Origin of the sequence: Mycobacterium triplex (assembly GCF_000689255.1) — a bacterium.
Classification (GTDB): domain Bacteria; phylum Actinomycetota; class Actinomycetes; order Mycobacteriales; family Mycobacteriaceae; genus Mycobacterium; species Mycobacterium triplex.
In genome coordinates this window covers 2,636,854-2,752,196 of sequence record NZ_HG964446.1, presented here as the reverse complement: position 1 = coordinate 2,752,196, position 115,343 = coordinate 2,636,854, and the positions used below count along the sequence as shown (strand labels likewise).

At 68.7% G+C, this 115,343-nt stretch carries 102 protein-coding genes and 1 pseudogene (1 of these 103 running past the window's edge); 37 read left to right on the top strand and 66 right to left on the bottom strand.

Annotated features, from left to right (window positions below):
• Positions 1–540 carry the 5' portion of a riboflavin synthase gene (locus tag BN973_RS12920; protein WP_036468604.1) on the bottom strand. 69 nt of this gene lie to the left of the window's left edge, so 540 of the gene's 609 nt are visible here — the first part of the coding sequence; it begins with the start codon at positions 538–540; the stop codon falls past the left edge of the window.
• A gap of 131 nt (positions 541–671) precedes the next feature.
• Between BN973_RS12920 and BN973_RS12915 the strand changes: the two genes are divergently transcribed.
• Both BN973_RS12915 and BN973_RS12910 read left to right on the top strand, forming a co-directional pair.
• Positions 672–1,376, top strand: coding sequence for an LppX_LprAFG lipoprotein (locus BN973_RS12915; protein WP_036468602.1), 705 nt, complete (start codon positions 672–674; stop codon positions 1,374–1,376).
• 5 nt (positions 1,377–1,381) lie between these two features.
• Positions 1,382–2,929 carry an MFS transporter gene (locus BN973_RS12910; RefSeq protein WP_139830224.1) on the top strand — a complete coding sequence of 516 codons (1,548 nt, stop codon included), beginning with the start codon at positions 1,382–1,384 and terminating at the stop codon, positions 2,927–2,929.
• Here BN973_RS12910 and ribD read toward each other — a convergent pair.
• From ribD to fmt, 4 genes are all read right to left on the bottom strand, one after another.
• On the bottom strand, positions 2,926–3,951 hold the full coding sequence (ribD, locus tag BN973_RS12905) for a bifunctional diaminohydroxyphosphoribosylaminopyrimidine deaminase/5-amino-6-(5-phosphoribosylamino)uracil reductase RibD (protein ID WP_036468599.1): 1,026 nt from the start codon (positions 3,949–3,951) through the stop codon (positions 2,926–2,928). The two genes, BN973_RS12910 and ribD, sit on opposite strands and share 4 nt — an antisense overlap.
• Entirely contained in the window at positions 3,948–4,637 is a 690-nt protein-coding gene (gene rpe / locus BN973_RS12900) for a ribulose-phosphate 3-epimerase (protein ID WP_036468597.1), read from the bottom strand. The genes ribD and rpe overlap by 4 nt, the downstream gene beginning before the upstream one ends.
• Before the next feature lie 131 nt (positions 4,638–4,768).
• Positions 4,769–6,151 carry an RsmB/NOP family class I SAM-dependent RNA methyltransferase gene (locus BN973_RS12895; protein WP_036468596.1) on the bottom strand — a complete coding sequence of 461 codons (1,383 nt, stop codon included), beginning with the start codon at positions 6,149–6,151 and terminating at the stop codon, positions 4,769–4,771.
• On the bottom strand, positions 6,148–7,080 hold the full coding sequence (gene fmt / locus BN973_RS12890; protein ID WP_036472353.1) for a methionyl-tRNA formyltransferase: 933 nt from the start codon (positions 7,078–7,080) through the stop codon (positions 6,148–6,150). Before fmt ends, BN973_RS12895 begins: the two co-directional genes overlap by 4 nt.
• A 151-nt stretch (positions 7,081–7,231) precedes the next feature.
• On the opposite strand from fmt, the gene BN973_RS12885 reads away from it, so the two are divergent.
• Positions 7,232–8,050: a class I SAM-dependent methyltransferase gene (locus BN973_RS12885; RefSeq protein WP_036468595.1), complete on the top strand. Its 819-nt coding sequence runs from the start codon at positions 7,232–7,234 to the stop codon at positions 8,048–8,050.
• Between the two features lie 12 nt (positions 8,051–8,062).
• Here BN973_RS12885 and BN973_RS12880 read toward each other — a convergent pair whose 3' ends face one another.
• The 3 genes from BN973_RS12880 to BN973_RS12870 all read right to left on the bottom strand — a co-directional run bounded on the left by BN973_RS12880 (position 8,063) and on the right by BN973_RS12870 (position 11,666).
• Complete coding sequence (locus BN973_RS12880) at positions 8,063–8,545, bottom strand: MarR family transcriptional regulator (protein ID WP_036468593.1); 483 nt, start codon at positions 8,543–8,545, stop codon at positions 8,063–8,065.
• 287 nt (positions 8,546–8,832) lie between these two features.
• A complete protein-coding gene (locus BN973_RS12875; protein ID WP_036472352.1) occupies positions 8,833–10,788 on the bottom strand; it encodes a primosomal protein N' in 1,956 nt (651 codons plus the stop codon).
• A 134-nt stretch (positions 10,789–10,922) separates the two neighbouring features.
• Positions 10,923–11,666, bottom strand: coding sequence for a lysoplasmalogenase (locus BN973_RS12870; RefSeq protein ID WP_036468592.1), 744 nt, complete (start codon positions 11,664–11,666; stop codon positions 10,923–10,925).
• On the opposite strand from BN973_RS12870, the gene BN973_RS12865 reads away from it, so the two are divergent.
• From BN973_RS12865 to BN973_RS12845, 5 genes are all read left to right on the top strand, one after another.
• Positions 11,665–12,624 (top strand): alpha/beta hydrolase, encoded by a 960-nt coding sequence (locus BN973_RS12865; RefSeq protein ID WP_036468591.1) that lies wholly within the window; start codon positions 11,665–11,667, stop codon positions 12,622–12,624. The genes BN973_RS12870 and BN973_RS12865 overlap by 2 nt on opposite strands.
• A gap of 22 nt (positions 12,625–12,646) precedes the next feature.
• A complete protein-coding gene (locus BN973_RS12860; protein ID WP_036468589.1) occupies positions 12,647–13,606 on the top strand; it encodes an alpha/beta hydrolase in 960 nt (319 codons plus the stop codon).
• A 3-nt stretch (positions 13,607–13,609) separates the two neighbouring features.
• Positions 13,610–15,091: a flavin-containing monooxygenase gene (locus BN973_RS12855; RefSeq protein WP_036468587.1), complete on the top strand. Its 1,482-nt coding sequence runs from the start codon at positions 13,610–13,612 to the stop codon at positions 15,089–15,091.
• 9 nt (positions 15,092–15,100) lie between these two features.
• Positions 15,101–15,673 (top strand): pyridoxamine 5'-phosphate oxidase family protein, encoded by a 573-nt coding sequence (locus tag BN973_RS12850; RefSeq protein ID WP_036468586.1) that lies wholly within the window; start codon positions 15,101–15,103, stop codon positions 15,671–15,673.
• A 92-nt stretch (positions 15,674–15,765) separates the two neighbouring features.
• Positions 15,766–16,536, top strand: coding sequence for an SDR family oxidoreductase (locus BN973_RS12845; RefSeq protein ID WP_036468585.1), 771 nt, complete (start codon positions 15,766–15,768; stop codon positions 16,534–16,536).
• Here the strand turns inward: BN973_RS12845 and metK are convergent.
• The 12 genes and pseudogenes from metK to pyrR all read right to left on the bottom strand — a co-directional run bounded on the left by metK (position 16,520) and on the right by pyrR (position 29,638).
• Positions 16,520–17,731: a methionine adenosyltransferase gene (gene metK, locus BN973_RS12840; RefSeq protein ID WP_036468584.1), complete on the bottom strand. Its 1,212-nt coding sequence runs from the start codon at positions 17,729–17,731 to the stop codon at positions 16,520–16,522. The two genes, BN973_RS12845 and metK, sit on opposite strands and share 17 nt — an antisense overlap.
• A 127-nt stretch (positions 17,732–17,858) precedes the next feature.
• A complete protein-coding gene (gene coaBC / locus BN973_RS12835) occupies positions 17,859–19,109 on the bottom strand; it encodes a bifunctional phosphopantothenoylcysteine decarboxylase/phosphopantothenate--cysteine ligase CoaBC (RefSeq protein ID WP_036468583.1) in 1,251 nt (416 codons plus the stop codon).
• Between the two features lie 52 nt (positions 19,110–19,161).
• On the bottom strand, positions 19,162–19,485 hold the full coding sequence (rpoZ, locus tag BN973_RS12830) for a DNA-directed RNA polymerase subunit omega (protein ID WP_036468582.1): 324 nt from the start codon (positions 19,483–19,485) through the stop codon (positions 19,162–19,164).
• Positions 19,486–19,573: 88 nt separating this feature from the next.
• On the bottom strand, positions 19,574–20,200 hold the full coding sequence (gmk, locus tag BN973_RS12825) for a guanylate kinase (RefSeq protein WP_036468580.1): 627 nt from the start codon (positions 20,198–20,200) through the stop codon (positions 19,574–19,576).
• A 54-nt stretch (positions 20,201–20,254) separates the two neighbouring features.
• Complete coding sequence (mihF, locus tag BN973_RS12820) at positions 20,255–20,572, bottom strand: integration host factor, actinobacterial type (RefSeq protein ID WP_003407240.1); 318 nt, start codon at positions 20,570–20,572, stop codon at positions 20,255–20,257.
• A 453-nt stretch (positions 20,573–21,025) separates the two neighbouring features.
• Positions 21,026–21,853 (bottom strand): orotidine-5'-phosphate decarboxylase, encoded by an 828-nt coding sequence (gene pyrF / locus BN973_RS12815; RefSeq protein ID WP_036468577.1) that lies wholly within the window; start codon positions 21,851–21,853, stop codon positions 21,026–21,028.
• Positions 21,850–25,203: a carbamoyl-phosphate synthase large subunit gene (gene carB, locus BN973_RS12810; protein WP_036468574.1), complete on the bottom strand. Its 3,354-nt coding sequence runs from the start codon at positions 25,201–25,203 to the stop codon at positions 21,850–21,852. The genes pyrF and carB overlap by 4 nt, the downstream gene beginning before the upstream one ends.
• Complete coding sequence (carA, locus tag BN973_RS12805) at positions 25,203–26,324, bottom strand: glutamine-hydrolyzing carbamoyl-phosphate synthase small subunit (protein WP_036468572.1); 1,122 nt, start codon at positions 26,322–26,324, stop codon at positions 25,203–25,205. The genes carB and carA overlap by 1 nt, the downstream gene beginning before the upstream one ends.
• Positions 26,321–26,818: a PH-like domain-containing protein gene (locus BN973_RS12800; protein WP_036472351.1), complete on the bottom strand. Its 498-nt coding sequence runs from the start codon at positions 26,816–26,818 to the stop codon at positions 26,321–26,323. Before BN973_RS12800 ends, carA begins: the two co-directional genes overlap by 4 nt.
• Positions 26,815–28,107 (bottom strand): dihydroorotase, encoded by a 1,293-nt coding sequence (locus BN973_RS12795; RefSeq protein ID WP_036468570.1) that lies wholly within the window; start codon positions 28,105–28,107, stop codon positions 26,815–26,817. Before BN973_RS12795 ends, BN973_RS12800 begins: the two co-directional genes overlap by 4 nt.
• Positions 28,104–29,055: pseudogene (locus tag BN973_RS12790) on the bottom strand (aspartate carbamoyltransferase catalytic subunit). The gene BN973_RS12795 and the pseudogene BN973_RS12790 overlap by 4 nt, the downstream one beginning before the upstream one ends.
• Positions 29,056–29,065: 10 nt before the next feature.
• Positions 29,066–29,638, bottom strand: coding sequence for a bifunctional pyr operon transcriptional regulator/uracil phosphoribosyltransferase PyrR (gene pyrR / locus BN973_RS12785; protein WP_036468568.1), 573 nt, complete (start codon positions 29,636–29,638; stop codon positions 29,066–29,068).
• A 552-nt stretch (positions 29,639–30,190) separates the two neighbouring features.
• Here pyrR and BN973_RS12780 point away from each other — a divergent pair.
• From BN973_RS12780 to BN973_RS12770, 3 genes are read left to right on the top strand one after another with little or no spacing between them, the layout of a single operon-like run.
• Complete coding sequence (locus tag BN973_RS12780) at positions 30,191–31,006, top strand: hypothetical protein (protein WP_051641240.1); 816 nt, start codon at positions 30,191–30,193, stop codon at positions 31,004–31,006.
• Entirely contained in the window at positions 31,003–31,431 is a 429-nt protein-coding gene (locus tag BN973_RS12775) for an MmpS family transport accessory protein (protein ID WP_036468566.1), read from the top strand. Before BN973_RS12780 ends, BN973_RS12775 begins: the two co-directional genes overlap by 4 nt.
• The gene (locus BN973_RS12770; protein WP_036468564.1) at positions 31,428–34,304 is read left to right on the top strand and encodes an MMPL/RND family transporter; all 2,877 of its coding nucleotides are present in this window, start codon (positions 31,428–31,430) and stop codon (positions 34,302–34,304) included. The genes BN973_RS12775 and BN973_RS12770 overlap by 4 nt, the downstream gene beginning before the upstream one ends.
• 9 nt (positions 34,305–34,313) lie before the next feature.
• Here the strand turns inward: BN973_RS12770 and BN973_RS12765 are convergent, their stop codons facing one another.
• Positions 34,314–34,748, bottom strand: a complete 435-nt coding sequence (locus BN973_RS12765) for a cellulose-binding domain-containing protein (RefSeq protein WP_036468562.1) — start codon at positions 34,746–34,748, stop codon at positions 34,314–34,316.
• 151 nt (positions 34,749–34,899) lie between these two features.
• Between BN973_RS12765 and BN973_RS12760 the strand changes: the two genes are divergently transcribed.
• The 5 genes from BN973_RS12760 (at position 34,900) to BN973_RS12740 (ending at position 41,746) form a co-directional block, all read left to right on the top strand.
• The gene (locus BN973_RS12760) at positions 34,900–35,676 is read left to right on the top strand and encodes a DUF6065 family protein (protein ID WP_036468560.1); all 777 of its coding nucleotides are present in this window, start codon (positions 34,900–34,902) and stop codon (positions 35,674–35,676) included.
• Positions 35,677–35,761: 85 nt separating this feature from the next.
• Positions 35,762–36,589, top strand: a complete 828-nt coding sequence (locus BN973_RS12755; RefSeq protein WP_036468558.1) for a DUF6065 family protein — start codon at positions 35,762–35,764, stop codon at positions 36,587–36,589.
• Positions 36,590–36,613: 24 nt separating this feature from the next.
• The gene (locus BN973_RS12750; protein ID WP_036468556.1) at positions 36,614–37,819 is read left to right on the top strand and encodes a serine hydrolase domain-containing protein; all 1,206 of its coding nucleotides are present in this window, start codon (positions 36,614–36,616) and stop codon (positions 37,817–37,819) included.
• A 4-nt stretch (positions 37,820–37,823) separates the two neighbouring features.
• Complete coding sequence (locus BN973_RS12745) at positions 37,824–38,363, top strand: GNAT family N-acetyltransferase (RefSeq protein WP_036468553.1); 540 nt, start codon at positions 37,824–37,826, stop codon at positions 38,361–38,363.
• A 209-nt stretch (positions 38,364–38,572) separates the two neighbouring features.
• Positions 38,573–41,746 carry an ATP-binding protein gene (locus tag BN973_RS12740; RefSeq protein ID WP_036468552.1) on the top strand — a complete coding sequence of 1,058 codons (3,174 nt, stop codon included), beginning with the start codon at positions 38,573–38,575 and terminating at the stop codon, positions 41,744–41,746.
• Between the two features lie 6 nt (positions 41,747–41,752).
• On the opposite strand, the gene BN973_RS12735 is transcribed toward BN973_RS12740, so the two are convergent.
• From BN973_RS12735 to BN973_RS12690, 10 genes are all read right to left on the bottom strand, one after another.
• Entirely contained in the window at positions 41,753–44,443 is a 2,691-nt protein-coding gene (locus BN973_RS12735; protein WP_036468550.1) for a fumarate reductase/succinate dehydrogenase flavoprotein subunit, read from the bottom strand.
• Positions 44,440–45,171 (bottom strand): ABC transporter ATP-binding protein, encoded by a 732-nt coding sequence (locus BN973_RS12730; protein WP_407067580.1) that lies wholly within the window; start codon positions 45,169–45,171, stop codon positions 44,440–44,442. Before BN973_RS12730 ends, BN973_RS12735 begins: the two co-directional genes overlap by 4 nt.
• A gap of 8 nt (positions 45,172–45,179) precedes the next feature.
• Positions 45,180–46,025, bottom strand: coding sequence for an ABC transporter permease (locus BN973_RS12725; RefSeq protein WP_036468546.1), 846 nt, complete (start codon positions 46,023–46,025; stop codon positions 45,180–45,182).
• On the bottom strand, positions 46,022–47,404 hold the full coding sequence (locus tag BN973_RS12720) for an ABC transporter substrate-binding protein (RefSeq protein WP_036468545.1): 1,383 nt from the start codon (positions 47,402–47,404) through the stop codon (positions 46,022–46,024). The genes BN973_RS12725 and BN973_RS12720 overlap by 4 nt, the downstream gene beginning before the upstream one ends.
• Positions 47,405–47,429: 25 nt before the next feature.
• Positions 47,430–47,660: a 4Fe-4S dicluster domain-containing protein gene (locus BN973_RS12715; protein ID WP_036468543.1), complete on the bottom strand. Its 231-nt coding sequence runs from the start codon at positions 47,658–47,660 to the stop codon at positions 47,430–47,432.
• Complete coding sequence (locus BN973_RS12710; protein ID WP_036468541.1) at positions 47,657–48,394, bottom strand: GntR family transcriptional regulator; 738 nt, start codon at positions 48,392–48,394, stop codon at positions 47,657–47,659. Before BN973_RS12710 ends, BN973_RS12715 begins: the two co-directional genes overlap by 4 nt.
• 214 nt (positions 48,395–48,608) lie before the next feature.
• The gene (locus BN973_RS12705; RefSeq protein ID WP_051641239.1) at positions 48,609–50,003 is read right to left on the bottom strand and encodes an aldehyde dehydrogenase family protein; all 1,395 of its coding nucleotides are present in this window, start codon (positions 50,001–50,003) and stop codon (positions 48,609–48,611) included.
• Entirely contained in the window at positions 50,000–51,313 is a 1,314-nt protein-coding gene (locus BN973_RS12700; protein WP_036468539.1) for a flavin monoamine oxidase family protein, read from the bottom strand. The genes BN973_RS12705 and BN973_RS12700 overlap by 4 nt, the downstream gene beginning before the upstream one ends.
• A 21-nt stretch (positions 51,314–51,334) precedes the next feature.
• On the bottom strand, positions 51,335–51,991 hold the full coding sequence (locus BN973_RS12695; protein WP_198048924.1) for a TetR/AcrR family transcriptional regulator: 657 nt from the start codon (positions 51,989–51,991) through the stop codon (positions 51,335–51,337).
• On the bottom strand, positions 51,988–53,208 hold the full coding sequence (locus BN973_RS12690) for an aromatic ring-hydroxylating oxygenase subunit alpha (RefSeq protein ID WP_198048923.1): 1,221 nt from the start codon (positions 53,206–53,208) through the stop codon (positions 51,988–51,990). Before BN973_RS12690 ends, BN973_RS12695 begins: the two co-directional genes overlap by 4 nt.
• A gap of 49 nt (positions 53,209–53,257) precedes the next feature.
• On the opposite strand from BN973_RS12690, the gene BN973_RS12685 reads away from it, so the two are divergent.
• The 5 genes from BN973_RS12685 to BN973_RS12665 are packed head-to-tail and all read left to right on the top strand — an operon-like array spanning position 53,258 to position 58,346.
• The gene (locus BN973_RS12685) at positions 53,258–53,704 is read left to right on the top strand and encodes a hypothetical protein (protein WP_036468538.1); all 447 of its coding nucleotides are present in this window, start codon (positions 53,258–53,260) and stop codon (positions 53,702–53,704) included.
• Positions 53,701–53,895: a ferredoxin gene (locus BN973_RS12680; protein ID WP_036468536.1), complete on the top strand. Its 195-nt coding sequence runs from the start codon at positions 53,701–53,703 to the stop codon at positions 53,893–53,895. Before BN973_RS12685 ends, BN973_RS12680 begins: the two co-directional genes overlap by 4 nt.
• Positions 53,892–55,943, top strand: a complete 2,052-nt coding sequence (locus BN973_RS12675; protein WP_036468535.1) for an acetate--CoA ligase family protein — start codon at positions 53,892–53,894, stop codon at positions 55,941–55,943. The genes BN973_RS12680 and BN973_RS12675 overlap by 4 nt, the downstream gene beginning before the upstream one ends.
• 9 nt (positions 55,944–55,952) lie before the next feature.
• On the top strand, positions 55,953–57,122 hold the full coding sequence (locus tag BN973_RS12670; RefSeq protein ID WP_036468533.1) for an acyl-CoA dehydrogenase family protein: 1,170 nt from the start codon (positions 55,953–55,955) through the stop codon (positions 57,120–57,122).
• A 27-nt stretch (positions 57,123–57,149) separates the two neighbouring features.
• The gene (locus BN973_RS12665) at positions 57,150–58,346 is read left to right on the top strand and encodes an acyl-CoA dehydrogenase family protein (RefSeq protein WP_036468532.1); all 1,197 of its coding nucleotides are present in this window, start codon (positions 57,150–57,152) and stop codon (positions 58,344–58,346) included.
• A gap of 15 nt (positions 58,347–58,361) precedes the next feature.
• On the opposite strand, the gene BN973_RS12660 is transcribed toward BN973_RS12665, so the two are convergent.
• From BN973_RS12660 to BN973_RS12635, 6 genes are all read right to left on the bottom strand, one after another.
• Entirely contained in the window at positions 58,362–61,208 is a 2,847-nt protein-coding gene (locus BN973_RS12660; protein WP_036468531.1) for an aminotransferase class I/II-fold pyridoxal phosphate-dependent enzyme, read from the bottom strand.
• A gap of 142 nt (positions 61,209–61,350) precedes the next feature.
• Entirely contained in the window at positions 61,351–61,707 is a 357-nt protein-coding gene (locus BN973_RS12655) for a hypothetical protein (RefSeq protein WP_036468530.1), read from the bottom strand.
• Positions 61,704–62,228, bottom strand: a complete 525-nt coding sequence (gene nusB / locus BN973_RS12650) for a transcription antitermination factor NusB (protein ID WP_036468529.1) — start codon at positions 62,226–62,228, stop codon at positions 61,704–61,706. The genes BN973_RS12655 and nusB overlap by 4 nt, the downstream gene beginning before the upstream one ends.
• A 2-nt stretch (positions 62,229–62,230) precedes the next feature.
• Positions 62,231–62,794: an elongation factor P gene (gene efp / locus BN973_RS12645; protein WP_036468528.1), complete on the bottom strand. Its 564-nt coding sequence runs from the start codon at positions 62,792–62,794 to the stop codon at positions 62,231–62,233.
• A 148-nt stretch (positions 62,795–62,942) separates the two neighbouring features.
• Positions 62,943–63,263, bottom strand: coding sequence for a hypothetical protein (locus BN973_RS12640; RefSeq protein ID WP_036468527.1), 321 nt, complete (start codon positions 63,261–63,263; stop codon positions 62,943–62,945).
• Positions 63,264–63,285: 22 nt separating this feature from the next.
• Positions 63,286–64,398, bottom strand: a complete 1,113-nt coding sequence (locus tag BN973_RS12635; protein ID WP_036468526.1) for a M24 family metallopeptidase — start codon at positions 64,396–64,398, stop codon at positions 63,286–63,288.
• 33 nt (positions 64,399–64,431) lie between these two features.
• On the opposite strand from BN973_RS12635, the gene BN973_RS12630 reads away from it, so the two are divergent.
• Positions 64,432–65,127: a B-4DMT family transporter gene (locus BN973_RS12630; protein ID WP_198048922.1), complete on the top strand. Its 696-nt coding sequence runs from the start codon at positions 64,432–64,434 to the stop codon at positions 65,125–65,127.
• Positions 65,128–65,130: 3 nt separating this feature from the next.
• On the opposite strand, the gene aroQ is transcribed toward BN973_RS12630, so the two are convergent.
• From aroQ to BN973_RS12580, 10 genes are all read right to left on the bottom strand, one after another.
• The gene (aroQ, locus tag BN973_RS12625; RefSeq protein ID WP_139830225.1) at positions 65,131–65,568 is read right to left on the bottom strand and encodes a type II 3-dehydroquinate dehydratase; all 438 of its coding nucleotides are present in this window, start codon (positions 65,566–65,568) and stop codon (positions 65,131–65,133) included.
• Positions 65,556–66,644 (bottom strand): 3-dehydroquinate synthase, encoded by a 1,089-nt coding sequence (gene aroB, locus BN973_RS12620; RefSeq protein ID WP_036468521.1) that lies wholly within the window; start codon positions 66,642–66,644, stop codon positions 65,556–65,558. The genes aroQ and aroB overlap by 13 nt, the downstream gene beginning before the upstream one ends.
• Positions 66,641–67,162: a shikimate kinase gene (locus BN973_RS12615; protein WP_036468520.1), complete on the bottom strand. Its 522-nt coding sequence runs from the start codon at positions 67,160–67,162 to the stop codon at positions 66,641–66,643. The genes aroB and BN973_RS12615 overlap by 4 nt, the downstream gene beginning before the upstream one ends.
• Before the next feature lie 5 nt (positions 67,163–67,167).
• A complete protein-coding gene (gene aroC / locus BN973_RS12610; RefSeq protein ID WP_036472344.1) occupies positions 67,168–68,388 on the bottom strand; it encodes a chorismate synthase in 1,221 nt (406 codons plus the stop codon).
• Between the two features lie 124 nt (positions 68,389–68,512).
• Positions 68,513–68,920 (bottom strand): prepilin peptidase, encoded by a 408-nt coding sequence (locus BN973_RS12605; protein WP_036468518.1) that lies wholly within the window; start codon positions 68,918–68,920, stop codon positions 68,513–68,515.
• 10 nt (positions 68,921–68,930) lie between these two features.
• Positions 68,931–69,779: a shikimate dehydrogenase gene (locus tag BN973_RS12600; RefSeq protein WP_036468516.1), complete on the bottom strand. Its 849-nt coding sequence runs from the start codon at positions 69,777–69,779 to the stop codon at positions 68,931–68,933.
• Positions 69,754–71,001, bottom strand: a complete 1,248-nt coding sequence (locus BN973_RS31670; RefSeq protein ID WP_036468515.1) for an endolytic transglycosylase MltG — start codon at positions 70,999–71,001, stop codon at positions 69,754–69,756. The genes BN973_RS12600 and BN973_RS31670 overlap by 26 nt, the downstream gene beginning before the upstream one ends.
• Entirely contained in the window at positions 70,991–71,509 is a 519-nt protein-coding gene (gene ruvX, locus BN973_RS12590; protein WP_036468513.1) for a Holliday junction resolvase RuvX, read from the bottom strand. Before ruvX ends, BN973_RS31670 begins: the two co-directional genes overlap by 11 nt.
• Positions 71,510–74,227, bottom strand: coding sequence for an alanine--tRNA ligase (gene alaS / locus BN973_RS12585; protein WP_036468512.1), 2,718 nt, complete (start codon positions 74,225–74,227; stop codon positions 71,510–71,512). It abuts the gene before it with no gap.
• 88 nt (positions 74,228–74,315) lie between these two features.
• Positions 74,316–74,705 (bottom strand): secondary thiamine-phosphate synthase enzyme YjbQ, encoded by a 390-nt coding sequence (locus tag BN973_RS12580; protein WP_198048986.1) that lies wholly within the window; start codon positions 74,703–74,705, stop codon positions 74,316–74,318.
• A gap of 193 nt (positions 74,706–74,898) precedes the next feature.
• Here BN973_RS12580 and BN973_RS12575 point away from each other — a divergent pair, with 193 nt between their 5' ends.
• Positions 74,899–75,522: a hypothetical protein gene (locus BN973_RS12575; RefSeq protein ID WP_036468509.1), complete on the top strand. Its 624-nt coding sequence runs from the start codon at positions 74,899–74,901 to the stop codon at positions 75,520–75,522.
• Here the strand turns inward: BN973_RS12575 and BN973_RS12570 are convergent.
• The gene (locus tag BN973_RS12570; RefSeq protein WP_036468507.1) at positions 75,519–76,886 is read right to left on the bottom strand and encodes a replication-associated recombination protein A; all 1,368 of its coding nucleotides are present in this window, start codon (positions 76,884–76,886) and stop codon (positions 75,519–75,521) included. The genes BN973_RS12575 and BN973_RS12570 overlap by 4 nt on opposite strands.
• A 171-nt stretch (positions 76,887–77,057) precedes the next feature.
• Here BN973_RS12570 and BN973_RS12565 point away from each other — a divergent pair, with 171 nt between their 5' ends.
• From BN973_RS12565 to BN973_RS12550, 4 genes are all read left to right on the top strand, one after another.
• Positions 77,058–78,185 carry a DUF2189 domain-containing protein gene (locus BN973_RS12565; protein WP_036468504.1) on the top strand — a complete coding sequence of 376 codons (1,128 nt, stop codon included), beginning with the start codon at positions 77,058–77,060 and terminating at the stop codon, positions 78,183–78,185.
• Positions 78,186–78,274: 89 nt separating this feature from the next.
• Entirely contained in the window at positions 78,275–79,228 is a 954-nt protein-coding gene (locus tag BN973_RS12560) for a membrane protein (protein WP_036468501.1), read from the top strand.
• Positions 79,229–79,292: 64 nt separating this feature from the next.
• The gene (locus BN973_RS12555; RefSeq protein ID WP_036468499.1) at positions 79,293–82,622 is read left to right on the top strand and encodes a transglutaminase family protein; all 3,330 of its coding nucleotides are present in this window, start codon (positions 79,293–79,295) and stop codon (positions 82,620–82,622) included.
• Between the two features lie 26 nt (positions 82,623–82,648).
• Complete coding sequence (locus BN973_RS12550; protein WP_051641238.1) at positions 82,649–85,270, top strand: circularly permuted type 2 ATP-grasp protein; 2,622 nt, start codon at positions 82,649–82,651, stop codon at positions 85,268–85,270.
• Here the strand turns inward: BN973_RS12550 and BN973_RS12545 are convergent.
• Together BN973_RS12545 and BN973_RS12540 are read right to left on the bottom strand one after the other, a co-directional pair.
• Entirely contained in the window at positions 85,267–86,316 is a 1,050-nt protein-coding gene (locus BN973_RS12545) for a zinc-binding metallopeptidase family protein (RefSeq protein ID WP_036468495.1), read from the bottom strand. The two genes, BN973_RS12550 and BN973_RS12545, sit on opposite strands and share 4 nt — an antisense overlap.
• A complete protein-coding gene (locus tag BN973_RS12540; protein ID WP_036468494.1) occupies positions 86,309–87,241 on the bottom strand; it encodes a transglutaminase family protein in 933 nt (310 codons plus the stop codon). Before BN973_RS12540 ends, BN973_RS12545 begins: the two co-directional genes overlap by 8 nt.
• A 91-nt stretch (positions 87,242–87,332) precedes the next feature.
• On the opposite strand from BN973_RS12540, the gene BN973_RS12535 reads away from it, so the two are divergent.
• The gene (locus BN973_RS12535) at positions 87,333–87,722 is read left to right on the top strand and encodes an MmcQ/YjbR family DNA-binding protein (RefSeq protein WP_036468492.1); all 390 of its coding nucleotides are present in this window, start codon (positions 87,333–87,335) and stop codon (positions 87,720–87,722) included.
• A gap of 5 nt (positions 87,723–87,727) precedes the next feature.
• On the opposite strand, the gene BN973_RS12530 is transcribed toward BN973_RS12535, so the two are convergent.
• Genes BN973_RS12530 through aspS form a run of 3 tightly spaced genes read right to left on the bottom strand, consistent with a single transcriptional unit; the run spans position 87,728 to position 91,073 of the window.
• Positions 87,728–88,807 (bottom strand): FUSC family protein, encoded by a 1,080-nt coding sequence (locus tag BN973_RS12530; protein WP_036468490.1) that lies wholly within the window; start codon positions 88,805–88,807, stop codon positions 87,728–87,730.
• 47 nt (positions 88,808–88,854) lie between these two features.
• Positions 88,855–89,301, bottom strand: coding sequence for a nitroreductase family deazaflavin-dependent oxidoreductase (locus BN973_RS12525; RefSeq protein ID WP_036468489.1), 447 nt, complete (start codon positions 89,299–89,301; stop codon positions 88,855–88,857).
• On the bottom strand, positions 89,298–91,073 hold the full coding sequence (gene aspS, locus BN973_RS12520) for an aspartate--tRNA ligase (protein WP_036468487.1): 1,776 nt from the start codon (positions 91,071–91,073) through the stop codon (positions 89,298–89,300). The genes BN973_RS12525 and aspS overlap by 4 nt, the downstream gene beginning before the upstream one ends.
• Positions 91,074–91,142: 69 nt before the next feature.
• Between aspS and BN973_RS12515 the strand changes: the two genes are divergently transcribed.
• Genes BN973_RS12515 through ypfJ form a run of 3 tightly spaced genes read left to right on the top strand, consistent with a single transcriptional unit; the run spans position 91,143 to position 93,435 of the window.
• On the top strand, positions 91,143–92,024 hold the full coding sequence (locus tag BN973_RS12515) for an oxidoreductase (protein ID WP_084163379.1): 882 nt from the start codon (positions 91,143–91,145) through the stop codon (positions 92,022–92,024).
• A gap of 9 nt (positions 92,025–92,033) precedes the next feature.
• On the top strand, positions 92,034–92,537 hold the full coding sequence (locus BN973_RS12510) for an SRPBCC family protein (RefSeq protein WP_036468485.1): 504 nt from the start codon (positions 92,034–92,036) through the stop codon (positions 92,535–92,537).
• A gap of 19 nt (positions 92,538–92,556) precedes the next feature.
• On the top strand, positions 92,557–93,435 hold the full coding sequence (ypfJ, locus tag BN973_RS12505; protein ID WP_036468484.1) for a KPN_02809 family neutral zinc metallopeptidase: 879 nt from the start codon (positions 92,557–92,559) through the stop codon (positions 93,433–93,435).
• Here the strand turns inward: ypfJ and BN973_RS12500 are convergent.
• Entirely contained in the window at positions 93,432–94,307 is an 876-nt protein-coding gene (locus BN973_RS12500) for a dihydrodipicolinate synthase family protein (protein ID WP_036468482.1), read from the bottom strand. The two genes, ypfJ and BN973_RS12500, sit on opposite strands and share 4 nt — an antisense overlap.
• Before the next feature lie 9 nt (positions 94,308–94,316).
• Positions 94,317–95,102 (bottom strand): aldolase, encoded by a 786-nt coding sequence (locus BN973_RS12495; RefSeq protein WP_036468481.1) that lies wholly within the window; start codon positions 95,100–95,102, stop codon positions 94,317–94,319.
• Positions 95,103–95,163: 61 nt separating this feature from the next.
• Between BN973_RS12495 and BN973_RS12490 the strand changes: the two genes are divergently transcribed.
• A complete protein-coding gene (locus BN973_RS12490) occupies positions 95,164–95,682 on the top strand; it encodes a helix-turn-helix domain-containing protein (RefSeq protein ID WP_036468479.1) in 519 nt (172 codons plus the stop codon).
• Positions 95,679–96,017 carry a gamma-glutamylcyclotransferase family protein gene (locus tag BN973_RS12485; protein WP_036468478.1) on the top strand — a complete coding sequence of 113 codons (339 nt, stop codon included), beginning with the start codon at positions 95,679–95,681 and terminating at the stop codon, positions 96,015–96,017. Before BN973_RS12490 ends, BN973_RS12485 begins: the two co-directional genes overlap by 4 nt.
• Here the strand turns inward: BN973_RS12485 and BN973_RS12480 are convergent, their stop codons facing one another.
• Positions 96,018–96,446 carry a hypothetical protein gene (locus BN973_RS12480; protein WP_036472341.1) on the bottom strand — a complete coding sequence of 143 codons (429 nt, stop codon included), beginning with the start codon at positions 96,444–96,446 and terminating at the stop codon, positions 96,018–96,020.
• A 101-nt stretch (positions 96,447–96,547) separates the two neighbouring features.
• On the opposite strand from BN973_RS12480, the gene BN973_RS12475 reads away from it, so the two are divergent.
• Positions 96,548–98,155, top strand: coding sequence for a purple acid phosphatase family protein (locus BN973_RS12475; RefSeq protein WP_036468475.1), 1,608 nt, complete (start codon positions 96,548–96,550; stop codon positions 98,153–98,155).
• Here the strand turns inward: BN973_RS12475 and BN973_RS12470 are convergent.
• Positions 98,152–99,174 carry an Rv2578c family radical SAM protein gene (locus tag BN973_RS12470; protein WP_036468474.1) on the bottom strand — a complete coding sequence of 341 codons (1,023 nt, stop codon included), beginning with the start codon at positions 99,172–99,174 and terminating at the stop codon, positions 98,152–98,154. The genes BN973_RS12475 and BN973_RS12470 overlap by 4 nt on opposite strands.
• An 81-nt stretch (positions 99,175–99,255) precedes the next feature.
• Here BN973_RS12470 and helR point away from each other — a divergent pair, with 81 nt between their 5' ends.
• Complete coding sequence (gene helR, locus BN973_RS12465; protein ID WP_198048921.1) at positions 99,256–101,499, top strand: RNA polymerase recycling motor ATPase HelR; 2,244 nt, start codon at positions 99,256–99,258, stop codon at positions 101,497–101,499.
• Here helR and BN973_RS12460 read toward each other — a convergent pair.
• From BN973_RS12460 to BN973_RS12445, 4 genes are all read right to left on the bottom strand, one after another.
• Positions 101,457–102,941, bottom strand: a complete 1,485-nt coding sequence (locus BN973_RS12460) for an HNH endonuclease signature motif containing protein (RefSeq protein ID WP_036468472.1) — start codon at positions 102,939–102,941, stop codon at positions 101,457–101,459. The two genes, helR and BN973_RS12460, sit on opposite strands and share 43 nt — an antisense overlap.
• A gap of 126 nt (positions 102,942–103,067) precedes the next feature.
• The gene (locus BN973_RS12455) at positions 103,068–103,355 is read right to left on the bottom strand and encodes a hypothetical protein (protein WP_036468471.1); all 288 of its coding nucleotides are present in this window, start codon (positions 103,353–103,355) and stop codon (positions 103,068–103,070) included.
• 159 nt (positions 103,356–103,514) lie between these two features.
• Positions 103,515–104,777: a histidine--tRNA ligase gene (gene hisS / locus BN973_RS12450; protein ID WP_036468469.1), complete on the bottom strand. Its 1,263-nt coding sequence runs from the start codon at positions 104,775–104,777 to the stop codon at positions 103,515–103,517.
• On the bottom strand, positions 104,774–105,448 hold the full coding sequence (locus tag BN973_RS12445) for an MBL fold metallo-hydrolase (protein WP_036468468.1): 675 nt from the start codon (positions 105,446–105,448) through the stop codon (positions 104,774–104,776). Before BN973_RS12445 ends, hisS begins: the two co-directional genes overlap by 4 nt.
• 106 nt (positions 105,449–105,554) lie before the next feature.
• Here BN973_RS12445 and BN973_RS12440 point away from each other — a divergent pair, with 106 nt between their 5' ends.
• Together BN973_RS12440 and BN973_RS12435 are read left to right on the top strand one after the other, a co-directional pair.
• Complete coding sequence (locus BN973_RS12440; RefSeq protein WP_036468467.1) at positions 105,555–106,454, top strand: peptidylprolyl isomerase; 900 nt, start codon at positions 105,555–105,557, stop codon at positions 106,452–106,454.
• 125 nt (positions 106,455–106,579) lie between these two features.
• A complete protein-coding gene (locus BN973_RS12435) occupies positions 106,580–108,316 on the top strand; it encodes a protein kinase domain-containing protein (protein ID WP_084163605.1) in 1,737 nt (578 codons plus the stop codon).
• 3 nt (positions 108,317–108,319) lie between these two features.
• On the opposite strand, the gene BN973_RS12430 is transcribed toward BN973_RS12435, so the two are convergent.
• From BN973_RS12430 to secD, 5 genes are all read right to left on the bottom strand, one after another.
• Complete coding sequence (locus BN973_RS12430; RefSeq protein WP_036472338.1) at positions 108,320–110,674, bottom strand: RelA/SpoT family protein; 2,355 nt, start codon at positions 110,672–110,674, stop codon at positions 108,320–108,322.
• A 36-nt stretch (positions 110,675–110,710) separates the two neighbouring features.
• The gene (locus BN973_RS12425; protein ID WP_036468464.1) at positions 110,711–111,253 is read right to left on the bottom strand and encodes an adenine phosphoribosyltransferase; all 543 of its coding nucleotides are present in this window, start codon (positions 111,251–111,253) and stop codon (positions 110,711–110,713) included.
• Complete coding sequence (locus BN973_RS12420) at positions 111,250–112,899, bottom strand: ABC transporter substrate-binding protein (RefSeq protein ID WP_036468463.1); 1,650 nt, start codon at positions 112,897–112,899, stop codon at positions 111,250–111,252. Before BN973_RS12420 ends, BN973_RS12425 begins: the two co-directional genes overlap by 4 nt.
• A 5-nt stretch (positions 112,900–112,904) precedes the next feature.
• Entirely contained in the window at positions 112,905–114,164 is a 1,260-nt protein-coding gene (secF, locus tag BN973_RS12415) for a protein translocase subunit SecF (RefSeq protein ID WP_036468462.1), read from the bottom strand.
• A partial coding sequence (gene secD / locus BN973_RS12410; protein ID WP_036468461.1) for a protein translocase subunit SecD occupies positions 114,161–115,343 on the bottom strand: 1,183 nt, incomplete at its 5' end. The genes secD and secF, both read right to left, overlap by 4 nt.

Below are 115,343 nucleotides of genomic sequence, written 5' to 3'. Positions count from 1 at the left end.
GGTGCCGACCGGGGCGGCACCCAGGGTGGTCAGCTCCCGGGTGGTCGGGATCAGCGAGACCTCGAACCAGTCCCGCGGCTGCGCGCCGAGGCCGGAGACCGTCAACGAAATCCCGTCGACGGTGATCGACCCCTTCTCGACGACATAGCGGGCGACGGCGGCGGGAATCTCGATGCGCACCACTTCCCAGTGCTCCGACGGAGTGCGGGCCACCACCTGGCCGGTGCCGTCGACGTGCCCCTGCACGATGTGCCCGCCGAGCCGGCTGTTGACCGCGGCGGCGCGCTCCAGGTTGACCCGCTTGCCGACCTGCAACCCGCCCAGGTTGGACCGGTCCAGGGTCTCGGCCATCACGTCGGCGGTGAATTGACCGTCGGCGAGCAGCTCGACGACCGTCAAGCACACGCCGTTGACGGCGATCGAATCCCCGTGGCCGGCGTCGGCGGTGACGACGGGGCCGCGGATGGTCAGGCGGGCGGCGTCGGCGAGCATGTCGCGGCCGGTGACCTCGCCGAGTTCCTCGACTATTCCGGTGAACATTCCATCAGGCTAATTCGCCGGCGCTTTGCCTGGTGGGCGGCCACGACCGACGCGCGAAACGCCCTCGTCGCGGGGCCGGACAGACCCCGCGTTCCGGAGTCCGCTCATCCCGCTCCTCTACGATGCACGGTATGCAGACACGCCGCCGACTCACGGCCGTCCTCGCTTCCCTGACCCTCGCCACCGCCCTGATCGCGGGCTGCTCGTCGGGTTCGAAGAACAGCGGCGGCCCGTTGCCCGACGCCACCACGCTGGTCAAGCAGTCCGCCGACGTCACCAAGACCGTCAAGAGCGTGCACCTGGTGCTGTCGACGCAGGGCAAGATTCCCGGACTGCCGATCAAGAAGCTGACCGGCGACCTGACCACCGTCCCCAGCACCGCCGCGTCGGGCAACGCGCAGCTGTCGATGGCGGGCTCGGACATCGACGCGAACTTCGTGGTCTACGACTCGGTGCTCTACGCCACGCTGACCCCGAACAAGTGGAGCGACTTCGGTAAGGCCTCCGACGTCTACGACGTCTCGGTGCTGCTGAGCCCGGACGCCGGCCTGGGCAACATGCTGGCGAACTTCACCGACGCCAAGGCCGAGAGCCGCGAAACGATCAACGGCCAGAGCACCATCAAGATCAGCGGGAAAGTCGCCCCGGACGCGGTGAACAAGATCATCCCGAGCCTGGCCGCCTCGCAGCCCGTGCCGGCCACCGTGTGGATTCAGGAGAGCGGCGACCACCAGCTGGTGCAGGCCAACCTGGAGAAGAGCCAGGGCAACTCCGTCGAGGTGACGCTGTCGGACTGGGGTAAGCCGGTCACGGTCACCAAGCCCCCGGTGAGCTGATGAGCATGCGAGCAGGACGCGGAATCGCGATCGGCGCGGGCAGCCTCGCCGTACTGCTGGGCGCGTTGGACGCCTATGTCGTCGTGACGATCATGCGCGACATCATGAGCGACGTTCACATCCCGATCAACCAGCTGCAGCGCATCACCTGGATCATCACGCTGTACCTGCTGGGCTACATCGCCGCGATGCCGCTGCTGGGTCGGGCGTCCGATCGCTTCGGCCGCAAGCTGGTGCTGCAGATCAGCCTGGCGCTGTTCATCGTCGGCTCGGTCATCACCGCGCTGGCCGGCCATTGGGGCGACTTCCACCTGCTGGTCGCCGGCCGTACCGTCCAGGGCATCGCCAGCGGCGCGCTGTTGCCGGTCACGCTGGCCCTGGGCGCCGATTTGTGGGCGCAGCGCAACCGCGCCAGCGTGCTGGGCGGCATCGGTGCCGCGCAGGAGCTCGGCAGCGTGCTCGGTCCGCTCTACGGGATCTTCATCGTCTGGTTGTTCCACGACTGGCGCTACGTGTTCTGGATCAACGTGCCGCTGACCCTGATCGCGATGGTGATGATCCAGTTCAGCCTGCCGGCGCACCAGCGCGCCGAGGAGCCGGAAAGGGTCGACGTGGTCGGCGGCGTGCTGCTGGCCGTCGCGCTGGGCCTGGCGGTCATCGGCCTGTACAACCCGGCGCCCGACGGCAAGACGATCCTGCCCAGCTACGGGTTGCCGCTGGTGATCGGCGCCGTGGTGGTCGGGGTGGTGTTCATCCTCTGGGAACGTTTCTCCCGCACCCGGCTCATCGAACCCACCGGGGTGCACTTCCGGCCGTTTTTGGCCGCGCTGGGCGCATCCGTGGCCGCCGGTGCCGCGCTGATGGTGACCCTGGTCAACGTCGAGCTGTTCGGCCAGGGCGTGCTGCAAATGTCCCAGACGCAGGCCGCCGGTCTGCTGCTGTGGTTTTTGATCGCGCTGCCGATCGGGGCGGTGGTGGGCGGATTCATCGCGACCCGGATCGGCGACCGCGCGATGACGTTCATCGGGCTGCTGATCGCGGCCTACGGGTACTGGCTGATTCACTACTGGCGGATGGACGTGATGACCCAGCATCACGACCTGTTCGGCGTCAGCCTGCCGCTGGTCCACACCGACCTGCTGGTGGCCGGCCTGGGCCTCGGGCTGGTGATCGGCCCGCTGACTTCGGCCGCGCTGCGGGTGGTGCCGTCGGCCCAGCACGGCATCGCGTCCGCGGCGGTCGTGGTGGCCCGGATGACGGGCATGCTGATCGGCGTCGCGGCGCTGAGCGCCTGGGGGCTGTACCGGTTCAACCAGATCATCGCGGGGCTGTCGGCGCAGATCCCGCCCGACGCGACGCTGCTGGAACGCATCGCGGCCCAGGCCACCCTGTACCTGAAGGCGTTCGCCCTGATGTACGGCGACATCTTCGCGGCCACCGTCGTCATCTGTGTGGTGGGCGCACTGCTGGGTCTGCTGCTCGGCAGCCGCAAGGAACACGCCGAGGAGCCGGAAATCGCCGAGCAGGAGACGGTGTCACTCGGGGAGCGCTAGCTGCGCTGCGGCACCAGGCTGAGCAGCAGATCCGGCCCGACTCGATCGGCGCCGTCGAAGCGCCACCGCAACGCCCGGGTGATCGTCGACACGCCGACGTCGCCGACCGCGGTGATGGGTCCACCCAGCAGGATCGGCGCGACGTAGGTCAGGATCCGGTCGATCGCCTCTTCCCGCAGGAACGCACTCGCCAGGGTGGGACCGCCCTCCAGCAGCACGTCGGTGCGGTCCGAGAGCGCCTTGAGTACCTCCAGTGGGTCGCGGGTGCGAATCACCATGGTGCGCGAATCGTCGTTGAGAACCTTTGCCTCGGAATGAATTTCGCGCATCCCGACCACAACGCGCAGCGGTTGCTTCTCCGCCAGCGAGCCGTCGGGCAGCCGGGCGGTCAGCGCCGGATCGTCGGCCAGCACGGTGCCGGTCCCAACGACGATCGCGTCGGCGGCGGCGCGGCGGCGGTGTAAGTCCAAACGCGCGGCCTCGCTGGAGATCCACCGGCTGGTGCCGTCGGCGGCGGCGCTGCGGCCGTCGAGGCTGCTGGCGTATTTCCATGTCACATGGGGCAATCCGGTCCGCTGCTTGTGCAGCCACTCGCGCAGCGGTCCGCCGGTGACCTCCTCGGCCAGCACGCCGGCCGTCACCTGCACGCCCGCTTCCGAGAGCCGGGCCGCGCCGCCCGCCGCGACCTCGTTCGGATCGGTCACGGCGTAAACGACCGTCCGCACGCCGGCGTCGATCAGCGCGTTCACGCACGGCGGCGTCTTGCCGTAGTGATTGCACGGCTCCAGCGTGACCACCGCGGTTCCCCCGGCCGCCAGGGCGCCGGCCCGGCGCAGCGCCAGCACCTCGGCGTGGTCGCCGCCGGCCGGCTCGGTGCCCCCGACGCCGACGACCCGGCCGTCCGGATCCAGGATCACCGCCCCGACCGGTGGATTCGGGTAGGTGCTGCCCTTGACCAGATTCGACTGTTCGATAGCCAAACGCATTGCGGCGTCGAGGTTCTCGACAGCTGCGACACTCACTGCCGTAGATGCGGCGACGCGGCGCCGGCCTGGCGTCGCAGCGCCGCGATCGCGGCCTCCGGGTCGGCCGCGCCGTAGACCGCCGAACCGGCGACGAAGCAGTCGACCCCGGCCTCGGCGGCCTCCTCGATCGTGTCGGCATTGATGCCGCCGTCGATCTCGACCAGGATCGTCAGCTCCCCCGCGTCGACCATCTTGCGCACGATGCGGACCTTGCTCAGCACCTCCGGGATGAAGCTCTGGCCGCCGAAGCCGGGCTCGACCGACATGATCAGCAGGGTGTCGAACTGCGGCAGGATCTCCAGATACGGCTCCAGCGGCGTTCCCGGCTTGACGCTGATCCCGGCCTTGGCGCCCGCGGCCCGGATGTCGCGGGCCACCCCGGTCGGATTCTCGGTCGCCTCGGCGTGGAACGTGACGTTGTAGGCGCCCGCCTCGGCGTACGGCGGCGCCCACCGGTCCGGGTTGTCGATCATCAGGTGGCAGTCCATCGGAATGCGCGTGGCGGCCAGCAGGCTCTCCACCACCGGCAGCCCGATCGTCAGGTTGGGCACGAAGTGGCCGTCCATCACGTCGACGTGCAGCCAGTCGGCGCCGGTCACGGCCGCCGCCTCGTCGGCGAGCCGGGCGAAATCGGCGGCCAGGATCGACGGGGCTATCAGGGGTCCACCGGTGCTGCCAGCCATGTGCGCCACATTACTGAGGGTCACCAAGGCGGCGCAGCCGCGGCGGCGCTCAGGTCTGTCGTGTCGCCGGGGCGCTACCCCGCTACGCGGCGCAGCGCCGCGGCGCTCAGGCCTGTCGTGTCGCCGGGGCGCTACCCCGCTACGCGGCGCAGCGCCGCGGCGAACATGGCGTCGGTGCCGTGCCGGTGCGGCCACAGCTGCACATGGAGTCCCGCACCGAGCTCGGCGGGCGCGAACAGCGGCCGGGTATCCAAGGCCTGCACCGGATAACGGCGCAGCGCGTCGGCCACCACCCCCACCGTTTCGGCCAGATGCGGCGAGCAGGTCGAATAGAGCACCACGCCGCCGGGGCGGGTCAGCGCGATCGCGGCGGCCAGCAGTTCGCGCTGCAGCTTGGCCAGCGCGGGCACATCGGACGGCTGCCGGCGCCACCGCGCCTCGGGGCGGCGCCGCAAGGCACCCAGCCCGGTGCAGGGCACGTCGACGAGCACCCGGTCGAATCCCGGCTCGAGGCCGGTCTGACGCCCGTCGACCCGCACCACGTCCACGTCGAGCCCACGGGTGTTCTCGACGACCAGATCCGCGCGGCCCGACGCCGGCTCGACCGCGGTGACCCGGGCGCCGCGCTCGCCGGCCAGGGCGGCCAGCAGCGCGGTCTTGCCGCCCGGACCGGCGCACAGGTCGAGCCAGCGACCGGTGTCGTCGTCGACGGACGCCGACGTCAGCGCGCGGGCCACCAACTGGCTGCCCTCGTCCTGCACCAGCGCCCGGGCCTCGCGCACCGGCGCCAGCTGTCCCGGGTCGCCGCCGGGCAGGTACACCGCATACGGCGAGTAGCGGCCGGGCGTGCCACCGACGGCCTCGGCCAGCGCCGCCGCGTTCAGGACGCCCGGGCGCGCGGCCAGGTGCACCTGGGGTCGCTCGTCGTCGCTGGCCAGCACCGCGTCGAGTTCGCCGGCGTCGGCGCCCAGCGCGTCGGCGAAGGCCTGCGCGATCCAGCGCGGGTGGGCGTGCACGAACGCGGCGTGCCCGATCGGATCGCGCGCCGGATCGGGGGCCAGCTCGGCGACCCAGGACCGCTCGTCGCGCCCGGAGATGGTTCGAAGCACGCCGTTGACGAAACCTGCTCGGGCCGAGTCGAATTCGATCCCGGCCTGTTCGACGGTGGTCGACACCGCGGCGTGCGCGTCGACCCGGGTGCGCAGCAGTTGATAGGTGCCCATCCGCAGCAGATCCAGCAGCACCGGGTTGATCGCCTCCGGCGGGCGTCCGGCGGCCGCGCCGATGACCGCGTCGAGCAGGCCGCGGGTGCGGCAGGTGCCATAGGTGAGCTCGGTGGCGAACGCCGCGTCGCGTCCGGTGATGCCCCGATCGCGCAGCAGCGCGGGCAGGGCCAGGTTCGCGTACGCGTCGCGCTCGCTGACCGCGCGGAGCACCTGAAAGGCGGCGGCGCGGGCCGGATCCAGTGGCTTGCGCCGTTTGGGCGGCCGGCGCTGTTTCGGGGCCGGGCTCATGAGGCCCGTGCGGCGGCGTCGAGCCGGGCGCCGCGCGCCCAGTCGACGGCGTTCATGAGTTTCTTACCGGGGGGCTGAATCTGGCCCAGCCGCACCGGTGCCGAGCCGGTACCGATCCGCACGTTCTTGCGGTCCACCTGAATTACGCCGGGCGGCAACGACACGCCAGCATCCGCGTCGATCTGCACCGGTCCCAGTTTGATCCGCAGGTCGTCGATCATCGTCCAGGCCCCCGGGTTGGGGGTGACCGCGCGGATCCGGCGCTCGACCACCGCGGCCGGCAGATCCCAGCGCACCCGGGCCTCCTCGACGGTGATCTTCGGTGCGATGCTGACGCCGTCGGCCGGTTGCGGTTGCGGCGTCAGGGTCCCGTCGGCAATGCCGTCCAGCGTGGCCGACAACAGCGCCGCACCCGAAATGGCAAGTCGCTCAAGCAGATCGCCCGCGGTATCGGTCGGTCGGATCGTCTCGGTCACCACGCCGTAGACGGGTCCGGAGTCCAGGCTGGGCTCGATCCGAAACGTCGTCGCCCCGGTGATGGCGTCGCCCGCGGCGATGGCGGCCTGCACGGGCGCCGCGCCGCGCCAGGCCGGCAGCAGCGAGAAGTGCAGGTTGATCCAGCCGCGCGGGGGCACCGCGAGCAGGGCGTCGCGCAGCAGCGCACCGTAGGCCACCACCGGGCAGCAGTCCGGGGCGAACGCGGCCAGTTCGGCGACGAACTCCGGCGAGTTCGGCCGCGAGGGCCGCAGCACCGGGATGCCGCGGTCGAGCGCCTCGCGGGCCACCGGTGACGGTTCCGGCTTGCCGCGGCGCCCGGACGCGGCATCGGGCCGGGTCAGCACCGCGACGACCTCGTGGCCGGGCGCCTCGATCAGACGGCGCAGCGCGGGCAGCGCGGGTTCGGGGGTGCCGGCGAAGACGAGACGCACCGGCACAGTCTATGAAGCGCCGGATCCGGCCCGGCCGCGCGAGCCGCCGGCCGGCAGATAGTTGCCTATGTATACTATTGCTATTACATATAGTTGTGCCGGCGACAACGAAGTCGGGTGCGCAGCTCTTTCCCACTCCCCAGGAGGACTGATGACTCTCGACGTGACCGTCCCCGAATACCTTGCGGCGACCCACCGCGCCATGTGGGCCCTCGGCGATTACCCGCTGATGGCCGAGGAAGTGATGGCGCCATTGGGCCCGATCCTGGTGTCCGCCACCGGTATTGGGCCCGGTGTCCGAGTCCTCGATGTCGCCGCCGGCTCGGGCAATATCTCGCTTCCCGCCGCCGGGACGGGTGCCGCCGTGGTGTCCACCGACCTCACGCCGGAACTGCTGCAACGGTCCCGGGCGCGGGCGGCGGCGCAGGGGCTCACGCTGGAGTACCGGGAGGCCAATGCGCATGCGCTGCCGTTCGGCGACGGCGAGTTCGACGTGGTGATGTCGGCGATCGGCGTGCAGTTCGCGCCGAACCATCGGCTCGCGGCCGGTGAGCTGGTGCGCGTCTGCCGGCCCGGCGGCACGATCGGCCTGATCAGCTGGACCCCGGAAGGTTTCTTCGGCCGCATGCTGGCCGCCATCCGGCCCTACCGCCCGAGCCTCTCACCGGCCGTGCCACCGGCGGCGCTGTGGGGACGCGAACGCTACCTCGCCGGGCTGCTGGGCGAGCGGATCGGTCGGGTGACCGCGGTGCGGGGCATGTTGGACGTCAACCGATTCGACTGTGCCACAGCGGTTCACGACTACTTCAAGAATCACTACGGCCCGACCATCGAGGCCTACGCGAACATCGGCCACGACCGGGTGCTGGCCGCCGAACTCGACGCGCAACTCGTCGAACTCGCCGCGGAGTATCTGACCGACGGCACCATGCGCTGGGAATACCTACTGTTCACCGGGGAAAAGCGCTGAGGCCCCGGCCGGTCAGAGCTCGATGTCCAGGTTGGCGTCGGGCTCTCCGCCGGCCACGGTGAAGGCGGTCAGCGCCCGCACCAGGCCGTGGCGCTCCGCCACCGGCATCTTTTCCACGATGGCGGCGATCTCCGCTCGCCGGTAGGAGGTGACGCGTCGCACCACCTCACTGCCACGCTTGGTCAGGGCGGCGATCAGCTCACGCCGGGACGTCGGGTGCGGCAGCCGATCGATCAGCCCGGCGGCGACGAGCCGGTCGACCATGCGTCCGGTGGCCGACGGTTGCACGCCCAGCAGGCTGGCCAGCGTGGCCAGGTTGACCGGTCCCCGGTTGGACAGGATCACCAGGGTGCGAAACTGCGCCATGGTGATGTTCTCGTCGACCTGCCCGATCGACCGGGCCGACAGGCTGACCAGCAACCGCGACGCGGTGAGCAACGCGTCGGTGATGGCATCGAGCGACTCGCCGGCCTCCATCATGTTGTCCGTGGACATCCCGGCCCCCTTTCCAGGGCCCGTTCCGGGCCGCCGCGGGCTAAAGCACTGGCAGTGCACGGCCTACGAATGTCGTAGAAAGGCACTATTGCTCATGCATACTATCGCTGCGGTAGGCGATCTGCGCAGCCGATTGGAAAATTGCTGCCCGGTCGGTGCAACGCGGCGGCTGGCCGATGTGCGGCGGGTCCAGCCGCATCGACTGGGAGCATCGCAACAGTTCAGAGGCATGATAGCAGCACGGGTCACCGGTCGCGCGCGAGGAGATTGCGCCCGCTGGTCCCGATCTAGCCAATTTGCGGGGGGTCGATCTGCACCCGGGCGGGTTCGTGGGTTTGCCGGGCGCTGAGCACTCCGACGCCGCGTCGCAGGCTCGCCGCCAACTCCAGGCCCTGCTCGCGACGGACCCGCACCAGCATCCGGATCACCGGCACGCCCGCCGGGGTGCCCGGCGGCCGACGCACGCCCGGCGGCAGGCCGACCGGGCCGAGCTGCTCGGCACCGTCGGGCAGGGCCGCCTCGTCGAGCAATGCCGTCACCGCTTCGGTGCTGCCGTCGATGGCCGCCATGTGCACACTCGGCGGCAACCCGACCTCGGCGCGTGCCGTCAGGTCGGCGTCCGCATGGCCCACCGGATCCCATCGGATCAGCGATTGCACGGTGGGAATGGATGATTCGGCGATCACCGTCACCACGCCGCCGTCGCCGCGGGGCCGCACCAGCGCCGCGGCGCTCATCCAGCGCCACAGCGCGTCCTCGGCGGCGCGCAAATCCTGACGGCCCAATAGTGCCCAGGTGTCCAGCAGCAGCGCCGCGCCGTAGCCGCCCGCCGCGCGGGGTTCGGCGCCCGGCGTGGCCACCACCAGGGCCGGGTGTGCGGCGACCTCGGCCACGATCGCATCGCCCGCCGAGGTGATGACCTGGGTGCCGGCGAAGGCGCGGCCCAGCTCCTCGGCGGTGCGCCGGGCCCCGACCACCACCGCGCGTACCGCATCCGACCCACACCGCGCACACCGCAACGCGGGCTCGGCACGTCCGCACCACCCGCACACCGCCCCGGGGCCCCGCTCCCGCGGCGACTCGGTTAGTGAGAGGGGCCCCGTGCAATGCCGGCACCGGGCGATGGCGCGGCAACGCCCGCAGGCCAGCGACGGCACATAACCGCGGCGCGGCACCTGCACCAGCACCGGCGCCCCCGCCTCGAGCGAGGAGCGGGCGGCGCGCAGCGCGATGGACGGAATCCGCGCCGAGCGCGCCGCCGGGTCGCGTTCGTCGGCGTAGCCGGTGTCGTCGAGGGCGACCACCCGGGGCGTGCGGGCCCGCACCACGGGCCGCGTCGCGACGATGTCGTGCGCCCAGCCGCTGCGCACCAGGGCGTGGGCCTCGGCGGTGCGGGCGTAGCCGCCGATCAGCGCGGCGCACCGGGCCTGATGCGCGCGCAGCATCGCCACCTCCCGGGCATGCGGGTAGGGCGCCCGCGGCTCGGCCAGGCTGTCGTCGGCGTCGGACCAGACCAGGACCAGCCCCAGGTCGGCCAGCGGCGCGAAAACCGCACTGCGCGTACCGATCACCAGCCGCGCCTGGCCCCGCAGCGCCGCCAGCCAGCGCCGGTAGCGCGCGGCCGGTCCCAGGCCCGCCGACAAGGCGACCACGCTGCCCTCGTCGATCCGGACGGTCGCGGCCGCCCACAGCGCGTCCAGGTCCCGCTGGTCGGGCACGATCGCCAGGGCCGAACGCCCGGCGCGCACGGTCTGCGCCGCGGCCTCGGCGAACCGGTCCGCCCACTGCTCCCCCGGCAGCGCCTGCCAGACGGCACGCGCGGCCCGCGACTCGGCCAATGCGGTCAGGAATTGGTCGCCGCGGCCGTACCCCTCCCAGCCGGACGGGTCGATGGGCGCCACCTCCGGCGGCGGCCCGGTCGCGGTGGATTCCCGCTCCACCCTGGCGTGCCGGGCCGGGATGGCCAGCCGCAACACGTCCGCGCGGGTTCCGGCGTAACGCGCCGCGACGGCGTCGACGAGCCGGCGGATTTCCGGGGTGAGCACCGGTTCGGCGGACACCACGCGGTCCAGCCAGCCCAGCTTGCCGAGGTGGTCGGTGTCGTTGCGCCGCTCCAGCACGAACCCGTCGACCAGCCGGCCGTGGAACCGGACCCGCACCCGCACGCCGGGCTGCGCGTCGTCGGATTGCTCGGCCGACACCAGATAGTCGAACTCGCGGTCCAGGTGCGGCACCGACAACATCGGCAGCACCCGGGCGATCGGTTCGACCTCGACGGGTGTGCCCGCGCCGCTCACCGCACCCTCGAGTCACCAAAGATGTTGCCAGTCAACATGATTACCATCCGTGGCCACAGCGTAGCGGTCACCACCGACAGTCAGCCTTCGGCAGGCTCGCGGTCATTGTCAGCGGCGGCCTCGTCTCGACCGAAGAAGAACCCCGCCGTGATCAGGATCAGCGCCGCGGAGTAGAGCCACCAGATCGGCACCGCCAGCGCCTCGTGGCCCAGGATGAAACGGCTGATCGCGATCATCGCGTCCGAGGCCATGAAGCACACCGCCCCCACCGGCACCCAGATCGTCGGCAGCCGCGCCGCAATCGCCGTGCACGCCATCGCGGTCAGCACGATGACATACACCGTCACCGGGAGCGTCAGGTTCTCAGCACCCAGGTGCGGCCAGAACCACACCAGCAAGGCGATTGCCGCCACGCACAGCCCCGCCATGACCGCGATGCGAACTCGCGACAGCGACTCCTTGACCACCAACGGCGCCAGCGCGCCGATGATGCACAGGTGCGCGCACAGAAATGCCGCCAGCCCCAAGACGAACGACATGGTCCACCACGGGATCGCCAGCAGCCAGTCGCCGGTGGCCGACAGCAGCATCGCGGGCATCAGCCAGCGCCGCTCGCTGACGATTGGATGCGCGCACGCGGCAACGGTCAACAGCAAGGCCATCAACGCCTTGAACGGCGGCTGCAACAGCCAGTGCCCGGTGAGCTCGGTGCCCGGCGGGGATTGCACCGCGACGACGGTCAAGAACACGCCGTAGCCGATACCCGCCCAGCAGGCTGCCACCCAGCAGCCGGCCAGCACGCGGGGTGCGTACGGTACCTCCATGCCCAGCTTCGACAAAGCCGACGAGAAACCTCCTATCGACCCCATCTTGCTGAAGGTACTCGACGCGGTTCCGTTCCGGCTATCCACCGACGACGGCATCGATGCTGCGCGCCAGCGGTTCCGCGATCTGCCACGCCGGGCGGTGCACCCCGAGCTGCGCGTCGAGGATCGCACCATCGAAGGCCCCGCCGGTGCCATCGCCATCAGGATCTATTGGCCGCCAACCGATTCCGGCGACGCCACGCTGCCCGTCGTCGTCTACTTCCACGGCGGCGGCTTCGTGATCGGCGACCTGGACACTCACGACGGCACCGCCCGTCAGCACGCGGTGGGCGCCGACGCGATCGTGGTGTCCGTCGACTACCGGTTGGCGCCCGAGCATCCGTATCCCGCTGCCGTCGAAGACGCTTGGGCCGCAACGCTGTGGGTGGCCGAGCACGGCGCGGAGCTCGGCGCGGACACCGCCCGGCTGGCCGTCGCCGGGGATTCGGCGGGCGGCAACATCGCGGCGGTGGTCGCTCAGCAGAGCCGCGACGAGGGCGGACCGCCGATCGTGTTCCAGCTGTTGTGGTATCCGTCGGTGCTGTGGGACCAATCGCTGCCGTCGTTCGCCGAGAACACCAGCGCGCCGATTCTCGACACCCGGGCCATCGCGCAGTTCTCCCGTTGGTACGCAGGCGATGTCGACTTGTCCAACCCGCCGGTCCGCATGGCGCCGGGGCGGGCGACGAACCTGGCCGGCCTGCCGCCGGCCTACATCGGCGTCGCCGGCTACGACCCGCTGCGCGACGACGGCATCAGCTACGGCAAGCTGCTGGCCGCCGCGGGCGTGCCCGCCGAGGTGCACAATGCCGAGACGATGGTGCACGGCTACCTCGGCTATGCGGGCGTGGTTCCCGCCGCCACGGCCGGGTCGGAGCGGGGGCTCGCCGCGTTACGGGATGCGCTGTACAGGTGAACAACAGGCGTACGGTGGACGAATGATTGAGCCCGCCGGCGCCCGTCCCGAGATCGACCCGACGCTCAAGGCGTTGCTCGATCTGTTCCCGCAGGGGTTCAACGCCGACGACGGGGTCGCGCCTGCCCGCGAGCGGCTCAAAATGCTCAAGGTCCCCCCGGAATTGTTGCCGGACCTGCGGATCGAAGACCGGACGATCGGTCATGGCGACCTCGTCGACATTCCGGTTCGGATCTACTGGCCGCCCACCCCGGCCGAGATCTCACCCGTCGTCGTGTTCTTCCACGGCGGCGGCTTTTGTCTGGGCGACCTGGACACCCACGACCACGTCGCCCGCGCGCACGCGGTCGGCGCCGAGGCCATCGTGGTGTCGGTGGGTTACCGGCTGGCGCCGGAGCACCCGTACCCCGCCGGGGTCGACGACGCGTGGGCCGCGCTGCGGTGGGTCGGCGCCCACGCCGCCGACCTCGGCGGCGACCCGAGCCGCATCGCGGTGGCCGGGGATTCCGCGGGCGCCAACCTGGCCGCCGTGATGGCGGTGCTGGCCCGCGACAACGCCGGGCCGCAGCTGGTGTTCCAGCTGCTCTGGTACCCGGTGGTGACCGCCGATCTTTCGCTGCCGTCGCACACCGAGAACGCCTTCGCCCCGATCCTGGACCGCGAAACGATCGAGGCCTTCCTGGCCTGGTACATCCCCGACGTCGACGTCGCCGACCCCACGGTGCTGCCCGTCACGCTCGCACCGGCCAACGCCGATTTGTCGGGTTTGCCGCCGGCCTTCATCGGGACCGCCGAGCACGACCCGCTGCGCGACGACGGGGCGCGCTACGCCGAGCTGCTCAACGCCGCGGGCGTTCCCGCCGAGCTGAGCAACGAGCCGACGCTGGTGCACGGCTTTGTCAACTTCGCCCCGGTGATCCCCGCGGCCGCGGCGGCCGCCGACCGCGGCTTGACGGCGCTGCGGAAGGCGCTGTACCCCTAGCAGATGCAGCCCGACCATCAGACCGTGATCGTCGGAGCCGGATTCTCCGGGATCGGCGCCGCGATCAAGCTGGACAAGGCCGGCCTGTCCGACTACCTGGTGGTCGAGGCCGGCAACGGCGTCGGCGGCACCTGGCACTGGAACACCTATCCCGGTATCGCCGTGGATATCCCGTCGTTCTCCTATCAGTTCTCCTTCGAGCAGAGCCGGAAATGGTCGCGCACCTACGCGCCGGGCCGCGAGCTGAAGGCCTACGCCGAACACTGCGTCGACAAATACGGCATCCGGTCGCGGATCCGGTTGAACACCAAGGTCCTGTCCGCCGAGTTCGACGACGAGCGTGCGCTGTGGCGCGTCCAGACCGATCCGGGCGGGGAGCTCACGGCCAGGTTCCTGATCAGTGCCACTGGCGTGCTGACGGTGCCGAACCTGCCCGACATCGACGGCGTGGATTCCTTCGACGGGCTGACCATGCACACCGCGCGCTGGGATCACGACCAGGACCTGACCGGCAAGCGCGTCGCGATCATCGGCACCGGCGCCTCGGCCGTGCAGGTCATCCCGGAGATCGCGCCAATTGTCAGCCGGCTCACCGTGTTTCAGCGCACCCCGATCTGGTGCTTCCCCAAGTTCGACGTCCCGCTGCCCGCGCCGCTGCGCGCGGCGATGCGGATTCCCGGAGGCAAATTCGCCCAGCGGCTGCTCAGCCAGGCGTTCGTCGAGCTGACCTTCACGATCGCCGCGCAGTACTTCACGCTGGTTCCACTGGCCGGGCGGATGGGCGACGCCGGCCGCCGCTATCTGCGTCAGCAGGTCGACGACCCGGCGGTGCGCGAGCAGCTCACCCCGCAATACGCGGTGGGATGCAAGCGCCCCGGCTTTCACAACGGGTACCTGGCCACGTTCAATCGCGACAACGTGCGGCTGGTCACCGAGCCGATCGACAAGATCACGCCGCAGGCGGTGGCCACCACCGACGGCGAGCATCACGAGGTCGACGTGCTGGTGCTGGCCACCGGGTTCAAGGTGATGGACGCCGATCACATGCCGACCTTTTCGATCACCGGCAGCGGCGGCACCACGCTGACCGAGTTCTGGGACTCCCACCGGCTGCAGGCCTACGAGGGGGTGTCCGTTCCGGGATTCCCGAACATGTTCAGCGTGATGGGCCCCTACGGTTACGTCGGCTCTTCGTATTTCGCGCTGATCGAGACGCAGACCCACCACATCGTGCGGTGCCTGAAACGGGCCCGGCGCACCGGCGCCACGCGGGTCGAGGTGACCGAAGCAGCCAACAGCCGCTACTTCGACGAGATGATGCGCAAGCGGCACCGGCAGATCTTCTGGCAGGACAGCTGCCAGCTGGCCAACAGCTACTACTTCGACAAGAACGGTGACGTGCCGCTGCGCCCGGCCACCACGATGGAGGCGTACTGGCGCAGCCGTCGCTTCGATCTCGACGACTACCGATTCACCGGCCGCTAGGCTGCAGGCATGGCCAAGGAATATGCGCGACTCGACGAGTCGCTGCGGGAATTCATCGACGGCCAGGCCATGTTCTTCGTCGCCACCGCCCCTTCCGAAGGCGGCCGAATCAATCTCTCCCCCAAGGGGTATCGCGACACCTTCGCGGTGCTCGACGATCACCGGGTGGCCTACCTCGATCTGTTCGGCAGCGGTGTGGAAACGATCGCGCACCTGCGCGACAACGGCAGGATCACCATCATGTTCTGCTCGTTCACCCGAAACTCGCGGATCCTGCGGCTGTTCGGCACCGGGCGGACGGTACGCCCGGACGACGCCGAATTCCCGGGTCTGCTAGCACATTTCGGCGACCGGCAGGCCGGCGTCCGGGCCGCGATCGTCATCGACGTCGAGCGGATCGCCGACGCCTGCGGATTCTCGGTGCCGTACTACGAGCTCGTCGACGAACGGCCGGTGCTCGACACCTACCACGCGAAGGCGACCGCCGAGACATACGTGCGCGCCGTCAAGCGCAATCTGCACAGCATCGACGGACTGGCGGCACTGGACCCCGACCATCCGTTGCCGTCCAGCCTCGATTAGCGCGCACCGCGGCCGCGCACCCATTACCATCTGTTTGCCAGAGGAACCTGGACTGTCGCGGGATGCGGCCCGAGTTAAGGGATGTCAGGCGGATGACGAAGACTGCATTGGTCACTGGCGCCGCCAAACGCATCGGCCGCGCCATTGCGCTCGAGCTGGCTCGGGGCGGCTACGACGTCGCCATCCACTTTCATCGTTCCTGGGTAGACGCCGAAACGCTGGCCATGGAGATCGGTTCGCTGGGTCGGCGCACGGCACTGATCCAGGCCGACCTGGCCGACGAGTCGGCGGTCGAAGCCATTCTGCCGGAGGCGATCACGCGACTCGGCTCGGTCGACACGCTGGTCAACAACGCCAGCATCTACCAGAGCGATGACGTGCTGGATGTGACGCGCCCGAGTTGGGATCGCCACATGGCGATCAACCTGCGTGCGCCCTTCGTGCTGACCCAACAATTCGCTCGGTTACTGCCCGACGACATGCATGGCGCGGTGGTCAACCTGCTCGACCAGGCGGTGTGGAACCTGACCCCGCACGCCGTCAGCTACACCGCCAGCAAGGGCGCGCTGTGGACGCTGACCCAAAGCCTGGCGCTGGGCCTGGCACCGCGCATTCGGGTCAACGGCATCGGCCCGGGCCCGGTTCTGCCGAATACCAGCCAGAGCCCGGAGCAATTCGAGGAGCACTGGTCCAGCTTGCCGCTGGGACGCCGAATCTTGCCGGCCGACGTCGCCCGCACCGCGCGCTTTCTGATCGAGTCGCCGTCGCTGACCGGGCAGATGATCGCCGTCGACGGCGGCGAGCACCTAGCGTGGGCTCAGGCCAAACATGAGGCGTCCTGGGAAATCAGATCGCGCGTTTGAGCTCGTCGACCTTGTTCTCCTGCTCCCACGGCAGCTCGACATCGGTGCGGCCGAAGTGCCCGTAGGCGGCGGTCTGCGCGTAGATCGGGCGCAGTAGGTCCAGGTCGCGGATGATGGCGCCGGGCCGCAGGTCGAACACCTCGGGCACGATCTTCTCGATCTTGACCGGGTCGACCGTCGCGGTGCCGAACGTCTCGATGAACAGCCCGACCGGGGCGGCCTTGCCGATGGCGTAGGCCACCTGCACCTCGACCCGCTCCGCCAGCCCGGCGGCAACGATGTTCTTCGCCACCCAGCGCATCGCGTACGCCGCCGACCGGTCCACCTTGGACGGATCCTTACCGGAGAAGGCGCCGCCGCCGTGGCGCGCCCAGCCGCCGTAGGTGTCGACGATGATCTTGCGGCCGGTCAGGCCCGCGTCGCCCATCGGGCCGCCGAGCACGAACTTGCCGGTCGGGTTGACCAGCACCCGCGTCGCCGACGAGTCCAGGGTGTCGTGGGCAAGTTCCTCGAGCACCGTCGCCAGCACGTGCCGGCGGATGTCGGGATCCAGCGTCTTCTCCAGGTCGATGCCGTCGGCGTGCTGGGTGGAGACCACCACGGTGTCCAGCCGGACCGGGACGTCGTCCTCGTAGGCGATGGTGACCTGCGTCTTGCCGTCCGGGCGCAGGTAGTCCAGCGTGCCGTTCTTGCGGACCTCGGTCAGCTTGCGCGACAGCCGGTGGGCCAGCGCGATGGGCAGCGGCATCCGCTCGGGGGTGTCGTTGATCGCGTAGCCGAACATCAGGCCCTGGTCGCCGGCGCCCTGCGCGTCCAGCGGGTCCGCGGCGCCCTCGACGCGGGTCTCGTGGGCGGTGTCGACGCCCTGGGCGATGTCGGGCGACTGCGCGCCGATGCCGATGTTCACCCCGCAGGTCAGCCCGTCGAAGCCCTTGTCGGAGTGGTCGTAGCCGATGTCGAGGATGCGCGCGCGCACCGTGTTGGTGATGTCGGCGAACGCCTCCTTCGCGGTCGTCGTGACCTCACCGACCACGTGCACCTGCCCGGTGGTCACCAGCGTTTCCACCGCGACACGTGAGCGGGGATCCTCCGCCAACAGCGCGTCGAGGACCGAGTCGCTGATCGCGTCGCAGATCTTGTCGGGATGCCCCTCGGTCACCGACTCACTGGTAAACAGCCGACCCTTTTCGCTCACTGCGTCATCCTTCCGCCTTGCCTAAATGTTAGTTAGACAAATTATTTTAAGTGTTCGTGGCACGGCCGGCGAAGCCGGTCGTGATTGCAACCTTTCTAGCAACCTTCCGCCGGGCCCATCGAGCGGGCTATCCGGTGTCGCCGTGCAGAAAAGCGACAATCGCGTCGACGATGCGACTGGCCATCAGCGTCTTCGACCCGTGCTGCAGCGCGGCCTCGGTCCCGTCGGAGGCGAGCAGCCAGCCGTCGTTGCTGTCCACCTCGAACGCCCTGCCCTCGCCGACCGCGTTGACCACCAACAGGTCACATCCCTTGCGGCGCAACTTCGCTCGCGCGTGGAACAGCACGTCGCCGTTGGCGTCACCGGTCTCGGCGGCGAAACCGACGATGGCCCGCATGTTGGGCAACTCGCCGTGGGCTCGCGCGCGCACGGCGCCGGCCAGCACGTCGTCGTTGCGCACCAACTCGATCGTCGGCGCGTCGTCGGCGTCGTTCGGGCCCTTTTTGATCTTCGCGGCGGCAACGCGCGCGGGCCGGAAGTCGGCGACCGCGGCCGCCATCACCAGCACATCGGCGGCCGGAGCGTGCTTGGACACCGCGTCGGCGAGCTGCGCGGCCGAGCTGATATGGACGACTTCGACGCCGGCCGGATCGATGAGCCCGGCGGTATGGCCGGCGATCAGCGTGACCTCGGCACCGCGCTGGGCGGCGACGCGCGCGACGGCGTAGCCCTGCTTGCCGGAGCTGCGGTTGCCGATGAAGCGGACCGGATCGATCGGCTCGCGGGTACCGCCGGCCGTCACCAGCAGCTTGCGGCCGGCCAGGTCGTAGGGCAGCGCGTCGCCCCGCTCGAGCAGCAGATGCGCCAGGGTGGTGATCTCTTCGGCCTCGGGCAGCCGTCCTTTGCCGCTGTCCGTGCCGGTGAGCCGTCCGAACGCCGGTTCCAGCACGACAGCGCCCCGACGGCGCAAAGTCGCCACATTGTCGACGGTGGCCGGGTGTAACCACATCTCGGTGTGCATCGCCGGGGCGAACAGCACCGGACATCGCGCCGTGAGCAGCGTCGCGGTCAGCAGATCGTCGGCGCGGCCGTGCACCGCGCGGGCCAACAGGTCGGCGGTGGCCGGTGCCACCACGACCAGGTCGGCCTGCTGGCCGAGCCGGACGTGCGGCACCTCGGCAACGTCGGTGAAGACGCCGGTGTGCACCGGCTGGCCGGACAGCGCCTCGAAGGTGGCGGCGCCGACGAAGCGCAACGCGGATTCGGTCGGGATGACGCGGACCTCATGGCCCGCCTCGGCAAGCTGCCGGACGACGGTGCATGCCTTGTACGCGGCGATACCCCCGGAGACACCGACGACGATCCGCTTGCGATTCACCTACGCCGGCCCTTCCTCGTTGAAGCGGCTCACCACGTCCGGCCCCGTCCTGTTACTCGCCCTCGGTGTGCTCGAGCAGGTCGGCGTGGATCTCGCGCATCGCGATCGAGAGCGGCTTTTCCTGCAAACCGGGCTCGACCAGCGGACCGACGTACTCGAGGATGCCCTCACCGAGCTGGTTGTAGTAATCGTTGATCTGCCGCGCGCGCTTGGCCGCGTAGATCACCAGCGCGTACTTGCTCGAGACGCGGTCGAGCAGTTCGTCGATGGGCGGGTTGGTGATGCCCAACGGGGTGTCGTAGGCGCGCTGCCCACCGGACGACGGATCGAATTGATCCACGGCGGTCAGCGACGCGTCGGACTGCGGAATACTCACTTAAGACATTCTCCTGGCGCTTGGTCTGTTCAACAGCGGTTACAACAGCTAGAAAACTTTGATTCTCAATCGCGCCTGACGAGTCGGCTCAGGCCGTACCAGGCGCGTTTCCCACCAGCAAGGATACCAATTCGGCGCACGCAGACTCCAATTGACTGTTGACCACGACCTGGTCGAAGTCGTCTTGAGCTGCGAGTTCCTCGCGGGCGGTTTGCAGGCGGCGCGCCATGTCCGCCGGCGTTTCGGTGCCACGCCCGATCAGCCTGGCCTCCAAATCCGCCCAGCTGGGCGGGGCCAGGAACACGGTGATGGCCTCCGGCATGGCTCGCTTGATCGCCCTGGCGCCGGCCAGGTCCACCTCGATGAGCACCGGAAACCCCGCGCCGGTCGCGGCCCGGACCGGCGCCGCCGGGGTGCCCGATCGCTGCAGCCCACCGTGGATTTCGGCCCACTCCAGCAGGGCGCCCTCGTCGATGAGTTGCTGAAAGCGGGCGGGACTGACGAAGTGGTAGTCGACGCCGTCGACCTCGCCCGGCCGCGGCGCCCGCGTCGTGGCCGAGACACTGAAATGCAGGTCCGGTACCCGCTCGCGCAGACACCGGACCACTGTTGACTTACCGACCGCTGAGGGACCGGACAGCACCACCACACGCCCCTTGCCGGATGGCGCAGGACGTGCGCGGTGCTCGGCGTCCGGTCCCTCGTCGACGTTCACCGGCGCCCCTGGGTTGGAGCGCCCACAGGCCGATCGGCCTGCATCGCCGGCGGGTTAGGCGGAGCCGAACTTTTCCAGCAGGGCCTTGCGCTGACGGTCGCCGAGCCCGCGCAGGCGGCGGGTCGGAGCGATCTCCAGCTCGGTCATGATTTCCTGCGCCTTGACCTTGCCCACCTTCGGCAACGCCTCAAGCAGCGCAGACACCTTCATCTTGCCCAGGACTTCGTCACTCTCGGCGTCCTTGAGCACCTGGGTCAGGTTGGTGCCACCGCGCTTGAGACGGTCTTTTAGCTCTGCTCGTGCTCGACGTGCGGCAGCCGCCTTCTCCAACGCGGCCGCGCGCTGCTCGTCGGTCAACTGGGGAAGGGCCACGATTCCTCCGTATCTAGATCAATCTCGTGTCTCTGCCGGGTACTTGGGCCCAGCGGAGACGACCGTACTCACGCTTCCTGACGAAATCTAACCCGACCCCCTGGTTAACAGGTTAAATGCCCAGCTTGCGCGGCGCCCACCGATGCCGTCAGCGGCCTGCTTCGGCATCGCTGGCAGCGCCCCGATCCGGCACTTCGGTGGCGGTCGCGTCCTCGCGAAACGGTCGCCGGGTAAGCCTTCTACCTGCGGCTTTATGCCTGCGCGGCGCCCCGCCGGCGACCGCCCGACGGACCGTCGCGAACGACGCCGACTGATAGCCGCAGGACCCCGTGCGGGGTTCACGATTTGCCATGGCGTGTCGCGCGTGTCGCGGCGCGGACAAACACCTGGTCGCCGGGCGCAAGTTGGTGGGGAAAGATTCCGACGCTGTTAACCGGGGCCCCGGAACGCCCGCTATCGAACGCCGAGATAGGCGACGGCGTCCAGCATTTTTTCGGCCGCGGCCCGCAGGTCCGAGACGCCCGGTCCGGCCCGCAGCACCTCGCGGGCCACCGCGGGCAGCAATTGGCCCGGAGCGGCCCCACCGAGGCCCGCCAGGGCCTCAGGACGCCCGCCCTGGACTCCGACGCCCGGGACCAGCACCGGTCCGCCCAGCGCGCTGACGTCGGGCGCCTCGAAGACCGTCGCGCCCACGACCACGCCGACGTAGCCCGGCTCATCCGGGTTCGACGACCGGTTGACCACCGCCGCCTGGTCGATGACCAGCTGGGACACCGTGCGGCCGTCGAAGGTGGCCCGCTGCACGGTCGCACCCTCCGGGTTGGAGCTTGCCGCCACCACGAACACCCCGCGGTCGTGTGCGGCGGCCGCCTCCAGCAGCGGGCGCAACGAGCCGAACCCCAGATAGGGCGACGCGGTCACGGCGTCGGCGGCCAGCGGCGAATCGCCGGCCCAGGCCGTGGCGTAGGCCGCCATCGTCGTTCCGATGTCCCCGCGTTTGGCGTCGGCCAGCACCAGCACCCCGGCCGCGCGCAGCGCGGCGATCGTGCGCTCCAGCACCGCATAGCCCGCCGAGCCGTAGGACTCGAAGAACGCCACCTGGGGCTTGACCACCGCGAAGCCGGAAAACGCCGCCACGCAGATGTCGCAGAACTTGGCCACCCCGTCGGCGGTGGTCGGCAGGTCCCACGCCCGCAACAGCTCGGGGTGCGGGTCGATGCCCAGGCACAGCGGCCCGCGACTCGCCTTGGCCTCGGCCAGCCGGACGCCAAACCCGGTCATTGGTTGTTGCTCCCGGGTCCGATCACGCTGTGCAGCTCCTGCAGCGACCGCACCCCGATATCACCGCGGATCCCGGCCTCGATGCCCTGCACGGCGGCCGACGCGCCCTGCACGGTCGTCACGCACGGGATGTTGGCCGACACCGCGACGGAACGGATTTCGTAGCCGTCGATGCGGGGGCCGGAATTCCCGTAGGGCGTGTTGATCACCATGTCGACCTCGCCCGCCTTGATCGCCTCGACCGCGGAGATCGCCGGACGCCCCGGCTGCGGCGGCTCGAAGTGCTTGCGCACCTCGTCGCAGGGAATTCCGTTGCGGCGCAACATCTCCGCGGTGCCTTCGGTCGCCAGCACCCGGAAGCCCAGGTCGGCCAGCCGCTTGACGGGGAACACCAGCGAGCGTTTGTCGCGGTTGGCGACCGACACGAACACCGTGCCCTCGGCCGGCAGCGATCCGTAGGCCGCGGTCTGGCTCTTGGCGAAGGCGCTGCCGAAGTCGCGGTCGATGCCCATCACCTCGCCGGTGGATTTCATCTCCGGCCCCAGCAGGGAATCGATGGCCGCTCCGTCGGCGCGGCGGAAGCGATGGAAGGGCAGCACCGCCTCCTTGACGGCGATCGGGGCGTACGCCGGCGCGTTGGCGCCGTCCCCGGAGGCCGCCAGCATGCCCTCCTCGCGGAGCTGGGAGATGGTGGTGCCCAACATGATTCGAGCGCAGGCCTTGGCCAGCGGGATGGCGGTCGCCTTGGACACGAACGGTACGGTGCGGCTGGCCCGCGGGTTGGCCTCCAGCACGTAGAGCACGTCGTCTTTGAGTGCGTACTGCACGTTGAGCAGGCCCACCACACCGATGCCGTGCGCGATGGCCTCGGTCGCCTTGCGCACCTTTTCGATGTCGCTGCGGCCCAGCGTGACCGGCGGCAGCGCGCAGGCGGAGTCGCCGGAGTGGATCCCGGCCTCCTCGATGTGCTCCATGATGCCGCCGATGTACACCTCGGCCCCGTCGCACAGTGCGTCGACGTCGATTTCGACGGCGTCCTCGAGGAAACGGTCGACCAGCACCGGGTGCTCGGGCGACAGCTGGGTGGCGCGGGTGATGTAGCTCTTCAGCGTCGCCTCGTCGTAGACGATCTCCATGCCGCGCCCGCCCAGCACGTACGACGGGCGCACCAGCACCGGGTAGCCGATCTCGTCGGCGATCCGGCGCGCCTGCGCGAAAGTCGTTGCGGTGCCGTACTTCGGCGCCGGCAGACCCGCGGCACTGAGCACGTCGCCGAACGCGCCGCGGTCCTCGGCCAGGTCGATGGCCTCCGGCGGAGTGCCCACGATCGGAACCCCGGCGTCGGCGAGGCGCTGGGCCAGCCCGAGCGGGGTCTGACCGCCGAGTTGCACGATGACGCCCACCACACCGGGGCCGTCGCCGGCCGACTCCGCTTCGGCCCGGAACACCTCCAACACGTCCTCGAAGGTCAGCGGCTCGAAGTAGAGCCGGTCGGCGGTGTCGTAGTCGGTGGACACCGTCTCGGGGTTGCAGTTGACCATCACGGTTTCAAAACCCGCCTGGCTCAACGTGGTTGCCGCGTGCACGCAGCTGTAGTCGAACTCGATGCCCTGCCCGATCCGGTTCGGCCCCGAGCCCAGGATCAGCACCTTGGGCCGTTCGATCTGGGCGGCGACCTCGGACTCGGCGGCGGGGTCGAGTTCGTAGCTGCTGTAGTGATACGGCGTCTTGGCCTCGAACTCGGCCGCGCAGGTGTCCACCGTCTTGTACACCGGGTGGATGCCGAGGCGCTCGCGCAGCGAGCGCACCCCGCCCTCGCCGGCCAATTCCGGTCGCAGCGCCGCGATCTGGCGGTCGGACAGCCCGCTGTGCTTGGCGCGGCGCAGCAGCTCGGAGTCGAGCACCGGGGCGGCGACCAGTTCGGCGCGCAGCGCCACCAGCTCGCCGATCTGCGCGACGAACCACGGGTCCACCCCGCTGGCGTCGCCGACCCGCTCCACCGACGCGCCCAGCCGCAACGCCAGCTCGATGTCGTACAGCCGGCCTTCGGTCGGCGTCTGCAGCCGGGTCAGCACCTCATCGAGGTCGCCGTCGGGATCGGGTCCGGTCCAGAAGCCGGCCCGATCGGTCTCCAGCGAGCGCATCACCTTGCCCAGCGCCTCGACGAAGTTGCGGCCCAGCGACATTGCCTCGCCGACGGACTTCATCGTGGTGGTCAGGGTGGGGTCGGCGCCGGGGAATTTCTCGAACGCGAACCGCGGCGCCTTGACCACGACGTAGTCCAGGGTGGGCTCGAAGCAGGCCGGCGTTTCCCTGGTGATGTCGTTGACGATCTCGTCCAGGGTGTAGCCGATGGCCAGCTTGGCGGCGATCTTGGCGATCGGAAACCCGGTCGCCTTGGAAGCCAAAGCGCTGGAACGGGATACCCGCGGGTTCATCTCGATGACGATCAGCCGGCCGTCGGTCGGGTTGATCGCGAACTGGATGTTGCAGCCACCGGTGTCGACGCCGACCTCACGCAGGATCGCGATGCCCAGATCGCGCATCCGCTGGTACTCCCGGTCGGTCAGCGTCATCGCCGGCGCGACGGTGACCGAGTCGCCGGTGTGCACCCCCATCGGGTCGACGTTCTCGATCGAGCACACCACCACGACGTTGTCGTGGCCGTCGCGCATCAGCTCGAGCTCGAATTCCTTCCAGCCGTAGATCGATTCCTCGATCAGCACGTTGGCGCTGGGGCTGGCGGCCAGCCCGGCACCGGCCATCCGGTCGAGCTCCTCGATGGAGCGCGCGATGCCCGAACCCAGCCCGCCCATCGTGAAGCTGGGCCGCACGACGACCGGAAGCCCGACCTCCTCGACCGTCTCGCGAACCTCGTCGAAAGTGAAACACACACGGCTGCGCGCGGATTCACCGCCGACCTTGGCGACGATATCCTTGAACATCTGACGGTCCTCGCCGCGCTGAATGGCGTCGAAGTCGGCACCGATCAGCTCGACGCCGTGGCGCTCCAGCGCCCCGTTCTCGTACAGGGCGACCGCGGTGTTGAGCGCGGTCTGCCCACCGAGGGTGGCCAGCAGCGCGTCGATCTTGTTGCCGCGCGCGGCCTGCTGGGCGATCACCTTCTCCACGAAGGCGGCGGTAATGGGCTCGACGTAGGTGTGGTCGGCGTACTCCGGGTCGGTCATGATCGTGGCCGGGTTGGAGTTGACCAGGCTGACCTGCAGGCCCTCGGCGCGCAGCACCCGACACGCCTGGGTGCCCGAGTAGTCGAACTCGCAGGCCTGACCGATGACGATCGGCCCGGAGCCGATCACCAGCACGTGGTTGAGATCAGTCCGCCGGGGCATCAGCGTCCCCCCGCCATCAGGTCGACGAAGTCGTCGAACAGATACTCCGCATCGTGCGGGCCGGCGGCGGCCTCCGGATGGTATTGCACCGAAAATGCCTGTCCGTCAAGCAGTTTGACGCCCTCCACCACTCCGTCGTTGGCGCAGGTGTGGCTGACGATCGCCCGGCCGAACGGCGTGTCGAACCGCTGGCCGGCCTCACCTTCCAGCGCGAAACCGTGATTCTGTGCCGTCACCGCGACCCGGCCGGTGGCGTGGTCCATGACCGGGATGTTGATACCACGGTGACCGAACACCATCTTGTAGGTGGACAAGCCGAGCGCACGGCCCAGGATCTGATTGCCGAAACAGATGCCGAACAACGGAATTCCGGCGCCCAGCACCTCGCGGGTGAGCGCGACGACGTGGTCCGCCGTCGCCGGGTCGCCGGGCCCGTTGGACAGGAACACCCCGTCCGGTTTGATGTCGGCGATCTGTTCGAAGGTGGCCGACGCCGGCAGCACGTGGCTGCGGATGCCGCGCCGGGCGAAGTTGCGCGGCGTGTTGGTCTTGATTCCCAGGTCCAGGGCGGCGACGGTGAATCGCTGCGACCCTTCGGGTGCCACGACATAGCCGCCCGGCGTGCTGACCTCGCCGGCGAGATCGGCGCCCAGCATCGGCTGCTGGTCGCGCACCCGGTTCAGCAATTCGTCCGGCTCGGCCAGCGCATCGCCGGAGAACACCCCGGCCTTCATCGAGCCCCGGCTGCGCAGATGACGCACCACGGCGCGGGTGTCGATGCCGGCGATCCCGACGATGTGCTGGCGGATCAGCTCGTCCTGCAGCGTCGACGTGGCACGCCAATTGGACGCGCGCGGCGAGGGGTCGCGGACCGCGTAGCCGGCGACCCAGATCTTGTCGCCCCGGCTTTCGGCGTCCTCGCCGTTCCAGCCGGTGTTGCCGATCTGCGGCGCGGTGGCCACCACGATCTGGCGGTGATAGCTGGGATCGGTCAGCGTTTCCTGATATCCCGACATGCCGGTGGAGAAGACTGCCTCGCCGAGGGTCTGGCCGATCTTTCCGAACGGCCTCCCGGTGAAGACGCGGCCGTCCTCAAGTACCAGTTGGGCTTTCGTGCTCACGCCGCCTCCCCGAGCCAGCCGTCGTATTCGTCGCGATTGCCGGCCCGGAACCCGGTGTCGATTTCGACGCCCGACGGAAGCCGCCACCGGATGGCCAAAATCCCGTTGCGGGCGGCGATCTTGCCGGCCGCGAAGCGCTCGGTGCGGACCTCCGAAATCGCGCTCTGCGGAATCCAAATCGGGTTGGCGCGAATGCGTTCCAGCAGGATGCCCTCGGGATAGCGGCTCAGCACCGCCTTGCTGCGATATCCGAGATCGCCGGCCGTGACCCGTTCATTGGATTCCGGGGCCAGCGTCGAGCCGACATAGACGCCGCGCAGCGTGGTGGTCGCGGTGCCCACCTCGTCGGGAATGTCAGGCAGGTGACCGATCAGCTCCTCCTGGCGCAGTGCGCGCCGGCGCCAGCCGATCATCATCAGCTGGATGACCACCGCGATGAGCACCACCAGCACGGCCGCGAAGACCAGCGACCCCACCAGTGTCGGAGAATTCATGCGGGGCACTTCCCGTCCCGGGCGGTGATCTTGCCGCGCAACAACGTGGCCGTCACGGTGGCGGGCAAGGTCATCGACTGGTACGGAGTGTTGGCCGAGCGGCTGGCCAGGTCCGCCCCGGTGACCGTCCAGGTCGCATCCGGGTCCACCACGGTCAGGTTGGCCGGCTCCCCCACCTCCAGCGGCCGGCCGTGATCGGGCAATCCGACGATGCTCGCCGGGTTTTCGCTCATCACCCGGGCGACGTCGCGCCAGGTGAGCAGGCCGGGCGCCACCATCGTCTGCACCACCACCGACAGCGCGGTCTGCAGCCCCAGCATCCCGGGGCGGGCAGCGGAGAACTCGCAGCATTTCTCGTGCTCGGCGTGCGGGGCATGGTCGGTGGCCACACAGTCGATTACCCCGTCGGCCAGGGCTTGACGCAACGCGATCGTGTCGGCCGCCTCGCGCAGCGGCGGGTTGACCCGATTCACCCCGTCGTAGCTGACCAAGCGGCCGTCGTCGAGCAGCAGATGATGCGGCGTGACCTCCGCGGTGATCGAAATACCTTGACCCTTGGCCCATTTGAGAAGCTCGACGGTTCCCGCGGTGGAGGCGTGGCAGATGTGCACGCGGGCGCGGGCGTCGCGGGCCAGCAGCGCGTCGCGGGCGACGATCGATTCCTCGGCGGCCCGGGGCCATCCGGCGAGCCCGAGCCGGGCCGCGGTGGGTCCTTCGTGCGCCACCGCGCCGACCGTCAGCCGCGGCTCCTCGGCATGCTGGGCGATCAGCACGCCCAACCCGGTGGCGTATTCCAGGGCGCGGCGCATGATCAGCGGGTCGTGCACGCAGTTGCCGTCGTCGGAGAACATCCGCACCTGCGCGGCGCCGGCGGCCATCATGCCCATCTCGGTGAGCTCGGTCCCGGCCAGCCCGACGGTGACGGCGCCGACGGGATGCACGTCGACCAGGCCGACCTGCTGGCCGCGATGCCAGACGTGGTCGGTGACCACCGGGCTGTCGGCCACCGGTTTGGTGTTCGCCATCGCGAACACCGCCGTGTATCCGCCCAACGCCGCTGCCGCCGAACCGGTTTCGATGTCCTCGGCGTATTCGCGGCCGGGTTCGCGCAGATGGGTGTGCAGGTCGACGAGCCCGGGCAGCAGCACGTGCCCGGCGGCGTCGATGACGTCGGCCGTATCCGGGATGGCCAGACCCGGTCCGATTTCGGCGATCTGGCCGTCCTCGACGAGGACGTCCACCCGGTCGCCTTCGCCGTAGCGGCGCGCCCCGCGGATCAACACGCTCATGCCGCGATGTCCTCCGCCCCGACCAGCACATGGAACAGCACGGCCATCCGCACGTGCACACCGTTGGAAACCTGTTGCAGCACCGCGGATTGCGACGAGTCGGCGACCGAGGACGCGATCTCCATGCCGCGCACCATCGGGCCGGGGTGCAGCACCACCGCGTGGCCCGGCAGCATGGCCTGGCGCCGGTCCGAAAGGCCGTAGCGCACCGAGTATTCGCGCACCGACGGGAAGAATCCGCCATTCATCCGCTCGGCCTGTACCCGCAGCATCAGCACGGCGTCGGCGGCGGGCAGCTCGGCGTCGAAATCGTAGGAGACGGTGGCGGGCCAGCTGTCGACGCCGACCGGCAGCAGGGTCGGCGGTGCCACCAGCACCACCTCGGCCCCCAGCGTGGCCAGCAGCATCACGTTGGAGCGGGCGACCCGGCTGTGCAGGATGTCGCCGACGATCACCACGCGCCGGCCCTCGATGGCGCCGAGCCGCTGGCGCATGGTCAGCGCGTCCAGCAGCGCCTGCGTCGGGTGCTCGTGGGTGCCGTCCCCGGCGTTGATCACCGACGGGCCGCCGTCCTCGTCGCCGGGAGCCGTCCAGTCGGCCAGCAGGTGCGCGGCACCCGAGGCCGGGTGCCGGATGATCAACGCGTCGGCGCCGGCCGCGTGCAGCGTCAAATGCGGTGTCGCGCAGCGACTCTCCTTTGCTCACCGAGGATCCGGCCGCGCTGACGTTGATCACGTCGGCGCTCATCCACTTTCCGGCCACCTCGAACGAGACCCGGGTGCGGGTGGAGTTCTCGTAGAACATCGTGACCACGGTGCGCCCGCGCAGGGTGGGGAGTTTCTTGACCTCGCGCCCGACCAGAGCCTGTGCGAACCGGTCGGCATCGTCGAGGATCGCGGTGGCGTCGTCGCGGGACAGGTCGCCGGCGGCCAGCAGATGTCTGGTCATGAGGCTGTTCTCATTCGGCGTCCCTCCCGATGACGACGGCGTCGCGATCGTCGTGCTCGCGCAGCTGGACGTGCACGCTCTCGTTGCGTGCGGTCGGCACGTTCTTGCCCACGTAGTCGGCGCGTATCGGCAGTTCGCGATGGCCGCGGTCGACCAGCACGGCCAGCTGCACGGCCCGCGGCCTGCCCACGTCGCGCAGCGCGTCCAGCGCGGAGCGCACCGAGCGACCGGAATACAACACGTCGTCGACGAGGATCACCAGCGCGTCATCGATGCCGCCGGCCGGGATCGAGGTGACCTCCAGCGGCCGGGGCGGCTTGGTCATCAAATCGTCACGGTACAAAGTGATGTCGAGCGCGCCGTGGCCGACTTCGACACCACAGAATTCACCGATGTTGGCGGCCAGGCGCGCGGCCAGAATCACCCCCCGGGTCGGGATTCCCAACAGCACCACGCGTGGCGCGTCGGAACCGTCGAGCGCGGTCTTTTCGATGATCTGATGCGCGATACGGGAAATGGTTCGGCCGACGTCGGCCGCCGACATCAATTCGCGGCCGGATGCGGAATCACCCGCGGCACTCATGCGAAACCTTGACCTCCTTCTCCGCCTCTCCGGACGGATCGTTAAAGGATGTCGACTGTCGGGCAGCGTAGCATTGCGCGGCTCGCACGCCGATGCCGGACGCGCCCGGCTCCCGAGGGCGGCCGTGCGGACCGCGCTACGCCGCCGAAACAGAAATGGCTATCCGCGGTGCACCGAATATTCGCAATATCGCGCACTGTCCGCCAATAGCGCGTCTGTTAAATCTACGTACAATAGCGAAAATTCGCAGCATTAGGGCAATATCAGCGGAATACCAGGTTGCCGGCGACTGACAAGTGTCTTAAGCGAGCCAACCGGCCGTCCCGGCGGCATCGCGCCACCGGCCACGGGCTGGCCTTTGGGCGGATTAACCTGCTAATACCGGGGTTTGGGGCGTTCCCGGATTCAGCGGCCGATTTCATTGACGCGACGGCGTGAATTCACCAAGAATTAAAAGTTGCAAACCCTCCTTCCTAATGCAAAGATTCCATCCGCAGGCGGCAATTCCCCTTCACGTGTCCGCCATTTCTTTGAATCCGATGAGGAGTTTCCATGCGCAGCGCGAGTTCGCGTGCTGTCAAGTCGTGTGCCGCGGCACCGCTGGGCCAGATCCCGTCGCCCGGCCCGCGTTCGGCGACCGAGCGCATCGTGCGCCGTGAATACCTGCGATCGGAATGCCTGGGGGCCAGCCGGCGCGGCGAGCTGGCCGGCGAGCTCTACGACATCTACAGCGAGACGCTGCACGGCTACACACCGGCGGCATTCGACGAATTGGTCTTCGGCACTCCCCGGGTTCGACTCGCACTTTTCTACGGCGCGCGAGACGAGCTCGCGGGTTTTGCGTTCGCCGCGATCGACCGCATTGAGCACGGCGGCCGCATTCACGCCGTGATGGGCGGTGGCGGATTCTTCCGGTCGCACTATCGCGGCGGCCCATTGGCCTCGCTGTTCATCCTCGGTCAGGGGATCCGCGCCCGGCTGCGCGAACCGCACACTCCGCTGGCCTATCTGACCCGGGCCACCACCCCGGCCGCCTACCGCCGGCTCGCGGTGACGATGCCGACGATTTACCCCAGCCGCCGGCACCAGACCCCGGTCGACGTCGAGGCGCTGGTGCGTGCGCTGAGCCCGCGCCGGCACTACATCCAGGTCAACGAGAACCCGTGGGTGGTGCGTTCGGCCGCACCGCATGACCCGTCGCGGCTGCAGCGACTCGATCACGATCCCGATGTGCGGTTCTATCTCGACCTCAATCCCGGCTTCGCCAAGGGCGAATCGCTGCTGGTGTGGGTGCGCGCCGACATGGCGGACCTGGCGAGTGGATTCGCCCGGGCGATGCGCGCGGTGAACCCCGTGAACCTCAGATGACCGGCATTCTCCGACGCATCTGGGTACCGATCGTCATGGTCGTCGTCGTGACGGTCGGCACCGTCATCGTCTCCCGGCTGCACGGAATTTTCGGGTCACACCAGCATGTTTCGGTCAAGAGCAATGCCGACGCGATCGTCGCGTTCAATCCCAAGCACGTCGTCTACGAGATTTTCGGCGCGGCCGGCACGACGGCAACCATCCATTATCTGGACGCCGACGCGCAGCCGCAGGAGGTCGACGACGCGACGGTGCCCTGGACGCTGCGCATCGACACCACGCTCAGCGCGGTGGTGGCCAACGTCGTGGCGCAGGGCGACAGGGGCAGCCTCGGCTGCCGTATCACCGTCAATGGTGTTGTGCGCGACGAACTTACCGTCACCTCGCACCACGCCGCGACCAGCTGCCTGGTGAAGTCCGCATGAGTGACGGCGGGCGGGTGGTTGCCGCCGGCCGGACGATCCGACGGCTGGCGCTGCCGATCATGCTGTTCTGGGTGGCGCTGTGCGCGGTGCTGAACACGGCGACCCCGTTGCTGTCCGAAGTCGCCGGGACACATGCCGTTTCGTACAGCGCTCACGATGCACCGTCCCTGATCGCCATGAAGCGTATCGGCAAGGATTTTCAGCAATTCAATTCCGACACCACGGCGATGGTGGTGCTGGAAGGCCAAAACAAGCTGGGCGATGACGCGCATCGGTTTTACGACACGCTGATCGCCAAACTGTCCGGCGACAAAGCCCACGTGGAGCATGTCGAGAACTTCTGGGGCGACAGCCTGACCGCGGCAGGGTCGCAGAGCACCGACGGCAAGGCCGCCTACGTTCAGCTGTACCTGGCCGGCGATCAAAGCAGCGCGGTGGCCAACGAGTCCGTCGCCGCCGTGCAGCGCATCGCGGACGGCGTGCCGCCGCCGCCCGGGATCAAGGCCTACCTGACCGGCCCGGGTCCGCTCAATGGCGATATCCATACCTACGGCGACCGCAGCCTGGAAAAGATCACCCTGATCACCGTCGTCGTGATCGCGCTGATGCTGTTCATCGCGTACCGCTCGCTGACCACCGTGGTGTTCGTGCTGCTGACGGTGGGCGTGGAGCTGCTCACCGCCGAGGGCGTCATCGCCACACTGGCCGACAACGATGTCATCGCCCTGTCGACGTTCGCCGTGAATGTGCTTGTGGCACTGGCAATAGCAGCGTCAACCGACTACGTCATCTTCCTGATCGGCCGCTATCAGGAGGCCCGCTCGGCCGGTCTTGACCGAGAAGCGGCCTACTACGCCATGTTTCACGGAACGGCCCACGTGATCCTCGGGTCCGGGCTGACCGTCGCGGGGGCGATGTACTGCCTGAGTTTTACCCGGCTTCCGGTCTTCAACACGCTCGGGTGGCCGTGTTCGATCTCGGTCCTGGTGGTGATCGTGGCCTCGCTGACCCTGGCGCCGGCCGTCGTCGTCGCCGCCGGCCGATTCGGCGCGTTCGACCCCAAACGCAATGTGAGCACCCGACGTTGGCGCCGGGTCGGCACCGTCGTCGTCCGCTGGCCCGGCCCGGTGCTGGTCGCGTCGATCCTGGTATCGCTGATCGGGCTGGTCGTCCTGCCCAGCTATCAGACCGGCTACAACGGGCGCTACTACCTGCCGGCCGACACCCCGTCGAATGTCGGCTTCCAGGCGTCGGACCGGCACTTCGCGGCGGCCCGGATGGAGCCCGAGCTGCTGATGATCGAGGCCGACCACGACCTGCGCAACCCGACGGACATGCTGGTGCTGGACCGGGTCGCCCGCACCATTTTCCACACGCCCGGTATCGCACGCGTGCAAGGCATTACCCGGCCGCTGGGTTCCCCGATCGATCATGCCTCGATTCCGTTCCAGATCAGCGCGCAAAGCGCCGTCACGATCGAGAACCTCAAGAATCTGCGGGATCGGGTGGCCGACATGTCCAGGATGACCGACGAGCTGCAACGAATGATCGATATCTCGTTGCATATGCAGGACTTGACGCGCCAGCTCGCGAACGTCACGCATGGCATGGCCGGCGACACCCGGCAGATGCGGGACACCTCCGGTGAACTGCGGGACCACCTCTCCGACTTCGAAGACCTCTGGCGCCCGGTCCGAAGCTATTTCTATTGGGAACGGCACTGTTTCGACATTCCGCTGTGCTGGTCGCTGCGGTCGCTGTTCGACGGAGTCGATGGCATCGACCGGCTCAGCGAGGACGTCGGCAACCTGTCACACAGCACCGATCAACTCGACCGGATCATGCCGCAGATGCTGGCGCAGCTGCCCCCGCTGATCGCGGCGATGCGGACGGTCAAGGATCTCGCGCAAACGGCGACAAGCACTTTCGCCGGGTTGATCACGCAGATGGACGCTTTGACACGCAACACCACCGTGATGGGACAGGCCTTCGACCGTGCCAAGAACGACGACTTCTTCTACCTTCCGCCGGAGGCCTTCGACAATCCGGACTTCAAGCGGGGACTGAGCATGTTCTTGTCCCCCGACGGCAGCGCGGCGCGGTTCTTCATCACCCACAAGGGCGATCCCGCGACGGCCGAAGGGATTTCACATATCGACGGCATCCGGCAGGCCGCGGACGAGGCCGTGAAGGGCACCCCGCTGGCGGCCGCCAACATCTATCTGACCGGCACCGCGTCCACCGACAAGGACGAGCGCGACGGATCCAGGTATGACCTGATGATCGCCGCGATCGCGTCGCTGTGCCTGATCTTCATGATCATGCTGGCCATCACCGGCAGTGTGGTCGCCTCCGCGGTCATCGTGGGAACGGTCACCATCTCGCTGGGCTCGTCGTTCGGGCTGTCGGTGCTGATCTGGCAGCATCTGCTGCACATGCCGCTGCACTGGCTGGTGCTCGCGATGGCCATCATCGTGATGCTGGCCGTCGGATCGGACTACAACCTGCTGCTGGCCGCGCGGTTCCGGGAAGAAATCGGCGCCGGACTCAAAACCGGGATGATCCGCTCGATGGGCAGCACCGGCGGGGTGGTCACCACCGCCGGCCTGGTATTCGCGTTCACGATGGGCGCGATGGGGACCAGCGATCTGCGCGTCGTCGGCCAGATCGGCACCACGATCATGATCGGGCTGTTGTTCGACACCCTGATCGTGCGCTCGTTCATGATGCCGGCCGCCGCGACACTGCTGGGCCGCTGGTTCTGGTGGCCCCGCCAGGTCCGCACCCACGCCGCGCCGCGGCCCGCCCGCGCGGCCGCCGTCGAGCAGCGGCCGGCCGCGGAATACGCGGCGAGTGCAGGCGCCGGCGAATGACGTCCGCGGCTACGCCACGGTGCACGGATATTGCCCGTTGACCACACAATTCGACGGCGGCGTGAAGGTACCGCTCAGCACGCCCCGGAAACCGCCCGTGGCCGTACCGCCGGGGGCGATCTCGCGATCCCAGTTCGCGGGCGTCAGCACATAGTGCGTGCCGGATTGGGTCACGGTGCTGTTCCACGCGTGCAACACGGATTGTCCGGCCGGCATGTCGAAGTCGATCCGCCAGTCGGCCATCGGCGACAGGTTCGGATTGGTGACGGTGAAGTGGGCGATGAACCCGGTCTGCCAGGTGTGTTCCACTTGCAACGTCGCCATCGCGGCGGCCGCATGAGCCGCGGGAGCGACGCCGAGCCCGAGGACCCCGGCCGTCACTGCCGACACGGCTACGTGAAGCGCTGCGCGACAGCGCTTCACGTGATTGCTCAGTCCGGCCATAGCACCCAACATTAGAGCCAACCGCGCGATATCGGCCCTCGCATCGCCGGTACGCTGCCGTACCTTTGCTCAACCGAGACCGTCATGAAATTTTGGTGAGCCGGTCAGGCGCCGTGGGCGTCGCGACGGGTTCGCAGCTAATCTGGCTCGCGTGAGCGACAACGCCGACGGGCCGGCCCGCCCGCTGATCGGGTTCATCACCGGCGACAACGCGCCGCCGATCTCCCCCGCGCCGGTGAGCCGGGCGTGGATGACGGCCCAGGCCGAGGCGGACAAGGGTTGGCCCAGTCGGTGTTTGCCGATGCTGATCGCCAACCAAAGCGGCTGGGAGCTGCGCAACCCGTGCGCGTTCACCGCCACCTGGATAGCGCAGGAGAGCATGGACGTGATGGTCGAACCCGATCAGTACCGGGCCGATCAGTTCCTGCCCGCCAGCCATTTCGGCAACGGCATCCTGACCTGGCGCCTGCCGCTGCTGTTTCGCACCCCGCCCGGTTACAACCTGCTGGTCCGCGGACCGGCGAACTACCCCAAAGACGCCGTCTGCGCGCTGGAAGGCATCGTCGAAACCGACTGGGCAAGCGCCAGTTTCAGCATGAGCTGGAAGTTCACCCGCAAACTGGTGCCGGTGCGCTTCGAGGTCGACGAGCCGATCTGCATGATCGTCCCGCAACGCCGCGGCGAACTCGAAGAGTTCGCCCCCGAAATCCGGCCCATCACCGCCGACGAAGAGCTACACCGCAAGCATGAGTTGTTCCTTCGCGAACGCGACGCGGCAAAGCACGCCGAGCAATTGGCGAGGGTTGCCGCGGGCGACCGAGTGGACTGGCAAGGCGACTACACGCGAGGAAAACACCGAGATGGCGAGGCCGGGGCACCGGATCACCAGACCCGCCGCCACCTTCGCCCGTTTGCCCAGCCGGAATAGCCGGCCATCGCCGGTTATCACTCATGCCGCGGTCCTGACTCAAACCCCAAGCGAATTACCAGGTTTCGTCCATAATCTCGCGTGAGTGAGTGACACGTCCGACGGGCCGCCCCGACCGTTGATCGGGTTCACCACCCGTGACAACGCGCCACCGATCGCCCCGGCACCGATCAACCGCGCCTGGATGCCGGAGATGGCAAAGGCACGCACCGGTTGGCCGACCCGGTGTCTGCCGATGCTGATCGCCAATCAAAGCGGCTGGGAGCTGCTCAACCCGTGCGGATTCACCGCGACGTGGATGGGTCAGGACGGTGTGGACGTGATGGTCACCCCGCATCGCCGGGACACCGGCCAGCTCCTGCCCGCCAGTCATTTCGGCAACGGCATCCTGACCTGGCATCTGCCGCTGCTGCTTCGCACCCCGCCCGGTTACAACCTGCTGGTCCGCGGACCGGCGAACTACCCCAAAGACGCCGTCTGCGCGCTGGAAGGCATCGTCGAAACCGACTGGGCAAGCGCCAGTTTCAGCATGAGCTGGAAGTTCACCCGCAAACTGATACCGGTGCGCTTCGAAGTCGACGAGCCGATCTGCATGATCGTCCCGCAACGCCGCGGCGAACTCGAAGAGTTCGCCCCCGAAATCCGGCCCATCACCGCCGACGAAGAGCTACAGCGCAAGCACGACTACTTCCTCCGCTCCCGCAGCAGCCGGGCACGGCAACTCGAACAGCTGGCGCGCATCGAGGCCGGTGAGCAAGTGCAATGGCAGGGCCACTACACGCGGGGCAGCCACACCGACGGCGCGGCCGGGGCGCCGGATCACCAGACCCGCCGCCACCTTCGCCCGTTTGTGCAGCCGCAGCGTGCCCGGCGCCACGAGGCGTCCCGAGACCTACGCGCGCAACGTCGCTGACCGCCCGCGGGCTACCCTGACCGGGTGAATCTCGATGGCAATCAGGCGTCCATTCGCGAGGTCTGCGACGCCGGCCTGCTCGCCGGTGCGGTGACGGTGGTATGGCAGCACGGAGAAATCCTGCAGGTCAACGAGATCGGCTACCGGGACGTCGGCGCGGGCCTGCCGATGCAGCGAGACACGCTATTTCGCATCGCGTCGATGACCAAGCCGGTCACCGTGGCCGCGATCATGAGCATGGTCGACGAGGGCAAGCTAACGCTCAAGGACCCGATCGCGCGGTGGGCGCCGGAGCTGGCCAACCCGGCGGTGCTCGACGATCCACGCGGTCCCCTGGACCGCATCCACCCCGTCAACCGCGCGATCCTGATCGAAGATCTGCTGACCCACACCAGCGGCCTGGCCTACGGATTCTCGGTATCCGGGCCGATCTCCCGGGCCTATATGCGGCTGCCCTTCAACCAGGGCCCGGATGTGTGGCTGGCCGAACTCGCCAAACTTCCGCTGGTGCATCAGCCGGGTGAGCGGGTCACCTACAGCCACTCCATAGATCTGTTGGGCGTCATCGCTTCTCGGGTCGACGGCAAGCCGTTCCACGAGGTGCTCGACGAGCGGGTGCTGGGCCCGGCGGGGATGCCCGACACCGGATTCTTCGTCTCGCCCGAAGCCCGGCGGCGTGCCGCGACCATGTATTCGCTCGACGACGATCACCGGCTGCGGCACGACGTGATGGGCCCGCCGCACATCAAGCCGCCCTCGTTCTGCAACGCCGGCGGCGGGTTGTGGTCGACCGCGCAGGACTACCTGCGGTTCATCCGGATGCTGCTCGGCGACGGGACCGTCGACGGCGTGCGGGTGTTGTCGCCCGAATCGGTCCGCCTGATGCGCACCGACCGGCTCACCGACGAACAGAAGCGGCACGACTTTTTGGGCGCGCCGTACTGGATGGGCCGCGGGTTCGGGCTGAACCTGTCGGTGGTGACCGATCCGGCGAAGGCCAAGCCGCTGTTCGGGCCGGGCGGAATGGGAACGTTCAGCTGGCCGGGCGCCTACGGGACCTGGTGGCAGGCCGATCCGTCGGCGGATCTGATCCTGCTGTATCTGATCCAGAACATGCCCGACCTGACCGTGGACGCGGCCACCGCCGTCGCGGGTAACACGTCGTTGGCGAAACTGCGCACCGCGCAACCGAAGTTCGTCCGTCGCACCTATCAAGCGCTCGGCCTTTAGCGCCGTGCCCGACTACCCACCCGATCGCATCGTCGGCTCGCGGCTCGTGCTGCGCCTGCCCACGCTCGCCGATGCCGGTGCGCTGTACCAACGGGTCGCCCGCGATCGCGCGGTCACGAAATATCTGCTGTGGTCGCCGCATCCCGACGTGGCGACGACGCGGCGGGTGATCGCCGAGAAACTCAACGCCAGCGACGAAGAGCGGACGTGGGCCGTCGAACTGCGGCACAGCGGCGACGTCATCGGGCTGACCAGCTGCCGGCGCTCGGCGCCCGAATCGGTGGAGATCGGCTACTGCCTGGGCCGCAAGTGGTGGGGCAAGGGTTTGATGTCCGAGGTGTTGGACATGTTGCTGACCGCGCTGCGGGCCGACCGGGAGCTGGTGCGCGTCTGGGCGACCTGCAGCGTCGACAACATACGGTCGGCGCGTCTGCTGGAGCGGGCCGGGTTCGTGCGGGAGGCCCGACTGCAACGCCACGCCGTCTACCCCACGATGGGATCCGAACCCCGGGACGCCTTGCTCTACGGCATGGCCCTGCGCTGACTCCGGGCACACGCGGCGTTCAGTGTGCGGCCGGGGCTTTCGGTGTGCGCTCACGGTTTTCGGTGTGCGTCCACGCCGGGCCGCCACGGCGTGTCGCCGGCCTGACCGCACACTCAAATACGCGGATGCACACTCACCACCCTGGGCGCCCGCCCGAGTCGCCTAAGCTAGAAAACCGAAACTTTGGGTCCGGATCGGCGGAGGGACGCATGACGGCCGGAATTGCCTGCCGCACGTGTGGGATCGAACCACTCGAGAATGCCCGGTTCTGCCACGGATGTGGCTCACCCGTTGCCAAGGCCGACACACCGGCCGAGTACAAGCAGGTGACCGTGCTGTTCGCCGACGTGGTGCGATCGATGGACATGGCGGGCTCGGTGGGTCCCGAGCGGTGGCGCGAGATCATGGCCGAGCTGGTCACCTCGTCGGCGGCGGTGGTGCAGCGCTACGGCGGCACGCTCGACCAGTTCACCGGCGACGGCATCATGGCCGTGTTCGGCGCACCGGCCGCCCTGGAGGACCACGCGCTGCGGGCGTGTTTGACCGCGCTCGGTATTCAGGACGAGGCCAAGCGCCTTGCCGTCGAAATCGGCCGCCGCGACGGCATCGGTCTGCGGCTGCGGGTGGGTCTCAATTCCGGCCAGGTCGTTGCCGGCGATATCGGTTCTGCGGGTTTGCGTTACACCGCGATCGGTACGCAGGTCGGGATGGCTCAGCGGATGGAGTCGGTCGCGGCGCCCGACACGGTGATGCTGAGTGAGTCCACCGCGCGGCTGGTGGAGGGTGCCGCGGTGCTGGGAGAGCCGCAAATGGTGCGCATCAAGGGCGCCGACGATGCGGTGCCGGCGCGCCAGCTGCTCGGTGTGGCCGGGCAGCTCGAACGGACCGGTCCCTCGTATTCGAGGCTGGTGGGTCGCGAGTGGGAAATGTCGGCGTTGGCCGCCATGGTCGATCGCGCGGTTGGTGGTCGCGGGTCCGTGGTTTCGGTGGTCGGCCCCGCCGGCGTCGGGAAGACCCGGCTTGTCCGAGAGGCCATGCAGCTGGCCGAAACTCGCGACGTCGAGGTGTTCACCACGTTTTGTGAATCGCACGCCGCCGACGTCTCGTTCCGCGTGGCGGCGCGTCTGTTGCGCGCCTTCTGGCAGTTACGGGGCCTCGATGATGACGCGGCACGGGTACGGGTGCGGGCGCAGGTTCCCGATGCGGATCCGCAGGACCTGTTACTGCTGGACGAGTTGCTCGGCATAGCCGATCCCGATACGGCGCCGCCCAAGATCGATCCGGATGCGCGGCGGCGGCGGTTGACCGCGCTGATCAACGCGGCCCAGCTGGCCCGCGGCGAACCCGCGGTCTTCATCGTCGAGGACGCGCACTGGATCGACGAGGTAAGCGAATCCCTGCTGGTCGACTTGTTTTCGGTGATCCCGCAGACGCCGTCGATGGTGCTGGTGACCTATCGGCCGGAATATCACGGGGCGCTGGGGCGTCTCGCCGAGGCCCAGACCATTGCCCTTGGGGCGCTGAGTGATTCGGAGACCTCGACGATGGTCGCCGAGCTGTTGGGCACCGATCAGTCCGTGGGCCGGATCGGTGAGATCGTCGCCGAACGCGCGGCCGGTAACCCGTTTTTCGCCGAGGAAATCGTCCGTGAGCTCGCCGAACGCGGCGTACTGGTGGGCCAGCGCGGCAGCTACACCTGCGGCACCGACGTCGGAGAGGTCCGCGTGCCGGCCACGGTGCAGGCGACCATCGCCGCCCGCATCGACCGGCTGGGCCCGGCCGCCAAGCGCACGCTCAGTGCGGCGGCGGTGATCGGACCGCGTTTCAACTCCGATCTGCTGACCAGCCTGGGCGTCACCGCATCCGTCGAGGAGCTGATCGCCGCGGAGCTCATCGACCAGGTGCGGTTCAGCCCCCGCGCCGAATATGCGTTCCGGCACAACCTGATTCACGCGGTGGCCTACGAATCACAACTGAAGTCCGATCGGGTCCAGATGCATCGGCGGCTGGCCGCCGCGATCGAAGCCGGCGAACCGCAATCGGCCGACCAAAACGCGGCGCTGATCGCCGAGCATCTGGAGGTCGCCGGTGATCTGCACGCCGCCTACGGCTGGCACATGCGCGCCGGATCGTGGGCGAACAGGCGCGACATCAACGCGGCGCGGCTCAGTTGGGAGCGCGCCATCCGGATCGCCGATGCCTTAGGAGTCGAAGACCCGAATCGGGCGGCCATGCGCATCGCCCCGCGCACCATGTTGTGCGGGCTCGCATTTGTCGCCCGGGTGGACGTCGCGGATGCCCGCCTCGCCGAATTGCGGGAGTTGTGCGCGGCCGCCGGGGACAAGGTGTCGCTGGCCATCGGGATGTCCGGGCTGGTGATGCATCACGCGTATCAGGCCCGGACCCGCGAGGCGTCGGCGCTGGCGTCCGAAGCAATGGCACTCATCGAGTCGATCGACGATCCGAACTTGACGGTGGGGCTGTCGTTTGCGCCCATCTACGCCAAGGCGCTGAACACCGAGTGGAGTGACACGCTGGAGTGGTCGCAGCGCGTCATCGACCTGGCCGACGGCGACCCCCGCAAGGGCAAGGTCATCTTCGGGTCGCCGTTGGCACTCGCCTTCGCGTCGCGCGGCATCGCCCGGTATTGGCTGGGTCGCCCCGGCTGGCACGACGACTTGCGCCACGGCCTGACCATGGCCCGCAACGCCGACCACATGTCCTACGCCACGGTCGTCAGCTGGGTCTACTTCGGTGGCATACCGCTCGGGGTCCTGACGGCCGACGACGACGCGGTGCGCGAGATCGAGGACGCCCTGCGAATCGCCGAACGATCCAGCGACAACCTCGCGTTGGCCTACACGCAAATGACATTGGGCGTGGCACTGGTGGAGCGGCCGACGGTCGCCGAACGCGAACGCGGACAAGCGGTATTGGCAGAGGTGGCCGAAGCCTTTTTGCGTCGGGGCCACAACCTAGGTGAATTACCGCTGGTAAATGCCTACTTGGCGCGTGAGATGGCTCGCCGCGGAGATCATGACGGCGCGATCCCGCTGATGCGCGACGCGGTCGAGACGCTGTGCTCCGGCGGACGACTGCTCGCGTGGGGCGTACCGGCGGCCGGCCTGCTGGTGCACACGCTGCTCGAGCGCCGGGCCGATACCGACGGGGCCGAAGCCGAGGCCACGATCGAGCGGTTGGCGACGGCACCGACCGACGAGGGCCAGAGCATGCGCGACGTCGTGCTGTTGCGGCTGCGCGCGCTGCTGGCGCGGGCGCACGACGATACCGCGGCGTATGAGGGTCTGCGGGATCGCTACCGCGAAACGGTGACGTCGCTGGGTTTGCAGGGGCAGATCGCGTGGGCAGAGGCGATGGCGTGAAACGGATCAGACGCCGTCCAGCGCCCGGCGCGCATAGGCCCGCACGTCGGCGTCGCCGTCCTTGAGCGCGAGGCCGAGTGCGTCGCGGGCCGCGGCCTCGTCGGCCCAGCGGGTCAGGCTGAGCACCGCCGCCTTGCGCACGTCCAGGTGCGCGTCGGACAGCGCATCGGCCAGCCGCGAAATCGCAAGCACCGCGAGCTCGGTCGCCGCCCCGGCCAGCGCACGCGCGGCGCCCTCGCGGATCTGCCAGGCCGGCGCCTGCAACGCCTTTTCGACCGCGTTGAAATCGTCTGCACTGCAGCCCAATTCACCGAGCGCGGCGAGCGCGGCCGCGCGCACCAACGGGTCGGCGTCGGCGATCAGCGCACTGACGGCCCCGCCGCCGGCCCGCAGCGTGGCCAGGCCGGCGGCCGCGGCGATGCGCACCTCCCGGCTCTCGTCGCGGGTGGCCGCCTGGACCCCGGCCACGTCGTCGACCGAGACCAGCGCCCGTACCGCCTCGATGCGCACCCGGTGATCGGGATCGTCGAGCGCCCGGCGGTATTGGCCGGCCGCACCGGTCTTCCGGGCGGCCAGCAGATACACCGCGGCCGCCCGCACCACCGTGTCGCCCGACTGCAGATGCGGCTCGGCGCCGGCCGGGTCGGGCAGCACCTCGACCAGCTCGCGGATCCCCTCGGCGCCGGTGCGGCGCACCCCGGCGTCGGCGTCGTCGAGCGCGGCGAACAGCGCGGGCCCGTACCCGTCGGGTAGGTGCTCGGTGAGCGTCGCCACCGCGGTGCGGCGCACCCCCGGATCGGTGTCGGCCAGATACGGTTGCAGGTCGGCGATCGTCGGCTCCTCGAGGGCGAGCACCTGCGCGATCCGCGGTGACGGCAGCTCGAACGTGGTTGCCGCCGAAGCGATCCGCGAGCCGGCGGTGGCCGGGGCCTTACCGCCGACCAGCGGGGGCTGCGCCACCTCGTGCACGGTCTGGTCGGCCGGCGGCAGGCCGTCCAGCTCCGGGACCGACACCAGGTACGGGGCCACCGGGCGCTTGAGGAACACCATCTCGCCGTCGGGTCCCTTACGCAGGTTCAGGTGATAGCCCCACTGGCTGTCGTCGCGGACCGGCAGGTCGGCGCGTTCGTGGTAGAGGCCCCAACGGGATTCGGTGCGGGTGAGCGAGGATCGCGCCGCCATCTCGGCGCAGTCGCGGATGAACGACACCTCCACGGCCCGCATCAGCTCGTGCGGATTGCGGGCCCCCATCGCGGCGATCTCGTCCTGCATCCGGTCGAAGGTGTGCACCGCGATCGACAACTTGGCCGCCGTCTTGGGCGGGGCCACATAGTCGTTGACGAACCGGCGCAGCTTGTATTCGACCTGCGGCTGCGGCGGTCCGTCCGGGTGCCGCAGCGGCCGGTAGATCAGCTCGTGCGCCGCACGCAACTGCTCCTCCGGGAGTTGTTGCGGCGCCTGGACATCGAGCAGGGTCGAGGCGGCGTCGGTGCCGGCCAGGTCGCCGAAGACGAATGCCCCGATCATGTAGTTGTGGGGGACACACGCCAGATCACCGGCGGCATACAGCCCGGGAACCGTGGTTCGCGCGTGCTCGTCGACCCACACCCCGGAAGCGGAATGTCCGCTGCACAGGCCGATTTCGGAGATGTGCATCTCGATGTCGTGCGTGCGGTAGTCGTGGCCGCGGTTGGCGTGGAAGGTGCCGCGGGTGGGCCGTTCGGTGGTGTGCAGGATGTTTTCCAGCGCCGTCAGCGTCTCGTCGGGCAGGTGGGACACCTTGAGGTAGATCGGCCCGCGCGCGGAGTCGATTTCGCGTTTTACTTCCGACATCATCTGCCCCGACCAGTAATCGGAGTCGACGAACCGCTCGCCGTCGGCGTTGACCTGGTAACCACCGAACGGGTTGGCCACATAGGCACACGCCGGGCCGTTGTAATCCTTGATCAGCGGATTGACCTGAAAGCACTCGATGCCGGACAGCTCGGCGCCCGCGTGGTAGGCCATCGCGTACCCGTCACCGGCGTTGGTCGGGTTTTCGTAGGTGCCGTACAGGTAACCCGACGCGGGCAGCCCGAGCCGGCCGCACGCCCCCGTCGACAGGATCACCGCCTTGGCGGCGATCGCGACGAATTCGCCGGTGCGCGTGTTCAATGCGGCCGCCCCGACGGCCCGGCCCCCGTCGACCAGCACCCGCACCGGCATCAGCCGGTTCTCGATCCGGATCTTCTCCCGCATCGACCGCTGCCGCAGCACCCGGTACAGCGCCTTCTTGACGTCCTTGCCCTCGGGCATCGGCAACACGTAGGACCCCGAGCGGTGCACCCGGCGCACCGCGTACTCGCCGTGTTCGTCCTTCTCGAACTTCACCCCGTACCGCTCCAGCCGCTGCACCATGGCGAATCCCCGGCTGGCCGTCTGATAAATGGTGCGCTGGTTGACGATTCCGTCGTTGGCGCGGGTGATCTCCGCGACGTAGTCCTCCGGTTCGGCCTTGCCCGGGATGACGGCGTTGTTGACCCCGTCCATGCCCATCGCCAGCGCCCCGGAGTGCCGCACGTGCGCCTTCTCCAGCAGCAGCACCTGCGCGCCGTTCTCGGCGGCCGACAGCGCCGCCATGGTTCCCGCGGTTCCGCCGCCGACGACCAGCACGTCACAGTCCAGCCGCACCGGCGTCACATCCGGTATCTCCATCATGCCGCTGCCGCCGAATGATCCAGTGCGGCGATGACTTCGGTGCGCAGCGCGGTGCGCCGCCGATCGGCGCGGGGCTCCGGCACGTCGATCAGGGCGCGCAGCGGCTGGCCGGCCTTGCCCAGTACGGCGATCCGGTCGCCCAGCAGCAGCGCCTCGTCGACGTCGTGGGTGACGAAGACGATCGTGGTCGGGTGAGCGCTCCAGGTCTCGATCAGCAACCGCTGCATGGCCGTTCGGGTTTGGGTGTCCAGCGCGCCGAACGGCTCGTCCATCATCACGGCACGCGGCGTTCCGGCCAGCCCGCGGGCCAGCTGCACGCGTTGGCGCATGCCGCCGGACAGGCTCTTGGGCAGGTAGTCGCCGAAGCCGGTGAGACCGAGTTCGGCGATCCAGCGGTCGGCTTCCCCGCGCCGCCTGGAGCGCGGGACGCCACGCAGCCGCAGCGCCAACTCGATGTTGGACCGCACGCTGCGCCACGGCAGCAACGCGTTGTCCTGGAACACCATGCCCCGGTCACCCGACGTGGTGGTCACATCGGCCCCGTCGGCCAGGATGCGGCCGGCGTCGGGGCGCAGCAGTCCCGCGATCGCGCGCAGCACCGTCGACTTACCGCAGCCCGAGGGACCCGTCAGCACCAGGATCTCCCCCGGGCGCACGGCCAGGCTCAACCCGTCGATCACCGGAGCACCGGTGTAGGACAACCGAACTCGATCCAGTTCCAGACTCATGCCGGCGCTCATCGCTGTGCCTCCTGTGCGCGCGGAAGCCAGCGGGTCACCCGGCGGCCGACCAGTTCGACGGCCGCGGCGGTCGCGAATCCGAGCACGCCGATCGTGATGATGCCGACGAACACCTGGGGATAGGCCAGCACGGTGTAGTCCTGCCAGGTGCGATAGCCGATGCCGAGGCGCCCGGAGATCATCTCCGCGGAGATCACGCAGATCCACGCCACCCCCATGCCGACCGACAGGCCACCGAACACTCCCGGCAGGATGCCCGGCAGCACCACCTCTTTCAGCACGTCCCACCGGTTGCCGCCCAGGGTGCGCACCGAGTCCTCCCACAGGGTGGGCAGCGCCCGGACCGCATGCCGGGTGCTGACCAGGATCGGGAAGTAGGCGGCCAGGAAGGTGATGAACACGATGCCGGCCTCGTCGGTCGGGAACAGCAGGATCGCGACCGGAACCATCGCGATCGCCGGCACCGGCCGCAGCAGCTCGGTCAGCGGGCCGAAGGTGTTGGCGAACAACCGGGAACGGCCCAGCAGCACGCCCGTCGCGACACCGATCACGGCGGCCAGCCCGAAGCCGGTGAGGATCCGGATCAGCGACTGCGCCAGGTCGAGCCAGTACTCGTAGGTGCCGAGCCGGCGCTGCAGCGCGTGGACGATCTGGGTGACGGTGGGCAGCGTGTCGAACCGCAGCAGCAGCCGCACCTTGTCGGCGGTCAGCACCTGCCACAGCCCGATCGCCGCGACGACCGAGGCCAGCCGCAGCAGCCGCCACTGCCACGGCGAGGCGGCCCGCCGCGGTGTGCCGAGCACAGGCACCGATATGGGTTGGTCTATCACTTGCGCGGTCATACCGAACCTCCAAGGGCCTGTTGGTAATTCACGACGGTGCCGCCGGGGTGAGCGGCGAGATAGCGACGCGCGCCGGCCGGGGCGCCGAACGGGAGGTAGTTCGGGCCGTCTTGCACCCAGACGGCCTTGTCGGCAAACCACCGGGTGCCCAGCTCGGCGTCGGGGACGTAGGCCGCCCGTACCTTGGCGCCGTGGGCGGTCGCGTCCCGCACCGCCCGCAGCAGGCTGGTCGGATCGGCCAGCGTCTGGGTGGCATCGGATCCGTCCAGCCACAGTTCGCTGGCCAGCGCGGGGTCACCGGCGAGCACCGACGGGTTGGCGGTGGCGGCCCGGGTCGCGTCGTAATTGAGGCCGCGGGCGCCGAACACGGCGCGCAACGGCGCGTCCTGGACGAAACCGGCGACGTCGAGGTCGGCGAAGTCGCCGATCGACTTCAGGTACGGCACATCGTTTTTCAGCGCTTCGACCAATGACGGTTTGAGCGTGGTATCGAATGACGTGCCGCCGGGACCGTTGTAGAGGTACACCACTTCCTGCGGCAGCCCGCTGGCCTGGGCGACGATGCGAGCGGCCTGAAGCGGCTTGGAGTTGAGGAAATCGGTCGCGTCCAGTTGGGCCTGCAGGAACGCGCCCAGCACCTCCGGATGCGCGGACGCATAGGAACGGCGCACCACCACCCCGTGGAGGGTGGGCAGGTTCAGCTCGGCGCCGTCGTAGAGCAGTTTGGCCTTGCCCTGGAAGACCAGCAGTCCGGGCCAGGCGACGAACTGCGAAAGCCCTTGCACCTGACCGGATTCCAGGGCGGACGCGCCGACCTGGGGCTGCTGGTTGAGCACCTCGACGCCGTTGATTCCGCCCCTGTCCAGGGCCCGCATCAAGGTGCCGTGACCGGCCGAGCCGACACTGGCCGAGACCTTCGAGCCGGCCAGGTCACTCAACATGGTGGCCGTCGAACCGGGCGCCACCACGACCATGTTCAGCGCGCCCTTGGGGTTGTAGCCGGTGATCGAGACGATTTCGGTTTTCGCCAGCGGGTTGGCCTGTGTCTTGGAGCCGTTGATCAGCATGGGGTAATCCCCCATCGAGCCGATGTCGATCTTTTCGGCCAGCATCTGCGCGGTGATCGGGGCGCCGGTGTCGTAATCCTGCCACCGGACCGCGTATTTGGTGCCGGTGCGGGTGGTGATGTCGGCGAGCCGGCGTTCCAGGTAGCCCTGGGCACGCAGCAGTGTCCCGGCGGTCACGGTGTTGATCGTCTTGGACTGGTAGCCGACGACGACGTTGACCACACCGGAGGACGCCGATAGGGATTCCAGCGAGCAGCCGGACAGCACCGCGACGAGCACGGCCGCGACCAGCCGAAGGGCGTGTCGTTTCATGAAAGATCCTGGGCTGTTGGGTATTTCAGCGAAGCAGATACGGCATGTTGACCGTGACGGCACCGGTCGGGCAGCGCGCGGCGCACGGGCCGCAGTACCAGCATTCGTCGACGTGCATGAACGCCTTGCCGGTGTCGGGGTCGATGGCCAGCGCATCCAGCGGACACACCTCGACGCAGAGGGTACAGCCGTCGATGCACAGCGACTCGTCGATCGTGACCGGCACGTCGACCCGGTTGTTGTTGACCAGCGTCATGGCTTACTCCTAATCAGGTGGCCGCGCATGGTGATTCGATCGCCGCGCATCCGGATGTATTCGAGGTCGACGGGCCGGCCATCGTCGAGACTGGTGAGCCGCTCGAGCATGAGCAGCGACGCACCGTCGGGCACCTGCAGCGTGGCAGCCGAATGCACGTCGGCGGGAATGGCTTCCAGCGCCAGCGATGCTTCGCCCAGCCGGTGTCCGCTCACCTGCTCGATCAGCGCGAACAGATCGTTGGTCTCCAGCGGGTGATCCAGGATCCGGGTTCCGATATCCGGGGCGAGGTAGGTCAGGTCGAGGCTCAGCGGCAAGTCGCCGAGGTAGCGCAACCGCTCGATGAACACCGCCTGTTCGCCCGGTTGCAGCCGGAGCCGGGCGGCCACCGCCGGCGGAGCGACCACCGGCATGGCGGCGCGCACCTCGTTGCGGACCTCGCCGATGTGTTTGAAGGTCTCTTTCAACCCCAGCAGGGAGTCGATCCGGTGGTCGTACTTGCGCTGGGCGACGTGGGTGCCGACCTTGGGTCCACGGTCGATCAAACCCTCGTGCTTGAGGATGCCAAGCGCCTCGCGAATGGTGTTGCGGGACACCGTGAACTCGGCCGACAAGTCGCTGTCGGGCGGCAGGCCGTCCGGATAGGCGCCGGCGTGGATCTGCTGGCGCAGCACATCGGCGACCCGGCGGGCACGGTCGGCCCGGGGTCCGCGAATGGGTATCGCCTCAGCCACGCCGCCACGCTAACCCAGCTCAGGGGCATATTTCGGCTGGGCGGCCCGGGCAGCCGGCGGCGCGAAAACCCATTGCGCCGGGTGCGCTTCGGTGTCCACCAGCGCAAACCCGGGCCCCGGCGGTTATTGCGCCACCTGGTTGACGGCGCCGCCTTTGCGATCCCGGTGAGCAGAAAGGTCTTGATCCCGGCCCGCGCACGGATGGTGGAAAGCTTTAGCGCCCGCCATGATTGAGGTAGATGTGCTTGCACTCGAGGTATTCCTGCAGCCCGTGCGCACCCAGCTCGCGGCCGATGCCGGACTGTTTGAACCCACCCCAGGGCGCCTGCAGCGGCGCCGTCTGTGTCTCGTTCACCCACACCACGCCCGCACGAATGGCGCGGGCGGCCGTCAGGGCGCGGCTCAGATCGGAGGTCCACAGCGTCGCGGCCAGACCGTACGGACTGTCGTTGGCCATCCGGAGCACCTCGTCGGTTTCGGTGAATCGCACCACCGCCATCACCGGGCCGAAGATCTCTTCGCGCGCGACGACCGCCGTGTGCGGCACCTCCAACACCGTGGGTGCCACGAAAAAACCGTTCTCGAGCGCCGGGTCGGTCGGCAGCCGACCGCTGACGGCGACGTTGCCTTCCTTCGCGCCGATGCGGATGTACTCGGTGACCCGTTCCTGCTGAGCCCGGCTCACCAACGGCCCCATCGTCGTATCGGGATCCAGTCCGGCGCCGAGTTTGAGGTCGGCCGCGATCGCGCAGATGCCTTCCAGCACTTCGTCATACACGTCCGCGTGGATGTAGACGCGCGAACCCGAGGAGCATATCTGGCCCTGGTTCGCGAACACCCCCGCCGCGGTGCCGGCGACGGCCGCCGGCAGGTCGGCGTCCGGGAAGACGATGTTCGGCGATTTGCCACCCAGCTCCACCGCGACCCGCTTGATCGAATCCGCCGCCGAACGCAGCACCAGCCGGCCCACGGCGGACGATCCGGTGAACGACACCTTGTCCACGTCGGGGTGTGCGACGAGTGCGGCGCCCGCTCGGGCGCCGCCCGTCACCACCTGAAACACCCCGTCCGGCAACCCCGCTCGAGCGAAGATCTCCGGCAACCGCAGCGAGGTGAGCGGGGTCTGCTCGGCCGGTTTCAGGATCACACTGCAGCCGGCGGCCAATGCCGGCGCAACCTTTTGGGCGGCCAGCATCAGGGGGTAGTTCCACGGGGTGATCGCGGCGACAACCCCGACGGGTTCATGCACGACGATGCTCAACGCGTCGGCCGAGACGGGAAAGCTCTCCCCCGCCGATTTCGTCGGCCAGCCGGCGTAATACTCCAGCATCCGGGCGGCTTCCGCGACGTCCCACTGCGCTTCGGCCAGCGGCTTGCCGACATCCAGCGATTCGAGCCGGGCCAGCTCGTCGGCCTTGGCGCGCACCAGCTCCGCGGCACGGGCCAGCACTCGCCCGCGCTCGTCGTCGGGCGTGCCGGGCCACCACCGGCCGCCGTCGAAAGCCGCCCGCGCCGTGGCGACCGCGCCGTCGACGGCCGCGGCGTCCATGTCTTCGATGGACGAGATCCGTTGCGCGGTCGCCGGGTCGAGAACCTCGATCGTTTTCATCCGTGCACCAACGCTTCCTCGGCCGCGGCGCGACCGGTGCGAACCGCGCCTTCCATATAGCCCGCCACCCACTGATCGGAGCCGCAGACGTAGAACGGCGGCTCATGCGTGCCGTGCAGCGGGCCCACCCGGTGGACATCGCCCGGACGCCACTGTGTCACGTATCCCTGGGTCCACGGATCGGTCCCCCACAACCGCTCGAAAGTCGCGACAGGACTCATCGCCTCGGACCCGAACCAGCTTGCGAGTTCGGCCAGCGCCTCCTCCCGGCGGTACCGCATCGACGCGGACAGGTAGGCGGCGATCCGCTCGGGCGGAACCAGGCAGGACAGCACACCCTCGGTCTGCGGCCACGAGGAGCCCAGGATGCCCTCGGACTCCGTCAAACCGTTCTGCCCGCGATCGCGCCAGAACGGCCGGGTATATGCGGCAACGAATTTCGCGGCCAGCGCGTGGCGCTGCCGGTGCAGCGACTCCAGCCGGGCCTCCGACACGCCCTCCACCGCGATGTCGCGGAAGGGGCCGGCCGGCAGCGAGCTCACCACCGCGTTCGCCCGCACCAGCTCGCCCGAGACCAGTTGCACGCTGCTGCCGCCCGGCGCCACCTTGATCGAGCGCACGGGCGAGTCCAATCGGATCCGGTCCCCCAGATCGGCGGCCATCCGCAGCGCGACCGTCGCCGAGCCCTCGGCCACCCGAAGGTTCTCCCATTCGTCATAGGAGTACAGCTGTGCGTTCGGCATGCTGGCCGCCTTGCGCAGCGACGCGAGCAGCGAAGTGCGTTCGAACGAGCCCGAACTCAGGCCCAGCTGGCCGGCCTCCAGCGCACGCCGGACGTTCGGGGTAGCACCGATGCCGGCCAGCCAGCTCATCACCGGCATGGTGTCCAGCGCCACCGCGTCCGGGTGCGACCACGGGTCGTCGGGATCGACGGTTGCGGCAAGCGCCGCGAACTGCTGCTCGACGTGGCGCATGCTGCGGTGGTCGGCGTCGGAAAACCAGGACGGCTCGTCGCCGACGTAGGCCCCGTCATGCAGGACGTAGGTGAGCGCGCCCGGCTCGGCGACATAGCTCGGAATCAGGGTGAGTCCGAGTTCGGCGACCAGCTTCTGATACGCGGTGTGCCCGTTGCCCACCACCTCACCGCCGAGCTGGACGATGCGGCCGTCGTCGAGCGTGATCTGCTCGACACGTCCGCCCACCCTGTTGCGGGCCTCGAGAACAACAACGTCGGCGCCGGCCCTCATCAGGTCGCGGGCCGCGGACAGGCCCGACAGACCGGCTCCCAGAACGGCGACATCGTAAGGCATTGTCTTGGCTCCCGATTCAGCTCATTGCCAGCCGTGGTCCGGGAATTCGCCGGTGATCCCGAGCGCGGCACCGGCCTGCTCCCAGATCGCCGCACGAACGGAATCGACAGTCAGCGAAGGGTTCTCGAGCATCAGCTGGCCACCGAAACCGTCGCACAACGCACTGATCAGCCGGGCCTGCGCCCCGATGTCACACGGGTTGAACTCGCCCGACGCCACGCCGTCGGCGATGGTTTCCGCGATCCAGTCCTGCTGCGCCCGGTCCATCTCGATGGCCAGGGCGCGCGACTCCGGATTGCGCAGCGCGCGGCACCACAACTCCTGATACATCGCCCATTCCCTGCGCAGGGCCTCCGTGCTCGGCAGCGACGCGGAGATGATGCGCGCCAATCGTGCTGTCGGGCTGTCGGTTTCGGGGCTCGCCTGGTAGACGTCTCGGCCGGTGTTCTCGAAGGAATACCGCAGCGCTTCGGCGAACAGCTTCTCCCGGTTGTCGAAATGGTAATGCAGCGCCGCCGTGGATACCCCGGCCCGCTCGGCGACCATCCGCATCCGAATGCTTTCGAAACCCTCCTCGCTGATGATCGCGCACGCGGCGGACAGGATCGCTTCCCTGGTCTCGGCGGCGATTTCGGCTCTGGTGCGCCTGGTGGTATCGGACGCCATCATCATCATCATTTGCGGCCGGCCTCCTCGTCCAGGTCGCCCAGGTCGGCACGGACGCGAGCCGCGAACCAGGCCACACCCTGCTCACGCATGGACAGCGGTCCGGGTGCAAAGTCGATGTTGCCCATGCCGATTTGCATTCGCTGCACCAGATCTTCGTCCTCACGCGTGGTGATCGCGCTGATGTAGAAGTTGAGCTGTTGTGCGATTCGGGTGCGCAGGTCGCAGTTGGCGCGTCGCAGATAGGCGCCGGGAACGTCGACCCGGTCGACACCGCGGGGGTTCATCTTCCAGATCAGCACATGATCGGGATACAGGTCGATCATGGTGTTGGGGTAGATCGCGATGTAGCGAAAGACGCGGCAGTCTTCCTCGAGCAGCCCCGGCATCGGGCGTACCACCCGCTGATAAAGCCGCTCGGCCCAGTTGTCAGACGCCTTGTCGCGCAACGGTGCATCGTAGACGGCGTAGAGATCCGCGGTCTGCACCGAATAGCGCTTGTAGTCGAGCAGCCGCATCAGGCCCGGATGCGCGACCGGGACGTGGTAGCCCTCGAGGTAGTTGTCGACGGCCACCTTCCAGTTCGACTCCTGTGCGTCTTCCGGTTTGTTGACGTGGACGCGCGCCTTGCCGAACGTCTCCATCGTGCCGCCCAGGTAGCGCTCCAGCAGGGGGCGCAGGCCCGCTAACTGCGGTCCGAGCGGTTCGGCGGCCAAGTCGAGATTGACGAAGATCAGCCCGCAGAACACCTCGGCGCGGGCACCGAACAGTGACAGCTTCGACTTGTCGAGACAGGGGATCGTCCGGTTCTCCGGCGCCCCGACGAGCTTGCCGTCCAGGTGATACGTCCAACCGTGGTACGGGCAGCGCAACGCCTTGCCCTCACCCGGCTCCGTGACCAGGCGGGTGCCGCGGTGCCGGCAGGTGTTGAGGTGGGCGCGGATGCCACCGTCCTCGGTGCGCACCACCACGACCTCTTTGCGCCCCACCGAGCCGACGATGCGCGACCCCGGGTTCGGCAGGTCGGTCACGTGTCCGACCAACTGCCAGGTCCGGTCGAAGATCCGTCGCTGCTCGAGATCAGCGACCCGCGGATCGGTGTAGTAACGCGAATCCAGTCCGGGCTCCAGCGGGTTGACGTCGCCTTTTACCGGGCGCGGTCTGGCCTTGACGGATGTCTCGTTCATCTGCTGCGCCGCGTCCTTCTGCTCGACTTCCGAACTTTCCAACTAACTGACTAACTGATTAGTTTGTTACTATGCCAGTGTGTTTCATGGCGTGTCAAGGGTCAGGAGGTTCGACATCACCGGGCAAAAGTGGGCACCAGCTCGGCAAAAGCCATTCCGGGCGCCGACCGCCTGGCTCGGCCTCACCCCCGAGCCGGAGCGGTCGCTTCCCGCGCTGCTGGCCGGGCTGCAGGGCGAGGCGACGGTTTCGCGGGAGCGAAACAACGTCACCAGGCTCATCCTGCGGGGCACCAACCGACGGTGGCTGCGTTATCTCGACCGGGCCGCGCAGCTCGCGCTCGACGTCGCAGGCGGCACCCGCGAGGGCGACCCGCACCTGGCTCTCGCCGTCGCGCACGTGGTGCTCGACCACGACCGGATGCTGATCGGGCTACCGGGCGACGCCTACGACCGAACCGCCGAGCGCCGGAAGCGCCTCGCCGCGGCCATCCCCGAACTCGAAGCACGTATCAACACCAACCCATTGGAGATCTCGTGAAGCTCATCCTCGACCAAGACACCTGCCAGGGCTACGGCCTGTGCCAGGTGGCAGCTCCAGTGCTCGTCGACCTCGACGACTTCGGCTACGCCCGACTGATCGGCAGCGACAGCGTGCCCGCGTCCGAGCGCAACCACGCCCACGACGCGGTGGCCGCGTGCCCGGCGCGAGCCTTGCGGGTACGCACATGAGCCGGGACCTGCGCAGCCTGTTCGACCCCGCTTCGATCGCGGTCGTCGGCGCCAGCACCGACCCGGCCAAGTGGGGCAATGCCGTTGCGCTGCAGGCGCTTCGCGGCGCATATCGGCACCGGGTGCAGCTGGTCAACCGAAGTGGCGGCGAGATCCTCGGGCAACCGACGGTCACGTCGGTCGCGGAACTGGACGGGCCCGTCGACCTGGCCGTCATCGCGGTGCCCGAAGCGGGATTCGAGGAGGCCGTCGACGGCGCACTCGACAACGGTGCCCGTGCCATCGTCGCGATCACGGCGGGCCTGGGCGAGGCCGGCGAAACCGGGCGGGCGCGCGAGGACGCGCTGATCGCCCGTGTCCGAGACGCCGGCGCGGTGCTGGTAGGCCCCAATTGCCTTGGCCTGGTGGACAACACGACCGCGACATATCTGTCCTCGAACCAATTCGCACCGGGTGACATCGCGCTGCTGAGCCAAAGCGGCAATCTCGCCATCGAACTGGACCGGCTGTTCACCGGCCGGGGCCTGGGGATCTCGCGGTTCGTCTCGCTGGGCAACCAGGCCGATGTCAACCTGGTCGAGTTGATCGACGCGTGCGCCGCCCACCCGTGGACTTCGGCGATCGCCGTGTACATCGAGGACTTCCGGGATGGCCGCGGATTCGTCGAGGCGAGCGCGGCCGCGGTCGCCTCGGGAACGCCGGTGGTGGTACTGGCCGCCGGTGCCAGCACCGCCGCCGCCCGCGGCGCGCAGTCGCACACCGGTTCTCTCACCAGCGATTCGGCGGTGATCGCCGCGGCGTGCGAGGTGGCGGGCGCCATCGCGGTCCGCACCCCCCGCGAACTCGCCGATGTGTTGTTCGCGCTGCGGCAACGGGCGGTTCCGCGGGGGCGCCGGGTCGCCGTCCTGACCGACGGTGGCGGGCACGGCGTGATCGCGTGCGACGTGGCCGAGGCCGCGGGCCTCGACGTGCCCGCGCTCGGCGAGCACACCCAGGCCCGGCTCCGGGATGCGCTGTGGTCGCAATCCCACGTCGGCAACCCGGTCGACCTGGCCGGTGCCGGCGAAATGGACCCCGACAGCTATGCGCGGGCGTACGCGGTGCTGCAAGCCTGCGACGAGGTCGACGCCATCCTGATGACCGGGTACTTCGGCGGCTATTCCAGCGGTGAGGACGGCCTCACGGGTCTGGGGCCCGCCGAGTGCGCCGCCGCCAAGCAGATCGCCGCCGATGCGGCCGGCGCCAAACCGACAGTCGTGCAATCGATCTTCCCCGACGCACCGGCGACCCGGATCCTGCGCGACGGCGGCGTGCCCGTCTTCGGAGCGATCGCGGATGCGGCGGCCGCGCTGGCCGCCGTCGCCGGTACGGCATCGACGGCCGGCCCGCTCGAGTTGCCGGCGCCGGCGGCACCCGTCGCCGCCACCGACTACATGGCGGCGCGGAACGCCTTCGCGGCCGCCGGAATCGACTTCGTCGCGGCCCACGAGATTCGCACCATCATCGAATTGGGTGGCGCCGCCGACGAACTGCGTCCGCCGTACGTCCTCAAGGCATTGGGCCTGCTGCACAAGTCCGATGCGGGCGGTGTGGTGGTGGGCCTGGCATCGCGCGACGACCTCTTCGAGGCGCACCGAAGCCTTTCGGCGAAGCTACGCCCCTGCTCGTTCTCGGTCGAAGAGATGGCGGATCTGGCAGGTGGAATCGAGCTGATCGTCGGGGCGCGGTGGGATTCCCGCTTCGGCCCGACCGTGCTGGTCGGCATCGGCGGCACCGCCACCGAAGTGCTGCGCGATGTGCAGGTGGCGCTCGCGCCGGTCGACGACGCCGCGGCGCTGCGCATGCTCGAGCGGTTGCGCACCGCGCCGCTGCTGCACGGGCACCGCGGCAAGCCGGCGGTCGACGTCGCCGCCGCCGCACGCACCATCGCCCGCTTCAGCCACTATGCCGCGGCCCACCCCGAAATCGCCGAGCTCGAGATCAACCCGTTGTTGGTCACCGCGTCCGGAGCGACGGCGCTGGACGCCCGAATCGTCAAACAGCACTAGGAGATTGCGATGGATTTCGCCTACACCGCCGCCCAGCAAGAACTGAAGGCACGCGCCGCCGCGTACGCCGAACTGCTGATGGGCTACGAGGACGAGGCCGAACAGGCCGGCGGCCCATTGCCGCCGGAAACGGTCGACAAGCTGGCCAAGGCGGCGATGGATGCCGGGATGTACGGCATCAACATGCCCGTCGAATGGGGCGGAGCGGGCCTCACGCTGCTCGAACAGGTGATCGTCGAGGAGGAATTCGGCAAGGTCACGAACTGCCTGTGGGACATCCCGTGGCGGCCCTCCAACGTGCTGGCACTGGCCTCCCCCGAACAGCGGGAGCGCTACCTGCTGCCCATTCTGCGCGGGGAACGATTCGACGCGTTCGCCACCACCGAACCCGACGCCGGATCCGACGCGGGCGCGATCGCGACCACGGCCACTCCGGTCGACGGCGGCTACCTGATCAACGGCGAGAAGTGGTTCGTCACCTGCGGCGACATCGCGGACTTTCTGCTGGTGCAGGCAAATGTGCTGCCCGACAACGAATCCACCCTGTTCTTCGTCGAGAAGGACACCGAGGGCGTTCGGATGAGCCGGGTACCGCACTTCATGCACTCCGCGGTCAACGGCCACCCCGAGTTCATCTTCGAGAATGCCTTCGTGCCCGCCGATGCCATCCTCGGCGAGATCGGGCAGGGCTTCGAACTCACCAAGGACTGGTTCACCGACGAGCGGCTGATGATCGCCGCACGAACCGTCGGGGTGGCCGAACGCGCACTGGGCCTGGCCCGCGACTGGGCCATCCGGCGCAAGCAATTCGGATCCCCGATCAGCGACTTCCAGATGATCCAGTCGATGCTCGCCGACTGCGCCGTCGACATCGCCGTCAACCGCGCCTACACCCACCAGGTGGCCTGGGAGGCCGACCACGGTGTGGATCGAAAGACATTGCACGCCAAGGCATCCATCGCGAAGCTGTCGGCGAGCGAAGCCGCGGGCCGGGTAGTCGACCGCTGCCTGCAGATCTTCGGTGGCCGCGGATACGACCGGGCCTACCCCATCGAGCGGATGTACCGCGAGGTGCGCGTCGACCGGATCTGGGAGGGCACCTCGGAAATCCAGCGCGTCATCATCGCAAACGAACTCATCAAGCGCGGTACCGCGTTTCTCGATCTGCCGGTCGCGTAGAAAACGCAGTGAAAGGACGGTTGTTCAATGGAATTCGCATACACGGCGCGGCTGGCCGAGCTCAAAGACCGCGCCCGGGCCCTGGCCGAGAAGATCATGCCGTTCGAGGACGAGTGCGAGCGCCACAACGGGCTGTCGCCCGAGTCGCACGCCTCGATCAAGGCCGCCGTGCTGGGCTCGGGCCTGCAGGCGATCAACACGGCAACCGAGTTCGGCGGAGCCGGGCTGAGCGTGCTCGAACAGGTCGTCGTGCAAGACGAACTCGGTAAGCTGACAAACGCGCTGTGGGACACCGTGTGGCGCCCCGCCAACCCGCTGGCGCACGCCTCGGCGGACCAACGGGAGCGGTACCTGATCCCCAGCGCGCGCGGTGAGCGGCGTGACGCCGTCGCCATTTCGGAATCCGGGGCCGGGTCGGACTTCTCGGCGGCCAAGACCACCGCGACGCCGGACGGCGACGGCGGGTATGTGATCAACGGCGAGAAGTGGTTCGTCACCGTCGGAGACGTCGCCGACTATCTCATCGTGCTCGCCTACGTCGAGCCGGAGCACGCCCCGACGATGTTCCTGGTGGATGTCGGCACCCCGGGAGTGGCCATCACCAATGTCCCGCGCTACACCCACACTTTCGTCTACGAGCACCCCGAATTCAGCTTCACCGACGTGCGGGTGGGGGCGGACGCGGTGCTCGGCGGCGTCGGCGCCGGGCTGGAACTGACCCGGGATTGGTTCACCGAGGAGCGGTTGATGATCGGCGCGCGCACCATCGGCGCCGCGGAACGCGCACTGACGCATGCCGTCGACTGGGCGCGGGAACGAGTGCAGGGCGGCCAGCCGCTGATCAACCGGCAGCTCATTCAGGGCATGATCGCCGACTCGGTCGTCGACATCACCACCAACCGTGCCCTCACCCATCAGGTCGCCTGGGAGTTCGACCAGGCCGACCTGAGTGATCCCGATCAGCGAAAGACGTTGCACGCCAAGGCTGCCACCGTGAAACTAGCGGCGTCGGAGGCATCCAACCGGGTCGCGGATCGCGCGGTGCAGATCTTCGGCGGCCGCGGCTATATCCGCGACTATCCGGTCGAGCGGCTGTGGCGGGAGCTGCGGGTCGACCGGATTTGGGAAGGCACCTCCGAGATTCAACGCCTGGTGATCGCGAACGAGACCAGCAAGCGTGGCCTGGAAAAGCTGCTGTCGTTTCGCACGCTGACCGACGCCTGACGGCGAGCGAAATCCTCAGACGTCTTCGGTCACCGCCCGTTGCACGCGGTCACCGTTACGGGCACCGTTCAAAACCGATGTGTCCGAAGGCAACTCGAAGCCCGGAAACACCGACCCGACCGCGGCGCTCGCCGCGCTGCGTTGGGCTTCCAGGCGGGCCAGTGCCTCCGGGGTGAACACCGACAGGCCGAGATCCGGGTTGTATCCGTGGATTTCCTTCACGTCGAGCTGAGCCAGGAAATACAGGATCTCCTTCGAGACCACCTGGCCCGGAACCAGCACCGGGAAACCGGGCGGGTAGGGCACCACGAACGTGGTGGATACCAATTTCCGGCCCTCGGCGATCCGCCGCCCGGCGCTGCCGATCTGAACGTACTCACGGTCGGACTCCTCGTAGCCCGCGTAGAACGCCGCCCGCATGTCGCCGAAGGCGCAGGCGTCCACCGGGCGGAACGCGATGTCGAATTCGCTGAAGTCGGGCAGGTGCGGCAGGTCCTCGGTGATCTCCTCGACCCGGCGCTGGTGCAGCGTCCAGTCGGCCACACTGGCCAGTTCCTTTTCCCGGTCGAGGTCGGTGGCCACCCGGCGCAGCACGTCGAGCAGGTGGTGCACGCTCGACCAGGTGACACCGATCGTGAAGATCAGCAGCACGCTGTTGATCGACGTCTTGTTGATCTGAATCCCGAAGCGCTCCATCAGGATCTTCTCGCGGAAGTCGTACCCGTTCATCCCGGTGTTGCCGAGGAACAGGGTCACCCGGGTCGGATCCAGCACGAACTGGTCGGAGCGCCAGGCTTCGTTCCACTCCGCCAGCGCACCCTGGCGGACCTCGCGGTAGGAACTCACCGCCGAGGCCCGGAACTGCTCGGGCACCAGGTCGGCCTCGTCGAGGATCCGGAACCACTTGCTGATCAGCCGGTCCTTGCGGACGCGGTGCCGAAACACCAGCGCCATGTCGTAGACCTGGCGGACCAACTGGAACCCCTCGATGTCGACCTGCCGGCGGGCCAGGTCCAGCGAGGCCAGCAGCTGCTGGTTGGGCGACGTCGAGGTGTGCGTCAGGAATGCCTCGCCGAACGCGTCGCGGGCGCGGGAGTTGAAGTCGCGGTCGCGCACGTGGATCATCGACGCCTGCCTAAACGCCGACAGCGACTTGTGCGTGGAGTGCGTCGCGTACACCCGCACCCGCGCCTTGGCGGGGTCGGGCAGCAGCCGATGGTTGACCCACTCCGACCGCGGGATCCCTTCCATCTTCTGGGCCCAATCCCGGTATTCCGCAGCGTATTCCGGCGACGCCAGCATCTGCTCGAGGCGGTCGGCCGCCACCATCGCGGTGCGTTGCCGGGCCCACGGAACCGCGGTCGCGAACGCGTACCAGGCCTCGTCCCACAAAAAGCAGATGTCCGGCTTGATCGCCAGCACCTCCTCCATCACCCGCAGCGGGTTGTACACCACACCGTCGAAGATGCAGTTGGTCACCAGCAGCATGCGCACCTTGTCCAGCTGGCCGGCCGCCTCCAGATCCAGCAGCGCCTTCTTGATCGTGTCCAGCGGCACCGCCCCGTAGATCGCGAACTGCGGCAGCGGGTAGGCATCCAGATACAGCGGATAGGCGCCGGCCAGCACCAGCCCGTAGTGGTGCGACTTGTGGCAGTTGCGGTCGATCAGCACGATGTCGCCGGGCCGGGTCAGCGACTGCACGACGATCTTGTTGGCCGTCGACGTCCCATTGGTGACGAAATAGGTCTGGTTGGCATGCCAGGTGCGCGCGGCCTTGTCCATCGCCTTCTTGATGTTGCCGTGCGGGTCCAGCAGCGAGTCCAGCCCGCCCGACGTCGTCGAGGTCTCGGCCATGAAGATGTTGCGGCCGTAGAACTCCCCCATGTCCTGTAGTGAGCGCGAGTTGAAGATGCTGGCCCCCCGCGCGACGGGCAGCGCGTGGAATTGACCGACCGGTGAGTCCGCGTACGCCCGCAGGGCATCGAAAAATGGTGTGGCGAAACGATTTCGCAGACCCGCCAGCACCGTGCTGTACAGATCGGTGACATCGTTGAGCCGGTAGAACGTCCGATCGTAGACGACGTGTTCCTCGTCGTTGCCGGCCGCGATCGACTCGTCGGTGAGCAGATAAAGGTCGATGTGCGGCCGCAATTCGCGAATCCAGTCGCCGCATTCGATGCAGTCGCTGCCGCTGTCACGTCCGACCGCGTCGTCGGTGGCGCCCAGCAGCGTGTTCATCAACGGCACCCGGTCGCGCGACCGCAACGGTACGTCGTGCCGGATGATCGCGGCCTGAATCTCGCCGTTGAGGGCGACGGCGGTGATGGCGTCCTCGACGCTGGGCACCACCAGCAGCTCGAACTGCACGTCGTCGGACGGGCAGCGCAGCGCGCGCAGGGCTTCGGCCAGGCAGTCGGGCCCGGTGTTCGGCGAGTCGTCGGCGAGCAACACGGTGTAGAACTGCTGCTGCTTGGCCTGGGCCACCAACTCCTGGTCGGCCAACGGGGCCGACGTGTCGAAAAGTGCTGTGCGGTCGCCGTATTCGGACAGCAGGCGCACCGCCAGCGACACCTCCTCGGCAAGCCGCACCGTGGACAGGCTCTCCAGGTGAGCGCGGTAGGTCGCCAGGTTTTCCGCCCCGGGGTACAGCCAGTAGCGCTCGTAGGCGCCGAGGCGGTCCATCAGCCGCTTGACCTTCGCCATGTCATGGGTTTTGTCCAGCCCGGCCAGGTCGACCTCGGCGAGGTGACGGCAGGCGTCGTCGAGCAGGTTCCAGGTGTCGACGCGCGTGTACGACGGGTTGGCCACCGCCGCCAGCGCGGACACGCGCAGCCGTCGCGGGTAGGCACTGTAGGGATTCATGTCGTCACCTGTTCTGTGATGGTGTCCGATACTCGGCCACCGCAGTGAATAATTCCCGACACCGACCTGAACGACTCGCCACCATTGTTATCCGGTCCGGCCTGCGTCCGCGATCTTTTCGCTCAGGATCGCCCCAGTTCGGTCAGCGATCGGTGTCGTCGCTGTCGACGACGCGGCGGCGGGTCAGCTCCCACCGGCGCGACGGCAACTCGGAGACGTCGCCGAGCGAGCGCACCACGGCCTGCGTCAGGCCCATGATCGCGGCCATCAGCGGCAATAACGGCTGCAGCGGCTTGGCCGCCGAGCGCACCGCGCTGATGCGGCGGGCCACGATCAGGCGCTCGACCGAGTGGTACAGCCAGGCGCCCACTCCCAGCGCGTAGATCGACAGCGCGGCGGCGGCGATGGTCCACCCGTACGCGGCGCACACGACGGCACCCAGCACCACGGTCGCGGCCAGGACGGCGGCGACGAAGGCGCGGAGTTCCAGTCGGGTCATGACGGCGGTTCGGGGTTCTCCGGTGTCGTGGCCGCGGCCGTCGCGGCGGCTGCCCGGACGGCCTCGGCGGCGGCCCGGATCTGCGGCGTCACCATCATGACCTGGCCCAGCACGCCGTTGACGAATCCCGGCGAGTCGTCCGTGGACAACTCCTTGGCCAGCTGCACGGCCTCGTCGACCGCGACCGGCTCCGGCACGTCGTCGGCATAGAGCAACTCCCACACCGCAACTCGCAGGATCGCCCGGTCGACCGCGGGCAGCCGGTCCAGCGTCCAGCCCTGCAGGTGGGTGCTGATCAGGTCGTCGATATGGGCGAACTGGTCGCCGACGCCGCGGGCCACCGCGACCGTGTACGGGTGCAGTGCCTTGACGTCGGGGTTGGCCTCGGCCAGCGCGGCGCGCACGTCGGCGACCTCGGTCGGGCTCAGGCCGCGAGCCTCGGCTTCGAACAGCAGGTCCACCGCGCGTTTACGGGCATGATGGCGTCCCTTGGTAGGCCTCGGCGATTTACCGTCCGGCATGGTCAGGCGTTGACCCGACCCAGGTAGCTGCCGTCGCGCGAATCCACCTTCAGCTTGTCCCCGGTGTTGATGAACAACGGCACCTGAAGTTCCGCGCCGGTCTCCACGGTCGCGGGCTTGGTTCCGGCGCTGGACCGGTCGCCCTGCAGACCCGGCTCGGTGTGGGTGACCACGAGTTCGACCGACACCGGCAGCTCGAGGTACAGGGGTGCGCCGTTGTGGAAGGCCACCTGCACCGGCAGGCCCTCCAGCAGGAACCGGGCGGCGTCGCCGACCAGCGATTCCGGCAGCGGATGCTGTTCGTAGTCCTGGCTATCCATGAACACGAAGTCCGAGCCGTCGCGGTACAAATAGGTCGCGTCGCGGCGGTCGACGGTGGCGGTATCCACCTTCACGCCGGCGTTGTAGGTCTTGTCGACGACCTTGCCCGAGAGCACGTTTTTCAGCTTGGTCCGCACGAAGGCCGGGCCTTTGCCCGGTTTGACGTGCTGAAACTCGATGATCTGCCACAGCTGGCCGTCGATCACCAGCACCAGTCCGTTCTTGAAGTCGGCAGTCGATGCCACGGTCGCTATATCTCCTACGGGAAGGCCAATTTTCAGGGTCTTTCGGTGGCCGGGCAAGGGCCCGGCAGCGGGTTCCGCCGCAAATGGTGCGCGCAGAACAGCACCGGATGCAGCTTACCCGCGCCGCGGTCCGGCGCTAACCGCGCCGCTAGCGGCGCAGCTGCCCGGCCCCGCACAGGCCGAACAGGCCGTCGTTGAGGTCGCAGAGGTCCGACGGGTGGGACGGCGCGACCAGGTCGGACGCGGACGCCGGCGGCAGGTGGTTCGCGGCGAGGTTGCCCAGCAAACCCAACGCGACGCCCGCCGCGATCAGAAGCGGGCCCCGCCCGGCCACCCGGCGAGCGGCCGACATGATGACCCCGGCCGCGTCGTAGTCGTGCCCGACGAACAACACGGCGGTCAGCCAGAACCCGGCGAGAGCGGTGCCCGCGGCGACCACGTAGACGGCGATGACTGCTAGGTAGGCCATTTGCCGAATCCTACGGAACGCCCTAAGTCAGAATGGCCAGGTCCTTGGGGAACCGGGTCAGCAGCTCGGCGGTGGCCGGCCGATCGCCCACGACCAGGGTGTCCTCGATGCGGACCCCGCCGCGGCCCGGCAGGTAGACGCCGGGCTCCACGGTGACGACCGAACCGGCCAGCAACGTCCCGGACGACGTGGCGCCGATGCCCGGTGCTTCGTGAATCTGTAGACCCACGCCGTGTCCCAGCCCATGGCTGAACTGCTCGCCGTAGCCGGCGTCGACGATCAGCTGGCGCGCGGCGCCGTCCACCTCGCGCAGGTCGGCACCCGGCCGCAGCGCCTCGCGGCCGGCCCGCTGCGACTCGGCGACCAGCTGGTAGATCTCCAGCTGCCAGGCGGCGGCTTTACCGGCCTTACCCAGCACGAACGTGCGGGTCATGTCCGAGTGATAGCCGGCCACCAGCGCACCGAAGTCGATCTTGACGAAGTCGCCGTCGGCGAGGACCGCGTCGGTCGGCCGGTGGTGCGGGATCGCCGAATTCGGCCCGGCGGCCACGATCGTCTCGAACGAAATCGCGTCGGCGCCGTGATCGAGCATCAGGGCCTCGAGCTCGCGGCTCACCTCACGTTCGGTTCGGCCGGGCCGCAAACCGCCCCGCGCCACCAGGTCTTTGAGTGCGGCGTCGGCGGCCTCGCAGGCCAGTCGCAGCAGGGCCACCTCGCCGGCGTCCTTGATCTCGCGCAGCGCTTCGACCATCCCGGCGGCCCGCACCAGCTCCGTCTTCCCGCCGTGCTCACCGATCTCGCTGGTCAGTGCGTCGAAGCCGTCCACCGTGACGACATTGCTTTCAAAGCCCAGCTTGGACACGCCGGCGTCGCCCGCCTTGCCCGCCAGGTAGCGGCCGACGGCCCGCTCGATGGCGACCTCGAGATCGGGCGCCTGCGCGGCGGCCTGGGTACGGTATCGGCCGTCGGTGGCCAAAATCGCCTCGCGATCGTCGGCGAAGACCAGCAACGCGCCGTTGGACCCGGAGAAACCTGACAGATAACGGACGTTGATCAGGTCTGTGACCAGCATCGCGTCCAGCCCCTTGGCACCGATCTGGCTTTTTAGATTGTCTCGACGGTGGGAATGTGTCACGACTCACGACGGTACTCGCTACGCTGGTTGGCCATGAGTAACTGGATGCTCCGTGGATTGGCGTTCGCCGGGCTGATGGTTGTCGTCCGGTTGTTGCAGGGGGCAATCATCAATGCGTGGCAGACGCAGGCCGGCCTGGTAAGTGTCGTGCTGCTGCTGGTGTTCGTCGTCTGCGTAAGCGTCTGGGGGGTGATGGACGGTCGGGCCGACGCGAAAGCCAACGCGGATCCGGATCGTCGCGCCGACCTGGCGATGACCTGGCTGCTGGCCGGCCTGTTCGCCGGCATCCTCAGCGGAGCCGTCTCGTGGCTCATCGCGCTGTTCTACAAGGGCCTCTACACCGGCGGCCTGATCAACGAGGTCACCACGTTCGCGGCGTTCACCGCGCTCTGCGTGTTCCTGCCCGGCATCGTCGGCGTGGCCATCGGCCGCTGGCGGGTGGACCGCAATCCCCCGGCCGACCGCGGCGCCGGACGAGACGAGGAACGCGCCGACACCGACGTGTTCGCCGCCGCCCGCGCCGACGACGCGCCGACCGGCGAGATCCCGACGCAGTCCGGGGCGCAGGCCGAGGCGCCGACGTCGTCGGTGGCCACCGCGGAACGCGACGCGCCGACCGAGACGATCCCGACGCGTGCGAACGACGCCAAAACAGAGGTGATCCCGACGCGTGCCGATGACGCCAAGACCGAGGTCATCCGCACCGACACCGACCCGACGAAGGACTAGCCGCTAGCCCTTGTTCGCCAGGTAGCGCAGCGCCAGCAGGTAGCCCTGGACGCCCAGCCCGACGATCACTCCGGTCGCCACCGGGCTCAGGTACGAGTGACGCCGAAACTCTTCGCGCGCATGCACATTGGAGATGTGCACCTCGATCAGCGGTGCCTTCAGTTCGGCGCACGCATCCCGTAACGCCACCGAGGTGTGGGTCAGGCCGCCCGCATTGAGAATCACCGGCTCCCCCGCGTCGGCGGCCAGATGAATCCAGTCCAGCAATTCTGCTTCGCTATCGCTTTGCCGCACAACGGCTTTGAGCCCGAGTTCGGCGGCCTCGCGTTCGATGATCGCGGCCAGCTGATCATGGGTGGTGTCCCCGTAGACCTCCGGTTCGCGTCGGCCCAGCCGGCCCAGGTTGGGGCCGTTGATGACGTTGACGATCATGGCGCACAGACTCCCGCGTAGGCCGTCACCAGCAGGCCCGGGTCCGGCCCCACCAACCGGCCCGGCTTGGCCAGCCCGTCGAGAACCACGAACCGCAGCACACCGGCGCGCGACTTCTTGTCTCCGGCCATGTATTCCAGCAGCTGGGGCAGCGCGTCGGGGTCGTAGCTGACCGGCAGGCCCAGCGAGGTCAGGATCGCGCGATGACGCGCGGCGGTGTCGTCGTCGAGGCGGCCGGTCAGCCTGGCGAGCTCGGCGGCGAACACCAGGCCCACCGATACCGCGGCACCGTGGCGCCACTGGTAGCGCTCTCGGCGTTCGATGGCGTGCGCCAAAGTATGGCCGTAGTTCAGGATTTCGCGCAGCTCGGATTCTTTTTCGTCGGCGGCGACCACCTCGGCCTTGACGGCGATCGAGCGACGGATCAGCTCCGGCAGCACGTCACCCTTGGGGTCCAGCGCCGCCTGCGGATCGGCTTCGATCAGGTCGAGGATCATCGGATCGGCGATGAAGCCGGCCTTCACGACTTCGGCCATGCCGGCCACGATCTCGTTGTGCGGCAACGTTTCCAGCGTGGCCAGGTCGACCAGCACGGCCAGCGGCTGGTGGAAGGCGCCGACCAGGTTCTTGCCGGCCTCGGTGTTGATGCCGGTCTTTCCGCCGACCGCCGCGTCGACCATGCCCAGCAAGGTGGTCGGCACATGCACGATCGAGACTCCGCGCAACCAGGTGGCCGCCGCGAAACCCGCGACGTCAGTGGCCGCGCCACCGCCAAGGCTCACCAACGCGTCCTTGCGGTCAATTCCTATGCGGCCCAACACTTCCCAGATGAATCCGACGACCGGCAGCTCTTTTCCGGCCTCGGCGTCCGGAATTTCGATGCGGTGCGCGTCGACGCCTTTGTCGGCCAGATAACTGCGCATCGCCTCGGCGGTCTGTGCCAGTACCGGCTGATACAGGATCGCGACCCGGTGTCGGTCGCCGAGCAGCTCGCCCAATTCGGTGAGCAATCCGGTGCCGATCACCACCGGGTACGGCGGGTCGACGGCCACCTGCACGGTGACCGGCGAATGGTGATCTGTCATGTGGTGGCCTCTTGCAGGGGCAGCCGGGACATGATGTAGCGCACCACCGCCCCGGGATTGCGGCGGTTGGTGTCGACCCGCATGGTCGCGACCCGCCGGTACAGCGGAACGCGTTGTCCCATCAGGGCGCGGTACTTCTCGGCGCGGTTTCCTCCGGCCAGCAGCGGGCGGACCGACGTGCCACCGGTGCGCCGGATGCCTTCGCGGGCACCGATCTCCAGGTAGATGACGGTGTGCCCGGCGAGCGCCTCGCACACCCCCGGGGTGGTGACGGCTCCGCCGCCGAGCGACACGATGCCGTCGTGGGAAGCGAGCGCCGCGCGCACCACGTCTTCCTCGATGCGGCGGAATTCCTGTTCCCCGTCGGTGGCGAAGATGTCGGCGATGGTGCGGCCGGTCTGCTGCTCGATCAGCACGTCGGTGTCCACATAGCCGACGCCCATGGCCTTGGCCAGCCGTCGCCCGATGGTCGACTTACCCGAGCCGGGCAACCCGACGAGTACCGCCCTGGGGGTCACGGCGGCTACCCCGATGCCTTGGCGCGCGCGGCCGGGGTTTCGTGCTCGGCGACCGCGCGCTGGTAGGCCTCGATGTTGCGCCGGGTTTCGGCCAGCGAATCGCCGCCGAACTTGTCCAGCGCGGCCCGCGCCAGCACCAGCGCCACCATGGTCTCGACGACCACGCCGGCGGCCGGCACCGCGCAGACGTCGGAGCGCTGGTGGATCGCGACGGCCTCGTCGCCGGTGGCCATGTCGACGGTGGCCAGGGCCCGCGGCACGGTCGAGATCGGCTTCATCGCGGCCCGCACCCGCAGCACCTGGCCGTTGGTCATGCCGCCCTCCAGCCCGCCGGCCCGGTTGGTCGAGCGGATCACGCCGTCGGGGCCGGGGTACATCTCGTCGTGGGCCTGGCTGCCGCGGCGGCGCGCGGTCGCAAAGCCGTCGCCGATCTCCACGCCCTTGATCGCCTGGATCCCCATCACGGCGGCGGCCAGCTGGCTGTCCAGGCGGTTGTCGCCGCTGGTGAACGAGCCCAGGCCGACCGGCAGGCCCAGCGCGACGACTTCCACCACGCCGCCGAGGGTGTCGCCGTCCTTCTTGGCGGCCTCGATCTCGGCGATCATCGCCTGCTCGGCGTCCTTGTCGAAGGCGCGCACCGGGCTGGCGTCGATCGCGGTCAGGTCGCCGGGCCCGGGCGGCGGTCCGTCGTAGGGCCGCGACGGGCCGATCGCGATGACGTGGGAGAGCACCTCGACGCCGAGGGCCTGGCGCAGAAACGACCGGGCCACCGTACCGGCGGCGACGCGGGCGGCGGTCTCGCGCGCGCTGGCGCGCTCCAGCACCGGCCGGGCGTCGTCGAAGCCGTACTTGAGCATCCCGGCGTAGTCGGCGTGCCCGGGGCGGGGCCGGGTGAGCGGGGCGTTGCGCGCCGAGTTTTCCAGGTCGGCTGCTCCTGCCGGGTCGACCGGGTCGGTGGCCATCACGGTCTCCCACTTCGGCCACTCGGTGTTGCCGATCTCGATCGCGATCGGCCCGCCCAGGGTGACACCGTGGCGCACACCGGCCAGCACGGTCACCGCGTCGCGCTCGAACTGCATGCGGGCGCCCCGACCGTAACCGAGCCGGCGACGGGCCAACTGATCGGCGATTTCGGTGGAGGTGACCTCCACGCCGGCGACCATGCCTTCGACCACGGCTACCAGTGCGCGGCCATGGGACTCCCCGGCGGTGATCCAACGCAACACGGGTCCCATTCTCCCATGGGGGCATGCGTGGACTTAAATCCCCGCGACGCCTCGAAATCGACGCTAGCGCGTAGGTCTCTCGCAGTTTTCCGCGCCGCCGTCGATCTCGACGCCTGCACCGACGTCAGAAGAGCGCCACCGCCACCGCGGTGGCCAGGCACATCGACGGGCCGTGCGGCACGGCGCCGCGCAGAACCACCCCTGTCACGGCGGTCAGCAGCGGCGCGGCCAGCGCCGCGGCAAACCACGCCGCGACCCCGAAGCAGCCGGCCAGCCCGCCCAGGCCGATGGCCAGCTTCACGTCGCCGGCCCCCATACCGGCCGGCGCGATCAGGTGCACGAGCAGATACAGCCCGGTCAAGGCCGCGGCCCCAGCCAGCGCGGGCCCGCCGCGCCCCACGCACGATGCGGCCACCAGGATCACGCCCGCCCCGGGCAGCGTCAGCAGGTTGGGCAGTCGACGCTGCCGGATGTCGTAGCAGCTCAACGCCGCCAGCCAGGCCAACACCAGCACCGCAGCCGTCGCCCGCACCCGCGAGACGCTAATCCAGGGCGGCCAAAGCGCAAGTCATCGCTGCGCGCGGGGCGGGTTGCCCGGTGAATTGCTCCACCTGCGCGAAGGCCTGATGTAGCAGCATCTGCACGCCGTTGATCACCCGCCCGCCCGCGCCGGCCACCGCGGCGGCCAGCGGGGTGGGCCAGGGGTCGTAGACGGCGTCCAGCAGCACCGGGATCGTCGCGAAGGTGGCGGCATACCGGGACGCCACCTCGGCCGGGATCGTGCTGACCAGCACCTCCGCGGCGGCTACTTCGTCGGCCAGGCCCCTGTCGTCGGGGCCGTCCAGCCCGCGGAAGCGCGTCGCAACGCCGACCCGGGTGCCCAGGTCCACCAGCCGGGCCGCCTTCTCGGGATTGCGCGCCACCACGGTGATGCCGCTGACGCCGAGCTGGGCCAGGCCGACGACGGCCGCGGGCGCGGTGCCGCCCGATCCACAGACCAGCGCCCATCCCGAGGCTCCCCCTATTTGCGCGATCGCCCCCGCCACCCCGTCGATGTCGGTGTTGTCGGCCCGCCAGCCGCGGGGCGTGCGCACCAGCGTGTTGGCCGATCCCACCTGCTCCGCACGTTCGGTGCGCTCGTCGGCGAACGCCAGCGCGGCGAACTTGCCCGGCGCCGTCACCGACACGCCGACCCACTCCGGCCCGAACCCGGCGACGAGCCCCGGCAACTCCTCGGCGCCGCATTCGATGCGCTCGTAGGTCCAGTCGTCCAGGCCCAGCGCGTGATAGGCCGCGAGGTGCAGTTGCGGGGATTTCGAATGCGCGATCGGCGACCCGAGGACGGCCGCTTTTCGCGGTCCCGCGCTAGCGGGGTGTGCTGTCGAGGACACCGTTGTGCTTAGCCAGCTCGATATTGGCCAGATGCTGCTTGTAATCCCTGGTGAACAGCGTGGTCCCCTGGGCGTCGATGGTGACGAAGTACAACCAGTCCCCCGGCTCGGGACGCTCGGCGGCATGCAGCGCGTCGATGCCGGGCGAGCAGATCGCCGTGGCCGGCAGGCCCGGCGAGACGTAGGTGTTCCAGGGCGTCTTCTGGGCCCGGTCGGCGTCGCTGGTGGCCACCTCGCGGCGGTCCAGGGGATAGTTCACCGTCGAGTCGAACTCGAGCGTGTGGTGCGCGTTGAGGCGGTTGTAGATGACCTGCGCCACCTTCGCGAAGTCCTGCGAGTTGGATTCCTGCTGCACCAGCGAGGACACCACCAGGATGTCGTACGGCGACAGCTTCATCGCCTGCGCGGTGTCCACCAGCCCGGACTGCATGTACATCGCGGCCCCGGCGCTGATCAGGTTCGCCAGGATGTTCTGCGGCGAGGCCGACGGGTCGACGTTGAAGGTCCCGGGCGCGATCAGCCCCTCGAGGCGGCGGTGGTCGGTGCCCAGCTCGGTGACCGGCTGAATCGCCCAGGCCGGCACCGACAACACGTTGGGCGGGGTGTTGCCGGCGGCCGCGCGCAGGTCGTCCGACGAGACGCAGTGTTTGTTGCCGTCGAGATCAACACAGGTGGCGCGCGAGATCAGCGTCAGGATGCCCGGGTTGACCTTGTTGGTCTTCATGTCGGTGGTGTCGTCGAGCTGACGGCCTTCCGGAATGACCAGCTTGCCCACCCGGTTGCCGGGGTCCGTCAGGCGCGCGACGGCCGAATCGGCCGGGATCTCGGTGCGCATCCGGTAGAAACCCGGCTGGATCGAGTTGATCGCGGCGTTGCCGTGCGCGGCGTTGATGAAGGCCCGCACGGTCTTGACCACACCCTGGTTGTGCAGCGTCTCGCCGACCATCGTCGTCGAGTCGCCGGCTTGGATCTGAATCACCAAGTCGCGCTTGCCGTCTCCGCTGTAGTCGTCCCCGGCGCCGAACACCGTGTGCCACATCTTGAAGCCGACGAAGACCGCGGCCACCACGATGACGACGAGCACACCCAAGACGATCCGGCCGGTGAAACGCCGGCGCCGGCGCCCCCGCTCGGCCTTGATCCGGGCCATCCGGCTGGTCCGGTGCCGGGGCGGCCCGACGGCGGCCGGCTCGGCCCGTTCGTCCCGCGCGCTATCCACCATCGATGACACTCCCCAGCGTGGCCCGGCGCTGATCCAGCCAGCTCTGCAGGATCGCCACGGCCGCCGCCTGGTCGATCACCGCGCGCTGCTGTCTGGCTCGCACTCCCGCCGCGCGCAGCGAACGCTGCGCGCTGACGGTGGTCAGTCGTTCGTCGGCGAGCCGCACCGGCACCGGCGCGGCTCCCCGCGCCAAGACTTCGGCCAGCGCCTCAGCCACCTCGATCGCGTCGAGCGCCGACGGCCCGGTGCGGTCCGCCAGCGTCCGGGGCAACCCGACGACCACCTCGACCGCTTCCAGTTCGGTGACGAGCTCGGCGAGCCGTCGTACGTGCTTACCGGAGCGGTCCCGGCGCACCGTTTCCACCGGCGTGGCCAGGATGGCGTCGGGATCGCTGGCGGCCACCCCGATGCGCACGCTGCCCACGTCGACGCCCAGCCGCCGTCCCCGCCCGGGGTCGTGATTAGGGTCGCCGGGCCGGTCGGGCAAGCGATGCTCTGCCAAAGCCACTCAACCGACCTGCGCTATCACGGCGATCTCGGAGCGGACCGCCTCTAGCGCCGCGTCGACACCGGTCGGATTCTTTCCGGAGCCCTGCGCCAGGTCGGGCTTGCCGCCGCCGCGGCCGTCGACGGCCATGGCGAGCTGCTTGACCAGGTCATTGGCCCGGATCCCGAGGTCTTGAGCGGCCGGATTGGCGGCGACGGCATAGGGCACCGTCGCGCCGTCGTCCCCGACGGTGATCAGCGCGACCACCGCGGGATCGCTGCCCAGCTTGCCCTTGATGTCGCCGACGAGGGAACGCAGATCGGCCGCCGTCATCCCGCCCGCCATCCGCTGCGCCACCACACGGACGTTACCGATCCGCTCCGCACCGGCTGCCGCATTCGCCGCCGCGGCCTTCGCACCGGCCTGCCGGGCGCGTTCGACTTCCTTCTCGGCGGCCTTGAGCCGCTCGACCAGGTTGGCCACCCGCGCGGGCACCTCCTCCGACGGCACCTTCAGCGACGACGCCAGCCCCGCCATCAACGCCCGCTCCTTGGCCAGGTGCCGGAACGACTCCAGCCCGACGTAGGCCTCCACCCGGCGCACCCCGGAGCCGATCGACGATTCGCCGAGGATGGTCACCGGACCGATCTGCGCCGAGTTGTGCACGTGGGTTCCCCCGCACAGCTCCAGCGAGAACGGCCCGCCGATCTCCACCACCCGGACCTCGTCGGGATAGGCCTCACCGAAAAGCGCCATCGCGCCCATCGCCTTGGCCTTCTCCAGCGATTCGTGGAAGGTGTGCACCTCGAAGTCGGCCTGCACGGCCTCGTTGGTGACTTCCTCGATGTCGCTGCGCTGCTCGTCGGTCAGCGCACCCTGCCAGTTGAAGTCGAAGCGCAAGTAACCCGGACGGTTCAGCGATCCGGCCTGAACAGCGTTGGGGCCCAACACCTGTCGCAGTGCGGCGTGCACCATGTGAGTACCGGAGTGACCCTGGGTGGCGCCCTTGCGCCAGCCGGGGTCCACCGCCGCGATCACCGTGTCGCCCTCGACGAACTCGCCGGACTCGACGTTGACCCGGTGCACCCAAAGGGTTTTGCCGATCTTCTGCACGTCGGTGACCGCCGCCCGCGCACTCTCACCGGAACCCGTCCCGCTGATCGTGCCCTCGTCGGCGATCTGACCACCGGACTCGGCGTACAGCGGCGTGCGGTCCAAGACGAGTTCGACCCGATCGCCGACATCGGCACCGTGCGCGACCACCGGCACCCGTTTGCCGTCCACGAAGATGCCCAAAATCCTTGCCTCGGACGTCAACTCGTCGAAGCCGGTGAACTCGGTCGGTCCGGCGTCGACCAGCTCGCGGTAAGCGGTCAGGTCGGCGTGCGCATGTTTGCGCGCGGCCGCATCGGCCTTGGCCCGGCGCCGCTGCTCGGCCATCAGTTCCCGGAAGCCGACCTCGTCGACCTGCAAGCCGGCCTCCGACGCCATCTCGAGCGTGAGCTCGATCGGGAAGCCGTAGGTGTCGTGCAGGGTGAAGGCGTCCGAGCCGGAAACCACTTTGGCCCCAGCCGCTTTGGTGGTGCCGGCCACTTCCTCGAACAACTTCGAGCCCGACGCCAGGGTGCGGTTGAACGCGGTTTCCTCGGCGACGGCGATGCGCTTGATCCGATCGAAATCGGCGACGAGCTCCGGATACGACGGACCCATCGCGTCGCGCACGGTGGTCATCAGGTCGCCGACGATCGGGCCTTCGATGCCCAGCAGCTTGGCCGAGCGGATCACCCGGCGCAGCAGCCGGCGCAGCACGTAGCCGCGGCCGTCGTTGCCCGGGCTCACGCCGTCGCCGATCAGAATCGCGGCGGTGCGGCTGTGGTCGGCGATCACGCGGTAGCGCACGTCGTCATCGTGGTTGCCTTCCGAACCGGATAAGCCATAGCCGCGCGGGGCGCGCGCGGCCACCATGTCGATGACCGGTCGCAGCAGGTCCGTCTCGTAGACGTTGTGGACGCCCTGCAGGATGAACGCGACCCGCTCCACACCCATGCCGGTGTCGATGTTCTTGCGGGGCAACGGCCCGAGGATCTCGAAGTCTTCCTTGCCGGTTCCCTCGCCGCGCTCGTTCTGCATGAACACGAGGTTCCAGATCTCGATGTAGCGGTCCTCGTTGGCGATCGGACCGCCCTCGATGCCGAATTCCGGGCCGCGGTCGTAGTAGATCTCCGAGGACGGACCGCACGGTCCGGGGATGCCCATCGACCAATAGTTATCGGCCATGCCGCGGCGCTGGATCCGCTCGGCCGGCAGCCCGGCGATCTCCTGCCACAACCGCACGGCCTCGTCGTCGTCGAAAAAGACCGTCGTCCATATCTTTTCGGGGTCCAGGCCGTAGCCGCCGTCGGCGACCGAATCGGTCAGCAAGGACCAGGCCAGCTCGATGGCCTCACGCTTGAAATAGTCGCCGAACGAGAAGTTGCCGGCCATCTGGAAGAAGGTGTTGTGCCGGGTGGTGATGCCCACCTCGTCGATATCCGGGGTGCGGATGCACTTCTGGATGCTGGTGGCCTTCGAGTAGGGCGGGGTGCGCGCGCCCAGGAAGAAGGGCACGAACTGCACCATGCCGGCGTTGACGAACAGCAGGTTCGGGTCGTCGAGGATCACCGATGCGCTCGGCACTTCGGTGTGACCCGCCTTCACGAAGTGATCAAGAAATCTTTTCCTGATCTCGTGTGTCTGCACTCTTTTCCGCTTCTTCCTATAAAGGCTGTCTAACGACGCGTTTCGACCGCTCACAGTACCGGTCCCGGTGCCGTCGGTTACTTGACAGCTAACCCTCCAAAAAGCTCAGCCGCACCGAGCGCCGCGGGTTGTCCCGGTTGAGGTCGACCAAAACGACGCTTTGCCAGGTGCCCAGCTGCGGCTCACCGGCCGCGACCGGCAGCGTGACCGACGGCGAGACGATCGCCGGCATCACGTGGTCGGCGCCGTGCCCGGCCGAGCCGTGCGCGTGCCGGTAGCGGTCGTCACGCGGCAACAGCCGTTCCAGCGTGTCGACCAGGTCGTCGTCGGAACCGGCGCCGGTCTCGATGATCGCCACCCCGGCCGTCGCGTGCGGGACGAACACGTTGCACAGCCCGTCTCCGTACGAGAAGCAAAACCTACGCACCGCGTCGGTCAGATCCACGATGCGACGGCTGGCGGTGTCGACCTCGAGCAGATCCGTATGCACCCGATCAAGGGTACGGCGCGACCCCGCTGACCAGCCAATCGCTTGTGAGCGCGGCCACACGGGCGGACACGCCGCGACCTCGCCGCCAAGTCATTGCCAGGAGGTGATCGGTAGGAGGAAGGTATTTAGTGGGACCGGTGGCGCCACCGGGGGCGCTGCCCCGAACTAGTAGGGAGCCATCGTGTACGCACGCTCTTTCACCATCGACGGGCAACCCTTGTCGGTCGACATCGGAATCGCCCATGTCCGCGATGTCGTGATGCCGGAAATGCAGGAGATCGACGGCTACATCGGGCTGTCGCTGCTGGTCGACCGGCAGTCCGGCCGCTGCATCGCCACCAGCTCCTGGGAGTCCATCGCGTCGATGCGCGCCAGCGCCGAGCGGGTGGCGATCATCCGTGACCACGTCGCGTTGATGTTCGACGGCAGCGCCAGCGTCGAAGAGTGGCACATCGCATCGCTGCACCGCCGTCACCGGTCGCGCGACGGCGCGTTCGTGCGCGCCACCTGGCTCAAGGTGGTGCCCGATCAGCTCGAACGATCGATGGACTTCTATCGAATGGCCGTGCTGCCGGAGATGGAGCGCCTCGAGGGGTTCTGCAGCGCCAGCCTGATGATCGACCACCCGGCCGGGCGGCGAGCGGTGGCATGCTCGACGTTCGACAGCCAGGAGGCGATGGCCCGAAACAGCGACCAGGCCAGCCAATTGCGCAGCCGGCGGGCACGCGACCTGGGCGCCGAGATCGTCGACGTCGCCGAGTTCGAGCTGGCGATCGCGCGGCTGCGGGTTCCCGAACTGGTCTAGCCGCGGTTGCGGCGGATGATCGCGCGCAGCCGCTCCAGGCGACCGGTGATTTCGCGTTCGACGCCGCGCCCGGTGGGCCGGTAATAGTCGACGCCCGTCAACTCGTCGGGCGGATATTGTTGCGCGACAACACCATCCGGATGGTCGTGAGCGTATTGGTAGCCCTGCGCGTTGCCCAGCGCGGCCGCTCCCGAGTAGTGGCCGTCGCGCAGATGGGCCGGCACCAAACCCGCCTTGCCCGCCTTGATGTCGTTCATCGCCGCGGCCAGTGCGGTGGTCACCGCGTTCGACTTCGGGGCGGTGGCCAGGTGAATGGTGGCGTGCGCCAAGGTCAATTGGGCCTCGGGCATGCCGATCAGCGCCACCGTCTGCGCGGCGGCGACCGCGATCTGCAGCGCCGTCGGGTCGGCCATGCCGATGTCCTCGCTGGCCAAAATCATCAGCCGCCGCGCGACGAACCGCGGGTCCTCCCCCGCGACGAGCATGCGGGCCAGATAGTGCAGCGCCGCGTCGACGTCGGAGCCGCGCACCGATTTGATGAACGCGCTGATGACGTCGTAGTGCTGATCGCCGTCGCGGTCGTAGCGCACGGCGGCCTCGTCCAGCGATTGCTCGACGGCCGCCACCGTCAGCTCGCCGCCCGCCGCAACGGTTTCTCGCACTGTTTCCGAGGCGACCTCCAGCGCGGTCAGCGCGCGGCGGGCGTCGCCGGCGGCCAATTGCACCAGCAGCTCGATCGCGTCGGGCCGGACGCCGATCTGGCCGCCCAGGCCCCGCGGGTCGTCGATCGCGCGCTGCACCACGGTGCGGATGTCGTCGGCCGTCAGCGGGCGCAGCTGCAGGATCAGCGATCGCGACAGCAGCGGCGCCACCACCGAGAACGACGGGTTCTCGGTGGTCGCCGCGACCAGCAGCACCACCCGGTTCTCCACCGCGGAGAGCAGCGCGTCCTGCTGGGTTTTGGAGAACCGGTGCACCTCGTCGATGAACAGCACCGTCTGCTCGCCGGAAAGGAGCCCGTGTCGCGCCTTGTCGATGATCGCCCGGACGTCTTTGACGCCCGCCGACAACGCGGACAGCGCCTCGAACCGGCGCCCGGTCGCCTGCGACACCAGCGCCGCCAACGTCGTCTTGCCGCTGCCCGGCGGGCCGTACAGGATGGCCGAGGCCACCCCCGAGCCCTCGACCAGGCGGCGCAGCGGCGACCCGGGCCCCAGCAAGTGGTCCTGCCCGACGACCTCGTCCAGCGAAGCGGGGCGCATCCGCACCGCCAGCGGCGCGTTGGCCGACGCGAGCAGGGCGTCGTCGGCGGTCCGCGATTCGCCGGGCAGGTCGAACAGACCGTCGGACACGGCTTCAGGCATACCACGCGGACCGGACAGGTACGCGCGGTGGCGGCGACGGCCTGGAAGACAAACCCCGAAGCAAGCAAAGCCCAACCCTCGCTCCCCCGGCGCATATTTGCTAAGTTCCGGGTTGCCAGGTTCCGCGCGCGTGTGCCCGCAAGCTATTCCGACAGCAAATTAGGACGGCAAATGAGCCAGCCTCCAGAACAACCAGCTGACCCGGCCGAGCCGTTCGGCGGCGACCAGAACCCTCCGGGCCACTCGCAACCGCCCGGTCAGACGCCGCCGGGCTATGGCGCACCGCCTCCGCCGTCCCCGGGCTACGGCGCACCGCCTCCGCCGCCCCCGGGCTACGGCGCACCGCCTCCGCCGCCCCCGGGCTACGGCCCGCCGCCGGGCGGCTACAACCCGCCGCCCGTCCCGCCCGGACCGCCACCCGGTAGCGCAACGCCTCCCGGCTACGGAGGGCCGCCTCCCCCGCCCCCCGGCTACGGCGCGCCGCCGGCGAGCTACCCGCCGCCACCCGGCTTCGGCGCCTACGGCGCCCCGGCTTCCCCGCAGTTCGACGTCACCGAGGCGCTGAAGTGGGCGTGGGGCAAGTTCCAGCAAAACATCGCTGCACTGGTCGTCCCGGTCTTGATCTACGTCGCGGTGATCACCGTGTTCGCCCTGATCGCCGCGCTGCTGCCGATGGTTTTCGGGGAAAGCACGACCACGACGTACACCAACAGCTACGGCGAGACCACCAGCGGCGTCGACATCGCGTATGGCCCGGCGTCGATCGCGGTCATGCTCGTGGGCTACGTGCTGCTCTTCATCGCCGCGATCTACATGCACGCGGGGGTGACGACCGGCGCCCTGGACATCGCCGACGGCAAGCCGGTGACGATCGGCACGTTCTTCAGGCCGCGCAATGTCGGCTCCGTGTTCGTCGTCGCGCTGCTGGTCGCGGCCGGCACCGTGGTCGGATCAATCCTGTGCATCATTCCCGGCATCATCTTCGCGTTCCTCACCTTGTTCGCCATCCCGTTCGTGGTCGACCGGTCGCTGTCACCGGTGGAATCCATCAAGGCCAGCATCGCGACGACGCGGGCGAACATCGGCCCGTCGCTGCTGTCGTGGCTGGTGCAGTACGCGGTGATGTTGGTCGGCGAATTGCTGTGCGGGGTGGGCATCATCGCGGCCATCCCGGTTGCCGCGCTGATCCAGGTGTACACCTACCGCAAGCTTTCCGGTGGTCAGATCGTGCCGCTCGGGCAGCCCGGCTACCCGGCGGGGCCGCCCGCCGGGCCCCCACCCGGACAGCAGTTCGCCTAGCCCCGACAGGCCGAGTCGATCCTCGCCAGCCGACCGCGCATTTGTTAGGTTCGGTTGCCAGGCCACGCGCGCGCACGTTAGGACGGCACATGAGCCAGCCCCCTGAGCAGCCGAACTACCCGCCCGGTTATGGCGCACCGCCTCCGCCGCCGCCCGGCTACGGCGCCCCTCCCCCCGGCTACGGCCCGCCGCCCGGCTACGGCGCCCCTCCCCCCGGCTACGGCCCGCCGCCCCCCGGCTACGGCCCGCCGCCCGGTTACGGCCCGCCGCCGGGTTACGGCGGCCCGGCCAAACCGCAATTCAGCGTGGCTGATGCGTTCAGCTGGGCCTGGAACACCTTCAGCAAGAACGCCGTCGCGTTGATCGTTCCCACGCTGGTTTACGCGCTGCTGTTCGCCGCGGCGTCCACGCTGAACTTTGTCGGCCAGAACATGAGCTCGAACGTGACGCCCTACGACTCTTCCGACTACGACTTCAGCTTCGCGGCGAACCTCAGTCCCACCGGAATGGCCATCGTGGGGCTCGGCTACGTCGTGTCCCTGATCGTGACCGCGTTCGCCCAGGCCGGGTTCCTGTCGGGATGCCTCGACCTCGCCGACGGCCGGCCGGTGAGCATCGGATCCTTCTTCAAGCCGCGCAACCTCGGCATGGCGTTTCTGGCCGCGTTCCTGGTCAGCATCCTCACCTCAATCGGTTACGCCGCGTGCTTCGTCCCCGGAATCGTCGTGGGAATCTTCACCCAATTCGTCATCCTGTTCGTGGTCGACCGCTCGGAGAACGCCTTCAAGGGGTTCTCGTCCGGCTTCTCGTTGGCCGGGTCGAATTTCGTCAATGCCCTGCTGGTGTGGCTGGTGACAGCGGCGACAGTTTTCGTCGGCCTGGTGGCGTGCGGCGTCGGCGTGCTGGTGGCGGCCCCCGTCGCGGCGCTGATCCTGACCTACGCCTACCGCAAGCTTTCGGGTGGTCAGGTGGTGCCGCTGCAGCAGCCCGGCTACCAGCCGGGACCGCCGGCCGGTCCGCCACCGGGCCCGGCGCCCGCGTAGCCACCGGCGCCGCTGACCCGCGGCGCGCTGCGGCGCTGCTGCCCTTGTGATGAGATCAGCGGTTATGAGCATCAAAGTTGCGCTGGAGCATCGCACCAGCTACACCTTTGACCGGCTGGTTCCGGTGTTCCCGCATGTCGTGCGGCTGCGCCCGGCTCCGCACTCGCGTACACCCATCGAGGCCTACTCGCTGCGCGTCGAGCCCGCCGACCACTTCATCAACTGGCAACAGGACGCGCTCGGCAATTTCCTTGCCCGGCTTGTGTTTCCGAATCCCATGCAGCAGTTGACGATCACCGTCGGGCTCATCGCCGACCTCAAGGTGATCAACCCGTTTGACTTCTTCATCGAGGACTGGGCCGAAAAATGGCCTCCCGCTTCGGGATTGATCTATCCCAAGACGCTTGCCGACGACCTCAAGCCCTATCTGCGGCCCGTCGACGAGGACACCGAAGGCTCGGGCCCCGGCGAGCTCGCGCAGGCATGGGTGCAGAGCTTCTCGGTACCCGACGGCACCCGCACCATCGACTTCCTGGTCGCGCTCAACCAGGCGGTCAACGCCGACGTGGCCTACAGCCTGCGCATGGAACCCGGCGTTCAGACACCGGATTTCACGCTGCGCACCGGGGTCGGATCGTGCCGGGATTCGGCTTGGCTGCTGGTGTCGATCCTGCGCCAGTTCGGGCTGGCCGCCCGGTTCGTCTCCGGCTACCTGGTGCAGCTGGCCTCCGACGTCGAAGCCCTCGACGGGCCCTCCGGGCCCGCGGCCGATTTCACCGACCTGCATGCGTGGACCGAGGTGTACATTCCCGGCGCGGGCTGGATCGGGCTGGATCCCACCTCGGGGCTGTTCGCCGGTGAGGGTCACATCCCGCTGGCGGCCACGCCGCATCCCTCGAGCGCGGCCCCCATCACCGGCAGCACCGACCCGTGTGAGACCACACTGGAGTTCTCCAACACCGTCACCCGCATCCACGAGGATCCGCGCGTCACCCTGCCCTACACCGACGCGGCCTGGGAGACCATCTGCGCGGTCGGCCGCGCCGTCGACGAACGGCTCGCCGCCGGCGATGTCCGGCTGACGGTGGGCGGCGAACCCACCTTCGTCTCGGTGGACAACCAGGTCGACGAGGAGTGGACGACCGCCGCCGACGGCCCGCACAAGCGACAGCGCGCATCCGAGCTGGCCGCCCGCTTGAAAGCGGTATGGGCCCCGCGCGGACTGATCCATCGCGGGCAGGGCCGGTGGTACCCGGGAGAACCGTTGCCGCGCTGGCAGATTGGGCTCTACTGGCGCACCGACGGGCTGCCGCTGTGGACCGACGACGCGCTGCTGGCCGACCCGTGGACACAAAAGCCGACAAGTTCGGCAGCGGACAACGAGACGGCCTACAAGGTGCTCGCCGAGGTCGCCGAGGGTCTGGGGTTGCCACTGTCCCAGGTGCGGCCGGCCTTCGAGGACCCGTTGGCCCGGCTCGCGGCCAAAGTCCGCCTGCCCCAAGGCGACGCGGTCGAAGCCGGCGACGACCTCGCCGACGACGACGCCGCGGCGCGCGCCGCGCTACTGGCTCACCTCGACGAGACCACCACGGAGCCAGCCGCATTCGTGCTGCCGCTACACCGCCGCGACGACGGAATCGGCTGGGCCAGCGCGAACTGGCGGCTCCGCCGTGGCCGCATCGTGCTGCTCGAGGGAGATTCACCCGCGGGGCTGCGACTGCCGCTGAACTCGGTCAGCTGGAAGCCGCCGCGCCCGTCGTTCGACGCCGATCCCCTGACCGTCGGCGACGCGCTGTCGACGGAGTCGACCGGCGCGCAGACCACCGACTCCGAGACCGCACCGCCCACCGCGATGGTCGCCGAGGTCCGCGACGGACTGCTGTACCTGTTCCTCCCGCCCACCGGGGCGCTGGAGCACTTCGTCGACCTCGTCGGGCGCGTCGAGGCCGCGGCGGCCAAGACGCAGCGCCCGATCGTGATCGAGGGCTACGGCCCGCCCCCGGACCCGCGGCTGCGGTCGACGACGATCACGCCCGACCCCGGCGTGATCGAAGTCAACATCGCGCCGACCGCCAGTTTCGACGAACAGCGCCAGCAGCTCGAAACCCTTTACGAGCAAGCACGATTGGCCCGGCTATCCACGGAGTCGTTCGACGTCGACGGCAGCCACGGTGGCACCGGAGGCGGCAACCACATCACCCTCGGCGGCGTGACACCCGCGGACTCGCCACTGCTGCGCCGCCCGGATCTGCTGGTGTCGCTGCTGACCTACTGGCAGCGGCACCCGTCGCTGTCCTACCTGTTCGCCGGTCGGTTCGTCGGCGCCACCTCACAGGCGCCCCGGGTTGACGAGGGCCACACCGAGGCGCTGTACGAGCTGGAGATCGCGTTCGCCGAAATCGCCCGGCTTGCTGCGTCTTCCAAGGGTCGACCGCCGCAACCGTGGGTGACCGACCGCGCGCTGCGACACCTGCTGACCGACATCACCGGCAACACCCATCGCGCCGAGTTCTGTATCGACAAGCTCTACAGCCCGGACAGCCCCCGCGGCCGGCTCGGCCTGCTGGAGCTGCGCGGGTTCGAGATGCCGCCGCATCTGCGCATGGCGATGGTGCAGTCGCTGCTGGTGCGTTCGCTGGTGTCCTGGTTCTGGGACGAGCCGCTGCGCGCCCCGCTGATCCGGCACGGCACCAATCTGCACGGGCGATACCTGTTGCCGCACTTCCTGATTCACGACATCGCGGACGTGGCTGCGGATTTGCGCGCGCACGGCATCGCGTTCGAGACCAGCTGGCTGGACCCGTTCACCGAGTTCCGCTTCCCGCGCATCGGCACCGCCGTCTTCGACGGCGTGGAGATCGAGCTGCGCGGGGCCATCGAGCCGTGGAACACCCTCGGCGAGGAGGCCACCGCGACCGGCACCGCCCGCTACGTCGACTCCTCGGTCGAACGGCTGCAGATCCGCATCATCGGCGCCGACCGGCACCGCTACGTGGTGACGTGCAACGGCTACCCGGTGCCACTGCTGGCCACCGACAACCCCGACATCCATGTGGGCGGGGTGCGGTACAAGGCGTGGCAGCCGCCCAGCGCGCTGCACCCGACGATCACCACCGACGTGCCGTTGCAGTTCGAGCTCGTCGACCTGACGTCCGGGACCTCGCGCGGCGGCTGCACCTATCACGTCGCCCATCCCGGCGGGCGCGCCTACGACGAACCGCCCGTCAACGCCGTCGAGGCCGAGGCGCGCCGCGCGCGGAGGTTCGAGGCGACCGGCTTCACCCCGGGCAAACTGGACCTGTCCGGCATCCGGGAGAAGCAGGCCCGGATATTCACCGATATCGGCGCGCCGGGCATTCTCGACCTGCGGCGCGTGCGTACCGTGCAGCAGTAATGGCGTCTTTTAGAACTGGCATTTCCATGGCACTCGACCCGTCGGATCATTACGACGCCGACCGGCTGCTGGCCGGATACCGGGCCGCGCGCGCCCAGGAGCCTCTGTTCGAGCTGCGCCCCGCCGGTGCGCAGGCGGCCGGCTACGACGAATTCCTGGGCGAAGACGGACAGGTGCGACCGGCCTGGGCCGAGCTGGCGGACACCGTCGCCGAACGCGGCCGCACCGGGCTGAATCAGCTGCGCTCGGTGGTGCACAACCTGATCGACAACGACGGCATCACCTACACCGAGGTCGATCCGACCAGCGGCCATGCCCTCGAGCCGCGGCCGTGGAGCCTGGACACCCTGCCGATCGTGGTGTCCGCCGCCGATTGGGAGGTGCTGGAAGCCGGGCTGGTGCAGCGCTCGCGGCTGCTCGATGCCGTGCTCGCCGACCTGTACGGCCCGCGCACCCTGCTCACCGACGGCATGCTGCCGCCGGAGCTGGTGTTCGCCCACCCGGGCTACGTGCGCGCGGCCAGCGGCATCGAAGTGCCGGGCCACCACCAGCTTTTCATGCACGCCTGCGATCTGAGCCGGCTGCCGAGCGGCGCCTTCGAGGTGAACGCGGACTGGACGCAGGCACCCTCGGGCGCCGGTTACGCGCTGGCCGACCGGCGCGTCGTCGCGCACGCGATTCCCGATCTCTACGAGCGGATCGCGCCGCGGCCCAACACACCGTTCGCCCAGGCGCTGCGGCTGGCCCTGATCGATTCCGCACCCGACGACGCCCAAGACCCGCTGGTGGTGGTGCTCAGCCCGGGTATCTACTCCGAAACCGCCTTCGACCAGGCGTATCTCGCGACGCTGCTGGGTTTTCCGCTGGTGGAAAGCGCCGACTTGGTGGTGCGCGACGGCAAACTGTGGATGCGTTCGCTGGGCACCCTGAAACGGGTCGACGTCGTTTTGCGCCGGGTCGACGCGCTGTACGCCGACCCGCTGGATCTGCGCGCCGACTCCCGCCTCGGCGTGGTTGGTTTGGTGGAGGCGCAACGGCGGGGCACCGTGACCGTCGTCAACACGCTGGGCAGTGGCATCCTGGAAAGCCCTGGGCTGCTGCGCTTTCTGCCGGAGCTGGCCGAGCGGCTACTCGGCGAAGCCCCGCTGCTGAACACCGCGCCGGTGTACTGGGGCGGGATCGACAAGGAGCGCTCGCACCTGCTCGCCAATCTCCCGTCGCTGCTGATCAAGTCCACGGTCGGCGGGGAAACCCTTGTCGGACCGACACTTTCGTCGTCCCAGCTGGACGGGCTGGCCGCTCGGATCGAGGACATGCCGTGGCAGTGGGCCGGCCAGGAGCTGCCCCAGTTCTCCTCGGCGCCGACCGATCACGCCGGTGTGTTGTCGTCGGCCGGTGTCGGTATGCGGTTGTTCACGGTTGCCCAACGCAGCGGCTACGCCCCGATGATCGGCGGGGTCGGCTACGTCGTCGCACCGGGGCCTGCCGCGTACACGCTGAAAACTGTTGCCGCCAAGGATGTTTGGATCCGGCCGACCGAACGCGCTCGAGCGGAGACCATCACACTGCCCACCGCGGTGCAGCCGGTCAAGACGGCAGCGGGCACCTGGGGAGTCAGCTCGCCGCGGGTGCTGTCCGACTTGTTCTGGATCGGCCGCTACGGCGAGCGCGCGGAGAGCACGGCCAGGCTGCTGATGGCCGCCCGCGACCGTTTCCACGTCTACCGCCACCAGCAGGACACCGAGGAGAGCGAGGTGGTGCCGGTGCTGATGGCCGCCCTGGGCCGCATCACCGGTACCGACACCGGAGCCGACAACGACCACGCCGAGATGATCGCGATCGTCCCGTCGACGTTGTGGGCGCTGACCTTTGACCCGGACCGGGCGGGATCTCTGGTCCAGTCGGTCGAAGGCCTCGCGCTGGCCGCCAGGTCGGTGCGCGACCAGATGTCCAACGACACCTGGGTGGTGCTGGCCACTCTGGAGCGCGGACTTGCGCACCGGCCCGAGCCGCCGCAGTCGCTGGCCGAGGCCGACACCCTGCTGGCGTCGGCGCACGGGCGCACCTTGGCCGGGATGCTGACCCTGTCGGGGGTGGCCAGCGAGTCGATGGTGCGCGACGTGGGCTGGACGATGATGGACATCGGCAAGCGGATCGAGCGCGGGTTGTGGCTGACGGCGCTGCTGGGCGAGACGCTCACCACGGTCCGCGGCGCGGCCGCCGAGCAGACCGTCATCGAGTCGACGCTGGTGGCGTGCGAATCGTCGGTCATCTACCGGCGTCGCACCGTCGGCCAGGTCAGCATCGCCGCGGTGGCCGAGCTGATGCTGTTCGACGCGGACAACCCGCGCTCGCTGCTCTATCAGCTGGAGCGGCTGCGGACGAACCTCAAAGACCTGCCCAGCGCGTCGGGGTCGTCGCGTCCGGAACGGACGGTGGAGGAGATCGGCACGCTGCTGCGCCGCTCGCACCCCGGCGAGCTGGAGGTGGCCGTCGACGGGCGTCGCGAAGAGCTGGCCGAGCTGTTGGCCGCGATCCACACCGAACTGCGCGACCTGGCCGGGGTCATCACCGACACGCAGCTGACCCTGCCCGGCGGCATGCAGCCGCTGTGGGGTCCCGACGCACGACGGGTGATGCCCGCCTAACTGGCCACGGCGGCCGGCGTGTTCGACGTCACTTCTTCGATGACGTTGTGGATGAACTGCATCTTCTCCAGCACCGGGGCCGGCAGCACGAACGGGTACAGATCATCGTGGCCCATCGACCGGTTCACCATGTTCAACGACCACGACAACGGCAACCATAGGTCGATGATGGCGCCAAAAGCGCTGGGGCCCAGCGGTGGCCGGTCGAACGTGGCCGACGCAGGGGCGAAGCCGGACCACGCGCAGGTGTCCAGGGTGTCGCGGATGTGCAGGTAGTGGGCAAACGTTTCGGCCCAATCCTCGGCGGGGTGCATGGTCGCGTAGGACGACACGAAGTTCTCCTGCCAGCCCTCGGGTGCACCCTCGCTGTAATGCCGGTCCAGCGCCTGCTGATAGTCGGCATCGGGATCGCCGAACAGCTCGTTGAACCGCTGCAGGTAATCGCTGGACGGATCGACCAGGCGGTAGAAGTAGTAGTGCCCGATCTCGTGGCGGAAGTGGCCCAGCAGAGTTCGATACGGCTCGTCCATCTCGACTCGCAGCTGCTCGCGGTGGACGTCGTCACCCTCCGCCAAATCGATTGTGATGACGCCGTTCTCGTGCCCGGTCAGCACCTCCTGGTGCGCGCTGGACAGCAACCGGAAGGCCAGCCCGAAATCGGGATCCTGGCCGCGACCGATGATCGGCAGCTTCAGCTCGTGCAGCTCGACGATCAGCCGCCGCTTGGCCGCCTCGGCCGCGGCGAACTCGGCCAGGCCGACCTCGTCGGCATCGTTGGGCCGTTCGGCCGTCAGCACACAGGACTGGCACAACAGCCGGGGATTGTTGACCGGCACCAACCAATTACATTCGGCGACTGATAGATTCGCGCACAGCTGATACTGGGCGGCGTTGACGAAACCGGGCTGCTCGCTCGCCTCGCCCTCGGTGATCACCAGCAGCGCCATCTGGTCGAGTGAGAACCCCAGCGCGCTCTTGCAGTTCAGGCAGGTGGAGTTCTCGAACGTCAGGCGCTGACCACAGTTCGGGCAGTTGAAGTCACGCATAGAGTTCGTCGCCTTCGAACGGCACGACGTCGACGGCGACGTCGATCACGCTGCGCTCGGAGTCGGTGTAGATGATGCCGCGCAGCGGCGGCACGTCCGCGTAGTCGCGGCCCCGCCCGACGATGATGTACCGCTCGTCGACCATCTGGTCGTTGGTGGGATCCAGCCCCAGCCACTCGAACGCGCCGGGCTGCTGCGGAGTCCACACCGCGGCCCAGGCGTGGGTGGCGTCGATGCCGATCATTCGTTCCTTTCCCGGTGGCGGGTCGGTGGCCAGGTAGCCGGACACGTAGCTGGCCGCCAAGCCGTTGGCGCGCAGGCAGGCGATCGCCAGCCGTGCAAAGTCTTGGCATACCCCTTCCCGGGCCGCCAGAACCTCGTCGACCCCGGTGGAAATCGTCGTCGACCCCGACCGGTAGGTGAAGTCGGAGAAGATCCGCGACGCGAGATCGCGCAGCACCTCGATCAGCGGGCGCCCCGGCACGAAGCTGGGCGCCGCGTAGGCGCGGACTTCGTCGGTGATTTCCGGCGGGTTCAGGTCCAGGGTGAACTCGGTCGCCAGCGCTCCCCGGCGCCCGGTCGGCCGGGCCGCCTCCCACGGTTGGACGGCCGGCCCGCCGCGGTAGCGCTCCGGGGGCGCCGGATACACGTCGACGATGGAGTCGCTGGTCACCGTCAGGGTGCTGTGTGGCTCGGTGACATGGAAATAGGAGCTGATGTTGCCGTACCCATCGACGCTGGTAGAGCTGTCGGCGGGGACCGGATCGATGGTCAGTCGGTGCGCGACGCACTGCTGGCGCTGCGAGTCGCGCGGGGTGAGGAAGCCGCGGCCGTAGGAGCTGGTCACGACGTCCGAATACCGGTACTCGGTGCGGTGGGTGATGCGGTGGCGACGGGTGGCCGGGGGTGGCACGGCAGCAGACAACGAGCGACCTCCTCAGGACCCGCGGACGCGTGGTCGGCGACCGATAGCCAATACGGCACCAACCGCACCATAGCGGGAGCACAATCGATAGGTGGCCACCTGGGACGACGTCGCCCGGATCGTAGGTGAGCTGCCACTCACCTCCGAGCAGTCGCCGCATGACTGGCGGGTCGGCAAGAAGTTGCTGGCGTGGGAGCGACCGCTGCGCCCGTCGGACCGCGAAGCGCTGTCGGCGAAAGGAACCGAGCCGCCCGAGGGCGACATCCTCGGCGTCTGGGTGTCCGACGAGGGCGTCAAGTTCGCGTTGGTCACCGACGAGCCGAGGGTCTACTTCACCACCCCGCATTTCGACGGCTATTCCGCGGTGCTGGTCAAGCTGGCCGAGATCGACGTTGGCGGCCTCGAGGAGCTGATCACCGAGGCCTGGCTGGCGCGGGCGCCCAAGAAGCTGGTTCAGGAGTTCCAGACCGGCGCGTTCTGAGCGCGTTACGGGTACCGCAGCTCGATCACCCGCTGCAGATCGTCGACGCATGCCTGCACGACGTCGGCCAACACCACCTCGGACCGTTCCCGCGCGTTCGCGAGCAGTGTCGACGCGTGCCGGCGGGCGGCTTCGACGTGGGCGGTCGCGGTGACGGGATCGGAGTCGGCGAGGGCCGTCGCCTGCGCGAGGTCGGCCAGCACCGCCTGCGCGGGTTGCGGACGACGGTCGCAGCGGCCGTGCGGCCCGGATTTGGGTGCGGGCATCACGGTGCGGGCCAGCTGCAGCACGGAGCCGGCCAGCAGGGCCAGCTGCACGGCCTGACGGTCGGCGGCGTCCACGGCGTCGCGAAGTCCCCACCGCCGGGGCGCGGCTCGCACCACCTGACGCGCGGTGGCCCGGGCCTGGATCAGTCCGCCCAGCTGCTCGTGCACCCGGTCGACGGCCGGCAGCGGCCAGTCGGTTGCGGGAACCTCACGGCCGCAAGCGAGTTCGCCGGTGCGGTTCAACACCGAGTGCAGCGTGCTCAGCACCTCGACGCGCGCGCTGCGCAGCACGGCGAGCGGGTCGGCCGGGAACAGCCCGATGGCGACGACGATCGCCAGTCCCCCACCGATCAGTGCGTCGAAGATGCGTTCCCAGCCGACACCGCTGCGATAGAGGGCCAGCACCAGAATCGACGACACGACGGTCTGGTTGGCGAACATCATGCCCTGGCCGATGTAGCCCTGACCGATGAAGACCGCGGCCAACAAGGCGACCAGCGCCGCGATCGCGATGGGCACCGCCCCGGGTCCGAGCAGCGCCTGCACCAGGATCCCGGTGCCGATGCCCAGGGTCACCCCGACGATCATCTGGATGGCGCGCTGTGCGCGCAGCACGCTGCTGGTCGACAGCGACACCGCCGCGGCGATCGGGGCGAAGAACGGTTGGGGATGTGCCATTACGTCGTGCGCGATGAACCACGCCAGACCCGCCGCGACCGAGGTCTGCACGAGGTAGAACCACACCGCGCGGACCCGCTTGAAACCCGCGCCGAATGCCACTCTGCCCGCGAACGGCCGCGTCAGCAGCGAAGTGCTCATCTCGCTTGCTTACCGCAGCGTCGGCGCGTGCGGCAACGCGAGTGACGTCAGGCGCGCTGCAACTCGAACAGCGGAATGACCCGGCTGGTCTTCGACTGGTATTCGGCGAAGCCCGGGGCCACGGCGACCACCTTGTCGAACAGCTGCTCCCGTTCGGCGGGCGGCAGTTCGTGCGCCGTCACGTCGTAGGCTTGCACTCCCTGCGGGGTGCCGACCTCGATGTACGCCCGCGGGTTGGCCCGCAGGTTGTGCACCCAGGCCGGATCCGTGGGCGCGCCGGCGAACGAGCCGATGATGATCAGCCTGCCGTCGATGGTGAAATACGCCAGCGGCGATAGGCGTTGCTGCCCGGACTTGGCGCCGGTTGTGGTGAGCAGCAGCAGATCGGCGCCCTCGAACTGGCCGCCGACCTTGCCGCCGTTGGCGCGGAATTCGTCGGCGATGGCGGTGTTGAACGCCTTGACTGTTTCGGTGTCGGGAAAGCCTTCGGTCATGCCTGGTCAACCTTTTTGGGCTTGGCATCTATTCCGGATTCCTTGCGCTGCTGCGCGGTGATCGGCGCGGGCGCATCGGTCAGCGGGTCGACGCCGCCGCCGGTCTTCGGGAACGCGATCACCTCACGAATGGAGTCCACCCCGGACAGCAGCGCGTTGATCCGGTCCCAGCCGAACGCGATGCCGCCGTGCGGCGGCGCGCCAAACGTGAACGCCTCCAACAGGAATCCGAACTTCTCGTCGGCCTCGGCCTTGTCCAAGCCCATCACCGCGAACACCCGCTCCTGGATGTCGCGGCGGTGGATACGGATCGAGCCGCCCCCGATCTCGTTGCCGTTGCAGACGATGTCGTAGGCATCGGCCAGCACGGCGCCCGGGTCGGAGTCGACCACGTCGGAGAACTCCGGTTTCGGCGAGGTGAACGCGTGGTGCACCGCGGTCCAGGCACCGGAGCCGACGGCGACATCACCGGCGGCGGTCGCGTCCTCGGCCGGCTCGAACAGCGGCGGGTCGACCACCCAGACGAACGACCAGGCTCCCGCGTCAATCAGGTCCAGCCGGTTGGCGATCTCGCCGCGGGCGGCGCCCAACAGGGCGCGCGACGCCTTCGCCGGTCCGGCCGAGAAGAAGATGCAGTCGCCGGGGTTGGCCCCGACGTGGCCGGCCAGGCCGTCGCGTTCGGCGTCGGTGAGGTTCTTGGCCACCGGCCCGGAGAGCTCACCGTCGTCGCCGACCAGCACGTAGGCCAGTCCGCGGTGGCCGCGCTGTTTGGCCCACTCCTGCCAGCCGTCCAGGGTGCGGCGCGGCTGCGACGCTCCACCGGGCATCACCACCGCACCGACGTACGGCGCCTGGAACACTCGAAATGTGGTGTCGGAGAAGAACTCCGTGCACTCGACGAGCTCCAGTCCGAAACGCAGGTCCGGCTTGTCGGAGCCGTACCGGCGCATCGCGTCGGCGTAGCTGATCCGCGGGATCGGCGTCGGGATCTGGTAGCCGATCAGCGCCCACAACGCGCTCAGGATCTCCTCGGAGATCGCGATGATGTCCTCGACGTCGACGAAGCTCATCTCCATGTCGAGCTGGGTGAATTCCGGCTGGCGGTCGGCGCGGAAATCCTCGTCGCGGTAGCAGCGGGCGATCTGGTAGTAGCGCTCCATGCCGGCCACCATCAGCAACTGCTTGAACAGCTGCGGGCTCTGCGGCAAGGCGTAGAACGATCCGGGGTGCAGCCGGGCCGGCACCAGGAAGTCGCGCGCGCCCTCCGGCGTCGAGCGGGTGATCGTCGGCGTCTCGATCTCGACGAAGTCGTGGCGCGCCAGCACCGATCGGGCGGCGGCATTCACCTTGGAGCGCAACCGGATTGCCGCGGCCGGGCCATCGCGGCGCAGGTCGAGGTAGCGGTACTTCAGGCGCAGTTCCTCGCCCGCCGGCTCGTCCAACTGGAAAGGCAGCGGCGCACTCTCGCCCAGCACGGTCAGCGTCGTGACGTTGAGTTCGACGTCGCCGGTGGGGATCTCGGCGTTGGCGTTGCCTTCCGGGCGGATCTCGACCACGCCGGAGACCGCGACGCAGAATTCGGCGCGCAACCGGTGTGCCTGCTCCAGCACGTCCGCCGCCCGGAAGACCACCTGCGCGATGCCGGACGCGTCCCGCAGGTCGATGAAGATGACGCCACCGTGGTCGCGGCGGCGAGCCACCCACCCGACCAGCGTTACCTGTTGACCGGCGTCGCGGTCCCGGAGCGAACCAGCGGCGTGGCTGCGCAACACAAATAATCCCCTTTACCTGGCTGAACGAGTGACCAGTCTAAGGGGCCGGGTAACTTCGCTTCTATCGCCATGAAAATCGCACTCGTGGGTCCCGGCGCTGTCGGCACGACGGTCGCCGCGCTGCTGTACCGGGCCGGGCATTCGGTGCTGGTCTGCGGTCGCACCGCGCGTGACAGCATCGAACTGCGCCCCGACGACGGGGACCCGATCGTGGTGCCCGGGCCGGTCCACACCGATCCCGCCGCGGTATCGGGCCCGGTCGACGTCGTGATCCTGGCTGTCAAGGCCACCCAGAACGCCGCCGCGGCCCCCTGGCTGTCGCGGCTGTGCGCCGAGCACACCATCGTCACGGTGCTGCAGAACGGCGTCGAGCAGGTCGAGCAGGTTCAGCCGCTGTGCCCGTCGTCGCCCGTGGTCCCGGGGATCGTCTGGTACGGCGCCGAGACCCAGCCGCAGGGCTGGGTGCGGTTGCGCACGGAGGCCGCCCTGGTGCTGCCCAGCGGGCCCTCGGCCCAGGCGGTTGCCGAATTGCTGCGTGGCGCCGGCTGCCGGGTGGACTGCGACCCCGACTTTCTGACCGGCGCCTGGCGCAAATTGCTGGTCAACGCGCTGGCCGGATTCATGGCGCTGTCCGGACGACGATCCGGGATGTTCCGCCGCGACGACGTCGCCGAGCTGTCGCGCCGCTACGTCGCCGAATGCCTGGCCGTCGCGCGGGCCGAAGGCGCCCGGCTGCCCGACGACACCGTCGACGAGTTGGTCGGCATGTTCCGCAGCGCGGCCCAGGATATGGGCACCTCGATACTGGCCGACCGGGAGAACGGCCGGCCGATGGAATGGGATCTGCGCAACGGGGTGATCATCCGCAAGGCACGCGCCCACCGCCTGCCGACGCCGATCAGCGAGGTGCTGGTGCCACTGCTGGCGGCGGCCAGCGACGGACCGGGTTAAGTTATCGCCATGCATCCCTGCGAGCGCGTCGGTCTCGACTTCATCGAAAACGCGCCATTCCGGTTCCGCAACAGTGTCGACCTGGCCATCACGCCCGAGCAGGTTTTCGAAGTCCTGGGCGACGCGCAGGCCTGGCCGCGTTGGGCGTCGGTGATCACCAAGGTGACCTGGACCAGTCCCGAACCGCGCGGCGTCGGCACCACCCGCATCGTCGAGATGCGCGGCGGCATCACCGGTGACGAGGAGTTCCTGGCCTGGGAACCGTTCACCCGCATGGCATTCCGGTTCAACGAGTGCTCGACCAAGGCCGTGGCCGCCTTCGCCGAGGACTACCGCGTCGAGGTGATCCCCGGCGGCTGCCGGCTGACCTGGACGATGGCGCAGAAACCCGCGGGCCCCGCGCGGCTGGCGATGGTCGTCGTCGGGCCGCTGTTGAACCTGGGCCTGCGGCGGTTTCTGAGCAACCTGCGCCGTTACACCGACGGCCGATTTGCCGCTACGCAACAACGTTAGGTGTGTGCAAAGCTAAATCATGACCTTCAACGAGGGTATGCAGATCGACACCAGCACCGCGGAGTCATCCGGCGGCGGCGGAATGGGGATGGCCCTCGGGGGCGGCGGCGTCGGGCTGCTGATCCTGGTCGCGGCCTTGTTCTTCGGCATCGATCCGGGCAAGGTGATGCCCCCGCAGGGCGTGAACACCGGCGGTTACTCGGCCCCCGGTTTCGACCTGAGCCAGTGCAAGACCGGGGCCGACGCCAACAAATACGTGCAGTGCCGCGTGGTCGCCACCGGCAACTCCGTGGACGCGGTCTGGCATCAGCTGATGCCGAACTACACCCGCCCGCATGTGCGGCTGTTCACCGGTTCGGTGAACACCGGTTGCGGACCGGCCACCACCGCGGTGGGCCCGTTCTACTGCCCGGTGGATCAGACCGCATATTTCGACACCGACTTCTTCAAGGAGCTGGTCGACAAATTCGGTTCCAGCGGTGGGCCTTTCGCGCAGGAATACGTGGTCGCCCACGAATACGGCCACCACGTCCAGCAATTGCAGGGCAATCTGGGCCGCGCCCAGCAGGGCGCCCAGGGCGCGGGCGGGAACGGGGTGCGCACGGAGCTGCAGGCCGACTGCTATGCCGGCATCTGGGCACACTACGCATCGACGGTCAAACAGGAAAGCACCGGCGTGCCGTACCTGGAGCCGTTGAGCGACAAGGATATTCAGGATGCGCTCTCGGCCGCCGCGTCGGTCGGCGATGACCGGATCCAGAAGGAGTCGACCGGGCGCGTCAACCCCGAATCGTGGACGCACGGATCCGCGGCGCAACGCCAAAAGTGGTTCACCGTCGGCTATCAGACCGGTGACCCGCACCAGTGCGACACGTTTTCAGCCACCAACTTGGGCTAGCCGACCAACGCCTTGAGTTGGGCGCGGCCCTGCTCGTCGAGCGGCAGCAGCGGCGCCCGCGGGTCACCGACCGGGAAACCGATCAGGTCCAGCCCGGCCTTCACCGTGGTGGCCAGCCCGCCCGCCACGATGAACTCCAGCAACGGCTTGAGGTCGTCGTAAAGGAGCTGCGCCTTCTCCAGGTCGCCCGCGCGCACCGCCTCGTACAGGTCGATGCACGGCTGCGGCCGCAGATTCGGTGCGGCCGTGCACCATCCGGCGGCGCCGGCTTTCAACGCGTCGAGCACCAGCGGATTGCTGCCGTTGTAGAACGGCAGCCGGCCGCCGGACAGTTCGGTGATGCGCCGCATGCGCGTCAGGTCGCCGGTGGATTCCTTGACCATTTTCACGTTGTCGATCGTCTCGAACATCTTGACCAGCAGCTCGGGGCTCATGTCCACGCCGCTGGTGGCCGGGTTGTTGTAGGCCATGATCGGCAGGGAAATGGCGTCGCCGATGCTGCGGTAGTGCGCGACGATTTCGCGTTCGGTGAGCTTCCAGTAGGACACCGGCAGGATCATCACCGCGTCGGCGCCGGCCTGTTGCGCGTACTTCGCCCGCCGAATCGTCTTGGCAGTGGTCACATCTGACACGCCGACGACGACGGGCACCCGGCCGGCGACGGTGGCGATCGTGGTGTCGACGACGGCGTCGAACTCGGGCTCGTCGAGATAGGCCAACTCACCGGTGCTGCCCAGCGGCGCGATCGCGTGCACCCCGGAGGACACCAGGCGGTCGACCAGCGCGGCCAGCCGGGCGGTGTCGATGCCGTCGGCCTCGGTGAAGGGCGTCACCGGGTAGGCGATGATGCCGTGGATCTTGGGTTCGGGCACGGGATCTCCTCAACTCGTCAGGACGTCGGGGTGGCGCGCCAGGGCGCGGCGCGCGTAGTAAGCGAAGTTGGCCTGGCTGCGCTTGGGTGTCAGTGTCCAGTCGTGAGCCTCGCGGGCCAGCGCCTCGGGCAGTGGCTTGATCCGGCCGGCGGCCATCGCCGCCAGTTGCAGTTTGGCCGCGCGCTCGATCAAAACGCCCAGCGAGCAGGCTTCCTCGATGCTGGCGCCGGCGATCACGTGCCCGTGATGCGCGAGCAGCACCGCCTTCTTGTCACCGAGCGCGGCGCTGATGATCTCGCCCTCCTCGTTGCCGACCGGCACGCCCGGCCACTCGGCGAGGAACGCGCAGTCGCCGTAGAGCGGCGTGGTGTCCATGTGGGAGACCACCAGCGGGACCTCCAGCATCGACAACGCCGCCACGTGGAAGGCGTGGGTGTGCACGATGCATTGCACATCGGGTCGCGCGCGATAGATCCAGCTGTGAAAACGGTTGGCGGGGTTGGCCATTCCGTCCCCGTCGAGCACATTGAGGTCCTCGTCGACCAGCAGCAGGTTGCCCTCGGTGATCTCATCGAACCCGAGGCCCAGCCGCTGGGTGTAGTAGGTGCCGTCGTCTTCGGCCCGGGCGGTGATCTGTCCGGCCAGGCCGGAATCGTGACCGGCGTCGAACAGGGCCCGGCAGGTCAGCGCCAGCTTCTGCCGGGTGGTCAACGCCGAATCGGCGATGTTGGCGGCCAACTGCTGCTCGGCGCGACGCATCAGGTCGGATTTCGAATCGCTGAACGTGGCCGCCATGACACTAAGCTAGCATCTAGGAAACTTTGTGTCATAGCCCAAGCGAGCGGAGGCACCGCCGGTGACAGCCCTGCTGCGTGCGGTCCGCAGGCAACGCGGCCTGACCCTCGAGCAACTCGCCGCGCAGACCGGGCTGACCAAGAGCTACCTGTCCAAGATCGAGCGCGGGCACAGCACACCGTCCATTGCGGTGGCCCTGAAGGTCGCGCGAGCGCTGGAGGTCGATGTCGGGCGGCTGTTCTCCGACGAGGCGGCGCAGGAGAAGATCACCGTCGACCGCGCCGCCGGGCCCGACGGCGAGCGCTACCGGGTGCTGGCGTCGGCGCTGCTCGGAAAGTCCATGTCGCCGTTCGTCGTTCGGCCGACCGCACACGCGGCCGACAATCCACACGCCGAGCACACCGGCCAGGAGTTCGTCTTCGTGCACGCGGGGCGCGTCGAACTCGACTACGGCGACCAGACCATCGAGCTGAGCGCCGGCGACAGTGCCTACTTCGACGCGTCGGTCAGCCACAAGCTCCGCGCGGTGGGCGTGCAGGAGGCCGAGGTCGTCGTCATCGCGCACACCGAGCCGCGATGACCGAGCTGCTGTTCTCCTACGGCACGCTGCAGCTGCCCGAGGTTCAGCGCGCGACGTTCGGGCGCGAACTCACCGGCCGACCCGACGCGATCGTCGGATACGACCTGGGCCAGGTGACGATCACCGACCCCCACGTGATCACGACGAGCGGCAGCGACCGCCATCCGATCTTGCGGCCCACCGACCGTGCCGAGGCGCACGTCGACGGCATGGTTTTCGAGATCAGCGAGACCGAGCTGGCCGCCGCCGACTCCTACGAGGTGGACGATTACCGGCGTATCGCGGTGCCGCTGGCCTCGGGTGCGACCGCGTGGGTGTACGTCTTCGCGGGCTAATTAACCGGCTTTGCAGGTGACGGTGGTGGTGGCGTCCGCGTGGGCGACGACCTGGCCGTCCACCGCGATCTCGCAGTGAAACTGCGCCGGGCCGTTGCCGGAATCCGGCCAGTGCAGCATGCCGCTGGCGCTGATGCTCGCGTACTGGTTCGGGTTCGCCAAGGTGGCGGTGTAGGTCACCGGCGCTCCCCCGCTGAGCGGGGCCTGCACGCTGGTCATGAACTTCGACGGGTCCGCGCTGTAGGCGGCCTGGCTGGGCGGATCGGAACTCACATAGTTGACGGTGGCGGTCAGATTGTTGGGGCTCGTCACGGTGTAGGTCACCTGGTGGCCATCCGCATGCGCCGTCGCCGGGCCGAGGATCACTCCCCCGACCAGTGCAAACGTTGCCGACGCGACCGCGCTGGTCCCCTTTCGCAGGTTCGTCATCACGTTCGTCATATCGAAAACGCTACCGGATTCGTTACCAGCGGCTCCGGCGTTCACCGCTTGATATGCCAACGGTCGCCCGGCTCGGGTATTAAACAGGCATGACCGACGACGCCGACCCGGCCGTTCCGGATAGCGCACCGGGCATCAGCCGCCGCAGGTTGTTGACCACCAGCGCCACCTCGGCCGTCGTCGGGATGGGTGTCGGCGCCGGCGTCGGGGTGGGCGCCGCCGCGCTGTTGTGGTCCAACTCGCACGGGCCGGCCCTGTTGCGGCAGCCGGAGCGCAACGGCGCACCGCCGGTGTTCGGTCTACACCTGCAATTCGGCCGCAACGCCGGCACCGAGGTGGTGGTGTCCTGGCACAGCACCGAGGCGGTGCGCAATCCGCGGGTCATGCTCGGCACACCGGGGTCCGGCTTCGGCCAGACCGTCGCGGCCGAAACTCGAACGTATCGAGATGGCAAGTCCAACAACGAAGTTCGCGTCAACCATGCTCGTCTGACCAATCTGACGCCGGACACCGACTACGTGTACGCCGCCGTACATGATGGCGCCGAGCCCGAGCAGGGCACCGTGCGGACCGCGCCGGTGGGGCGAAAGCCCTTGCGCTTCACCAGCTTCGGTGATCAGTCCACCCCGGCGCTGGACAAGCTGCCCGACGGCACGTACGGCACCGACAACATCGGATCGCCCGCTGCCGCCGACACCACGCTGGCGATCGAGCGTCTCGGCCCGCTGTTCAACCTGGTCAACGGCGACCTGTGCTACGCCAACCTCGCCCAAGACCGCGTCCGGACCTGGTCGAACTGGTTCGAGAACAATACGCGTTCGGCGCGCTATCGGCCGTGGATGCCGGCCGCGGGCAATCACGAGAACGAGTTGGGCAACGGGCCGGTCGGCTACGGCGCGTATCAGACGTACTTCGCGGTGCCCGATTCCGGGGCAAGCCCCGAACTGAGGGGGCTGTGGTACTCGTTCACGGCCGGGTCGGTACGGGTGATCAGCCTGAACAACGACGACGTCGCCTTCCAGGACGGCGGAAACTTCTACGTCCACAACTATTCGGGTGGCGAGCAAAAGCGTTGGCTTACGGCAGAACTCGCGGCCGCTCGGCGCGATCCCGATATCGATTGGCTGGTGGTGTGCATGCATCAGACCGCCATCTCCACCGCCGAGCGGGCCAACGGGGCCGACCTGGGTATCCGCGAGCAGTGGCTGCCCCTGTTCGACCAGTACCAGGTCGACCTGGTGCTGTGCGGTCACGAGCACCACTACGAACGCTCGCATCCGTTGCGCGGCACCCTGAACACCGATACTCGAACGCCGATTCCCGTCGACAGTTCCCACGACGTGATCGACGCGACCCGCGGAACGGTGCACGTCGTCGTCGGCGGTGGCGGAACTTCGGCGCCGTCCAACGGGATGCTCTTCCCCCAGCCTCGGTGCCGGGTGATCACCGGCGTCGGTGCCTTCGATCCCGCGATCGGGCGCAAGAGGCCGATCTACGTCCTCGAGGACGCCCCGTGGTCGGCATTTCGCGACCACGAAAACCCTTATGGCTTCGTGGCTTTCGATGTCGATCCGGGTCAGCCGGGCGGCAACACCTCGATCAAGGCCACGCACTACGCGCTGCGCGGGCCGTTCGGCGCCGTCGCGGTCGTGGAGCAGTTCACCCTGACGAAGCCCCGCGGCGACAAGCCCGCTTAAAACAGCGTGGGCTGGGCAGGTTCCGGCGGGGCTTTCGGCGCCTGCGAGAACGGCCGCTGGTCACCGCTCAGCTGGTGTTTGGCGATCAGCGGAGCGGCCCGCAAACGGAGCATCTCGCGATAGTCGGGAGGCAAATAGGCTCCGCGCCGGTACAACTCGCGATAACGGCCGACGAGTTCGGGATGCGAACGGGCGAGCCAGGACATGAACCAGCCGCGGGTCGAGCGACGCAGATGCAAGCCGAAGACGGTCACGCCGGTGGCCCCGGCGGCCGCGATCTGACCCAGCAAGCCGTCGAGGTGCTCGGCGGAGTCGGTGAGGTGTGGCAGCACCGGCGCCACCATCACATGGCAGTCCAGGCCGGCGTCGCGCACCGCGGCGATCAGCCCCAGGCGCGCCTGCGGCGTCGGCGTGCCCGGCTCGACGTCTCGGTGCAGCTCCGGATCCCCGACCGCCAGCGACACCGCCACCGACACCGGAACCTGTTGGGCCGCAACGGTGATCAGCGGCAGGTCGCGCCGCAGCAGGGTGCCCTTGGTCAGGATGGACAGCGGGGTGCCCGACTCGGCGAGTGCGCCGATGATGCCCGGCATCAGCGCATACCGGCCCTCGGCGCGCTGGTAGGGATCGGTGTTGGTGCCCAGCGCGACGGCTTCGCGTCGCCATGACGGTCGACGCAGCTCGCGGCGCAGTATCTCCGCGACGTTGGTCTTGACCACGATCTGGGTGTCGAAGTCGGCGCCGGGGTCGAAGTCCAGGTATTCGTGGGTGGGGCGGGCGAAACAGTAGCGGCAGGCGTGCGAGCAGCCGCGGTAGCCGTTGACGGTGTAGCGAAACGGCAATGCGGCCGCGTCCGGAATCTTGTTGAGCGCCGACTTGCAGAGCACCTCGTGAAAGGTGATGCCCTCGAACTGCGGTGCGCGCACGCTGCGGACCAGGCCGATCCGCTGCAGACCTGGTAGTGCGCCGTCGTCGACCGGTTCCCCGTTGACAGCGACGGCCTGACTCGCCCACCGCATGCCATCATTCGAACAATTGTTCGATGTGATGTCAAGCGGGCCCCCTACACTTGGCCGAGACCAGAAGTGGCGGAGGGGTACTTGTCGAATCCTGAATATGACGGCGAACTGCGGTCCGAACAGAGCTACGTGACCGGGCTCTACGCGCGGCTCGACGCCGAACGCGCACGAGCGAAGGACAACCTCCGCGCGGCATTGCTGGGCGACGGCGAGGACCTGGCAGATCGGGATGCCGAGGTGCGCGCGGTGGCCAGGGAGGTCAAGCGGCTGGACGTGGCCGACCACGGGTTGTGCTTCGGGCGCCTCGACGCCCTCTCCGGCGAACGCTCCTACATCGGCCGGATCGGGTTGTTCGATGCCGACAACGACTACCGACCGCTGCTGCTCGACTGGCGGGCACCGGCGGCTCGTGCCTTCTATGTCGCCACCTCCGCCAGCCCCGAACACATGCACCGGCGCCGCCAGTTCCACACCAGCGGGCGGCGCGTGGTCGACTTCACCGACGAGGTGTTCGGCCGGCCCGGTGCCGACGCGCAAGGTGACGCAGCCCTGCTGGCGGCGGTCAACGCGCCGCGCGGCGAGGGCATGCGCGACATCGTCGCGACCATTCAGGCCCAGCAGGACGAGATCATCCGGCTCGATCACCCGGGCGTGCTGGTGATCGAGGGCGGGCCCGGCACCGGCAAGACCGTCGTGGCGCTGCACCGCGTCGCGTACTTGCTGTACACCCAGCGCGAGCGGATCGAGCGCCACGGAGTCCTTGTGGTGGGCCCTAATCCGGCGTTCCTGCGCCACGTCGATCGTGTGTTGCCGTCGCTGGGCGAGTCGAGTGTGGTGTTCATGACGCCGGGCGATCTGGTGCCCGGGATGCAGATCACCGCCGAGGACACGCCGGAATGCGCGGCGTTCAAGGGGTCGCTGAAAATCCTGGATGTGCTCGCCGCCGCAATCGCGGATCGGCAACGGCTGCCCGAGCGCCCGCTGGAGATCGAGCTGGCCGACGTCACGATGCGCATCGACGCCGAGATCGCCGGCTGGGCACGCGACGAGGCCCGGGGCAGCGGACAGCCGCACAACCAGGCCCGCGCGGTGTTCGTCGACATCCTCACCTGGGCGCTGACCGAGCGCGCGATCGCCCGGATCGGCCGCGGCTGGCTGACCCGCGAGGACCGCACCGCATGGGAGCAGCTGCGCTCCGACCTGCTTGCCGAGCTCGCGGACAACGAACAGTTCACCGCCGCGCTCGACCGGCTCTGGCCGATCCTGACACCGCAGGAGCTGTTGTCTTCGCTGTACCTGTCCCCCGAGCGGCTGCATGCCGTGGGCGCTCCCCAGTCGCTGCTGCGTGTCGAGGGCGACCCCTGGACGGTGTCGGATGTGCCGCTGCTCGACGAACTGGTCGATCTGCTGGGCCGAGACAAGGCGGCCGAGGCCGCGGCGGCCAGCGCCCAGCGCGAGCGCAACTATGAAGCCGAGTACGCCGCGGGCGTGCTGGACCTGATGGTCGCGCGCGAGGATCTGATGGACGACGAGGACCATCTGATCGCCCGCGACGTGATTCACGCCGAGGCCCTGGCCGAGCGGTTCATCGAACGCGACACGCGAGAACTCGCCGAACGTGCTGCGGCCGATCGGGATTGGACCTACCGGCACATCGTCGTCGACGAAGCCCAGGAACTGTCCGAGATGGACTGGCGGGTGCTGATGCGACGCTGCCCAGGCCGGTCCTTCACCGTGGTCGGCGACCTCGCTCAGCGCCGGTCGGCGGCCGGAGCGACGTCATGGCAGGCGATGTTGCAGCCATACGTCCCGGGCCGATGGGAATACCGGGCGCTGACCGTCAATTACCGCACACCGGCGGAGATCATGACGGTCGCCGCCGCGCTGCTCGAGGAGTTCGCGCCCGGCGTTCAGCCCCCGGAGTCGGTGCGCGCCTGCGGCGTGCGCCCCTGGTCCAGAAAGGTCAGCGACGACGAATTAGCCGGTGCGATCGAAGAATTCGTGCATGACGAAGCCGGTCGCGAAGGTACCAGCATCGTGATCGGCCCGCCCGGCGTGCCCGGCACGGTGCCGGCCTCGCAGACCAAGGGCCTGGAATTCGACGCCGTGCTGGTCGTCGATCCGCAGCGGATCCTCGCGGACGGCCCCCGCGGCGCGGCCGAACTCTACGTCGCCCTCACCCGCGCCACCCAGCGCCTCGGGGTGCTGCATCGAGAACCGTTGCCACAGACGCTGTCCGGCTTGGCCGAGTACCAGACGACCGCTGCGGTGTCGACGGGCCGTCAGAACGGCGGTGGTTGTGCAACGGTCTCGGGCGGTGGCTGACCGACGGTCTGGGGTGATGCCCTACGCGCGTCGCGATTTTGTCGTCGTTCCGCGGCGATGCGCGCGGCGCGGTTCTGCGCGCGGGTACGCGTACGCCTGGGCATCATCGCGGTCCGGTCGCCGCAGTAGTCCCGCGGCGGGTCGGCTTCGGGTGCCGGCATCCCACCCGTCGCGAGGCACAGGCTGGGAAACAGCAGCGCGCTGCCCGGTGTGGTGACATGTGTTTGCCCAGCCGGCGACGTCAAGATCACGGTCCCGTCGGGCAACTGCTGGTCGCGCCAACCCCAGAACGTCTTGACCAGATGATGAGTGCGGCAGTAGCACTTGATGTTTGACGCATGCGTCGGGCCGCCGTCGGCGTACGGGATCGTATGATCAAGATCGCACTCGACCGCCGGCCGATCACAACCCGGCCAGCGGCAGGTCAAGTCCCGGCATCGCACAAAATCCTGCAGCGCCCGCGACGGCACATATCCGGGCTCGGGCGGAGCATCCGCGGGATGGACAAGCGGCACCAGCCTGGCCGACTTGGCAAGTTCCGCAACGAGTTCCGGTGTGATCAGGCCATCCGAACCCAGCTGGGACGCCGGCGCGGAGCCGGTACCGTCGATGGTGGCCCGCTCGGCGATCACATGAATGACGACGGGCGTTGCGGCGGGACGCTTACCCGCCGCGCAGTCGGGCCGGCCACACCGGCAGCCGAGCCGGTCGGCCGATGCGGCCAGCGCCCCGAGCGCGTCGGCCCGGCGCTCCTCACGAGCGCGAGGGTCATGCTCACAAACCGTGGCGGACAACGCATTCAGCCGCTCTTCGAGCGCCCGCGCGTCCGGGCTCAACAGGAGGCCGTGAATCTCAGCAATGCCATCCCCGACGTCCGCGATCGATACCTCGCGCGCGGACTGGCGTTTCTTCCGCCGCCGGACGGCGTCGGCATCGGCCCTCATTACGATCCTGTCAACCTGCCCGGCCAGGCGACCGTGAGTCATCGATGGCCAGCGCGGCACATTGACCGCCAGCCGCGCGTCGACGCCGGCCAGTACCTCGTCGTCGGTCAGCAGATCAGTGCGATAGACGATGGTCTGAAACGTCCGATAGTCGATGTCGCCGGCTTTGAATACTGCTGCGAGCCTTGGCAGCCGCTCACGCATGGCGCGGGCGTACCGGAGGCGACTCGCCGCCTGGCCCTGACTGATCCGCAATGCCGCCGCCACCTCGGCGGCCACCGCGTCCATGGTGTCGACCGCCCACTCTTCGGTGTCCGAACAACGCGACAGCCGGTAGGCGAACAACTCCCCGATATCGGCCAGCTGGGCGGCTGCCGCCCGATTCTCGAGGCGTGCGGACGAGCGGACCCGATCCACCAAGGCCGCGGAATCGCGCGTGGTGGACGGATAGCGCCGTTCAAAGATCTCGTCGATCGCTTCAGCCCTACTCGAACGCATGTTCGAATTGTACCACGGCCCGGCGACGAGATAAGCGCGCGTACGCAGCAGTGGATGGGTTGACCTCGGCCGAACGCAGGCCAGTCAGGTTTCGTGTGACACAAGTGATTTGACGCTGCGGCAGGCTTAGGCCTCTTCAGCCAGGGACTCTTCGGCATGCGGAGAAGCGGCCCGGCGACCGGTCATCAGGCCCATCAAGCCGTCCTGGTAGGTGAGCCCGGGCGGTTTGCCCTTGGGCGCGGCCGGCAGCTCATCGGGCTTGGGAGCCGACTTCGGCCAGGCCGGCGGTACCGATAGCGATCCCAGCGCCGGCGACGCGCCCAGTGCCGCGCACTTCACCACAACGCTGGAGAAGTCGCGGAACGACTTCACGGTCGGAGGGGTTGTCTTGCTCTGCGTTTCGGCACCGTCCACCGACGTCTCCTCACCCGGCAACCAACGGACAGGCGACGGTGCCTGCCCGGCGCAATCTTGCACGACCGTACAATAAGTGCGGTCCGCAGTGGGCGGGTTTGCTGAACATTTGTTGACGGACTTGCTAATTTCCGCCCGCCCGGGCAAAACCGGCGGCGACTATCGGCTGAAACGCGAAAGCACGTCGGCGACAACCGAATCGAGCGGCACCGAAACCTGCTCCCCCGTCGCCAGATCCTTGACGCCGATCGTGCCGGACTCGAGATCGCGGTCACCGGCGACCAGCGCGACGCGGGCACCGGAGCGGTCGGCCGCGCGCATCGCGCCCTTGAGCCCGCGATCGCCGTAGGCCATGTCGACCCGGACACCGGCGGCCCGCAGCTGAGCGCCCAGCACCGCCAGCCGCAGCTTGGCCGCCTCGCTCAGCGGCACGCCGAAGGCCTCGCAGCGGGTGGTCTCCCCCGCGCTGCGGCCCTCGGCCCGCAACGCCAGCAGCGTGCGGTCCACGCCGAGCCCAAATCCGATGCCGGACAGGTCTTGTCCGCCGAGCTGGCGCATCAGCCCGTCGTAGCGGCCGCCGCCGCCGATGCCGGACTGGGCACCCAAACCGTCGTGCACGAACTCGAAGGTGGTCTTGGTGTAGTAGTCGAGCCCCCGCACCATGCGCGGGTTGATCACGTAGGGCACGCCCAGCGCGTCGAGGTGGGCCAGCACGGTGTCGAAGTGTTGCTTGGCCGCATCGGAAAGGTGGTCGAGCAGCACCGGGGCGTCGGCCGTCATGGCCTTGACCTCGGGTCGTTTGTCGTCGAGCACGCGCAGCGGGTTGAGTCGCGCACGTCGCTGCGTTTCTTCGTCCAGGTCGAGCCCTGACAGGAACTCCTGCAGCAGTTCCCGGTACTGCGGCCGGCAACTGTCGTCGCCCAGCGAGGTGATTTCCAGCCGGAAGCCGTCCAGGCCGAGCGAGCGGAACCCGGCGTCGGCAATCGCGATCACCTCGGCGTCCAGCGCCGGGTCGTCGACGCCGATCGCCTCCACGCCGACCTGCTGCAGCTGGCGATACCGGCCGGCCTGGGGGCGCTCGTAGCGGAAAAACGGTCCGGAATAACACAATTTGACCGGCAGCGCGCCCCGGTCCAGGCCGTGCTCGATCACCGCGCGCACCACCCCGGCCGTGCCCTCCGGCCGCAGCGTCACCGAGCGGTCACCGCGGTCGGCGAACGTGTACATCTCCTTGGACACCACGTCGGTGGATTCGCCGACGCCGCGAGCGAACAGCCCGGTGTCCTCGAAGATGGGTAGTTCGATGTCGCCGTAGCCGGCCCGGCGGGCGGCCCCGAGCAGACCGTCGCGCACCGCGACGAACTGCGCCGAGTCCGGTGGAAAGTAATCCGGCACGCCCTTGGGTGCGCTGAATTCCGTCATCCGGTCAGTCCTTCGAGGAACGGATTGAAGCGGCGCTCGGCGCCGATCGTGGTGGAGTTGCCGTGGCCGGGCAGCACCACCGTGTTGTCGTCGAGCACCAAGAGCTTGTCGACGATCGAGGTCAGCAAATCGCGGCCGCTGCCGCCGAACAGGTCGGTACGGCCCACCGAGCGCTCGAACAGCGTGTCGCCGGTAAACACCACATCTTTGTCCGCTGGGCTTGCTTGAGAAACCCGGAACACCACCGATCCGCGGGTGTGTCCGGGTGTGTGGTCGACGTTGACGCTGACGTTGCCCAGGTCGATCTTGTCGCCGTCGCGGTCCAGTTCGACGACCTGCTTGGGCTCGCGGAAGAACGCACCCGTCATCAGCTGCGCCAGCCGCGGCCCCATGCCGTGGATCGGGTCTTTGAGCATGAAGCGGTCTTCGGGGTGGATGTAGGTCGGGCAGCCGTAGGTGTCGGAGACCTTCTGCGCGGACCACATGTGGTCGATGTGCCCGTGAGTGAGCAGCACCGCGGCCGGCGTCAGCCGATTCTGGTCGAGGATGCGCCGCAGCGGAGCCATCGCACGCTGCCCCGGATCCACGATGACGGCGTCCGTTCCGGGGCGCTCGGCCAGCACGTAGCAGTTGCAAGCCAACATGCCGGCGGGAAATCCGGTGATCAACACGCCTCCCAGTTTCCCACGGGGGTCCCTTGACACCGCTCGCGCCGCCCGCATTAGCCTGAGCCTGCTACCCCGGCCCCCACTTGACGACCATGGAGGCATACCGGCCGTGCCGACCAACGAACAGCGACGTGCCAACGCCAAGCGCAAACTCGAACGGCAGCTCGAACGCCGTGCGAAGCAAGCCCGCAGGCGCCGGCTCTTAGTCATCGTCGGTGGTGCGGTTGTGGCCATCGCAGTGATCGCCGCAGTGGTGATCACCGTGATCAACACCAACAAGAAGCACCAGCACGACACGGCAGCGCCGACGACCAGCAACTCCCCGGCGGCATCGAGCACGACGACCCCGCAAACCGGGATGGTTCCGCCGGTCCCGCCCCTGCCGGCGTTCAAGCCGTCGGACTCCGTCGGCGCCAACTGCCAGTACCCGCCGTCGACCGACCCGGCCGCCAAGCCGGTCAAGCCACCGCGCACCGGCAAGGTGCCGACCGATCCGGCGCAGGTGAGCGCCAGCATGGCGACCAGCCAGGGCAACATCGGCCTGATGCTGGCAAACAACGAATCGCCTTGCACGGTCAACAGTTTCGCGAGCCTGATCGGGCAGAAGTATTTCGACGACACCAAGTGCCACCGGCTGACCACCTCGGAGTCGCTGGGCGTGCTGCAATGCGGTGATCCCAAGGGCGACGGCACCGGCGGGCCGGGCTACCAGTTCGCCAACGAGTACCCGACCGACCAGTACCCGCCGAACGACCCCAAGCTGCGGGAACCGGTTTTGTACCCGCGCGGCACCCTGGCGATGGCCAACGCCGGGCCGGGCACCAACGGCAGCCAGTTCTTCATGGTCTACAAGGATTCTCAGCTGCCACCGCAGTACACCGTCTTCGGCACGATCCAGGCTGACGGGCTCGCCGTTCTCGACAAGATCGCTAAGGCCGGCGTCAACGGTGGCGGCGAAGACGGGGCACCGGCCAGCGAAGTCACGATCAAGTCCATCCTGCTCGACTAAACCCGGGGCGGCGCAACACGGTCGGCCGGAATTCGGCGACGGTGTGGCCGACACCTTAAGGTCAGTGCGTGGCGACGGAGTCATTCGGACATTACGAGCTGCGCGAGCTGCTGGGCCGCGGTGGCATGGGTCAGGTCTTCCGCGCCTACGACACCAGCACGGACCGCGTCGTCGCGCTCAAGGTGCTGCCCGCACACCTGGCCGACGACGACGAATTTCAGCAGCGGTTCCGGCGCGAGGCACGAATCGCGGCGAGCCTTTCCGATCCGCACATGGTGCCGATTCACAGCTACGGCGAGATCGACGGCCGGCTCTACGTCGACATGCGCCTGATCGAAGGCCGCGACCTGTTGGCCTACATCGCCGAAAACGGTGGCCGCCTGCACCCCGAACGCGCCGTGGCCGTGGTCGAACAGGTTGCCGCAGCCCTGGATACCGCCCACGAAGTCGGGCTGATCCACCGCGACATCAAGCCCTCGAACATCCTGGTGTCGAACCGCGACTTCGTCTACCTGATCGACTTCGGGCTCGCGCGCACCGCCGCCGACACCGTGCTGACCCACACCGGCCACACCATGGGCACCATGGCCTACATGGCCCCGGAACGCTTCCGGGGCATGACCGATCACCGCGCCGACGTCTACGCCCTGGCCTGCGTGCTCTACGAATGCCTGACCGGACACCTGCCCTACCCCGGCGACACCTTCGAAGAACAACTCAACGCGCATCTGAACACCCCGCCGCCACGCCCCTCGTTCACCGCGCCGGGCGTGCCGCCGGCCCTCGACGACGTCGTCGCCCGCGGCATGGCAAAGGATCTCAACCAGCGCTACCAAACCGCCATCGAGTTCGCCGAGGCCGCCAAAGCCGCACTGGCGGGCGCCGGCAACCCCGCGCCGCCCGGCCCGCCCCCACCGCCGCACTACCCGGCGACCGCGGCCGCCCCGGCGCCCCCACCCAGCCCCGCGCCGCCCGCGCAACAACCCGAGCCGCAGCGCTCCAACAAGACGCTGATCATCGGCATCGTCGCCGCATCGATCTTCACCCTGGTCATGGTGACGATCCTGGTCGTCGCCCTGGTGACCAACAGCGATTCCCGGTCGAACACCGCGACATCCAGCACCGTGCCCCATCCCCGGACGCCCAAACAGGGGCCCGCCTTCGGCGCACCGGGAGCACCGACGACCTCGGCCGCCCCGAACCCGAATGCCGCGCCGCCGTTGCCGGCCTTTGCCCCGCCGCCCGACCTGGGTGCCAACTGCCAATACCAGCCGGTGGGCAACGACTCCGTGGATGCGTCGCCCAAGCCCGTCAACCTGCCTCCGTCCGGGCGGGTAGCCACCACGCCGGCCCGGATTCCCGCCACGATTTCCACCAACTTCGGCGATGTCGGCATCGAGCTCGCCAACAACGAGTCCCCGTGCACGGTGAACAGCTTCGTCAGCCTGGTCCGCCAACAATTCTTCGACGGCACCACCTGCCCACGGCTATCCACCGGCTCCGACGGCGGAACGCTGGTGTGCGGTGGCCCCGACAAAGACGGCAACGGCGGCCCCGGTTACGAGTTCGCCGACGAATACCCCACCAACCAATATCCGCCCGGAGATCCCGCGCTCCGGGCGACCGTGGTGTACCCGCGCGGATCCGTGGTCATGGCCAGTAACGAACCCAACACCAACGGAAGCCAATTCGTGATGTTCTACCAGGACACCGAGGCACTGCCCAATTTCACGGTGCTCGGCAACATCGACCAGGCCGGCCTCGCGGTCCTCGACAAGATCGCCGCGGCAGGAGTCGCCGGCCACCGGGTTACCGGCCTGCCCACCTCGCCGGTCACGATCAATTCGGTGCGGCTCGGCTGAGTTTTACGCCGCAGATGTCACGCGGTAGACGTCGTACACGCCTTCGACGTTGCGCACGACGTTGAGCAGGTGCCCGAGGTGCTTGGGGTCACCCATCTCAAAAGTGAAGCGGCTGATCGCAACTCGATCACCCGAAGTGGTGACCGAGGCGGAGAGGATGTTGACCTTCTCGTCGGCGAGCACCCGCGTGACGTCCGACAGCAGCCGGTGCCGGTCGAGTGCCTCGACCTGAATGGCCACCAGGAACACCGACGACGGCGACGGGGCCCACAGCACCTCGATGATGCGCTCGGCCTGCTGCTGCAGGGAGGCGGCGTTGGTGCAGTCGGTGCGGTGCACGCTGACGCCGCCGCCGCGGGTGACGAAGCCCATGATCGCATCGCCGGGCACGGGTGTGCAGCACTTCGCCAGCTTGGTCAGCACGCCGGGAGCGCCGGGAACCGAGACGCCGACGTCGTCGGTGCTGCGCGGGCGGCGCAACATCGTTGTCGGCGTGGACCTTTCGGCGAGGTCTTCTTCGGCCTGGTCGATGCCACCGAGCTCGGCCAGCAGCCGCTGCACGACGTGGCGCGCCGAGACATGACCCTCGCCGATCGCGGTGTACATCGCCGACACGTCGGTGTAGTGCAGCTCGCGGGCCACCGCCGCCATGGCCTCACCATTGACCAAGCGCTGCAACGGAAGTCCACCGCGACGGACCTCGCGGGCCATCGCCTCCTTGCCGGCTTCCAGCGCTTCCTCGCGGCGCTCCTTGGCGAACCACTGCCGGATCTTCGCCTTGGCCCGCGGTGACACCACGAACTGCTGCCAGTCCCGCGACGGCCCGGCGTTGGGCGCCTTGGAGGTGAAAACCTCTACAACTTCCCCGTTTTCGAGTTTGCGTTCCAGCGCGACCAGTCGGCCGTTGACCCGGGCGCCGATGCAGCGGTGACCGACCTCGGTGTGCACCGCGTAGGCGAAGTCGACCGGCGTCGAACCGGTCGGCAGGGTGACGACGTCGCCCTTGGGGGTGAACACGAAGATCTCTTGCACGGCAAGGTCGTAACGCAACGACTCCAGGAACTCGCCGGGGTCGGCGGCCTCACGTTGCCAGTCGAGTAGTTGCCGCATCCAGGCCATGTCGTCGATCTCGGCGGCGGCGTGCGGATGCAGAACACCGTTGCGGCCCTTGGCTTCCTTGTACCGCCAGTGCGCGGCGATGCCGTATTCGGCGGTGCGGTGCATGTCGCGGGTGCGGATCTGCACTTCCAGCGGCTTGCCCTCCGGCCCGACGACCGTGGTGTGCAGTGACTGGTAGACACCGTATCTGGGCTGGGCGATGTAGTCCTTGAACCGCCCGGCCATCGGCTGCCACAGCGAGTGCACCACGCCCACAGCGGCATAGCAGTCCCGGATCTCGTCGCACAGGATGCGGATGCCGACCAGGTCGTGGATGTCGTCGAAGTCACGGCCCTTGACGATCATCTTCTGGTAGATCGACCAGTAGTGCTTGGGGCGGCCCTCCACCGTCGCCTTGATTTTCGACGCGCCCAGCGTGGCGACGATCTCGGCGCGGACCTTGGCCAGGTAGGTGTCCCGCGACGGCGCCCGCCCGGCGACCAGGCGGACGATCTCCTCGTACTTCTTCGGGTGCAGGATCGCGAACGACAGGTCTTCCAGCTCCCACTTCACACTGGCCATGCCCAGCCGATGTGCCAGGGGCGCAATGACTTCCAGCGTCTCGCGGGCTTTGCGCGCCTGCTTTTCCGGCGGCAGGAAGCGCATGGTCCGCATGTTGTGCAGCCGGTCGGCCACCTTGATCACCAGCACCCGCGGGTCCCGGGCCATCGCGGTGATCATCTTGCGAATGGTCTCGCCCTCGGCGGCGTTGCCCAGCTCGACGCGGTCCAGCTTGGTCACCCCGTCGACGAGGTGGCCTACCTCTTCGCCGAATTCCTCGCTCAGCGCCTCCAGCGTGTACCCGGTGTCTTCGACGGTGTCGTGCAGCAACGCGGCCACCAAAGTCGTGGTGTCCATTCCCAATTCGGCGAGAATGTTGGCGACGGCCAGCGGATGGGTGATGTAGGGATCACCGGAACGCCGCAGTTGACTGGCGTGCCGCCCATCGGCCACCTCGAACGCCCGGTTGAGCATCGAGAAGTTCGCTTTCGGGTAGATCTCCCGGTGCACCGCCACCAGCGGCTCGAGCACGGGGTTGAACGCGCTGCGCTGGGCGGTCATCCGGCGGGCCAGCCGGGCCCGCACCCGACGCGACGCGCTGCTCGACGTCTTCAGGGTCTCCGGCGTACCCGCCACGTCGATCGGGAGCGAGTCCGTGGGCGGCACAACGGCTTGCGCCGAGCTTTGCTCATCCGCCACGTTGGCCACCTCCGACCTCGAGGATATCCCGCGCGGCTAGACGCGGCTCAGGCTTTCTACCGGCAAAGGCGCGACGGCTTCCCGGCCGCCGAGCGCGGTGATTTCCACCAGCACGGCCGCACCGGTCACATGGGCCCGGGCGCGCTCGAGCAGGCGGTTGGCCGCACCCAGCGTGCCGCCGGTGGCCAGCACGTCGTCGATGATCATGATGCTGGTGCCGCGCAGGTCCAGACCGTCGGCCGGGATCTCGATCGCCGCGGGACCGTACTCGCGCTCGTACGCCTCGCGGAGCACCGGCGGCGGCAGCTTGCCCTCCTTGCGGATGGACAGCACACCGGTGCCGAGCCGGGCGGCGACGGCAGCGGCCACCAACGACCCTCGCGATTCGATACCGGCCACCAGTCCGACACCGGCAGAGAGGTCCACCAGCGCGTCGATCACCGCGTTCATCGCCGTCCGGTCGGCGAACAGCGGGGTGAGGTCCTTGAACTGGACTCCCCGCTTCGGAAAGTTGGCAACGTCGCGGGTCAACGACGCGATACGGTCGGCCAGCGCTGCATCCTCGCGAATATCCGTCACTGCATCAAAGCCCATCGGTCCATGTTCCAACCCGCGCCCCAACGGGTCGGGTTCGCGCTGACTGCGTACATCTTTTTCGACATCAGCAACGTGCGCTGCTGGCGATACAGAGGCAACGTTGGCATATCACCCCAGAGTACCGGCGCTGCCTCGGCAAGCAGGCGAACCCGCTCGGCCGGGTCACCCGACACCGCAAGCGCACCGATTACGCCGTCTACCTGCGGATTCGCGTAGGCGGAGAGGTTATTGCCGTTGCCGCTGTGCAGATCGTAGGCGTCCATCGACGACGACCCGCTGGAGCCGCTGCCGCTGGCTCCACCCGTGCTGGCCAGCAGAACATCGATCTTTCCGCCCTTGAGCGCCTGGGGTCCGGAGGTGTCCAGTGTGACGCTGGAGACAGTGATGCCGGCCGCGGCGCACGACTTGGTGATGGTGCCGACGGTGACCGCGAGTCGAGCGTTGGGACCCTGGTAGCCGATCCGCACCGGCAACGGCGCGCCGCCCAGCGCCGCGCCGGCCGCGACGGGGTCCGCCCTGTTGAACGGGCCCGCCTCGGCGGCCCCGTCGGCCTGCGCGACGGCGTCCTCGGCGACCGGAGACAGCCGCGAGTTGGCGATCGGGACCCCGGCGTCGCGCGCGATCACGTCGCGCGGCGTGCACAGCGCGACCGCGCGACGGGCGTTGGGCTGCGCCAACGGTCCCTGCGGCGCGAAAATCAGCTGCTCGATGCCCGCCGCGGCCGCGTCGGTGCGCTCGTAATTGTCCGGCGTGGCCAGCGCGCCCGACGACCCGGCCGCGACATCCACGACGTCGACGCTGCGGTTGTTGACCCGGTCCTGGATGTCGGGCGCCTGCGGCGACACGGTGATCCGCTTGGTGATCGCCTTGGGACCCCACCACCGCTCGTTGGCCACCAGCACCACGGCGCCGTCGTCCAGGACGGATTCGATTTTGTACGGGCCCGACGACGGGAAGCGCTTGAGGATCTCGTCGTGTTTGAGGCCGGGCTTGAGGTCCCACGTCGTGTTCCACAGTTGCGCGATCTGTGCGACCGACGCGGCGTTATTGCTGAGCAGCGTCGCGGTCACGTCGATATTCAGCTGATCGGCGATGACGTGCGACGGCATCATCGTGGTCGCGGCGAACAACTGGGTGTAGTCGACGATGCCGCGGTCCGGAACGAACGACACCCGCGCCTTCTTTTGCCCGGGTATGCATTCGATGTTGGCGATGTCGACGTAGCCGGCCTGCGTGGCGGCGTCGAATCCGGGAAACCGGCCCGACTGAGCGGCCCAGGCCAGCACCAGGTCGTCGCAGGTCAGCGGCTTGCCGTCGGAGTAGACCGCGTTGTCGGCGATCTGATAGTCGAGCACCAGCGGCGAACCGCTGACCACGGAGACGGAGCCGAAGTCGTGGTCGGCGACGACCTGCCCGTCGGGGCCGTGATAGCCGAACCCGGTCAGCGTGCGGGCGAACGCCTGCGCCGCGGCCGACGCGAACCCGACGGTGGTGTTGGCGTTGTAGCTGCTCAACGGCCCGTCGACGACGTAGACGATCTCCGAGGCGGCGCTGCCCGAGCATCCCGTCAACGTGACCGCAGCGGCCAACGGCAAAGCCAAAGCAACGGCCGCGGCCCGCTTCAGCATCGCGGCTACCGCCGGCCGGCGTTCCGCTTGCCGCTCGGGCGCCGGGTACCGGTGGGTCGCACGGGCCGCGCACCCGGCGCCGGCTTGTTCGGCGCGGGCTCGGCGGGCTTGTTGGTCTGCGCCGAGGGCTCGGTGCCGGAGGCGTCGTCGGCGGTGGGATCCGCGGGCTCCGGCATGCCCGGTTTGCGTCGTTTGAGCACGCGGCGGGTATGGGTTTTCACCAGTTCGGTGCGCTCGCGCAGCGTGACCAGCAGCGGGGTGGCGAAGAAGATCGACGAATAGGTGCCGACCAGGATGCCGACCAGCTGCACCAGCGCCAGGTCCTTCAGCGTGCCGACCCCCAGCAGCCACACCGCCACCACCATCAGCGCCAGCACCGGCAGCACCGAGATCAGGCTGGTGTTGATCGAGCGCATGAAGGTCTGGTTGATCGCCAGGTTGGCTTCCTCGGCGAAGGTCCGACGGTTGGTGTGCTGGAAGTCCTTGGTGTTCTCTTCGACCTTGTCGAAGACGATGACGGTGTCGTACAGCGAGAACCCGAGGATGGTCAGCAGGCCGATCACCGTCGCCGGGCTGACCTCGAAGCCCACCAGCGAATACACGCCCGCGGTGACGGTCAGGTCGAAAACCATCGTCGTCAGCGCGGAGATCGACATGTAGCGCTCGTAGCGCACCATGATGTAGATGCTGACCAGCACCAGGAACACGCCCAGCGCGATCAGCGCCTTGTTGGTGATCTGGTCGCCCCAGGTCTCCGACACCGCCGAGTCGCTGATCGCCGCCTTGCTCGGCTTGCCGTCGGTGCCCTTGGGTGCGAATGCGTCGAACAGCGCGTTGCGCAGCTTCGCGGTCTGATCGTTGGACAGCGTTTCCGAGCTGATCTGCACCGTCGCCGAGGCGCCGTTGCCGACGATGACGACCGATGCGGCGTCGCGGCCCAGGGTCTTGCGGAACACGTCCTGCACCTGCGAGGTCTGGACTTGACCCGTCCCGCCCGCGGCGGGCATCGAGACCGTGGTGCCGCCCTTGAAGTCGATCCCGAAGGTGAAGCCGCGCAGCAGGATGGACAGGATCGCGATCGCGACGATCGCCCCGCTGATGCCGTACCACAACCGGCGCCGCCCGACGACCTCGAACGCACCCGTTCCGGTGTAGAGCCTGGCGAGAAAGCTGTGCTGCGGCGGCGGCGCGGTGGAGTCGGATATCAGCTCCACCGCGGCGCCGGCCTCGGTGAGTTCGGCCGCGTCGGCGTCTTTGGAGCTCATCGCGTTCCCCGTCCCGTCTTCATGTCGGCGGCCCGGCGTTCCCGTGCGACCTGCTGGACGGCGCCCAGGCCGTTGTACGCGGGCTTGGCCAGCGTCGGCGACTTGGAGGCCAGGTACACCAGCGGCCAGGTCACCAGGAACACCACCACGACGTCGAGCACCGTGGTCAGGCCCAACGTGAAGGCGAAGCCCCGCACCTGGCCGATCGCGAGTCCGTACAGCACCGCGGCGGCCAGGAACGTCACGGCGTTACCCGACACGATCGTCCTGCGGGCCCGGCCCCAGCCTCGCGGCACCGCCGAGCGGAACGTACGGCCTTCGCGGATCTCGTCTTTGATGCGCTCGAAGAACACCACGAACGAGTCTGCGGTGGTACCGATACCGATGATCAGACCGGCGATACCCGCCAGGTCCAGGGTGTAGTTGATCTGTCTGCCCAGCAGCACCAGGATCGCGAAAATCATTGCACCGGAAGCGATTAGAGATAACGCCGTCAGCAATCCGAGCACTCGGTAGTAGAGCAACGAGTACAGCAGCACCAGGACCAAGCCGATCGCGCCCGCGATCAGCCCCGCGCGCAGCGAGGTCAATCCCAGTGTCGCCGAGACGGTTTGGGCCTCCGACGATTCGAAGGACAGCGGCAGCGAGCCGTACTTCAAGACGTTGGCCAGCTGCTTGGCGGTCGCAGCCGTGAACGGCGGGTCGCCTCCGGAGATCTGGGTGCGCCCGCCCGGGATCGCTTCCTGGATCATCGGCGCGCTGACCACCTGGGAGTCCAGCGTGAACGCGGTCTGGGTGCCGATGTGGGCGGCGGTGAAGTCCGCCCAGGTGTTGGCCGCGGCGGGCCTGAACTGAACGTCGACGACGTAGCCGATGCCGCGCTGGTTCATCGTCGAGCTGGCGTCCTGGATCTGGTCACCGCTGATGATCGACGGGCCCAGCAGGTAGACGTACTTGTGGTCGGTCGAGCAGGTCACCAGCGGCAAGGCCGGGTCGTCGTTGCCGGCCAGGATGTCCTCTTTGTCGCAGTGGGCGGCCACCCACTGCTGAGCAACCATCTGGATGTAGGGGTTGTTGCTCTGCCGGAAATCCTTCATCACCTTGATGCGCTCGGCGAGATCCTTGCGCGGATCCGGCGGTCCGGGCGCCTCGGGCGGCGGGCTGGGGCTGGGGCTGGGT

Coding starts and splice junctions, on each gene's coding strand:
- BN973_RS12895 (WP_036468596.1), bottom strand. CDS start 6,151: ATGAGCCCGGCCCCGAAACAGCGCCGGCCGCCCAAACGGCGCAAGCCA.
- BN973_RS12525 (WP_036468489.1), bottom strand. CDS start 89,301: ATGACCGAAGGCTTTCCCGACACCGAAACAGTCAAGGCGTTCAACACC.
- BN973_RS12865 (WP_036468591.1), top strand. CDS start 11,665: ATGCCCAGCTTCGACAAAGCCGACGAGAAACCTCCTATCGACCCCATC.
- carB (WP_036468574.1), bottom strand. CDS start 25,203: ATGCCCCGGCGGACTGATCTCAACCACGTGCTGGTGATCGGCTCCGGG.
- BN973_RS12640 (WP_036468527.1), bottom strand. CDS start 63,263: ATGGCCTACCTAGCAGTCATCGCCGTCTACGTGGTCGCCGCGGGCACC.
- BN973_RS12870 (WP_036468592.1), bottom strand. CDS start 11,666: ATGGAGGTACCGTACGCACCCCGCGTGCTGGCCGGCTGCTGGGTGGCA.
- BN973_RS12770 (WP_036468564.1), top strand. CDS start 31,428: ATGAGTGACGGCGGGCGGGTGGTTGCCGCCGGCCGGACGATCCGACGG.
- BN973_RS12700 (WP_036468539.1), bottom strand. CDS start 51,313: ATGCCTTACGATGTCGCCGTTCTGGGAGCCGGTCTGTCGGGCCTGTCC.
- BN973_RS12420 (WP_036468463.1), bottom strand. CDS start 112,899: ATGCTGAAGCGGGCCGCGGCCGTTGCTTTGGCTTTGCCGTTGGCCGCT.
- BN973_RS12855 (WP_036468587.1), top strand. CDS start 13,610: ATGCAGCCCGACCATCAGACCGTGATCGTCGGAGCCGGATTCTCCGGG.
- BN973_RS12485 (WP_036468478.1), top strand. CDS start 95,679: ATGACCGAGCTGCTGTTCTCCTACGGCACGCTGCAGCTGCCCGAGGTT.
- BN973_RS12510 (WP_036468485.1), top strand. CDS start 92,034: ATGCATCCCTGCGAGCGCGTCGGTCTCGACTTCATCGAAAACGCGCCA.
- BN973_RS12470 (WP_036468474.1), bottom strand. CDS start 99,174: ATGCGGTGGGCGAGTCAGGCCGTCGCTGTCAACGGGGAACCGGTCGAC.
- BN973_RS12860 (WP_036468589.1), top strand. CDS start 12,647: ATGATTGAGCCCGCCGGCGCCCGTCCCGAGATCGACCCGACGCTCAAG.
- BN973_RS12730 (WP_407067580.1), bottom strand. CDS start 45,171: ATGAGTCTGGAACTGGATCGAGTTCGGTTGTCCTACACCGGTGCTCCG.
- pyrF (WP_036468577.1), bottom strand. CDS start 21,853: ATGACCGGGTTTGGCGTCCGGCTGGCCGAGGCCAAGGCGAGTCGCGGG.
- BN973_RS12775 (WP_036468566.1), top strand. CDS start 31,003: ATGACCGGCATTCTCCGACGCATCTGGGTACCGATCGTCATGGTCGTC.
- BN973_RS12780 (WP_051641240.1), top strand. CDS start 30,191: ATGCGCAGCGCGAGTTCGCGTGCTGTCAAGTCGTGTGCCGCGGCACCG.
- BN973_RS12675 (WP_036468535.1), top strand. CDS start 53,892: ATGAGCCGGGACCTGCGCAGCCTGTTCGACCCCGCTTCGATCGCGGTC.
- pyrR (WP_036468568.1), bottom strand. CDS start 29,638: ATGAGTGCCGCGGGTGATTCCGCATCCGGCCGCGAATTGATGTCGGCG.
- BN973_RS12695 (WP_198048924.1), bottom strand. CDS start 51,991: ATGATGATGATGATGGCGTCCGATACCACCAGGCGCACCAGAGCCGAA.
- BN973_RS12555 (WP_036468499.1), top strand. CDS start 79,293: ATGAGCATCAAAGTTGCGCTGGAGCATCGCACCAGCTACACCTTTGAC.
- BN973_RS12560 (WP_036468501.1), top strand. CDS start 78,275: ATGAGCCAGCCCCCTGAGCAGCCGAACTACCCGCCCGGTTATGGCGCA.
- BN973_RS12740 (WP_036468552.1), top strand. CDS start 38,573: ATGACGGCCGGAATTGCCTGCCGCACGTGTGGGATCGAACCACTCGAG.
- BN973_RS12545 (WP_036468495.1), bottom strand. CDS start 86,316: ATGCGTGACTTCAACTGCCCGAACTGTGGTCAGCGCCTGACGTTCGAG.
- hisS (WP_036468469.1), bottom strand. CDS start 104,777: ATGACGGAATTCAGCGCACCCAAGGGCGTGCCGGATTACTTTCCACCG.
- BN973_RS12495 (WP_036468481.1), bottom strand. CDS start 95,102: ATGGCGGCCACGTTCAGCGATTCGAAATCCGACCTGATGCGTCGCGCC.
- BN973_RS12880 (WP_036468593.1), bottom strand. CDS start 8,545: ATGTCCACGGACAACATGATGGAGGCCGGCGAGTCGCTCGATGCCATC.
- BN973_RS12910 (WP_139830224.1), top strand. CDS start 1,382: ATGCGAGCAGGACGCGGAATCGCGATCGGCGCGGGCAGCCTCGCCGTA.
- BN973_RS12725 (WP_036468546.1), bottom strand. CDS start 46,025: ATGACCGCGCAAGTGATAGACCAACCCATATCGGTGCCTGTGCTCGGC.
- BN973_RS12530 (WP_036468490.1), bottom strand. CDS start 88,807: ATGAGCACTTCGCTGCTGACGCGGCCGTTCGCGGGCAGAGTGGCATTC.
- BN973_RS12720 (WP_036468545.1), bottom strand. CDS start 47,404: ATGAAACGACACGCCCTTCGGCTGGTCGCGGCCGTGCTCGTCGCGGTG.
- BN973_RS12915 (WP_036468602.1), top strand. CDS start 672: ATGCAGACACGCCGCCGACTCACGGCCGTCCTCGCTTCCCTGACCCTC.
- BN973_RS12515 (WP_084163379.1), top strand. CDS start 91,143: ATGAAAATCGCACTCGTGGGTCCCGGCGCTGTCGGCACGACGGTCGCC.
- BN973_RS12845 (WP_036468585.1), top strand. CDS start 15,766: ATGACGAAGACTGCATTGGTCACTGGCGCCGCCAAACGCATCGGCCGC.
- BN973_RS12795 (WP_036468570.1), bottom strand. CDS start 28,107: ATGAGCGTGTTGATCCGCGGGGCGCGCCGCTACGGCGAAGGCGACCGG.
- BN973_RS12435 (WP_084163605.1), top strand. CDS start 106,580: ATGGGTCAGGTCTTCCGCGCCTACGACACCAGCACGGACCGCGTCGTC.
- BN973_RS12665 (WP_036468532.1), top strand. CDS start 57,150: ATGGAATTCGCATACACGGCGCGGCTGGCCGAGCTCAAAGACCGCGCC.
- BN973_RS12570 (WP_036468507.1), bottom strand. CDS start 76,886: ATGCCTGAAGCCGTGTCCGACGGTCTGTTCGACCTGCCCGGCGAATCG.
- BN973_RS12565 (WP_036468504.1), top strand. CDS start 77,058: ATGAGCCAGCCTCCAGAACAACCAGCTGACCCGGCCGAGCCGTTCGGC.
- BN973_RS12670 (WP_036468533.1), top strand. CDS start 55,953: ATGGATTTCGCCTACACCGCCGCCCAGCAAGAACTGAAGGCACGCGCC.
- BN973_RS12630 (WP_198048922.1), top strand. CDS start 64,432: ATGAGTAACTGGATGCTCCGTGGATTGGCGTTCGCCGGGCTGATGGTT.
- BN973_RS12550 (WP_051641238.1), top strand. CDS start 82,649: ATGGCACTCGACCCGTCGGATCATTACGACGCCGACCGGCTGCTGGCC.
- BN973_RS12875 (WP_036472352.1), bottom strand. CDS start 10,788: ATGTTGTCGGTGCCGCACCTGGACCGCGAGTTCGACTATCTGGTGTCG.
- BN973_RS12850 (WP_036468586.1), top strand. CDS start 15,101: ATGGCCAAGGAATATGCGCGACTCGACGAGTCGCTGCGGGAATTCATC.
- BN973_RS12735 (WP_036468550.1), bottom strand. CDS start 44,443: ATGATGGAGATACCGGATGTGACGCCGGTGCGGCTGGACTGTGACGTG.
- ypfJ (WP_036468484.1), top strand. CDS start 92,557: ATGACCTTCAACGAGGGTATGCAGATCGACACCAGCACCGCGGAGTCA.
- rpe (WP_036468597.1), bottom strand. CDS start 4,637: ATGGCTGGCAGCACCGGTGGACCCCTGATAGCCCCGTCGATCCTGGCC.
- BN973_RS31670 (WP_036468515.1), bottom strand. CDS start 71,001: ATGGTGGATAGCGCGCGGGACGAACGGGCCGAGCCGGCCGCCGTCGGG.
- BN973_RS12660 (WP_036468531.1), bottom strand. CDS start 61,208: ATGAATCCCTACAGTGCCTACCCGCGACGGCTGCGCGTGTCCGCGCTG.
- secF (WP_036468462.1), bottom strand. CDS start 114,164: ATGAGCTCCAAAGACGCCGACGCGGCCGAACTCACCGAGGCCGGCGCC.
- BN973_RS12475 (WP_036468475.1), top strand. CDS start 96,548: ATGACCGACGACGCCGACCCGGCCGTTCCGGATAGCGCACCGGGCATC.
- BN973_RS12765 (WP_036468562.1), bottom strand. CDS start 34,748: ATGGCCGGACTGAGCAATCACGTGAAGCGCTGTCGCGCAGCGCTTCAC.
- BN973_RS12715 (WP_036468543.1), bottom strand. CDS start 47,660: ATGACGCTGGTCAACAACAACCGGGTCGACGTGCCGGTCACGATCGAC.
- BN973_RS12705 (WP_051641239.1), bottom strand. CDS start 50,003: ATGAAAACGATCGAGGTTCTCGACCCGGCGACCGCGCAACGGATCTCG.
- BN973_RS12460 (WP_036468472.1), bottom strand. CDS start 102,941: ATGCGTTCGAGTAGGGCTGAAGCGATCGACGAGATCTTTGAACGGCGC.
- BN973_RS12480 (WP_036472341.1), bottom strand. CDS start 96,446: ATGACGAACCTGCGAAAGGGGACCAGCGCGGTCGCGTCGGCAACGTTT.
- aroB (WP_036468521.1), bottom strand. CDS start 66,644: ATGACAGATCACCATTCGCCGGTCACCGTGCAGGTGGCCGTCGACCCG.
- BN973_RS12655 (WP_036468530.1), bottom strand. CDS start 61,707: ATGACCCGACTGGAACTCCGCGCCTTCGTCGCCGCCGTCCTGGCCGCG.
- nusB (WP_036468529.1), bottom strand. CDS start 62,228: ATGCCGGACGGTAAATCGCCGAGGCCTACCAAGGGACGCCATCATGCC.
- BN973_RS12800 (WP_036472351.1), bottom strand. CDS start 26,818: ATGAATTCTCCGACACTGGTGGGGTCGCTGGTCTTCGCGGCCGTGCTG.
- BN973_RS12885 (WP_036468595.1), top strand. CDS start 7,232: ATGACTCTCGACGTGACCGTCCCCGAATACCTTGCGGCGACCCACCGC.